At 67.4% G+C, this 110587-nt stretch carries 111 protein-coding genes and 1 tRNA gene (2 of these 112 cut by a window edge); 81 read left to right on the forward strand and 31 right to left on the reverse strand.

Going from position 1 to position 110587, the window contains the following annotated elements; all coding sequences use genetic code 11:
• The 8 genes from AC731_RS17820 to AC731_RS17855 all read left to right on the forward strand — a co-directional run.
• On the forward strand, positions 1-17 hold the final stretch of the coding sequence (locus AC731_RS17820; protein WP_048708200.1) for an ABC transporter substrate-binding protein. It extends 1153 nt beyond the left edge of the window; 17 of the gene's 1170 nt are visible here — the last part of the coding sequence; the start codon falls outside the window, past its left edge; the stop codon is at positions 15-17.
• A gap of 3 nt (positions 18-20) precedes the next feature.
• Positions 21-833: an ABC transporter ATP-binding protein gene (locus tag AC731_RS17825; RefSeq protein WP_048708202.1), complete on the forward strand. Its 813-nt coding sequence runs from the start codon at positions 21-23 to the stop codon at positions 831-833.
• 8 nt (positions 834-841) lie between these two features.
• Positions 842-2692 (forward strand): AMP-dependent synthetase/ligase, encoded by a 1851-nt coding sequence (locus tag AC731_RS17830; RefSeq protein WP_205626608.1) that lies wholly within the window; start codon positions 842-844, stop codon positions 2690-2692.
• On the forward strand, positions 2685-3500 hold the full coding sequence (locus AC731_RS17835) for an enoyl-CoA hydratase/isomerase family protein (protein WP_048708207.1): 816 nt from the start codon (positions 2685-2687) through the stop codon (positions 3498-3500). Before AC731_RS17830 ends, AC731_RS17835 begins: the two co-directional genes overlap by 8 nt.
• Before the next feature lie 146 nt (positions 3501-3646).
• On the forward strand, positions 3647-4783 hold the full coding sequence (locus AC731_RS17840; RefSeq protein ID WP_048708208.1) for an acyl-CoA dehydrogenase family protein: 1137 nt from the start codon (positions 3647-3649) through the stop codon (positions 4781-4783).
• 16 nt (positions 4784-4799) lie between these two features.
• Entirely contained in the window at positions 4800-5999 is a 1200-nt protein-coding gene (locus AC731_RS17845) for a thiolase family protein (protein ID WP_048708209.1), read from the forward strand.
• A 19-nt stretch (positions 6000-6018) separates the two neighbouring features.
• Complete coding sequence (locus tag AC731_RS17850) at positions 6019-6786, forward strand: SDR family NAD(P)-dependent oxidoreductase (protein WP_048708212.1); 768 nt, start codon at positions 6019-6021, stop codon at positions 6784-6786.
• 61 nt (positions 6787-6847) lie between these two features.
• A complete protein-coding gene (locus AC731_RS17855; RefSeq protein WP_004253932.1) occupies positions 6848-8431 on the forward strand; it encodes an acyl-CoA synthetase in 1584 nt (527 codons plus the stop codon).
• Positions 8432-8483: 52 nt separating this feature from the next.
• Here AC731_RS17855 and AC731_RS17860 read toward each other — a convergent pair whose 3' ends face one another.
• The gene (locus tag AC731_RS17860; protein ID WP_048708214.1) at positions 8484-9683 is read right to left on the reverse strand and encodes a CaiB/BaiF CoA transferase family protein; all 1200 of its coding nucleotides are present in this window, start codon (positions 9681-9683) and stop codon (positions 8484-8486) included.
• Between the two features lie 226 nt (positions 9684-9909).
• Here AC731_RS17860 and AC731_RS17865 point away from each other — a divergent pair, with 226 nt between their 5' ends.
• The gene (locus tag AC731_RS17865; RefSeq protein ID WP_048708215.1) at positions 9910-10515 is read left to right on the forward strand and encodes a DUF938 domain-containing protein; all 606 of its coding nucleotides are present in this window, start codon (positions 9910-9912) and stop codon (positions 10513-10515) included.
• An 18-nt stretch (positions 10516-10533) separates the two neighbouring features.
• On the opposite strand, the gene AC731_RS17870 is transcribed toward AC731_RS17865, so the two are convergent.
• Positions 10534-11016: a YbaK/EbsC family protein gene (locus AC731_RS17870; protein WP_048708218.1), complete on the reverse strand. Its 483-nt coding sequence runs from the start codon at positions 11014-11016 to the stop codon at positions 10534-10536.
• A 137-nt stretch (positions 11017-11153) separates the two neighbouring features.
• Here AC731_RS17870 and AC731_RS17875 point away from each other — a divergent pair, with 137 nt between their 5' ends.
• The gene (locus AC731_RS17875; RefSeq protein WP_053085849.1) at positions 11154-12092 is read left to right on the forward strand and encodes a cation efflux transmembrane domain-containing protein; all 939 of its coding nucleotides are present in this window, start codon (positions 11154-11156) and stop codon (positions 12090-12092) included.
• Here the strand turns inward: AC731_RS17875 and AC731_RS17880 are convergent.
• Together AC731_RS17880 and AC731_RS17885 are read right to left on the reverse strand one after the other, a co-directional pair.
• Positions 12028-13167 carry an AI-2E family transporter gene (locus tag AC731_RS17880; RefSeq protein WP_048708220.1) on the reverse strand — a complete coding sequence of 380 codons (1140 nt, stop codon included), beginning with the start codon at positions 13165-13167 and terminating at the stop codon, positions 12028-12030. The two genes, AC731_RS17875 and AC731_RS17880, sit on opposite strands and share 65 nt — an antisense overlap.
• A gap of 234 nt (positions 13168-13401) precedes the next feature.
• Positions 13402-13478 (reverse strand) — tRNA-Met (locus tag AC731_RS17885).
• Between the two features lie 214 nt (positions 13479-13692).
• Here AC731_RS17885 and AC731_RS19710 point away from each other — a divergent pair.
• From AC731_RS19710 to AC731_RS17935, 11 genes are all read left to right on the forward strand, one after another.
• Positions 13693-14019, forward strand: coding sequence for a hypothetical protein (locus AC731_RS19710; protein WP_038010932.1), 327 nt, complete (start codon positions 13693-13695; stop codon positions 14017-14019).
• 24 nt (positions 14020-14043) lie between these two features.
• Complete coding sequence (gene miaB / locus AC731_RS17890; RefSeq protein WP_048708222.1) at positions 14044-15396, forward strand: tRNA (N6-isopentenyl adenosine(37)-C2)-methylthiotransferase MiaB; 1353 nt, start codon at positions 14044-14046, stop codon at positions 15394-15396.
• Positions 15397-16413, forward strand: a complete 1017-nt coding sequence (locus AC731_RS17895; RefSeq protein WP_004253942.1) for a PhoH family protein — start codon at positions 15397-15399, stop codon at positions 16411-16413.
• Positions 16394-17164 carry an rRNA maturation RNase YbeY gene (gene ybeY, locus AC731_RS17900; protein ID WP_082794367.1) on the forward strand — a complete coding sequence of 257 codons (771 nt, stop codon included), beginning with the start codon at positions 16394-16396 and terminating at the stop codon, positions 17162-17164. The genes AC731_RS17895 and ybeY overlap by 20 nt, the downstream gene beginning before the upstream one ends.
• A 59-nt stretch (positions 17165-17223) precedes the next feature.
• Positions 17224-18063 (forward strand): HlyC/CorC family transporter, encoded by an 840-nt coding sequence (locus AC731_RS17905; RefSeq protein WP_004253945.1) that lies wholly within the window; start codon positions 17224-17226, stop codon positions 18061-18063.
• Positions 18063-19571: an apolipoprotein N-acyltransferase gene (gene lnt / locus AC731_RS17910; protein ID WP_048708230.1), complete on the forward strand. Its 1509-nt coding sequence runs from the start codon at positions 18063-18065 to the stop codon at positions 19569-19571. The genes AC731_RS17905 and lnt overlap by 1 nt, the downstream gene beginning before the upstream one ends.
• 48 nt (positions 19572-19619) lie before the next feature.
• Positions 19620-20546: a glycine--tRNA ligase subunit alpha gene (gene glyQ / locus AC731_RS17915; protein WP_004253948.1), complete on the forward strand. Its 927-nt coding sequence runs from the start codon at positions 19620-19622 to the stop codon at positions 20544-20546.
• Positions 20546-22633 carry a glycine--tRNA ligase subunit beta gene (gene glyS / locus AC731_RS17920; protein ID WP_048708233.1) on the forward strand — a complete coding sequence of 696 codons (2088 nt, stop codon included), beginning with the start codon at positions 20546-20548 and terminating at the stop codon, positions 22631-22633. The genes glyQ and glyS overlap by 1 nt, the downstream gene beginning before the upstream one ends.
• Positions 22634-22695: 62 nt before the next feature.
• The gene (gene gmhB, locus AC731_RS17925) at positions 22696-23229 is read left to right on the forward strand and encodes a D-glycero-beta-D-manno-heptose 1,7-bisphosphate 7-phosphatase (protein ID WP_048710338.1); all 534 of its coding nucleotides are present in this window, start codon (positions 22696-22698) and stop codon (positions 23227-23229) included.
• Positions 23230-23280: 51 nt separating this feature from the next.
• The gene (locus tag AC731_RS17930; protein ID WP_048708235.1) at positions 23281-24054 is read left to right on the forward strand and encodes a lysophospholipid acyltransferase family protein; all 774 of its coding nucleotides are present in this window, start codon (positions 23281-23283) and stop codon (positions 24052-24054) included.
• Positions 24055-24134: 80 nt separating this feature from the next.
• The gene (locus AC731_RS17935; RefSeq protein WP_048708237.1) at positions 24135-24509 is read left to right on the forward strand and encodes a 4a-hydroxytetrahydrobiopterin dehydratase; all 375 of its coding nucleotides are present in this window, start codon (positions 24135-24137) and stop codon (positions 24507-24509) included.
• A gap of 97 nt (positions 24510-24606) precedes the next feature.
• On the opposite strand, the gene AC731_RS17940 is transcribed toward AC731_RS17935, so the two are convergent.
• From AC731_RS17940 to AC731_RS18005, 14 genes are all read right to left on the reverse strand, one after another.
• Complete coding sequence (locus tag AC731_RS17940) at positions 24607-25173, reverse strand: phasin family protein (protein ID WP_004253957.1); 567 nt, start codon at positions 25171-25173, stop codon at positions 24607-24609.
• A gap of 331 nt (positions 25174-25504) precedes the next feature.
• On the reverse strand, positions 25505-26281 hold the full coding sequence (locus AC731_RS17945) for an enoyl-CoA hydratase (RefSeq protein ID WP_048708238.1): 777 nt from the start codon (positions 26279-26281) through the stop codon (positions 25505-25507).
• 31 nt (positions 26282-26312) lie between these two features.
• A complete protein-coding gene (lptA, locus tag AC731_RS17950) occupies positions 26313-26873 on the reverse strand; it encodes a lipopolysaccharide transport periplasmic protein LptA (protein WP_048708240.1) in 561 nt (186 codons plus the stop codon).
• Positions 26870-27445 (reverse strand): LPS export ABC transporter periplasmic protein LptC, encoded by a 576-nt coding sequence (gene lptC / locus AC731_RS17955; protein WP_048708242.1) that lies wholly within the window; start codon positions 27443-27445, stop codon positions 26870-26872. Before lptC ends, lptA begins: the two co-directional genes overlap by 4 nt.
• A 3-nt stretch (positions 27446-27448) precedes the next feature.
• A complete protein-coding gene (locus AC731_RS17960) occupies positions 27449-28429 on the reverse strand; it encodes a KpsF/GutQ family sugar-phosphate isomerase (RefSeq protein ID WP_048708243.1) in 981 nt (326 codons plus the stop codon).
• A gap of 246 nt (positions 28430-28675) precedes the next feature.
• Entirely contained in the window at positions 28676-29314 is a 639-nt protein-coding gene (locus AC731_RS17965) for a prepilin-type N-terminal cleavage/methylation domain-containing protein (RefSeq protein ID WP_048708244.1), read from the reverse strand.
• 32 nt (positions 29315-29346) lie between these two features.
• The gene (locus tag AC731_RS17970) at positions 29347-30051 is read right to left on the reverse strand and encodes a type II secretion system protein (protein ID WP_082794368.1); all 705 of its coding nucleotides are present in this window, start codon (positions 30049-30051) and stop codon (positions 29347-29349) included.
• Entirely contained in the window at positions 30039-31274 is a 1236-nt protein-coding gene (locus tag AC731_RS17975) for a hypothetical protein (RefSeq protein ID WP_048708246.1), read from the reverse strand. Before AC731_RS17975 ends, AC731_RS17970 begins: the two co-directional genes overlap by 13 nt.
• Complete coding sequence (locus AC731_RS17980; RefSeq protein WP_048708247.1) at positions 31271-31696, reverse strand: hypothetical protein; 426 nt, start codon at positions 31694-31696, stop codon at positions 31271-31273. Before AC731_RS17980 ends, AC731_RS17975 begins: the two co-directional genes overlap by 4 nt.
• Positions 31693-32289 (reverse strand): hypothetical protein, encoded by a 597-nt coding sequence (locus tag AC731_RS17985; protein WP_048708249.1) that lies wholly within the window; start codon positions 32287-32289, stop codon positions 31693-31695. Before AC731_RS17985 ends, AC731_RS17980 begins: the two co-directional genes overlap by 4 nt.
• Positions 32286-33662, reverse strand: coding sequence for a hypothetical protein (locus tag AC731_RS17990; RefSeq protein ID WP_048708251.1), 1377 nt, complete (start codon positions 33660-33662; stop codon positions 32286-32288). Before AC731_RS17990 ends, AC731_RS17985 begins: the two co-directional genes overlap by 4 nt.
• A gap of 3 nt (positions 33663-33665) precedes the next feature.
• On the reverse strand, positions 33666-34865 hold the full coding sequence (locus tag AC731_RS17995) for a type II secretion system F family protein (RefSeq protein WP_048708253.1): 1200 nt from the start codon (positions 34863-34865) through the stop codon (positions 33666-33668).
• Entirely contained in the window at positions 34862-36574 is a 1713-nt protein-coding gene (locus AC731_RS18000; protein WP_048708254.1) for a GspE/PulE family protein, read from the reverse strand. Before AC731_RS18000 ends, AC731_RS17995 begins: the two co-directional genes overlap by 4 nt.
• Positions 36571-38013, reverse strand: a complete 1443-nt coding sequence (locus AC731_RS18005; protein WP_205626609.1) for a pilus (MSHA type) biogenesis protein MshL — start codon at positions 38011-38013, stop codon at positions 36571-36573. The genes AC731_RS18000 and AC731_RS18005 overlap by 4 nt, the downstream gene beginning before the upstream one ends.
• A gap of 406 nt (positions 38014-38419) precedes the next feature.
• Between AC731_RS18005 and AC731_RS18010 the strand changes: the two genes are divergently transcribed.
• Genes AC731_RS18010 through murA form a run of 10 tightly spaced genes read left to right on the forward strand, consistent with a single transcriptional unit; the run spans position 38420 to position 45570 of the window.
• Complete coding sequence (locus AC731_RS18010) at positions 38420-39271, forward strand: ABC transporter ATP-binding protein (protein WP_048708257.1); 852 nt, start codon at positions 38420-38422, stop codon at positions 39269-39271.
• Positions 39268-40071: a lipid asymmetry maintenance ABC transporter permease subunit MlaE gene (gene mlaE, locus AC731_RS18015; protein ID WP_048708259.1), complete on the forward strand. Its 804-nt coding sequence runs from the start codon at positions 39268-39270 to the stop codon at positions 40069-40071. The genes AC731_RS18010 and mlaE overlap by 4 nt, the downstream gene beginning before the upstream one ends.
• The gene (gene mlaD / locus AC731_RS18020; protein WP_004253980.1) at positions 40071-40538 is read left to right on the forward strand and encodes an outer membrane lipid asymmetry maintenance protein MlaD; all 468 of its coding nucleotides are present in this window, start codon (positions 40071-40073) and stop codon (positions 40536-40538) included. The genes mlaE and mlaD overlap by 1 nt, the downstream gene beginning before the upstream one ends.
• Positions 40539-40569: 31 nt before the next feature.
• The gene (locus AC731_RS18025) at positions 40570-41412 is read left to right on the forward strand and encodes an MlaA family lipoprotein (protein ID WP_048708261.1); all 843 of its coding nucleotides are present in this window, start codon (positions 40570-40572) and stop codon (positions 41410-41412) included.
• A 1-nt stretch (position 41413) separates the two neighbouring features.
• Positions 41414-42046: an MlaC/ttg2D family ABC transporter substrate-binding protein gene (locus AC731_RS18030; RefSeq protein WP_004253984.1), complete on the forward strand. Its 633-nt coding sequence runs from the start codon at positions 41414-41416 to the stop codon at positions 42044-42046.
• Positions 42043-42330 (forward strand): STAS domain-containing protein, encoded by a 288-nt coding sequence (locus AC731_RS18035; RefSeq protein ID WP_048708264.1) that lies wholly within the window; start codon positions 42043-42045, stop codon positions 42328-42330. The genes AC731_RS18030 and AC731_RS18035 overlap by 4 nt, the downstream gene beginning before the upstream one ends.
• The gene (locus tag AC731_RS18040) at positions 42327-43223 is read left to right on the forward strand and encodes an ABC transporter ATP-binding protein (RefSeq protein ID WP_048708265.1); all 897 of its coding nucleotides are present in this window, start codon (positions 42327-42329) and stop codon (positions 43221-43223) included. Before AC731_RS18035 ends, AC731_RS18040 begins: the two co-directional genes overlap by 4 nt.
• A 46-nt stretch (positions 43224-43269) precedes the next feature.
• On the forward strand, positions 43270-44043 hold the full coding sequence (locus AC731_RS18045; RefSeq protein ID WP_004253990.1) for an ABC transporter permease: 774 nt from the start codon (positions 43270-43272) through the stop codon (positions 44041-44043).
• Positions 44044-44054: 11 nt separating this feature from the next.
• Positions 44055-44312 carry a BolA family protein gene (locus AC731_RS18050; RefSeq protein ID WP_004253992.1) on the forward strand — a complete coding sequence of 86 codons (258 nt, stop codon included), beginning with the start codon at positions 44055-44057 and terminating at the stop codon, positions 44310-44312.
• Between the two features lie 7 nt (positions 44313-44319).
• A complete protein-coding gene (gene murA, locus AC731_RS18055) occupies positions 44320-45570 on the forward strand; it encodes a UDP-N-acetylglucosamine 1-carboxyvinyltransferase (RefSeq protein ID WP_048708267.1) in 1251 nt (416 codons plus the stop codon).
• A gap of 179 nt (positions 45571-45749) precedes the next feature.
• Here murA and rnk read toward each other — a convergent pair whose 3' ends face one another.
• Positions 45750-46157: a nucleoside diphosphate kinase regulator gene (rnk, locus tag AC731_RS18060; RefSeq protein ID WP_004253996.1), complete on the reverse strand. Its 408-nt coding sequence runs from the start codon at positions 46155-46157 to the stop codon at positions 45750-45752.
• Between the two features lie 152 nt (positions 46158-46309).
• On the opposite strand from rnk, the gene hisG reads away from it, so the two are divergent.
• Positions 46310-46954, forward strand: coding sequence for an ATP phosphoribosyltransferase (gene hisG / locus AC731_RS18065; protein ID WP_004253998.1), 645 nt, complete (start codon positions 46310-46312; stop codon positions 46952-46954).
• 10 nt (positions 46955-46964) lie between these two features.
• Positions 46965-48272, forward strand: a complete 1308-nt coding sequence (gene hisD, locus AC731_RS18070; RefSeq protein WP_048708269.1) for a histidinol dehydrogenase — start codon at positions 46965-46967, stop codon at positions 48270-48272.
• A gap of 176 nt (positions 48273-48448) precedes the next feature.
• On the opposite strand, the gene hisC is transcribed toward hisD, so the two are convergent.
• Positions 48449-49522, reverse strand: coding sequence for a histidinol-phosphate transaminase (gene hisC / locus AC731_RS18075; protein ID WP_048708271.1), 1074 nt, complete (start codon positions 49520-49522; stop codon positions 48449-48451).
• A 158-nt stretch (positions 49523-49680) separates the two neighbouring features.
• Between hisC and hisB the strand changes: the two genes are divergently transcribed.
• From hisB to tatC, 10 genes are all read left to right on the forward strand, one after another.
• The gene (gene hisB / locus AC731_RS18080) at positions 49681-50268 is read left to right on the forward strand and encodes an imidazoleglycerol-phosphate dehydratase HisB (RefSeq protein ID WP_004254005.1); all 588 of its coding nucleotides are present in this window, start codon (positions 49681-49683) and stop codon (positions 50266-50268) included.
• Positions 50269-50329: 61 nt separating this feature from the next.
• Entirely contained in the window at positions 50330-50968 is a 639-nt protein-coding gene (gene hisH / locus AC731_RS18085) for an imidazole glycerol phosphate synthase subunit HisH (RefSeq protein ID WP_004254015.1), read from the forward strand.
• A 44-nt stretch (positions 50969-51012) separates the two neighbouring features.
• On the forward strand, positions 51013-51762 hold the full coding sequence (hisA, locus tag AC731_RS18090; protein ID WP_004254018.1) for a 1-(5-phosphoribosyl)-5-[(5-phosphoribosylamino)methylideneamino]imidazole-4-carboxamide isomerase: 750 nt from the start codon (positions 51013-51015) through the stop codon (positions 51760-51762).
• Positions 51763-51784: 22 nt separating this feature from the next.
• Complete coding sequence (gene hisF, locus AC731_RS18095; protein ID WP_004254021.1) at positions 51785-52543, forward strand: imidazole glycerol phosphate synthase subunit HisF; 759 nt, start codon at positions 51785-51787, stop codon at positions 52541-52543.
• The gene (gene hisI, locus AC731_RS18100) at positions 52540-52935 is read left to right on the forward strand and encodes a phosphoribosyl-AMP cyclohydrolase (RefSeq protein WP_048708272.1); all 396 of its coding nucleotides are present in this window, start codon (positions 52540-52542) and stop codon (positions 52933-52935) included. The genes hisF and hisI overlap by 4 nt, the downstream gene beginning before the upstream one ends.
• On the forward strand, positions 52932-53270 hold the full coding sequence (locus tag AC731_RS18105) for a phosphoribosyl-ATP diphosphatase (protein WP_004254026.1): 339 nt from the start codon (positions 52932-52934) through the stop codon (positions 53268-53270). The genes hisI and AC731_RS18105 overlap by 4 nt, the downstream gene beginning before the upstream one ends.
• Positions 53267-53614: a histidine triad nucleotide-binding protein gene (locus tag AC731_RS18110; protein WP_048708273.1), complete on the forward strand. Its 348-nt coding sequence runs from the start codon at positions 53267-53269 to the stop codon at positions 53612-53614. Before AC731_RS18105 ends, AC731_RS18110 begins: the two co-directional genes overlap by 4 nt.
• A gap of 10 nt (positions 53615-53624) precedes the next feature.
• Positions 53625-53855 carry a Sec-independent protein translocase subunit TatA gene (gene tatA / locus AC731_RS18115; RefSeq protein ID WP_004254039.1) on the forward strand — a complete coding sequence of 77 codons (231 nt, stop codon included), beginning with the start codon at positions 53625-53627 and terminating at the stop codon, positions 53853-53855.
• A gap of 96 nt (positions 53856-53951) precedes the next feature.
• Positions 53952-54413 carry a Sec-independent protein translocase protein TatB gene (gene tatB / locus AC731_RS18120; protein WP_004254043.1) on the forward strand — a complete coding sequence of 154 codons (462 nt, stop codon included), beginning with the start codon at positions 53952-53954 and terminating at the stop codon, positions 54411-54413.
• Entirely contained in the window at positions 54410-55225 is an 816-nt protein-coding gene (gene tatC / locus AC731_RS18125; RefSeq protein WP_004254044.1) for a twin-arginine translocase subunit TatC, read from the forward strand. The genes tatB and tatC overlap by 4 nt, the downstream gene beginning before the upstream one ends.
• A 21-nt stretch (positions 55226-55246) precedes the next feature.
• Here tatC and AC731_RS18130 read toward each other — a convergent pair whose 3' ends face one another.
• Positions 55247-56407: a Do family serine endopeptidase gene (locus AC731_RS18130; protein ID WP_004254047.1), complete on the reverse strand. Its 1161-nt coding sequence runs from the start codon at positions 56405-56407 to the stop codon at positions 55247-55249.
• A gap of 82 nt (positions 56408-56489) precedes the next feature.
• Here AC731_RS18130 and AC731_RS18135 point away from each other — a divergent pair, with 82 nt between their 5' ends.
• Positions 56490-57245: a Nif3-like dinuclear metal center hexameric protein gene (locus AC731_RS18135; RefSeq protein ID WP_048708274.1), complete on the forward strand. Its 756-nt coding sequence runs from the start codon at positions 56490-56492 to the stop codon at positions 57243-57245.
• Positions 57246-57265: 20 nt separating this feature from the next.
• On the opposite strand, the gene AC731_RS18140 is transcribed toward AC731_RS18135, so the two are convergent.
• A complete protein-coding gene (locus AC731_RS18140; protein WP_048708276.1) occupies positions 57266-59113 on the reverse strand; it encodes a type IV pilus assembly protein FimV in 1848 nt (615 codons plus the stop codon).
• Between the two features lie 244 nt (positions 59114-59357).
• Here AC731_RS18140 and AC731_RS18145 point away from each other — a divergent pair, with 244 nt between their 5' ends.
• The 16 genes from AC731_RS18145 to AC731_RS18220 all read left to right on the forward strand — a co-directional run bounded on the left by AC731_RS18145 (position 59358) and on the right by AC731_RS18220 (position 77890).
• A complete protein-coding gene (locus tag AC731_RS18145; protein WP_004254055.1) occupies positions 59358-59912 on the forward strand; it encodes a DUF2889 domain-containing protein in 555 nt (184 codons plus the stop codon).
• A gap of 232 nt (positions 59913-60144) precedes the next feature.
• A complete protein-coding gene (gene sucC / locus AC731_RS18150) occupies positions 60145-61305 on the forward strand; it encodes an ADP-forming succinate--CoA ligase subunit beta (protein WP_048708278.1) in 1161 nt (386 codons plus the stop codon).
• 11 nt (positions 61306-61316) lie between these two features.
• Positions 61317-62210 carry a succinate--CoA ligase subunit alpha gene (sucD, locus tag AC731_RS18155; protein WP_004254060.1) on the forward strand — a complete coding sequence of 298 codons (894 nt, stop codon included), beginning with the start codon at positions 61317-61319 and terminating at the stop codon, positions 62208-62210.
• Between the two features lie 141 nt (positions 62211-62351).
• A complete protein-coding gene (locus tag AC731_RS18160) occupies positions 62352-63083 on the forward strand; it encodes an FHA domain-containing protein (RefSeq protein WP_048708280.1) in 732 nt (243 codons plus the stop codon).
• Positions 63084-63217: 134 nt separating this feature from the next.
• Positions 63218-63985, forward strand: a complete 768-nt coding sequence (locus AC731_RS18165) for a 3',5'-cyclic-nucleotide phosphodiesterase (protein ID WP_048708282.1) — start codon at positions 63218-63220, stop codon at positions 63983-63985.
• A gap of 15 nt (positions 63986-64000) precedes the next feature.
• Entirely contained in the window at positions 64001-66433 is a 2433-nt protein-coding gene (locus AC731_RS18170) for a GspE/PulE family protein (RefSeq protein WP_237266563.1), read from the forward strand.
• Between the two features lie 84 nt (positions 66434-66517).
• Positions 66518-67213: a ribulose-phosphate 3-epimerase gene (gene rpe / locus AC731_RS18175; protein ID WP_004254073.1), complete on the forward strand. Its 696-nt coding sequence runs from the start codon at positions 66518-66520 to the stop codon at positions 67211-67213.
• Positions 67210-67890: a phosphoglycolate phosphatase gene (locus AC731_RS18180; RefSeq protein ID WP_048708284.1), complete on the forward strand. Its 681-nt coding sequence runs from the start codon at positions 67210-67212 to the stop codon at positions 67888-67890. Before rpe ends, AC731_RS18180 begins: the two co-directional genes overlap by 4 nt.
• Before the next feature lie 228 nt (positions 67891-68118).
• The gene (trpE, locus tag AC731_RS18185) at positions 68119-69594 is read left to right on the forward strand and encodes an anthranilate synthase component I (RefSeq protein ID WP_048708286.1); all 1476 of its coding nucleotides are present in this window, start codon (positions 68119-68121) and stop codon (positions 69592-69594) included.
• Positions 69595-69604: 10 nt separating this feature from the next.
• A complete protein-coding gene (locus AC731_RS18190; RefSeq protein ID WP_048708287.1) occupies positions 69605-70192 on the forward strand; it encodes an aminodeoxychorismate/anthranilate synthase component II in 588 nt (195 codons plus the stop codon).
• A 14-nt stretch (positions 70193-70206) separates the two neighbouring features.
• Positions 70207-71253 (forward strand): anthranilate phosphoribosyltransferase, encoded by a 1047-nt coding sequence (gene trpD, locus AC731_RS18195; RefSeq protein WP_048708289.1) that lies wholly within the window; start codon positions 70207-70209, stop codon positions 71251-71253.
• Entirely contained in the window at positions 71250-72047 is a 798-nt protein-coding gene (trpC, locus tag AC731_RS18200; RefSeq protein WP_048708291.1) for an indole-3-glycerol phosphate synthase TrpC, read from the forward strand. Before trpD ends, trpC begins: the two co-directional genes overlap by 4 nt.
• 120 nt (positions 72048-72167) lie before the next feature.
• Positions 72168-76289: a translocation/assembly module TamB domain-containing protein gene (locus AC731_RS18205; protein ID WP_237266564.1), complete on the forward strand. Its 4122-nt coding sequence runs from the start codon at positions 72168-72170 to the stop codon at positions 76287-76289.
• A 99-nt stretch (positions 76290-76388) separates the two neighbouring features.
• Complete coding sequence (gene msrA, locus AC731_RS18210) at positions 76389-76955, forward strand: peptide-methionine (S)-S-oxide reductase MsrA (RefSeq protein ID WP_048708294.1); 567 nt, start codon at positions 76389-76391, stop codon at positions 76953-76955.
• A 35-nt stretch (positions 76956-76990) separates the two neighbouring features.
• On the forward strand, positions 76991-77335 hold the full coding sequence (locus tag AC731_RS18215) for an FKBP-type peptidyl-prolyl cis-trans isomerase (protein WP_004254089.1): 345 nt from the start codon (positions 76991-76993) through the stop codon (positions 77333-77335).
• A 96-nt stretch (positions 77336-77431) separates the two neighbouring features.
• Entirely contained in the window at positions 77432-77890 is a 459-nt protein-coding gene (locus AC731_RS18220) for an Lrp/AsnC family transcriptional regulator (protein ID WP_048708296.1), read from the forward strand.
• A 29-nt stretch (positions 77891-77919) separates the two neighbouring features.
• On the opposite strand, the gene AC731_RS18225 is transcribed toward AC731_RS18220, so the two are convergent.
• Positions 77920-79260: a sodium-dependent transporter gene (locus AC731_RS18225; protein WP_048708298.1), complete on the reverse strand. Its 1341-nt coding sequence runs from the start codon at positions 79258-79260 to the stop codon at positions 77920-77922.
• Between the two features lie 469 nt (positions 79261-79729).
• On the opposite strand from AC731_RS18225, the gene AC731_RS18230 reads away from it, so the two are divergent.
• Both AC731_RS18230 and AC731_RS18235 read left to right on the forward strand, forming a co-directional pair.
• Positions 79730-83311, forward strand: a complete 3582-nt coding sequence (locus AC731_RS18230; protein ID WP_048708300.1) for an indolepyruvate ferredoxin oxidoreductase family protein — start codon at positions 79730-79732, stop codon at positions 83309-83311.
• Between the two features lie 98 nt (positions 83312-83409).
• Entirely contained in the window at positions 83410-84459 is a 1050-nt protein-coding gene (locus tag AC731_RS18235; RefSeq protein ID WP_048708301.1) for a Glu/Leu/Phe/Val dehydrogenase dimerization domain-containing protein, read from the forward strand.
• A gap of 68 nt (positions 84460-84527) precedes the next feature.
• On the opposite strand, the gene AC731_RS20350 is transcribed toward AC731_RS18235, so the two are convergent.
• From AC731_RS20350 to recQ, 6 genes are all read right to left on the reverse strand, one after another.
• Entirely contained in the window at positions 84528-85085 is a 558-nt protein-coding gene (locus tag AC731_RS20350) for a PEP-CTERM sorting domain-containing protein (RefSeq protein ID WP_048708303.1), read from the reverse strand.
• 12 nt (positions 85086-85097) lie between these two features.
• A complete protein-coding gene (locus AC731_RS19975) occupies positions 85098-85316 on the reverse strand; it encodes a hypothetical protein (RefSeq protein ID WP_156480741.1) in 219 nt (72 codons plus the stop codon).
• Between the two features lie 356 nt (positions 85317-85672).
• The gene (locus AC731_RS18245) at positions 85673-87769 is read right to left on the reverse strand and encodes a putative bifunctional diguanylate cyclase/phosphodiesterase (protein ID WP_082794369.1); all 2097 of its coding nucleotides are present in this window, start codon (positions 87767-87769) and stop codon (positions 85673-85675) included.
• On the reverse strand, positions 87762-90155 hold the full coding sequence (locus tag AC731_RS18250) for an ATP-binding protein (RefSeq protein ID WP_048708305.1): 2394 nt from the start codon (positions 90153-90155) through the stop codon (positions 87762-87764). Before AC731_RS18250 ends, AC731_RS18245 begins: the two co-directional genes overlap by 8 nt.
• The gene (locus tag AC731_RS18255) at positions 90152-90712 is read right to left on the reverse strand and encodes a YfiR family protein (protein ID WP_048708307.1); all 561 of its coding nucleotides are present in this window, start codon (positions 90710-90712) and stop codon (positions 90152-90154) included. Before AC731_RS18255 ends, AC731_RS18250 begins: the two co-directional genes overlap by 4 nt.
• A gap of 157 nt (positions 90713-90869) precedes the next feature.
• Positions 90870-92729 (reverse strand): DNA helicase RecQ, encoded by a 1860-nt coding sequence (recQ, locus tag AC731_RS18260; RefSeq protein ID WP_048708309.1) that lies wholly within the window; start codon positions 92727-92729, stop codon positions 90870-90872.
• Positions 92730-92912: 183 nt separating this feature from the next.
• Between recQ and AC731_RS18265 the strand changes: the two genes are divergently transcribed.
• Positions 92913-93839 carry a MerR family transcriptional regulator gene (locus tag AC731_RS18265; RefSeq protein WP_004254120.1) on the forward strand — a complete coding sequence of 309 codons (927 nt, stop codon included), beginning with the start codon at positions 92913-92915 and terminating at the stop codon, positions 93837-93839.
• Between the two features lie 3 nt (positions 93840-93842).
• On the opposite strand, the gene AC731_RS18270 is transcribed toward AC731_RS18265, so the two are convergent.
• Positions 93843-95471, reverse strand: coding sequence for a Na/Pi cotransporter family protein (locus AC731_RS18270; protein WP_048708311.1), 1629 nt, complete (start codon positions 95469-95471; stop codon positions 93843-93845).
• Positions 95472-95695: 224 nt separating this feature from the next.
• Between AC731_RS18270 and AC731_RS18275 the strand changes: the two genes are divergently transcribed.
• From AC731_RS18275 to AC731_RS18340, 15 genes are all read left to right on the forward strand, one after another.
• Entirely contained in the window at positions 95696-95941 is a 246-nt protein-coding gene (locus tag AC731_RS18275) for a hypothetical protein (protein WP_048708312.1), read from the forward strand.
• A complete protein-coding gene (locus tag AC731_RS18280; protein WP_205626610.1) occupies positions 95941-97308 on the forward strand; it encodes an NAD(P)/FAD-dependent oxidoreductase in 1368 nt (455 codons plus the stop codon). The genes AC731_RS18275 and AC731_RS18280 overlap by 1 nt, the downstream gene beginning before the upstream one ends.
• Complete coding sequence (locus AC731_RS18285; protein ID WP_237266565.1) at positions 97302-98135, forward strand: DUF1365 domain-containing protein; 834 nt, start codon at positions 97302-97304, stop codon at positions 98133-98135. Before AC731_RS18280 ends, AC731_RS18285 begins: the two co-directional genes overlap by 7 nt.
• Complete coding sequence (locus AC731_RS18290) at positions 98132-99364, forward strand: SAM-dependent methyltransferase (protein ID WP_048708314.1); 1233 nt, start codon at positions 98132-98134, stop codon at positions 99362-99364. The genes AC731_RS18285 and AC731_RS18290 overlap by 4 nt, the downstream gene beginning before the upstream one ends.
• Positions 99361-99927: a chalcone isomerase family protein gene (locus AC731_RS18295; RefSeq protein WP_048708316.1), complete on the forward strand. Its 567-nt coding sequence runs from the start codon at positions 99361-99363 to the stop codon at positions 99925-99927. The genes AC731_RS18290 and AC731_RS18295 overlap by 4 nt, the downstream gene beginning before the upstream one ends.
• A complete protein-coding gene (locus AC731_RS18300) occupies positions 99924-101246 on the forward strand; it encodes an MFS transporter (RefSeq protein ID WP_048708318.1) in 1323 nt (440 codons plus the stop codon). The genes AC731_RS18295 and AC731_RS18300 overlap by 4 nt, the downstream gene beginning before the upstream one ends.
• A 17-nt stretch (positions 101247-101263) precedes the next feature.
• Complete coding sequence (locus tag AC731_RS18305) at positions 101264-101773, forward strand: DUF3833 domain-containing protein (protein ID WP_205626689.1); 510 nt, start codon at positions 101264-101266, stop codon at positions 101771-101773.
• Positions 101773-102561, forward strand: a complete 789-nt coding sequence (locus tag AC731_RS18310; protein ID WP_048708321.1) for an SDR family NAD(P)-dependent oxidoreductase — start codon at positions 101773-101775, stop codon at positions 102559-102561. The genes AC731_RS18305 and AC731_RS18310 overlap by 1 nt, the downstream gene beginning before the upstream one ends.
• Before the next feature lie 8 nt (positions 102562-102569).
• Entirely contained in the window at positions 102570-103016 is a 447-nt protein-coding gene (locus tag AC731_RS18315; protein WP_048710354.1) for a nuclear transport factor 2 family protein, read from the forward strand.
• A 248-nt stretch (positions 103017-103264) separates the two neighbouring features.
• The gene (gene coxB, locus AC731_RS18320) at positions 103265-104080 is read left to right on the forward strand and encodes a cytochrome c oxidase subunit II (protein WP_048708322.1); all 816 of its coding nucleotides are present in this window, start codon (positions 103265-103267) and stop codon (positions 104078-104080) included.
• Positions 104081-104172: 92 nt separating this feature from the next.
• Positions 104173-105750, forward strand: a complete 1578-nt coding sequence (gene ctaD / locus AC731_RS18325; protein ID WP_048708323.1) for a cytochrome c oxidase subunit I — start codon at positions 104173-104175, stop codon at positions 105748-105750.
• Between the two features lie 126 nt (positions 105751-105876).
• Positions 105877-105993, forward strand: a complete 117-nt coding sequence (locus AC731_RS20300) for a cytochrome oxidase small assembly protein (protein ID WP_232435132.1) — start codon at positions 105877-105879, stop codon at positions 105991-105993.
• The gene (locus AC731_RS18330) at positions 105990-106586 is read left to right on the forward strand and encodes a cytochrome c oxidase assembly protein (RefSeq protein ID WP_048708325.1); all 597 of its coding nucleotides are present in this window, start codon (positions 105990-105992) and stop codon (positions 106584-106586) included. Before AC731_RS20300 ends, AC731_RS18330 begins: the two co-directional genes overlap by 4 nt.
• Positions 106583-106789 (forward strand): DUF2970 domain-containing protein, encoded by a 207-nt coding sequence (locus AC731_RS18335; protein WP_004291943.1) that lies wholly within the window; start codon positions 106583-106585, stop codon positions 106787-106789. The genes AC731_RS18330 and AC731_RS18335 overlap by 4 nt, the downstream gene beginning before the upstream one ends.
• Before the next feature lie 48 nt (positions 106790-106837).
• A complete protein-coding gene (locus AC731_RS18340) occupies positions 106838-107713 on the forward strand; it encodes a cytochrome c oxidase subunit 3 (protein WP_048708327.1) in 876 nt (291 codons plus the stop codon).
• A 33-nt stretch (positions 107714-107746) separates the two neighbouring features.
• Here the strand turns inward: AC731_RS18340 and AC731_RS18345 are convergent, their stop codons facing one another.
• Entirely contained in the window at positions 107747-107947 is a 201-nt protein-coding gene (locus AC731_RS18345; RefSeq protein WP_004291945.1) for a DUF2909 domain-containing protein, read from the reverse strand.
• A gap of 72 nt (positions 107948-108019) precedes the next feature.
• Between AC731_RS18345 and AC731_RS18350 the strand changes: the two genes are divergently transcribed.
• The 3 genes in view from AC731_RS18350 to AC731_RS18360 are tightly spaced (each overlapping or abutting the next) and all read left to right on the forward strand, a layout consistent with a single transcriptional unit that may run on beyond the window.
• Positions 108020-108922 carry an SURF1 family protein gene (locus AC731_RS18350; RefSeq protein ID WP_048710357.1) on the forward strand — a complete coding sequence of 301 codons (903 nt, stop codon included), beginning with the start codon at positions 108020-108022 and terminating at the stop codon, positions 108920-108922.
• On the forward strand, positions 108888-109544 hold the full coding sequence (locus AC731_RS18355; protein ID WP_048708329.1) for a hypothetical protein: 657 nt from the start codon (positions 108888-108890) through the stop codon (positions 109542-109544). Before AC731_RS18350 ends, AC731_RS18355 begins: the two co-directional genes overlap by 35 nt.
• A protein-coding gene (locus AC731_RS18360) for a COX15/CtaA family protein (protein ID WP_237266566.1) crosses the window boundary here: on the forward strand, positions 109541-110587 show its 5' portion. It continues 39 nt past the right edge of the window; the window shows 1047 of its 1086 coding nt (coding positions 1-1047); its start codon is at positions 109541-109543; its stop codon lies beyond the right edge, outside the window. The genes AC731_RS18355 and AC731_RS18360 overlap by 4 nt, the downstream gene beginning before the upstream one ends.

Below are 110587 nucleotides of genomic sequence, written 5' to 3' on the forward strand. Positions count from 1 at the left end.
GGATCGTGCTGGAGTAAGCGATGAGTGCGGCCGAATCCGTCCTCGAGGTGAACAACATCGAGGTGATCTACAACAAGGCGGTGCAGGTGCTGCGCGGCCTGTCGCTGTCGGTGCCGCGCGGGCAGATCGTTGCGCTGCTCGGCTCCAACGGCGCGGGCAAGAGCACCACGCTCAAGACCGTGTCCGGCCTGCTGGGGCTGGAGAACGGCGAGCTGACGCGCGGCGAGATCCGCTTCGAAGGCGAGCCGCTGGCGGGTTCGAAGCCGCACGAACTGGTGCGCGCGGGGCTCTTCCACGTGATGGAAGGGCGCCGCGTGTTCGAGGACCTGACAGTGGAGGAAAACCTCGTCTCCGCGACCTATGCGCTCACCGGGCGCAGCGGCGCGAAGGCCGATTACGAGCTCGTCTACGAGTACTTCCCGCGCCTGTACGAGCGCCGCAACGGCCTGGCAGGCTACCTGTCGGGCGGCGAGCAGCAGATGCTGGCGATCGGCCGCGCGCTGATCGCGCGGCCCAAGCTGATCCTGCTCGACGAACCTTCGCTGGGCCTGGCGCCGCTGCTGGTGGAGAACATCTTCCAGATCATCGCCCGCATCAACGCCGAACAGAAGGTGTCGATGCTGCTGGTCGAGCAGAACGCCTCGGTGGCGCTGGCGGTGGCGCACTACGGCTACATCATGGAGAACGGCAAGGTCGTCACCGACGGCCCGGCCGAACGCCTGGCCGCCGACCAGGACGTGCGCGAGTTCTACCTGGGCATGGGCGGGCACGGCGAGATGAAGAGCTTCCGCGACATCAAGCACTACAAGCGCCGCAAGCGCTGGCTGTCGTGAGCGAGAGGATGGCCATGAGCAAGAATCCCGAAGTCAATCCGCTTCCCCGGCTGACCCTGCCGCAGATGCTGCGCGAGCAGGCGAAGCAACACCCCGGGCGCATCGCCATCCGCCAGAAGGATTTCGGCATCTGGCAGGGCATCACCTGGGACGACTATTACCGCCGTTCGAGTCACGTCGGCCTGGGGCTGCGTGCGCTCGGCCTGTCCGCCGGCGGCCACGTCGGCGTGCTCGCCGAGAACCGCATCGAATGGGTGCTGACGCAGATGGGCTGCGGGCTGGTGGGTGGCATTGCGGTCGGCGTCTATCCGACCAGCCCGGCGCCCGAGGTGGCTTACGTGCTCAACCACGCCGACGTCGAGGTGGTGGTATGCGAGGACCAGGAGCAGACCGACAAGGTGGTCGAGGCGCTCGACCAGCTGCCACACCTGCGCGCCATCGTGGTGATGGAGACCAAGGGGCTGCGCAACGCCGACGAGCGTGTGCGCGACCGCATCCTGTCCTTCGCCGACCTGGAGACGCTCGGCGTCGAGTACGAGGCCACCCATCGCCATCTGGTCGAGGAGACGCTGGCGGCGCAGCGGCTCGAGGACATCGCGCTGATGATCTACACCTCGGGCTCCACCGGCAAACCCAAGGGCGCGATGATCAGTTACGCCAACATCCGCGGCGTGGCGCCCGGCATCGCCGATCGCCTCGGCCTGTCGGCGGACACCAGCCACCTGTCCTACCTGCCGCTGTGCCACGTCGCCGAGCAGATGCTGACCACCTTCTGCCCGATCTACCTGGGCTCCACGGTGGCCTTCGGCGAGTCGATCCGCACCGTACAGGAAGACCTGCGCGAGATCGCGCCGACCATGTTCCTGGGCGTGCCCCGCATCTGGGAAAAGCTGCACTCGGCGATCAGCATCAAGATGCAGGAGAGCGGTCCGCTGCAGCGCTGGCTGTTCGACCGCGCAATGGCGGCCTGCGCGCCCTTCGCGCACAAGGCGGCCGCGCAGCGCACGGCGGGCGAGCGTCTCACCTACGCCGTCTGGTACTGGATCATCCTGCGCGCGCTGCAGAACTTCATCGGCCTGCGCCGGGCGAAGGTGGCGCTGACCGGCGCCGCGCCGATCCCGCCCGCGGTGGTGCAGTTCTTCCGCACGCTGGGCGTGCCGCTGGTGGAGGTCTATGGCCTGACCGAGTCGACCGGCATGATCACCGGCCAGCCGCTCGATGCCGCCCGCTTCGGCTCGGTCGGCACGCCCATCCTCGGAGTCGAGCACCGGATCGGCGAGCGCGGCGAGCTGCTGATCCGGGGCGAGATGGTGTTCGCCGGTTATTACAAGAACCCGGAGGCGACCGCCGACAGCATCCGCGACGGCTGGCTGCACACCGGCGACGTGGTCGAGGCGCGCGACGGTCAGCTCTACATCGTCGATCGCCTGAAGGACATCATGATCACCGCCGGCGGCAAGAACCTGACGCCGTCCGAGATCGAGAAGACGATGAAGGCCAGCCCCTACATCAAGGAGTGCATCGTCGTCGCCGACGGGCGCAAGTTCGTCTCCGCGCTGATCCAGATCGACTACGAGACGGTGGCGAAGTGGGCCGAGGGCCGGCAGATCCTCTTCACCCACTTCCGCTCGCTGGTCGAGCACCCGGAGGTGCGCGCCCTGATCGACGCCGAGATCGCACGCGGCAATGCCCAGCTCGCGCAGGTCTCGCACATCCGCCGCTTCCACCTGCTGACCAAGGAGCTGGACCACGACGACGGCGAGGTGACGGCGACGATGAAGGTGCGCCGTTCCAGCATCTACAAGACCTATGCCGACGTGATCGAAGCCATGTACCGGGGAGAGGCCGCCCATGCCTGAACATTCGCAAGTCGCCAGCGTCCGCCTCGAGCGCGACGGGGGCATCGCCTTCATCACGCTCGATCGCCCGGCCTCGCGCAACAGCCTGGACCTGTCGATGGGCCTTGCCCTGCGCGACGCCGTCAGGTCGCTGGCGGCCGCGCCGCCGCGGGTGGTCGTGCTGCGGAGCAGCGGCGCGCACTTCATGGTCGGCGGCGACGTGCGCCGCTTCGACATCCTGCTCGGTCAGTCGCAGGCGGACTGCACCGAGGAAATCGGCCAGCTGATCGATGCCGTGCATGAGGCTGTCGCCGGCCTGACGCGGTTGCCCTGCCCGGTGGTGGGCCTGGTGGGCGGCTCCGCGGCGGGTTTCGGCATGTCGCTGGCGATGGCCTGCGACCTGCTGGTCGCGGCCGACGATGCGCGCTTCGTGCTCGCCTACAGCGCCATCGGCACCACGCCCGACGGCGGTGCGAGCTGGCATCTGTCGCGCCGCGTCGGCCTGCAGCGGGCGCTGGCGATCGCGCTGCTCAACCCGCAGATCGACGCCGCGCAGGCGAAGGACATCGGCCTGGTGGCCGAGGTGGTGCCGGCCGCGCAACTCGCCGAGGCCGGACTGGCGCTGGCGCGCCGGCTGGCCGAGGGGCCGGCGGCGGCCCAGGCCGGCATCAAGCGTCTGCTGCGAGCAGGCCTCGACGCCGACCTGGAGACGGCGCTCGCCGCCGAGAAGGCGAGCTTCCTCGCCATGTCGGCGACGCCGGACTTCGCCGAGGGCGTGCGCGCCTTCTGCGAGCGTCGACCGGCACGCTTCGGCCACGCATCCGGATGAAGACCTCCGGCTGAGGATTCCCGGCCAGGGCCACCCGCCGCGCCCGTCGCGGACCTCTTTTACCCCAGCAGCTTTTCGGCGTGCTCAGGCATGCCGGGCATCGTTTCGCCCGTCGTTCGCGGACGACGGTCTTGCAAGGAGACATCATGGACTTCCAGTTGAACGCGGAGCAGCGCGAGATCCGCGATCTGGCACGCCGCTTTGCCGAGCGCGAGATCTCGCCGCGCGCGGCCGAGGCCGACGTCGCCAAGGCCTTTCCCTTCGAGGTGCACCAGCGCGCGCAGGAACTCGGCCTGCTCGGCATCAACCTGCCGGAGGCCGTGGGCGGCGGTGGCCTCGGCTGCCTCGAGCTGGTGCTCGTCACCGAGGCCTTCTGCCGCGGCTGCCTGGGCATCGGCACCGCGCTGTGCGTGAATGCGCTGGCCACCGAGCCGATCGTGATCGCCGGCAGCGACATGCAGCGCGAGCGCTACCTGCGCCCCGCGGCCAATGGCGCGCTGGCGAGCTTCGCGATGACCGAGCCGGGCGCCGGCTCCGACGTCGCCGGCATCCGCACCCGCGCCGAGCGGGTGGATGGCGGCTACCGCCTGACTGGCAGCAAGATCTGGATCTCCAACGCCAACCTTGCCGAGTTCCTGGTCGTCTTCGCCAAGACCGCGCCCGACGCCGGTCACCGCGGCATGACCGCCTTCATCGTGCCGCGCGGCAGCAGGGGCGTGGCGATCGGCGAGCCCCTGGGCAAGCTCGGCCAGCGCTGTGCGCCCACCTGCGAGGTCTTCCTCGACCAGGTGTTCGTGCCCGAGGACCATCGCCTGGGCGAGGAGGGCAGCGGCTTCGCGCTGGCGATGGCGGTCTTCGACCACTCGCGGCCGATGGTGGCGGCCTTCGGCGTCGGCCTGATCGAACGCTGCCTCGACGAATCGCTGGCCTACGCCACCCAGCGCAACAGCATGGGCAAGCGCCTGATCGACCACCAGGCGGTGGCGCACAAGCTGGCCGAGATGCGCATGAAGCTCGAGGCCGCGCGCCTGCTCACCTACCAGTCGGCCTGGCTGCTCGACCAGGGCAAGCCGAACACCATCGAGGCCTCCATCGCCAAGGCCTTCGCCGCCGATGCCGCGATGTGGGCGGCGACCGAGGCCGTGCAGATTTTCGGCGGCATGGGCTACTCGACCGAATACCCGGTGGAAAAGCTCTTCCGCGACGCCAAGGTGCTGCAGATCTACGAAGGCACCAGCGAGATCCAGCGCAACATCATCGCCCGCGAACTGCAGCGGGCCTGAACCTGAGGACCCAGCAATGACCCCAAGCACCCCCTCCAATCCGAACGAAGCGCTGATCCTGGGCGCCGTCCGTACCCCCTTCGGCCGCCGCGGCGGCGCGCTGCGCGAGACCCGTCCGGACGAGCTGCTCGCCACCGCCATCGGCGGCGTGCTGGCGCGCACCGGACTGCCGGCCGAAAAGGTCGGCGACGTGCTGGCCGGTTGCGTCAGCCAGGCCGGCGAGCAGGGCGCCAACATCGCCCGCCAGGCGCTGCTGGTCGCCGGGCTGCCGGCCGAGGTGCCGGGCGTGTCGATGAACCGCATGTGCGGCTCCAGCCAGTTCGCCACCCATGCCGCGTCGCAGGCGGTGGCTGCGGGCGATCTCGACTTCGCCATCGGCTGCGGCGTCGAGAGCATGAGCAGGGTGCCGATGTTCCTCGACCTGACCCTGGGGCAGGGCGACTTCCGCGGCTTCGACAATCTGCATCCGAAGATCCTCGAGCGCTTCGCCATCCCGCACCAGGTGGAGAGTGCCGAACGCATCGCCGACCAGTGGCAGATCTCGCGTGCCGAGATGGACGACTACGCGATCGAGAGCCACCGCCGTGCCGAGGCCGCACGCGCGGCCGGCCTGCACGCCGAGATCCTGCCGGTGACGGGTGTGGACAAGGAAGGCGGCGCGATCACGCTGGCGCACGACGAAGGCATCCGCGCGGTGATCGACGTCGAGCGCATGCGCGCGATGCAGCCGGTGTTCCGCCAGCCGGGCGAGGGCGGTGTTACCGCGGCCAACGCCAGCCAGATGTCCGACGGCGCGGCCGCGGTGCTGGTCGGTCGGCGTGAGGCCGCCGAAGCGCTGGGCATCCGGCCGCGCGCGCGCTTCCGCGCCCGCGTCGCGGTCGGCTCCGATCCGGTGATGCAGCTCACCGGGGTGATCCCGGCGGCGCGCCGCGCGCTGGAGATGGCCGGGCTGTCGATCCGCGACATGGACTGGATCGAGGTCAACGAGGCCTTCGCCAGCGTGGCGCTGTGCTTTGTGCGCGAGTTCGCGCCCGACATGGACCGCTTCAACCCCTGGGGCGGCGCGATCGCACACGGCCACCCGCTGGGCGGCACCGGCGCCGGCCTGATGGCCAAGATGCTCGCCGGCCTGGAGCAGCGCGACGGCCGCTTCGGCCTGCAGGTCATGTGCATCGGCCACGGCATGGCCACCGCCACCATCATCGAACGCATCTGAGACACAAGGAGCACACGCAATGAAGATCGCAAACTCGGTATTTCTCGTCACCGGCGGCGCCTCGGGCCTGGGCGCGGCTACCGCGCGCATGGTGGTGGGCGGCGGCGGCAAGGTGGTGATCGCCGACCTCAACGAAGAGGCGGGCAAGGCGCTGGCGGCCGAACTGGGCGCGGCGGCCTGCTTCGTGCGCACTGACGTCACCGACGAGGTGTCGACGCAGGCAGCGGTCGATGCCGCGGTGAAGGGCTTCGGCGGTCTGCACGGCCTGGTGTGCTGCGCCGGCGTGGCGCCGGGCGAAAAGGTGGTGGGCAAGGAAGGCCCGCACCGCCTCGACAGTTTCATGCGCGGGGTGACGATCAACCTCGTCGGCACCTTCAACCCGATCCGCCTCGCGGCCGACGCCATGAGCAAGGCCGCGCCGAACGAGGAGGGCGAGCGCGGCGTGATCGTCACCACCGCCTCGGTCGCCGCCTTCGACGGTCAGATCGGCCAGGCGGCCTACTCGGCGTCCAAGGCCGGCGTGGTCGGCATGACGCTGCCGATCGCGCGCGAGCTGGCGCGCTACGGCATCCGCGTCATGAGCATCGCGCCCGGCATCTTCGAGACGCCGATGCTGCGCGGCCTGCCGCAGCAGGTGCAGGATTCGCTCGGCCAGATGGTGCCTTTCCCCTCGCGCCTGGGCCGTTCCAGCGAGTACGCGCAGCTGGTGAAGTCGATCTGCGAGAACCCGATGCTCAACGGCGAGGTCATCCGCCTGGACGGCGCGATCCGCATGGCAGCCAAGTAAGGCGACTTGCCCGCGTACGATGGGGGCGCCTGCGGGCGCCCCGCAAGCACTGAATGAGGACATGAGCATGACCGCAGCACTCCTGACAGCCACGCCCGCCGATGTGCGCCGTGCCGGGCGCAACCTGATCGGCGACGCCTTCGCGCGCTCGGTGCGCCGCAATCCCGAACGCGAGGCCCTGCGCTTCGAGGGCCGCAGCTGGCGCTACGCCCAGCTCGAGCGCGCCGCGAACCGCGTCGCCAACCGGCTGCTGGCGCTGGGCCTGAAGGCCGGCGACCGCGTCGCCGCCTATGGCCGCAACTCGGACGCCTACGTGCTGCTGTGGCTGGGCTGCGTCAAGGCCGGCCTGATCCACGTGCCGATCAACTATGCGCTGCTCGATGCCGAGCTGCGCTACATCGTCGAGCAGTCCGGCGCGCGGGCGCTGTTCTGCGACGCCGACATGGCGATCCATGTCGAGGCGCTGGGCTCCACACTGCCTTGCGAGTGGCACGGCACGCTGCATGGCGGGCAGGATCGCGACATCCTCGCCTGGGCCCAGGCGGGTGGCAGCGATGCTGCGCCGGCACTCGACCTCGACGAGGAAAGCATCGCCCAGCTGCTCTACACCTCCGGCACCACCGCCGCGCCCAAGGGTGCGATGATGAGCCATCGCGCCCTGCTGGCCGAATACACCAGCACGCTGCTGGCCACCGACATCCGCGGCGAGGACTGCTCGCTGGCCGCGCTGCCGCTCTACCACTCGGCGCAGATGCACGTGTTCCTGATGCCGCAGCTGCTGGTGGGCGCCACCACGCTGCTGATCCAGGCACCGCAGCCCGAGCGCTGCTTCGAACTGATCGCGCAGGAAGGCGTGACGTCCTTCTTTGCGCCGCCGACGGTGTGGATCGCCTTCCTGCGCCATCCGGCCTTCGACCCGGCGCGCCTGACCTCGATGCAGAAAGGCTACTACGGCGCCTCGATCATGCCGGTGCCGGTCGTGCACGAACTGGCATCGAAGCTGCCGGCACTCAAGCTCTACAACTGCTACGGCCAGAGCGAGATCGCGCCGCTGGCGACGGTGCTGCGCCCCGAGGAGCATGCGGATCGCCCCGCCTCCGCCGGACGGCCGATCTTCAACGTCGAGACGCGCATCGTCGACACCGACCTGAACGACGTGCCGGCGGGCGAGATGGGCGAGATCGTGCATCGCTCGCCGCAGCTGATGAGCGGCTACTGGGACAAGCCCGAGGAAACCGCGGCCAGCTTCAAGGACGGCTGGTTCCGTTCCGGCGACGTCGGCTACATGGACGAGGCCGGCTATCTCTACATCACCGACCGCATCAAGGACATCATCAAGACCGGCGGCGTGGTGGTGGCGAGCCGCGAGGTGGAGGAATGCCTCTACACCCACCCCGCGGTGGCGGAGGTGGCGGTGATCGGCCTGCCCGACGAGCGCTGGATCGAGGCGGTGACGGCGGTGGTCGCGCTCAAGCAGGGCGCGCAGGCCACGGCCGAGGACCTGATCGCGCACGTGCATGCCCACCTCGCGGCGTTCAAGGTGCCCAAGCGCGTGTTCTTCGTCGAGGACATGCCGCGCAACGCCTCGGGCAAGCTGCTGAAGCGCGAGCTGCGTGTGCGTTACGCCAGCGAGGCGACGGACTGAGGGGCGCGTCGGCAGTGAAACGGCCCGGTAGCGGTCGCTGCCGGGCCATGGCTCAGATGGCGCCGGCGGCGCGCAGCGCGGCGATGCGCCCGGCGTCGTAGCCCAGCGCGGCGAGCACGCGGTCGGTGTGCTCGCCCAGCGCCGGGCCGATCCACTCGGTGCCGCCCGGCGTCGCCGACAGCTTGGGCACGACGCCCGGCATGCGGCAGTCGCGGCCATTGGGCAGCTTCACGGTCTGCAGCATCTCGCGTGCGAGGAACTGCGGGTCGGCGAACATGTCGGCCACCGAGTAGATGCGCGAGGCCGGAACCTCGGCGGCGGTGAGTGCGGCCAGCACCGCAGCCTCGTCGTGGGCGGCGACCCAGGCGTCGATCAGCGCGTAGAGTTCGTCGCGCCGGGCGTCGCGGCCGGCGTTGTCGGCCAGCGCCGGATCGTCGGCGAGGTCGGGGCGGTCCATCGCCAGCATCAGGCGGCGGAAGATGGCGTCGCCGTTGGCGCCGATGGTGACGTGCTTGCCGTCCTTCGTGGTGTGGGTGTTCGACGGCGTGATGCCGGGCATGATGTTGCCGGTGCGCTCGCGCACGAAGCCGAACACGTCGAACTCCGGCACCAGCGACTCCATCATCGCGAACACCGCCTCGTACAGCGCGACATCGACCACCTGGCCCGCGCCGCCATTCACTTCCTTGTGACGCAGCGCCATCAGCGCGCCGAGCGCACCCCACAGCGCGGCGATCGAATCACCGATGGAGATGCCGGTCTTCACCGGCGGCCGGTCGGGGAAGCCGGTGACGTAGCGCAGCCCGCCCATGGATTCGCCGATGGCACCGAAGCCCGGCTGCTGCGCCATCGGCCCGCTCTGGCCGAAGCCCGACAGGCGCAGCATCACCAGCCCCGGGTTGATCGCCGACAGCGCGTCCCAGCCCAGGCCGAGCTTTTCCAGCACGCCGGGGCGGAAGTTCTCGACCACGATGTCGGCCTCGGCCACCAGCCGGCGCACCACCTCGAGCCCGTCCGGATGCTTGAGGTTCACCGTCACCGACTGCTTGTTGCGCGACTGCAGGTACCACCACAGCGAGGTGCCCTCGTAGAGCTTGCGCCACTTGCGCAGCGGGTCGCCGCCGTCGGGCGATTCGATCTTGATCACTTCGGCGCCGAACTCGGCGAGGATGCGGGCAGCGAAGGGGCCGGCGATCAGCGTGCCGAGCTCGATGACCTTGAGGCCGGCGAGGGGTTTTGCGGGTGCGCTCATGGTGGGGCGGGGCGGTGAAGAGGGTGCGTCATTATCTCAGCGTTGGCCTGCACTTCCCCGAGTTCGTCGTACGCGGGCAGAGGCGGCTTGCGCCCGGTGGCGGCGCTCTGAGAGTACGAGGTGCAGGGCAGTTTGTGCACAGGCAGGCGGTGGTATCCGGTGGAGATGGCCTTGATGAGGCGGAGCAAGCCATAATCGGGGCCATTTCCCGCATGCCCCCGCGCCCATGTCGCCCCTCGACCGCCGCCAGTTCTCGCCCTCAGCCGCGCGCAACCGTGACCCCATCCTCGCCGTGCTGCAGCGCGTGCTGCCGGACGCGGGCCTGGTGCTGGAACTCGGTAGCGGCACTGGCGAGCATGCGATGCACTTTGCCCGCCACCTGCCCGCGCTGCGCTGGCAGCCGAGCGATGCCGACCCCGCGGCGATGGGATCGATCGCGGACTGGGCGGCGCACAGCGCGTTGGCCAATGTGCTGCCGCCGCTGTGCTTCGACCTTGCCGCCAGCCCCTGGCCGGTCGACGCCGCAGACGCCATCGTGGCGATCAACGTGCTGCACTACTCGCCGTGGCAAAGCACGCCCGCGCTGTTTGCCGGCGCGGCCGCGGTCCTGCCTGCAGGCGGCGTCGTGGTGTGCTACGGCCCCTACCGTCGCGGCGGCGCCCACACCGCGCCGAGTAACGCCGACTTCGACGACTGGCTGCGCAGCGTCGATCCGCGCTTTGCCGTGCGCGACCTGGAAGCGGTTGAGGCCGAGGCGCAGCGCTGCGGCTTCCGGCTCGATGAGGTGATCGACATGCCTGCGAACAACTTCAGCCTGGTTTTTCGTCGCTGAGGGGGCGGGCGCGCGCGCTCATTGCCTGATGTCGCTCCACGTGGCGCCGGTCAAGGCCTGCAGCTGCGCGGGGGAGAGCGGGAAGACCGAGAACGGGGTACCGGCGGCCGCCCACAACCGGTCGAAGCGCTGGAGGTCCGTGTCCAGCAGCAGCTTCACCGGCTGCACATGGCCGATCGGGGCGACGCCGCCGATGGCGTAGCCGGTGGCCGTGCGGACGAAATCCGCGTCGGCGCGGCCCAGTGCTTCGCCGACCAGCGCGGCGACCTTGGCCTCGCTGACCCGGTTGTCGCCGCTGGCGACCACGACGACGGCCTGTCCGCTGTCCTCGCCGCGGAACACGATGGACTTGGCGATCTCCGCGACTTCGCAGCCGATGGCTGCGGCTGCCTCGGCGCTGGTGCGGGTGGGCTGTTCAAATTCGACCACGCGGCTGTCGAGGCCGGCGTCGGCAAGGCGCTGCTGGGTGCGCAGGGCGGTGGGGTGTCGGGCGGGCTTCATGCGATCGGATACCGGATTCGGACACGAGGCCGAAGGGTAACTGGTTTTGGGGGCCGCGGCCGAATGCGGCCGGCGGTTCGCATCGGGCGCCCGAGGGCGGAGAATGGCGGATTGACGATCAATCCTCTGCGAATGTGATGCCGATCAAGCCCGCCTGCTCCGGAGGCTGCCATTGCAGCACCGCCAAGACCCTGAAACGCCACGTCGAACTGGACCAAGCCTTGGCGGCCGATGTGGCCGCAGCGCTCGGAACGGAGGCCGCCGCCGCGAAGGGAAGCTGGCGCCGCAGTGTCTTTCGCATCCCCGGGATGGATTGCCCCTCCGAGGAGCAGATGATCCGTCTGCGCCTGGCAGATGCCCCGGTGAGCGCGCTGCGCTTCGACCTGCCAGGGCGGACATTGACGGTGGATCATGGCGGCGAAGCCGAGGCCATCCTCTCGCGGTTGCTGCCGCTGGGGTATGGCGCCGTGCTGGCGCAGTCCGATGCGCTGCAGTCGGCAGAGGTGCCAGCGGCGCCGCTCGCAAACGATGCCGACGAGGCGCGCGTGCTGTGGGTCCTGCTGGCGATCAACGCCATGATGTTCGTGGTGGAGCTCGGTGCCGGGTTGTGGGCGCGTTCGGCGGGGCTGGTGGCCGACGCCATGGACATGTTCGCCGATGCCGCGGTGTACGGCGTCGCGCTCTATGCGGTGGGTTGCTCGGCGCGGCACAAGCTGGGGGCGGCGCGCCTCGCGGGCGTTCTGCAACTTCTGCTGGCGCTGGTTGCACTCGGCGAGACGGCGCGTCGCATGCTCACGGGGGCCGCGCCCGAGCCGCTGGGCATGGTGAGCATCGCGGTTCTGGCGCTGGCAGCCAATGTTGTCTGCCTGTGGCTGATCTCGCGCCATCGCGACGGCGGTGTGCATATGAAGGCGAGCTACATCTTCTCGGCCAACGACGTGATCGCCAACCTGGGGGTGATCGCCGCCGGCGTACTGGTCGGCTGGATCGGCAGTCCGTGGCCGGACTGGATCATCGGTGTGGCGATTGCTGCGGTGGTGCTGGCGGGGGCGCTGCGGATCCTGCGCCTGCGTTGACATGGGGTGTGGCGGGCGGCTTCAGGTCCGACTCCTCTATCCACTCGCGCCACACCGCCATCAGCACGGCCAGCACCACGGGTCCGAGGAACAGGCCGACCAGGCCGAAGGCCGCCAGGCCGCCGAGCACGCCGAACATTACCAGCAGGAAGGGAATGCGGGTGGCGTTGCTGATCACCAGCGGACGCACCAGGTTGTCCACCCAGCTCACCACCAGCGCGCCCCACAGCAGCAGGCCAATGCCCTCGGCCGTATCGCCGCTGACCAGCAGCCATACGCCGATCGTGCCCCAGGCGAACGGCGTGCCGAAGGGAATCATCGCGATCAGGGCGGTGAGGGCGCCGAGCAGCACCGGCGCGGTCACCCCCGCCCACCAATAACCCAGTCCGGCGACGAAGCCCTGCGCGAGTGCCGTCGCCACCAGACCCCAGACCACGGCCTTGGTCATCGAGCCGACGGCCGCGAGGTAGTCGTCGACCCGTTCGCCGAGAAAGCGGTGCAGCACGCTATGCACCTGCCGCAGCACCCGTTCGCCGTCGCGGTAGAGGAAGAACACGGTGATCAGTGCGAAGCCGAGCTTGGCGGCGTTGCGGCCGACGTCGCCGATCAGCGCGACGGCCAGGTCGGCGCCTTGCCTGACCCACTCGTTCATCTGCGCGCGGAAGGTCTCGGGGTCGCCGGTCAGTTCGTCGAGCATGCGCTGCAGGTCGTCGCCGATCCAGGGCAGGTTGCGGATGAAGTCGGGCAGCGCGAGCGTGCCCTGGCGCAGCTCCGTGGTGACGACCGAGATCGCCACCCCGATCTCGCTGCGCAGCAGCGTCGCCAGCCACAGCGCAGGCAGCACGAAGGCGGCCGTCAACAGCAGCGTCATGAGCAACCCGGCCAGCGTCGGGTAGCGCGACAGCTGCTGTCGAAGGCGACGGTAGAGTGGCCAGGTCGCGTAGGCGATGATCACCGCCCATGCGACGGGGACGATGAAAGGCTGCAGCACCGCATAGCTGAGCACCAGCAATCCGCCGAGCAGAAAACCGAGAATGACGCGTCGGGCGATTTTTTCGGCGACCTGGTCGATCATGGGCAGCTTCTCTGGCGGTTGGATTGACAGCGAAGGGCTGGCGGACCGATCGGTGCAGTCGCCGCTTGCCCTGTCCGACCTCGGGCCGGGTTGGCTGTTCCGCAATGCAGCCCCAAAGCGGTGGCGTTCGTCAAGCCCGGCGATGGACTGGCGCCGCGCTGCGTGTTGGTGAGGCGGGGGCGCAGAAATGCAAAAGGCCAACTCCGTGGAGCTGGCCTTTTGCATGAATCGGGGTGGTGGTGATGGGCGGAATCGAACCGCCGACCTATGGGTTATGAATCCATCGCTCTAACCGTCTGAGCTACATCACCAACAGAGCGCGCGAATATAGCGGGCTTTTCCGTAGCCCGTCAATAGCTCGAAGCGCAGAAGTGTTGGATCTGCGGCCCGGGAGGCGCTGCGTCAGAATGCCGACAGGGGAGTGTAACGATTGATTTATAAGGGTTTTGCATTGACATTGAGGGGGTGATCGGGGATGATGCTGCGCCTGTATATCCTTCTGCCGGATCCTGCCGGCTGACGTCTTTGCGTAAAATTCCCTTCTCCCTGCTGTTGCTGTCCCTGGCCGGTGCTCCGGGGCCGGCGGCAAATGCTGCGCCGACGCGAGCGTTTCCAGAAGATGCTCGCAAGACCACGATTACATTTGCGCCGGCCGGTGCCGTGCTTGTAGACGACGAGCCGGTGCCCCTGAGTCCCGGCGCGCAGATTCGCGACCGGGCCAACCGTATCGTGCTGCCGTCGCACATTCGCGGTGAATACAAGGTGCGCGTCAAGTTCGACAATCGGGGACAGGTTCATCGGGTATGGATCCTCACCCCCGAGGAAGCGGCCGTTCCAGACCCCAAGCGGTAATCCCGCAGCGATTTCCTTTCCCAGATGAAGAAACTCTACATCCGCACTTTCGGGTGCCAGATGAACGAGTACGACTCCGACAAGATGGCGGACGTGCTCGGTGCTCACGAAGAGCTGGTCAAGACCGACAACCCCGAAGAGGCGGACGTGATCCTTTTCAACACCTGTTCTGTGCGCGAGAAGGCGCAGGAGCGGGTGTTCCACGATCTCGGCCGTGCGCGTCTGCTGAAGCTGCAGAAGCCCGGGCTGATCATCGGCGTCGGCGGCTGCGTGGCGAGCCAGGAAGGCGAGGCCATCGTCAAGCGCGCGCCCTATGTGGACGTGGTCTTCGGTCCGCAGACCCTGCATCGCCTGCCGAAGCTGATCGAGGCGCGCAAGCAGACCGGGCGCTCGCAGGTTGACATCTCCTTCCCCGAGATCGAGAAGTTCGACGCCATGCCGCCCGCGCGCGTCGAAGGCGCGAGCGCCTTCGTATCCATCATGGAAGGCTGCTCGAAGTACTGCACGTTCTGCGTCGTGCCCTACACCCGCGGCGAGGAAGTGTCGCGTCCGCTGGAGGACGTGCTGGCCGAAGTGGCCGGGCTGGCGGCGCAGGGCGTGAAGGAAGTGACGCTGCTCGGCCAGAACGTGAATGCCTGGCGCGGCGAACTGACGCGCGAAGACGGCGAGCAGGGTGATTTCGCCTTCCTGCTCGAATGCGTGGCCGAGATCCCCGGAATCGAGCGCATCCGCTACACCACCTCGCATCCGCGCGAGATGACGCAGCGCCTGATCGACTGCTACGCGAAGATCCCCAAGCTGGTGTCGCAGTTGCACCTGCCGGTGCAGTCGGGCTCGGACCGCGTGCTGGCGGCGATGAAGCGCGGCTACTCGGTGCTGGAGTTCAAGTCCGTCGTGCGCAAGCTGCGTGCTGCGCGACCGGACCTGTCTCTGACCTCCGACTTCATCGTCGGCTTCCCCGGCGAGACGGCGGACGATTTCGAGAAGACCATGAAGCTGATCGACGAGATCGGCTTCGACGGCTCCTTCAGCTTTGTTTACAGCGCGCGCCCCGGCACGCCGGCCAGCGATCTTGAAGATCCGGTGCCGCAGGAGACCAAGCTCGCCTGGCTTGCCCGACTGCAGAAGCGCATCGACGAGCAGTACCAGGCCAACAGCGAGGCGATGGTCGGCAGCGTGCAGCGCATCCTGGTCGAGGGAGCAGCGAAGAAGAATGCCGAGGCCGAGATGATGGGCCGCACCGACAACAACCGCGTGGTCAACTTTCCCTCCGATTCGCCCAATCGCGACCGCCTCATCGGCCAGTTCGTCGATGTGCGCATCACCGCCGCGCTGCCGCACAGCCTGCGCGGCGAAATCCTCGTCCGGGAATCCTGAATGGCGAAAACCCTGGAAGTCTTCTTCGAGCCGGTCGACAACGCCCGGCTAGCCCGCCTGTGTGGCGTCCTGGACGAGAATCTGCGCCAGATCGAGAACGCCTTCGACATCACGGTCACCCGCCGCGGCGAGCAGTTCACGCTGCATGGTCATCCGGCCCAGGTGCTGCGTGGCGAGATGGCGCTGAAGCACTTCTACGCGCGCGCGGAGAACGATCTGTCGCTCGACGACGTGCAGCTCGGCCTGATCGAGATCGCGAACAAGGGCGAGGCCGTGGCACCCGCACCGGTGCTGATGACACGCCGCACCGAACTTCACGGGCGCACGCCGCGCCAGGTGGAGTACCTGAAGAACATCCAGGATCACGACATCACCTTCGGCATCGGCCCGGCCGGCACCGGCAAGACCTATCTGGCGGTGGCGAGCGCGGTCGATGCCTTCGAGCGCGACCTGGTCGAGCGCATCATCCTGACCCGGCCCGCGGTCGAGGCCGGCGAGCGCCTGGGCTTCCTGCCCGGCGATCTGGCGCAGAAGGTCGACCCCTATCTGCGGCCGCTGTATGACGCGCTCTACGACCTGATGGGCTTCGACCGCGTGGGCAAGCTGTTCGAGCGCAGCCTGATCGAGATTGCGCCGCTCGCCTTCATGCGCGGACGCACGCTCAACAACGCCTTCATCATCCTCGACGAGGCGCAGAACACCACGCCCGAGCAGATGAAGATGTTCCTCACCCGCATCGGCTTCGGTGCCAAGGCCGTGGTCACCGGCGACCTGACCCAGGTCGACCTGGCGCGCGGCCAGCGCAGCGGCCTGAAGGAAGCGCGCGAGGTGCTGGGCGAGGTGCGCGGGATCGCGTTCACCGAGTTCCGCAAGGAAGACGTGGTTCGTCATCCGCTTGTCGCACGCATCGTGGAAGCTTATGACAACGAGGCTGCGCGCGTGGAGCGTGCCAAGGCCGCAGCGCGCGCCCAGCAACAGAAGAATGAGGGAGACCCGAATGCCGAAAGCGGCGAGTAATCCCGCGGCAAGCAGCCCGAAGATCGTCGCCATCGATGCCGATGGCAAGGCGACCCGCATCAAGGCCGAACGCCTTGAGATCGACCTGGGCGACGGCCGCAAGCTGCTGCTTGCCTTTCCCGAACGCGCCTGGGGCGACCTCGAGATCGAGGCCGAGACCGACAGCGAGGCGGCCGTGCCGATGCTGTCGCTGCAGCCCGGCGCCTGCAACCTGATGACGCTGCGTGTCGACGTGCATCACGACCTGCTGCCGGTCGAGCCGATTGACCTGCCGCAAGGCGAGAATCCGCCGCTGCTGACACTGGCGGTGCAGAAGGCGCTCGAGGGCGTAGACAAGGTCAGTGCGCCCAAGAAGCACCAGATCCGCCGCTGGGCGCAGGCTGCGCTGCAGCGTGATGCCGAGGTGGCGGTGCGACTGGTGGGCGAGGCGGAGGGGCGCAAGCTCAATCACGAGTTTCGCGGCAAGGACTACGCCACCAACGTCCTCACCTTCGCCTACGGCGAAGGGGAAGAACTGCCCGGTACCGCAGACCTGCCGTTGGCGGGCGACCTCGTGCTGTGCGTGCCGGTCGTCGTGCGCGAAGCGGCCGAGCAGGGCAAGACGCTGGACGCACACTTCGCCCACCTCGTGGTGCATGGTATGTTGCACCTTCAGGGCTATGACCACGAGAACGAGGTCGATGCCCAGGTAATGGAAAAACTCGAAACGGAAATCCTCCGCGGTCTGGGCTACGCCGACCCGTACGCCTGAGTTCGTGCGGCGTGCTGCCGGCATGGCGGGCGCCGCAGGCGGAGTTTCGTTCCCCCGACATGGACAGTCCTGCAAAACCGTCGCTGATCGACCGTATCTCGGCCCTGCTTTCACGCGAGCCGGAAGACCGTGAAGACCTGCTCGCGCTGCTGCATGCGGCCTTCGAGCGCGACCTGATCGATGCCGACGCGTTGTCGATCATCGAAGGCGCGCTGCAGGTGTCCGACATGCAGGTGCACGATGTCATGGTGCCGCGCGCGCAGATGGACTGCGTGAGTCTCGACACCCCGGTCGAGGAGATCGCCGGTTTCGTCGTCGACAAGGGGCATTCGCGTTTCCCCGCGATCGGCGAGGGCAAGGACGACGTGGTCGGCATCCTGTTGGCCAAGGACCTGCTGCGCTATTTCGCCGGACGGGAGTTCGACCTGCGCGGCATGCTCCGTCCCGCCGTCTTCATCCCCGAGTCCAAGCGCCTCAACGTGCTTTTGCGCGAGTTCCGCGTCAGCCACAACCACATGGCGATCGTTGTTGATGAGTACGGCGGCGTCGCCGGCCTGGTGACGATCGAGGACGTGCTGGAGCAGATCGTCGGCGACATCGAGGATGAATACGACCTTGACGAGCTCGGCGACAACATTCGTCTGGCCTACAACGGCCGCTATCGCGTGAAGGCGACGACCGAGATCGAGGCCTTCAACAAGGCCTTCGCCACGCAGTTCGGCGACGATGAGTACGACACCGTCGGCGGCCTGCTGATCCGGCAGTTCGGCCGCCTGCCACATCGCGGCGAGACGATCGAGCTCGATGGCGTGAAGTTCCAGATCCTGCGCGCCGACAGCCGGCGCCTGCACTCGCTGCTGGTCGAGCGGCTGCCCCAACCCGAAGCGGCCGCCGAGTGATGCGCTGGCGCGTTGGGCTGGCGCTGCTCGCGGGGAGCGCGGGCGTCATGGCGTTCGAGCCCATTGCGTGGTTCCCGCTCATGTTCCTGTGCCTGGCCGTGCTGGCCCGCTTGCTGCGCGACGTGGAGCGCACGCGCGAGGGTTTCTGGCTCGGGTTCGCGTGGGGCTGGGGCGCCTTCATCGCCGGCGTGTCCTGGCTCTATGTCGCGCTCAACCGTTACGGCGGCATGCCCGCCCCCCTGGCCGGACTGGCGATCGCGCTGTTCTGCGCTTACCTTGCGCTCTATCCGGCGCTGGTCGGAGCGCTCTTCGTACGCCTGCGCAGCCTCGGCCTTGGCCGTGCGCCACTCGCCGGGAGCGCGCTGTTCGGCGCGTCGTGGCTGCTCGGCGAATGGCTGCGCGGCGTCGCATTCACCGGTTTTCCGTGGCTTGCGGTGGGCTATTCGCAGACCGTGCCCAGCCCGCTCGCGGGCTACCTGCCGGTGATCGGTGTGTATGGCGTGGGTGGCCTGCTGGCTTTCGTCGCCGCCTGGCTGGGGCTGGCCGACTGGCGGCGCGTTCGTGGTCTGTGGCGGCCGGCGCTGATCTGCGTCGCCGTGCTGGGCGGCGGAGCCCTGCTGTCGATGCGCGCCTGGACCACGCCGGTCGGCGAGCCCGTGCGCATCGCGCTGGCGCAGACGAATTTCGAACAGGGCCTGAAGTGGGATCCCGAACGCTTTGCCGATGTGCTCCAGGTCAACCTGGACCTCGTCCGCGACGCTTTCCTGCGTCCTGATCCGCCGGCCATCCTGGTGCTGCCGGAGACGACGCTGCCGACGCTGCTCGATCGCCTGCCCGAAGGCTATCTGGAGGCGCTCGCGCGCCTGGCGCAGGAGGCGGGCGGCGACGTGGTGCTGGGTGCGTTCCGGCGCGACGATGGCGGTCACATCTACAACGCGGCGGTCAGCCTTGGTACGGCACCGGTCCAGCACTACGCGAAGCAGCACCTCGTGCCCTTCGGCGAGTATTCGCCGCCGCTGTTCGGCTGGTTCTACCAGCTCGCCAGTATTCCGATGTCCGACCAGACGCGGGGTGCTCCCGACCAGGCGCCAATGGTGCTCGACGGCCAGCAGGTCGCGCTCAACATCTGCTACGAGGATCTGTTCGGCGCCGAGATCATCCGCGCGCTGCCGCAGGCCACCCTGTTGCTGAACATCTCCAATCTCGCCTGGTACGGCGACTCCTTCGCCCAGCCCCAGCACCTGCAGATCGCGCGGGTGCGTGCGCTCGAGACCGGCAGGCCGATGCTGCGCTCGACCAATACCGGCATGACCGCGCTCGTGATGCCCGACGGCAGCGTGACCGCGGTGCTGCCCGAGTTCGAGCGCGGCGTGTTGCATGCGAGCGTGCAGGGCTACGCCGGCCTCACGCCCTATGCGCGTTGGGGAGACCGACTTGCGCTGGCCGCGGCCGTGTTCGTGCTGGTGCTGATCGGTCTGCGGCGCGCGCGTCGTGCCGGATACCGGTAAAATCCCCGTCTTTGCGTGCGCAGCGCGGCCAATGGGCCGCCCGAGACCATGACCACCGAATCCAGACTCGTGAAACCGACCTTCCAGCAAGTCATCCTCACGCTCCAGCACTTCTGGGGCGAGCGCGGCTGCGTGCTGCTGCAGCCCTACGACCTCGAGGTCGGTGCCGGCACCAGCCACACCGCCACCTTCCTGCGCGCGATCGGTCCCGAACCCTGGAACGCCGCCTACGTGCAGCCGTCGCGCCGCCCCAAGGACGGCCGCTACGGCGAGAATCCCAACCGCCTGCAGCATTACTACCAGTTCCAGGTGGTGCTCAAGCCCTCGCCGCTGAACATCCAGGAACTCTACCTCGACAGCCTGCGCGCGCTCGGCATCGACCCGATGGTGCACGACATCCGCTTCGTCGAGGACGACTGGGAGAACCCCACGCTCGGCGCCTGGGGCCTGGGCTGGGAAGTGTGGCTGGACGGCATGGAAGTCACCCAGTTCACCTACTTCCAGCAGGTCGGTGGCCTGGATTGCAAGCCGGTGCTGGGCGAGATCACCTACGGCATCGAGCGTCTGGCGATGTACCTGCAGGGCGTGGAGAACGTCTATGACCTGGTGTGGTCGATCGCGCCGGACGGGCGCAAGGTGACCTACGGCGACGTCTATCACCAGAACGAGGTCGAGCAGTCGACCTTCAACTTCGAGCACAGCAACGTCGACTTCCTGTTCTCGCTGTTCAACAACTACGAGTCCGAAGCCAAGCGCGTGATGGAAGTCGGCCTCGCGTTGCCGGCCTACGAGATGGTGCTGAAGGCCGCGCACACCTTCAACCTGCTCGATGCCCGTGGTGCCATCTCGGTGACCGAGCGCGCTGCCTACATCGGCCGCATCCGCAACCTGTCGCGCGCCGTCGCCCAGGCTTATTTCGAATCCCGCGAAGCCCTCGGCTTTCCAATGCTGAACACCACCAAGGAGGCCGCGTGATGACCAGCGCGACCCTGCTCGTTGAACTGCTCACCGAAGAGCTGCCGCCCAAGGCCCTGCCGCGCCTGGGCGAGACTTTCGCCACCAGGATCGCCGACGGCCTCAAGGCCAAGGGCCTGGCGCCTGCCGACGCCGCCTTCCGCACCTTCGCCAGCCCGCGTCGGCTGGCAGTGACGGTGGCGCAGGTGGCCTCGGAGGCCGCCGCCAAGGAGGTCACCGAGAAGCTGATGCCGGTGTCCGTGGCGCTCGACGCCGAGGGCAAGCCGACGCCGGCGCTGCTGAAGAAGATGGAAGCCAAGGGCATCCCCGTGGACGCCGTCACTGGCTTCGAGCGCCGCATGGACGGCAAGGCCGAGGCGCTGTTCCACACCGCCTTGGTGCCGGGCGCCAGGCTCGCCGACGTGCTGTCGGCGATCGTGCAGGACGCGATCAAGGCGCTGCCGATTCCCAAGGTCATGCGCTGGGGCGACGGCGACGCCACCTTCGTGCGCCCGGTGCACAAGCTCACCGTCCTGCACGGCGCCGAGGTGGTGCCGGGCCGCGTGCTCGACCTCGACTCGGGGCGCACCACGCGTGGCCACCGCTTCATGAGTCGCGGCGACATCGACATCGCGACCGCGGATGCCTACGAGCCCACGCTGCTCGCCGAGGGCAAGGTCATTCCCAACTTCGCCGAGCGCCGCGCCAACATCGAGCGCCAGCTGCTCGCCGAGGCCGCGAAGCAGGGCGCGCTGCTCAACGAATATGCCGACCTGCTCGACGAGGTCGCGGCGCTGGTCGAGCATCCGACGGTGTATGTGGGCGAGTTCGAGGCCGAGTTCCTCGCCGTGCCGCAGGAGTGCCTGATCCTGACGATGCGCGCCAACCAGAAGTATTTCCCGCTCTTCGATGGCGCCGGCAAGCTGCTGAACCGCTTCCTCATCGTCTCCAACATGCAGGTGGCAGACCCGACCAACATCGTCGCCGGCAACGCCCGCGTGGTGCGGCCGCGCCTGTCGGATGCGCGCTTCTTCTTCGAGCAGGACAAGAAGCAGACGCTCGAGGCCCGCCTGCCGCGCCTCGCGCCGGTGGTCTATCACAACAAGCTCGGCAGCCAGCTCGAGCGCGTCGAGCGTCTCGAGGCGCTGGCCGGTGCGATCGCCGCGCAGCTCCACGGCGACGTTGCCGCGGCGAAGCGCGCCGCGCGCCTGGCCAAGGCCGACCTCGTCACCGACATGGTGGGCGAGTTCCCCGAGTTGCAGGGCATCATGGGGCGCTACTACGCGCTCGCCGACGGCGAAGGGCTGGTGGTGGCGGACGCCATCCAGGCCCACTACCAGCCGCGCTTTGCCGGCGATGCCTTGCCGGCCGGCAATGTCGCCGCGGCGGTGGCGCTGGCCGACAAGCTCGACGCCCTGGTCGGCTTCTTCGGCATCGGCATGGTGCCCACCGGCGACAAGGACCCGTTCGCGCTGCGTCGCGCTGCGCTCGGCGTGCTGCGCATCCTGATCGAGGCGCCGCTGCCGCTCGAATTGCCCAAGCTGATCGACACCGCCGCCGCCGGCTTCAAGCCCGGCCTGCTCACCGCCGAAGGCTTCGCCGCGCAGCTGCAGGACTTTATGTTCGAGCGCCTCAGGAACCTGCTGCGGGAGAGCGGTCGCGACGGCGCCGTGATCGACGCCGTGCTCGCCTTGAAGCCCGCGCGCATCGACCTGGTGCCGGCCAAGCTCGCCGCGGTGGAAGCCTTCCGCGCCCTGCCCGAGGCCGAGGCGCTGGCTGCCGCCAACAAGCGCATCGTGAATATCCTGAAGAAGGCCGAAGCCGCGCCCGGTGAGCCCGATCTCGCGCTGCTGCAGGAAGAGGCCGAGAAGGTGCTGTTCCACCAGGTGGTCGAGGTCGCGCCGCTGGTGCGCTCGCACGTCGCCAACGAGGACTACACCGACGCGCTGTGTGCGCTGGCCGGTCTGCGCGCAGCGGTTGACCAGTTCTTCGAGGACGTCATGGTGATGGCCGAGGAGCCGCTCACCCGCCAGAACCGACTCGCGCTGCTGGCCCAGCTTGCCGGCCTGATGAACCAGGTGGCGGACATCTCCCGTCTGTCGGCCTGACCCGCGCGCGCTCCGCCGCTGGGCGGGGCGCGTTCCGCAATGCCGGAACCACGACCATGCCGATGAAGCTCATCATTCTCGACCGCGACGGCGTGATCAACGCCGACTCGGATCAGTTCATCAAGTCGCCCGATGAATGGAAGCCCATTCCGGGGTCGCTCGAGGCCATTGCGCGCCTCAACCAATGGGGCTGGCGGGTGGTCGTCGCGTCCAACCAGTCGGGCGTCGGACGCGGGCTGTTCGGCATGGACACGCTGAATGCGATCAACGACAAGATGGTGCGCAGCCTCGCGCAGGCCGGCGGCCGGCTCGATGCGATCTTCTTCTGCCCGCATGCCGCCGATTCGACCTGCGACTGCCGCAAGCCGAAGTCCGGACTTTTCCAGCAGATCGCGGAACGTTTCAACGCCGACCTGACGGGCGTGCCCTGCGTCGGCGACAGCTTGCGCGACCTGCAGGCGGGCGTGAGCATGGGCTGCGAACCCTACCTCGTGCTGACCGGCAAGGGCATGAAGACGCGCGAGGACCCCGAACTGCCGCCGGGCACGAAGATCTTTCCGGATCTCGACGCCGTCGCGGCGGCCCTGACCGCCTGACTCCGGCGACGTTCCGCACGGCGCCTTCCCCGTCTCACTGCGAGCTTCATCGTGCATCTGATCCGCTCCGTCCTCTTTGCCATCGTGCTCACGCTGATCACGGTGCCCTACGCCCTGTTCGCGACGCTGATCTTCTGGCTGCCGCCGATGACGCGCCATCGCCTGATCACGACGTGGGTGCCGATCATGATGTGGGTGATCAGGCATGTGCTGGGGATCCGCTACCGCATCATCGGTGCCGACAACATCCCGGCCGGGCCCGCGGTGGTGCTGTCGAAGCACCAGTCGGCGTGGGAAACGATCGCGTTGCAGCAGATCTTTCCGCCGCTGTGTTACGTGCTCAAGCGCGAACTGCTGCGTGTGCCCTTCTTCGGCTGGGCGCTCGGCATGATCCCGGGCATCGCGATCGACCGTGCGGCGGGCAAGGATGCGATGGCGCAGGTGGTGGAGCAGGGGCGTGAGCGCCTCAAGGAAGGCCTGTGGGTCGTGGTGTTTCCGGAAGGCACGCGCGTCGCGCCCGGTGCGGTGCGACGCTACAAGCCGGGCGGGGCGATCCTGGCCAAGCGTGCCGGCGTGCCGGTGGTGCCGGTGGCGCACAACGCGGGCGAGTTCTGGCGGCGCAACGCCTTCATCAAGCGCCCGGGGGAGATCGTCGTCAGCATCGGGCCGGTGATCGAGGTCAAGGGCGTCAAGGCCGACGACATCAACCAGCGCGCCGAGGCGTGGATCGAGAACGAGATGCGCCGCCTGTTCCCCCATCACTACGCGGGTGCTGGCGATACCGCTGGACGGGGAGCTGCAGAGGACGTCTCGTCGCCCGAGTGACGCTGCGTTGGCGAGCGGAGGACGTGGCATTCGGCCGGTCGCATGACTAAAGTGGAAGTCCGATCCCCCAGGGGACCACGATGAGCGACCGCTTGCCGGTGATTTCCGATGACGATATCCGCGGCCGTCTGGCGGCGGAACTGCCCCACTGGTATCTCGAGAATGGCTGGATCCGGCGCAAGTACCGGACCGAAGGCTGGAAGGGCACGCTGATGGTGGTCAACACCATCGGCCATCTGGCCGAGGCCGCCTGGCATCACCCGGACCTGACCGTGTCCTATGCCTTCGTGATCGTGAAGCTCACGACCCATTCGTCCAAGGGCGTGACCGAGCGCGACTTTGCGCTGGCGAAGAAGATCGAGGACGTGGTGCAGTGGCAACCCGGGCGCGAGGGGGGCGTGCTGGAAGGCACGCCCGGTGACGACCCCCGTTTCCGCTACATCAAGTACGACTAAGGCTGCGCGAGCGCAGCCCGGCGTGTCTCGTCGGCGCCGTAGACGCAAAACGGCCCCGCACTGCGGGGCCGTTTCGTGAAGCTCGAACCGTCTGGACTTAGGCGGCCTTCTTGGCGCTGGTCTTGGCGGTGGTGCTGACGGCCTTGACGGTGGCGTTGGTCGCGGCGGCCACGTTGGCTTCGGCGATCTCGGCGACCTGCTTGGCGGCCTTGCTCATGCTGTCGTAGGCGCTGTTGGCGGCGGCGATGGCCGACTTGACGGCGGCGACGGCCACGTCCGAACCGGCCGGAGCCGACTTGGCAGCCTTGTCCAGCGCGGTGGCGACGCCCTTGTTCAGCTCGGCAACCTGGCCTTCCAGGACCTTCGACACTTCTTCCTGGCTCTGCGAGGTGATCTCGTAGACGCTGCGGGCGTAGGCGACGGCCTTCTCGACGATCGGCTGGGTCAGCGAAGCCTGCAGGTTCACCAGTTCCTGCACGTCCTTGACGGCCAGCAGAGCCTTGGTGTTGGCAACGCCGTCTTCCAGGATCGAACGGGCGGTGTTCAGGTTCAGGGCAGCCAGGCGCTCGGCGCTGGCGAAGGCGGCGTTAGCCAGGGTCAGCAGGGTCTCGACGTTGGCCTTGTTGGTGGCGGCGAACTGCTCGGGGGTGACGAAAGCGGACATTTGAATCTCCTCGAATGGTGGTCAGTGCAGGAACATCGGGTTCGGTCTGCCGCGATGTTGCGATGCAGCATGGTTTGAATTATAGGGGGGTCGTCATTCAAGTCAAGAAAATGTTGTGCATTGCACAATGTTGGTTCGATAACTTCAATCTATCCCTGTGTCTCTTGCTGCGCCTGAAGTCTTTCGCCGGTGCGCATCCCCGTATCTCCGGCATGGAGTCTGCCAAGGCTGCCTTACAGAGACATGACGAAGTCGTTCCGCGGCGCAGCGATCGGCGCACAAAATAGAACGGCCGCCCGAGGGCGGCCGTTCCGGCGGATGCGGCGCTGCGTCAGTCGTGGCGGAAATTGGCCTTGCGTTTCTCGACGAAGGCGGCCATGCCTTCCTTCTGGTCGTTGAGGGCGAAGGCCGAGTGGAACACGCGGCGCTCGAACAGCAGGCCTTCGTTCAGGCTGCTTTCGAAGGCGCGGTTGACCGATTCCTTGATCATCATGACCACCGGCAGCGAGAAACCGGCGATCGTTTCCGCCGCGGCGAGCGCCTCGTCGAGGAGCGTGTCGGCCGGGACCACGCGCGAAACCAGGCCCGCCTTCTCGGCTTCGGTGGCGTCCATGAAGCGGGCGGTCAGGCACAGGTCCATCGCCTTGGCCTTGCCGACCGCACGCGGCAGGCGCTGGGTTCCGCCAGCGCCGGGGAGAATGCCGAGCTTGACCTCCGGCTGGCCGAACTTCGCCGAATCGGCCGCGATGATGATGTCGCACATCATCGCCAGCTCGCAGCCACCGCCGAGCGCAAAACCCGCAACGGCCGCGATGATCGGCTTGCGACAGGTCTTGACGCGTTCCCAGTTGCGGCTGATGTAGTCGCCCTTGTAGGCGTCCATGTACGAGAAGCTCGCCATGGCACCGATGTCGGCGCCGGCGGCGAAGGCCTTCTCGGAACCGGTGATGACGATGGCACCGATGTTGTCGTCGGCCTCGAAGCCGTCGAGCGCGGCGCCAATCTCGTCCATGACCTGATCGTTCAGCGCGTTCAGGGCCTTGGGACGGTTCAGGGTGATCAGGCCGACGCGGCCGCGGGTTTCGGCAATGATGAGTTCGAAGCTCATGCTGACTCCAGTGGTGTTGCAGGAAATACCGCTATTGCGCAGCGGCGGGCTTGTTGTCGTTCTTGGGCTGGATCACGGCGCGGACGCGGGTGTCACCACTGGCGGCGGGCTTGCCGCCGCCCGGCGCATTGGTGGCGAGGTAGTTTTCGGTGATCGCGTCGTATTCGATGTAGGCGCCGCGCACCTCGTCGCCGCCGCTGGTGACACGCGCGCGGTTGAAGAGGCGGGCGCGCTCATTGCGGCTGTCGTACTCGATGCGCTCGGCTTCGCCGTCGACGAACTCGTTGGTGCCTTCGCGTTTCTGGCGGAAGGTCGCGAGCTTGCCGCCGCTGGCGGTGGCGACGCCGTTCTGGAAGCCGGCGGCATCCTGGGTGACGACCAGCTTGTCGCCCCTGATGACGAGGCTGCCCTGGGTGAGGACCACGCCGCCCTCGAAAACGTGCACCTTGTTGCGGTCGTCGACAGTCATGTTGTCGGCTTCGATGTTGACCGGCTGGTCACGATCGGAGCGCTCGGCGAACGCGGGCGGACTCATGGCAAACAGGGTGGCGAGGACGATTGCGAGCGGAGCGGAGACGAGTCGGGCGTTCATGAAGCGGATCCTTGGCGGCGAGGCATGTTGACGCGCACCTGGCCGAGCAGTTCGAGGGTGCCGAAAAGGTTGTCGGCGCGCATGCCGAGGGCGTCGGCACGCGTGTTGCCCCGGGTCAGGACCACGGGGGAGTCGGTGAGCGCGCGGTACGAGTCCGGCCACACCGTGAGGGTTTCGGAGTCGAGGGCGAGCGCCGGGTCGTCGGCCACGCCGGGGCGGCGCACCTTGACCTCGCCCCGCATGTCGACCTGTTCGCCGCCGGGCGAGACTTCGGCCTGCATCGCAGTGATGCGGGTTTCCCGCCCCTGGTTGATCATGCGCAGGCGCGGTTGCGCGAGTTGCGTGATGTCCCCCTGCGGGAAGTGCGTCATGCGGTCGGCGAACAGTTCGTAGCGCTGCGACCCGTCGGCGGCGAAACCGACCACGCGCGTGTGCTCGGCGATGAAGTCGGGGCCAGTCTGTTCCGCCTGGCTCCCCACGGGATCGTCGATCCGCGTGACCCGCTCGAGCCAGACGGACGCGCCGGCCAGCAGGGCGAGGACGATGATCGGGTACAGGCGGTAGGTGTTCACGGCTCAGATCACCTTCGCGAGCATCAGGTCGTGCGTCGTCAGGGCGCCTGCGAGGCAACCCTTCTTGCCGACGACCAGCAACTGGCTGATGCGCATGCGCTCCATCAGCTCGGCGGCCTCGACGGCGAGCGCATCCGGTCCGATCGAGCGCGGGTTGCGGGTCATCACGTCGGCCAGTCGGGCGCTGCGCACGTCGCAGCCGCGCTCGAGCGCTCGACGCAGGTCGCCGTCGGTGAAGATGCCGATCGGCTTCGCGCCTTCGTCAGTGATCGCGGTCATGCCCATGCCGCCGGCCGTCATCGCCAGCAGGGCCTCCGTCAGCGGTGCGTCGGGGGCAACGGTCGGTACCGTTCCGGCCGGGCGCATGACATCGCGGACATGGGTCAGCAGGCGGCGACCGAGTGCGCCCCCGGGGTGTGAGCGGGCAAAGTCGTCGGCGCCGAAGCCGCGCGCGTCCAGCAGTGCGACGGCGAGCGCATCTCCAAGCGCCAGCGTGGCTGTGGTGCTCGCGGTGGGTGCGAGGTTCAGCGGGCAGGCTTCCTCGGCGACTGCCGCCTCGAGATGGACGTCGGCCTGTTGCGCAAGCGGCGACTCGGGGCGGCCGGTGATCGAGATCAGCTTCGCACCCTGCCGCTTCACCAGCGGCACGATGGTCAGGACTTCCTCGCTGGTGCCGGAGTTCGACAGCGCGATCACGACATCCTCCGGCGTGATCATGCCGAGATCGCCGTGTGCCGCCTCGGCGGCGTGTACGAAATAGGCCGGCGTGCCCGTACTGGCAAGCGTGGCCGCGAGCTTGCGACCGATGTGGCCCGACTTGCCGATCCCGGTCACGATGACACGGCCGTGGCGCTGCAGGATGAGTGCGACCGCGCGCTCGAATTCCTCTCCCAGGCGGTCGGCGAGGGCCGATACCGCGGCGGCTTCGATGCGGAGCACGCGGCGTGCAAGGGCGAGGGTCGGGCTGTCGGCGGTGGAACTCATCGAGGTGGTCGAATCCGTGCTGTGAAGGGCTGCATCGGGCGCCAGGAGCGCGCAAGCGGGCGAATGGCGCTCTGCAGCAATGACTCGCGATTCTATACCAGTCGACCGCCGGCCCGCTGTCCGGGAATGTGCCCGACCGTGGTGAATGCCCGCCGTGCTGGCGCAGGCGGGTTGCAAGCGGATGTCGGGGCGGGACGGCTCGGGCGTGGCAGGGCAGCTTCGAGCGCATGCCCGCGCAAGCGGGCCTTACAGGCTGGCACACACCGTGTAGCTTGCCGCGTCGTCGAGCGGGGCGTCGGCCGAGATGGCGGTGAGCGTGCCGCCCGCGTCGCTGCCGGCGCGCATCGAGCCGGTCGCCGGATCGCCGTCGTCGAGTGCGATGTCGAGCTGGCGGACCAGCTTGCCAGGGATGCTCGCCGAACAGGTCAGGATGCCGCCACCGATGCCGAGCAGGGTGCCGGCACGCTGCACGCCCAGACGGCCGCCGAGTGCGTTGCGCGGAAGGTAGCTCGCGCTGCCGGTGTCGGTGCTGCCGCTGGCGAGGTTGGCCAACCTGACGTGTTGCCAGAAGCGGAAGGCGTCGCTGTCGGCGGTATCGTTCCAGGCGCCGTCGATGATCCCGTTGCCGTTGCCCAGCGTAGTGCACTCGCTGCCGCCCGGGCACAGGTGAAGGCGCGCACGGGCGTCATCGCCGGGCAGTGCCCGGAAGCGGTCCTGGTAGGCGTGGATCAGAGCAGGAATGCTGCGGAAGTCCTGCGCAAGGTTCTTGACCTTGGCGCTGTCGATCAGCTCCTGTCCCTTGAGTACGCCCCCGAGCAGCAGGCCGACGATGAGCAGCACGACGGCGATTTCGACGAGGGTGAAGCCTTGTTGGCGGAATTGCATGGGTGTCTCCTGTGGAGGGTGGAAGGCGGATGTCAGAGGCGACCGGCCTGCGCCATGCGTGCGATCAGCAGCGGGCGGCCGATCCAGACGAGGAGGTCGTCGTAGTCGGGGATGCTTTCGCCAGCCTGATAGGTGGATGAGTAACTGGCGTTGAGTCCGTCGGCGCGGCGATTCGGGCCCGTCGAATAGATGATCGCGACCGCCTGCGAGTCGGTGACGGTGATGCGGCTGCCGTCGTGGGCGCGGATCTGCAGGTCGTCGGTCGGGGCGGTCACCGCGCTGATGACGGTGTCGGCGAAGGCACGGTCGACCCGGTAGTGCCAGTGTCCGCCCCAGTGGTCGCCGGGGCTCCTGCGTGGCAGTCCCCAGGCATCGGTGGCCGACAGCCCGAGGGTCAGCCACGGCAGCCGACCCTCGCGGGCGGTGTTGCAGGGCGGGCTGTCCTCGATCCCGTAGCCGGGCGCGCCAGGGTCGTCCTCGGTGCTGGGACAGGGCAGGCGGCCGTGGATGATGGCGAACCCGATGAGCGCCTGCTGGATGTCGCGCAGGCGGTCAACGGTGAGCTGACGGTCGCGAGCCTCGATGCGTGCGCCTAGCGGCACCATCAGTCCGCCGGCCAGAAGCGACAGGATCACCAGCACGATTGCGAGCTCGGCGAGGGTGAATCCGCCTTGAGCAGGACAGGGCGTGCGGGCGCGGCGCGTTGGCTGCGGAGGAGGGCTATTCAGGGAATGCATCGGACGACGTCCTGGGTGGCGGGCAGGCGGGGATCGATGGTGCGGAACAGGGGCGCACCGGCGAATCGGGGAATGCCGCTTGCGTAGTTGTGCGCGTTGTCGCCTTCGAGATACTGCGCGGCGTCCTCGCGTTCGGCAGTGGTCGTGCGCCGCTGGCGCTCGGGGCCTTCGCGGATGCGTTCGCCACCGAAGAGCAGCGCAGCCCGGCAAAGGTGGAGGGTGTCGCTGTCCGTGTCACGGACCGTCACACAGGGAGAGCCATCGATGCAGGCAGCGATGCGGAATTGGTCGCGCCAGTTGTCGTGTGCGACTGCATGCTCGCCGGGGAGCGCAAGTACGGTCGCCAGCGGCAGGGGGCCGGTCGCCACCAGGCCGCCGGCTGCGGCCGTGAGATGGGTGGCGATGAAGTCGGGGCTGGCCAGTGCGGCGTCGAGCGCGGTGGCGGCGCGTGCGCCGATCTGCTCGATCCGGTCCGCATGGTCGTGGCGGCGGCGCAAGGCATCATGGATGTCGTCGATGCCGATCCAGGCAAGCACGTCGTTGCCGGCCACGTCTGCCGTGCCACCCTGGCGGAAGTCGCTCGGAACGACGAGGCTGTTGCCGCCGTCGAGGAAGGCGGGCAGGTCGTCGATCGCCGATGCGCTGCCCGGGCAAGGTCCCGCGCCGGTGTTGATGCGGATCTGGCCTGTCAGTGCCGCGCCGGGCGCGATGATGACGGCGATTGCGAGGCTGTCCGGCCCGGCCGCCGCTATCTGCCGCCCGGCACGGTCGAAAAGTCCGAACTGGCCGGGACTGTCCCAGTTCAGTACCAGCGGTTTCGGGTTGTTCTTGACACTGCCGGCGACGGCATACCACAGGCATTCGTGCCATCCGTCGCGCAGTTCCGGCAGTGCCAGGGTTCGCCATGGCAGGCGGCCAAGGCTCGGGATGCTGCGTGCGCCGCAGGCGCCCAGCGTGCTCGAGCCGCTGTTGCCCGCATCGGGGCAGGGCAGATGACCATGGCCTTCGCCAGGGTGGCGCTCGGCGTAGCTGATCGCATAGCCGATCAGGGCCTCGCGTGCTTGAGAGAGTGCTTCGACGCTGCGTGCCTGCGCGCGCGATTCGGCAAGGATGCGCAGTTCGCCCTGTGCGAGCAGGCCGGCGGCCGACAGGAGTGCGCTCAGGAGCAGGACTGCGAGCAGGCCGTTGCCGGCGACACGATGGCAGGGGCGGCGGGCGCTCATCGGAGGGTGTCGCGTTGGCGCTGGACGTGGAGCCGCGGCAGGCTGCTGTCGGCGGACCGGGCGGACGGCGGCCAGCTGTCGCCGACCTGCAGTCGCAGCTGCGATGCGGGCTGAGGGATGAGCTCGAGCGCCGGATAGGGCGCGAGCCGAAAGAGCGGAGCCGGTGCGAGCGGTTCGGCATCGAGCCAGATCGTGGCCCGCCCGGTGCTGCTGCGCAGGAGCCCGTCGATGCGACGGGACACGGGGGCCGCGTCCGGCTCACCGTGGTCGACGACCGTTTCGCGGGGCTGGTCGAGGGCGTGACGCTCCGCCGGGGTATGGAACAGGCGACCCAGATCGGCGGCCGCCACGTTCGTCCCCCAGAATGCGAGCAGCAGCGTGAGAGCGCAGACGGAAACGGGACGCGGGCGGACTGTGCTCATGGCGTCTTGGCGATAGCAGGCAGGGCGACACTCAGCCAGGAGAGGCGGCAGTCCGCCGTGATGCGGGCCGGCGCCTGGCTGACCACGCGTTCCAGCCTGCAGGCGCGCACGCGGACATGGGGCGTGGATTCGATGACGTCGAGCAGGCGCGGCAAGTGGCCCTCGTGGCGGAGGGCGAAGCGGGTGGTGGCCTCGCTGTGGAGCAGGAGCGATGCGGGCTTGCCGGCCGGCGGTTGTGGAGGCGAGAAGGACGTCGAGAGGATGCGGGCGGGCTTGTTCTCTCTGCCGAGCCGCTCGACGGCTTCCTGCAGCGCGAGTGACCAGGACTGCGGGCCGGGCGTGCGCGCCAGCGCTTCGAGTGCCTGCCAGTGCTCCGCGGTGCGCCGCGTCGCGTCGGCGCGTGCGGAGATCGACTGCAGTTCGGCGTCGATCTGCGCATCCGCACGACGAACGCGGTCGAGGGCGGACGCCGCGTCATCGACCCTGGCGATCGAGCCGATCAGCAAGGCTGCCGCCACGACGAGCCCGCCCACGGCAAGCCCAGGCGCAGCGAATCGCGCAAGCTCGGCCTGGCGTGATTCGGCCGCCTTCATGGGCGTTCACGGCCAAGCGTGTCGAGTGCGGTGCGCACGGAGATCACGGATCGTCCATCCGGACGCCCGGACTCGATTTCCAACGGGCCCAGGCGCTCGAGCCGCAGGGCGATCGCTTCGAGGTCCCGGGGCGCGGCGTGCATGAGCGTCAGCGTGATGAGGGCATCGGGCGCTTCCAGCGCCCACGAGAGCGAATCCAGGCTGGCGGAGGAGCCGTCCTCGAGGGCGTGGGAGACGTGTTCCAGGAGGGCGAGGGTCGGGACGCGCAGGTGTGCGGACTGCTCGAACTGCTCGACACTTGCCTGGATGAGGTCGGCCGTGGCGGGCAGCGGGGGAATGGAGGCCTCGATGCGCGCGACCAACGCACGCTTCGCGCTCAGCGAGGCTTCAAGCGCCGTGCGCGCCTGCGTCAATCGTGAAGCGTTCTGCCAGTTCAGCATCGCCGCCGCCATGCCGGCCACGCAAAGGGCGGCCGAGGCGCCGACAAGCAGGCGCCTCGGTCCTGACATGCACCCCGGAGGCATGGGCGTCTGCCAGCCCAGTCGGGGCGAGGCCTTATCCAGCCAGTGGAGCAGAAGACGAGTGCAGTCCAGGTCCTGGCCTTCCGTGGCGGCGATGCCGAGCGAAACGGGATCGAGCCAGTGCAGCTCGAGTCCGTATGCAGCGGCAGACGAGGACGTAAAGAGGGGTGGCAGCACCGCTTCAGGGGCGATGATGCTGACCAAGGGCTGTGCGGTTCCGCCGACGACCGTGCTTGCGTAGCGTGCGGTGCGTGCGATCTCGAGCAGCCACTCGGCGTTCTGCGCGGCTGCGCCCGACGGGTAGTCTTCGACGAGACGGGACAGGCGGGCACGTCCTTCGGCGATCAGCGTCACACGCATGCCGGCCCGGCTGAAGCTGACGAGCAAGCCGTCGGCGAGCCCGCTGCAGGCGGCCAGCAGTGCGCTCGCCGGGATGGTGCATTCGATGCGGGCGCGCGCCGATTGCAGGGCGTCGATCCAGGGGGCGATCCGCTCCGGCCGGGTGAGGCCGCTGAAGAGCACGCGTTCGGTAGCGGCACCGCGCTGGCGGGGCTTGTCCGGCAGCGTGTCGGCACGGGCCCAGATCGGTTGAGGAAACCATTGCGCAAGCCTGCGGGCGATGAGCGCGCGGCGATCCGCCCCGCGGACCCGTGGCAGGACCTCGGTCTCATGGGCTTCTTCACCGAGATCGACCAGGACGCGGAAGTGCGAGCCGCGCGGGCGTGCCGCGACCCAGCGGGCGAAGTCCGTCGTCTGGTGAGGGGCGAAGCACTCCGCGCATTCAGGCCTATGGCTATGCATTTGCCATGCCTCGAGGCCGAGTGAATCGATGCGCAGAAGCAGGCGGTTCATGGGTCAGAGCGGAAGGCGGGTGATGAGGCCGTAGATCGGGCCGAGGATGGCGCTGGCGACCCACAGCAGCAGGGCACCCAGCATGACGGTGAGTCCGGGCTCGATGGCCGCCTGCAGGCGGCCGATGGCGATCTCCACATCGCGCCGGCACAGCAGGGCGATGTTCTCGAGGGCACGGTCGAGCGCGCCGGTCTGTTCGCCGACCTGGGCCATCCGGGTGAGCAATGCGGGAAAGCGGCTCGCCGTCTCGAACGCTGCGGAAAGCGGGCGGCCTTGTTCCACCTGCCGCGTTACGTCGTGCAAGGCGGCGCGCAGGGCGAGATTGCCCGTGGTGTCTTGTGAGATGCGCAAGGCATCGATCACGGGGACGCCGGCGGCATAGAGACTGGCGAGGGTGCTGGCGAAGCGGGCGAGCCCGATGTCGCGCAGGATGCCGCCGACAAGCGGTAGCGACAGCAGCAGGCGGTGAGCGTGCACGCGAGCCGGCTCGGAATGGGCGAGTTGCCATTGCAGGGCGGCGGCCAGGCTGCCTGCGCCCAGCAGCATCAGCCAGCCATGGCGGGTGACGAGCGCGGACAGGGCAAGCAGCAGTTGCGTCTGCAGCGGCAATTGTTCGCCGCTGCTGCGGAAGAGCTTTTCCATCTCGGGCACGACCTGAACCAGCGCCACGACGAGCGCGGCCAGAATCAGCGCGGCGACGATCGCCGGGTAGATTGCGACGCGCCTGGCGTGTGCGACGAGTGCCTCCTCCCGCTCCAGTGCCGCGCCGATTTCGCGGACGGCCTCGCTCAGCCGCCCTGCATGCTCGCCCGCCTTGATCAGCGCGACCAGCGCAGGGGCGAACACGCCTTCCTGGCGCGCGATCGCCTCGGACAGGGGGCGTCCGCGCTCGACATCGGCGAGCAGCATGCCGATGAGGGCACGGGTGCGCGCGTGTGTCGTGGCGTTCCGCATGGCCGTCAGCGCCTCGAAGGGCGGGACGCCTGCGGCGAGGAGTTGTTCGAAGTGGAAGCAGAAATGGATCAGCTCCCGACGCGGTACCTTGGCGCGCGTCCGCCAGCGTAGACGGACGGGTTCGCCATTGATCAGCACCAGGCCCATCGTCTGCAGGCGCTGTTCGAGATCGAGCAGGTCGGCGGCGTCGAGTTCGCCCCGCACCCGACGGCCGTCGGCTGCCATGGCGCGATAGCGATGGAGGTTCATGCGGCGACTCCCCGTTCGTCCGCATGCGCGGCGAGGTCGATGACGCGGCTCAGCTCTGCCAGCGAGGTACTGCCGTCGAGCACGCGCCGGATGCCGTCGTCGGCGAGGCTCGCGTGTCCGCCGGCGCGCAGTGCGGCCCGCAGTCGGCCGAGGCTGGCGCCCTCGTGGATGAGTTCGTCGAGCGCAGGGTCGATCCTGACCAGCTCCATGATCGCCAGACGCCCGCGGTAGCCACGGAAGTCGCATGCAGGGCAGCCGACGGGATGGAAGATTCGGGGCGGGGTGGCGGGGGACAGCCCAAGCAGCCTGCAGGCGTCCGCGCTTGCCGCAGCCTCGGACCGGCAGTCGGGGCACAGTCGGCGTACCAGGCGTTGCGCGATGATGCCGGCGAGACTCCCGGCCAGCATGTCCGCACGCAGGCCGATGTCGACAAGCCGCTGCAGCGTGCCGGCGGCCGAGTTGGCATGCAGGGTCGAGAACACGCGATGCCCCGTGAGCGCGGCGCGCAGTGCCATGCGTGCGGTGTCGGTGTCGCGGATCTCGCCGATCAGGAGGATGTCGGGATCCTGGCGCAGCAGCGCACGCACGCCGTCGGCGAAGTCCAGGCGCGAGGCCTCGCCGACCGAGGTCTGACGCAGCTGGGCGAGCGGATATTCCACCGGATCCTCCAGCGTCATGATGTTCACCGCCTCGACGTTCAGGTGATTCAGGATCGAATACAGCGTCGTGGTCTTGCCGCTGCCGGTGGGGCCGACGACCAGCGTCAGGCCTTCGGGGCGGGCAAGGATGCGGTCGAGGGTCGTGCGTTGGCCGTCGGTCAGACCCAGGGCGTCGAGCGGTACGATGCCCTTCTCGCGATCGAGGACGCGCAGCACGATGTTTTCGCCGTGCAGGGTGGGCTGGGTGGCGACACGGAAGTCGATCGGGCGGCCGGCCAGCGTGATCGAGATGCGTCCATCCTGAGGGCAGCGTGACTCGGCGATGTCGAGCCCGGCCATTACCTTGAGGCGGACAGCCAGTTCCGGCCAGAACGACTTGTGCAGTGCGCGCACCTGGCGCAGCGTGCCGTCGACGCGCTGACGGATGCGCAGGAAGCAGGCCTCAGGTTCGAAGTGGAGGTCGGAGGCGCCGCGTGCAGCGGCGTCTGCAAGCATCGCGTCGACCAGACGCACAATCGAGTTCCCGTCGGTCGTCGCTGCAGGCCCCAGAAGGGCGCTGCGCGCGTCGCGCTGCTCGATCTCGTGCACGATGTCGTCGATCGTTGCAGGCTGGCCGTAGTGGCGGTCGATCGCACGCGACAGCTCGGCGTCGGCCGCCAGGCGCAGCGCGATTCGAACCTGTGGCCCAAGCTCGGCGCGCAGCCGATCCTGGGCGACGATGTCGTCCGCGCTGGCCGCGGCGATGGTCAGCGTCTGCGACGCATGGTCATAGTGCAGCGGCAACAGGCGATGCCGTTGCGCCAGCGCTCGCGGCACGCGTGCAAGGGCGTCGGGGTCGGCGAGGGTGTCGCCGAGGTCGACGCTCGTGTGCCCGTAGTGCGCAGCGAGTGCGTCGCGCAGCGCGGTGTCGCTGACGAAGCCGAGTTCGACCAGCAAGCGTCCGAGCGGGCGTTGGCGCCGCTGCTGCTCGTGCAAGGCGATGCGTAGCTGGTCGTCGCCGATCAGGCGCGCCGCGGTGAGGATCTGGCCAATGAGGACGGGTGCGTTCATGGCTGGCTGGGCAGGACGGGAAGCTCGGGACGTAGGGGTATGGATGGATGATTGCGCTGGCCAGGCGATGGGGTGCTGACGAGGAAGTCTGCGTCAGGCAGCTGGCCGACATAGGGCGCGTAATCGGCATTGGTGCTCGGGTCGTCGATCAGCAGTGGGCGCAGGAAGATCAGCAGCTCGGTCCGGCGCGCGGTGTTGTCGCGGCGGGTAAACAGCTCACCCAGCAGCGGGACGTCGCCGAGCAGCGGGATTCGGCCGGTGTCGTGATCGACGCGGTCTTCCATGAGCCCCCCGAGCACGGCGATCTGACCGCTGCGAAGGCGCAGCATGGACTCGATCTCGCGCGTACGGATCTGCGGCACGCGGTTGGGGATGTTGCGCAGCGAGGGGTTGGGGTCGTCCTTGAAGCCGGCGATGCCGGAGATGGTCGGCCGGATGTTCAGCGTGATCTCGCCGCCGGCGCTGATCTGCGGTGTCACCGACATGACCATGCCCACCGATACCGATTGCGGTGTCGTGGTCGCGGTGATCTTCTCGCGCTCGCTGTCGCCATATTCGGTCGTGGAGGCGTCAACGAGGAAGTAAACATATTCCTCGACGACCTTGAGCATCGCCGTCTGGTTGTTGAGTACCGACAGCCGCGGGCTGGACAGCACCTTGACCGTGCCGAAAGTCTCGAGGAGTTCCACCTTGATGTCGAAGCTGCCGGACAGGTAGCTCAGGGTGGGTGATCCCGCGGCCGCGCCATCGTTGCTGCCGCGCGGCGCGACATGCCAGCCGGGCAGGCCGAGCCGCGTCCAGTCGATGCCCTGCCGATAGCCGTCTGCCAGCGTGACCTCGACGATCGTCGCCTCGATCAGCACCTGGCGGCGCGCGGCCGCCTGGACATCGCCAAGAAAGGCGCTCAGCTGTTCGTGCTGGCGTGCGGTCGCGCGCACCATGACGATCCCGCTGCCCGGGTTGAGCATGATGTCCGGGCAAGTGGCGCTGTCGGCCTTGCACGCGGACGCGCCGCTCGCCGGGTCGGACAGGATGGCGCGGATGTTCGACTGCAGCACCTCCCAGAAGTCGTTCGTCGAGCGCGTCTCGATCTGAGTCACGGAGGTGTTGCCGGCGCCGTTCGGGCCGTTGGCCCCGCTGCTGGCCCCGGTTGCGATCTGCGTGCTGGTGGCGACGGTCCCCCTCATGCTGCGGCTGAGGTTGACGTAGTCGAGCACGTAGCTGCGCAGGAACGGGGTGTCCGGTCGCACGCTGAGATGGTCGCCGGCGAGCGTGTAGCGGATCGGAGCCAGTTGGGCGATGCGGGCAAGCAGGCGGTCGAGCGGCTGGTCGATAGCGTTGAGCGTGACGCGTCCCTCGAGTCCGGGATGCAGGTCGAGGTTCAGGCGCGCATCGCGGCCGATGGCGAGCAGGAGTTGGGTGACCGGGAGATCATGCACCGCGACCGAATAGGTTTCGTCGCGCCGGAGCGGGTGCGCCCGCTGCGGCGCCGCGGGCGGGGTGCTTGCCGGTGCCGGCGGAGCAGCTGGCGACGCGGCCGCAGCGTGGGGAGCAGTCTGTGGCGAGAGTGAGTGTCCCGCCGTCAGATGTCCGCCTGGCGTCGGTGCGGGCGGCAGCGTCGTGCAGGCGCCGCCAGCGAGTCCGACGCAAAGGGCGTACAGGGCGAGTCGAGCGGCGTGCTGGTGTGCGGGCATGTGCGAATGCTAAATGCATTTCAAGAGAAATGAAATATGCATTTAGAGTTGCGCGTCGGTCTGTCGGGCGATGCGATGTGAGTGCTTCCGTGCAATAGTTGGCTGTTGCGTTGCAGCACCGCGCCGGGAGCGATCTTTCTCCTCTGTTAGAATGCGCGGTTCGAATCCAGCTGCAGGGCCTCTTGTGATCACAGCCGAGCACGGCGCTCCCCTCGTTTCCCTTCGCGACGTCCGCTTCGCCTACGGTGAGCGGTCGGTGCTGCGTGGTATCGACCTGAGCGTGCATCGTGGCCAGGTCGTGGCGATCATGGGCGGCAGCGGTTGTGGCAAGACCACGCTGCTGCGCCTGATTGGCGGGCAGCTCAAGGCGAGCTCGGGTGTGGTCGAGGTCGATGGGCGCGACGTGGGCAAGATGGGGCGTTCCGACCTCTACGCAATGCGTCGCCGGATGGGCATGCTGTTTCAGTTCGGTGCGCTATTCACCGACATCAGTGTGTTCGACAACGTGGCCTTTCCGTTGCGTGAGCACACCAACCTGCCGCCGTCGATGATCTCCGACCTGGTGTTGATGAAGCTGCAGGCGGTGGGTTTGCGCGGCGCGGCCTCGTTGCGCCCGGGTGAGCTGTCGGGCGGCATGGCGCGTCGGGTCGCGCTTGCCCGTGCGGTGGCGCTGGACCCGATGCTGATCCTCTACGACGAGCCCTTTGCCGGGCTGGACCCCATTTCGCTCGGTATCGTCGGGCAGTTGATCCGGCGCCTGAACGACGCGCTTGGCGCCAGTTCGGTCATGGTCACGCACGACGTGCATGAGTCGCTCGAGATCGTGGACTACATCTACTTCGTTTCCGAGGGGCGCATCGTCGCGCAGGGTACGCCCGACGAGATCCGGGCCTCGTCCGATCCCTTCGTACATCAGTTCGTCAATGCGGAGGCCGATGGACCCGTGCCTTTCCATTACCCGGCGCCGCCGATCGACAGTCTGCTGCAGGGAGTGCGTCCATGAACGCCTTTTTCGGCGGCATCGTTGGCGGGCTGCGTCACATCGGCAAGCTGACCATCGACGGCGTCTGGCGCCTGGGGTTCATCACCCGCTTCCTGTTCGCCCTGCTGCTGGCGTCGGGCCAGTCGGTGCGCCGCATTCACCTGACGATTCGCGAGCTTTACTTCAGCGGCGTCCTGTCGCTGCTGATCATCATCGTCTCGGGCCTCTTCGTCGGGCTGGTGCTCGGCCTGCAGGGCTACGACATCCTGCAGCGCTATGGTTCGGCCGACGCCGTTGGCGTGATGGTGGCCTTGTCCCTGTTGCGCGAGCTCGGTCCGGTGATTGCCGCCCTGCTGTTCGCCAGCCGCGCGGGCTCGGCCATCACTGCCGAAATCGGCCTCATGAAAGCGACAGAGCAACTGAAGGCGATGGACATGATGGCGGTCAATCCGATCGCACGCGTGGTCGCGCCGCGCTTCTGGGGCGGCGTGTTGTCGATGCCGCTTCTCGCCGCGCTGTTCTCGGCGATGGGAATCTTCGGAGGCTGGCTGATCACGGTGGTGGTCATCGGCGTTGATGACGGCGCCTTCTGGTCGCAGATGCAGGCAGCGGTTGAATTCGAATACGACGTGATGAACGGTGTGATCAAGTCCTTCGTATTCGGCGCCGTGGTGTCGCTCATCGCCGTGTTCGAGGGCTACGACTGCGAGCCCACGGCGGAAGGCGTTTCGCGCGCCATCACGCGTACTGTCGTCACGTCGGCGCTGGCCATCCTCGCGCTCGATTTCGTGCTCACCTCTTTCATGTTCCGGGGTCAATGATGAGTCGTACCGCGCTCGACCTGTGGGTCGGCATTTTCGTCGCCATCGGCTTTGCCGCGCTGGTGTTCCTGGCGATGAAGGTTGGCAATTTTTCGGGTCTCGATGGCCGTGAGACCTATCGCATCGAGGCGCCGTTCGACAATATCGGCGGCCTGAAGGTCAGAGCGCCGGTCAAGAGTGCCGGCGTGCTGGTCGGCCGCGTGCAGTCGATCCGCTTCGATACCGAGACCTATCGCGCGGTCGTGCAGATGGAGATCGACAAGCGCTTTGAATTCCCGGCCGATACCTCGGCATCGATCCTGACTTCGGGGCTGCTCGGCGAACAGTACATCGGGCTCGATGCCGGTGCCGACATCGAGCCACTGAAGGACGGCGACCGCGTGCTCATCACGCAGTCGGCCGTCGTCCTCGAGAAGCTGATCGGCCAGTTCCTGTTCGACAAGGCAGCCGAGCCGGCTGCCCAGTAAGGCTTGCGGGCCTGCCGTGGAGAAAACAACGATGAATGCAGTGGCGAAACTTTCGCGCAAACCCCTTGCCGTGGCGGCCCTGTCGGTCAGCGTACTGTCCGGCTGTGCCACGACCGCCAACCCGGATGATCCGCTCGAGGGGTACAACCGGGCCATGTTCAGCTTCAACGAGCAGCTCGACAAGGTGGTCGTGAAGCCTGCGGCGCAGGCCTACGAGTTCGTGTTGCCGCAGTTCGTGCGCACCGGCGTGGGCAACTTCATCGGCAACCTCGAGGATCCGTGGATCGGCCTCAACAGCCTGATGCAGGGCAAGGGTGCGGACGGAATGTCCGACCTGATGCGTTTCTTTGTGAACTCCACCTTCGGCCTGCTGGGTGTGCTCGATGTCGCCACCGAAATGGGCTTGCCGAAGCACGACGAGGACCTTGGGCAGACGTTGGGGCGCTGGGGTGTGGGTGAAGGCGCCTATATCGTGCTGCCCCTGTTCGGTTCGCGCACCGTGCGCGACGCCGTCGCGCTGCCTGCCGACCGGGCGGGCCAGAGTCCGCTCAATATCGATCACGTGCCCACGCGTAACAGTTACACCGCGCTGCGCATCACGCATGTCCGCTCCACCTTCCTCGGTGCCGAGAAGACCGTGGACGAGGCCACCATCGACAAGTACGCCTACACGCGCGACTTCTACCTTGAACAACGTCGTTACAAGGTTTCCGACGGCAATGTGACGCGTGAGTACGAGAATTTCGACGCGCGCAGGGCGCCCGAGTTGGGCGAGGAGCTCGACATGGCTGCGACCGCAGCCGTCGAGCGATTGGAACTGAACCGCATGGGTGGCGACAAACTGGCTGATTCAAGCATCCGAACCGGTAACTGACATGACTTTCAAGAGACTGATTGCACTTGCCTTTTTTATGCTTGCCGGGCTGCTGCCGGCCGCGCAGGCGTCGGCGCAGCAGGCGCCCGATGCGCTGGTGCGTGATGTGACCAACGAGGTGCTCGAGATCGTGCGCGCCGACAAGGCGATCCAGGCGGGCGACGTGCATCGTGTCATCGAGCTGGTCGACGCCAAGGTGCTGCCGCACTTCGACTTCCGGCGCATGACCATGCTGGCCGTCGGCCGCGACTGGCGCGATGCTTCGCCTGCGCAGCAGGCGCGCCTGACCGAGGCTTTTCGCACCTTGCTCGTGCGCACCTACTCCAATGCGCTGACCCAGTACCGCGACCAGACCATCGACTTCAAGCCCACGCGCTTCGCCGCGACGGACAAGCGGGTGCAGGTTCGTACCGAGGTACGTCAGAGCGGCGCCCAGCCGATCGGCATCGATTACATGCTCGAGAAGTCCGATGCGGGTTGGAAAGTGTTCGACGTCATCGTCGCGGGGGTCAGCCTGGTCACGAACTACCGCAGCAGCTTCACGCAGGAGATCCGCAGCGGTGGCGTTGACGGCCTGATCAAGTCGCTCGAGGACAAGAATCGATCGCTCGAGGCGGAGCAGCAGCGTTCATGAGCGATGTGACGAAGGTGTTCGCGCCGCAGGGCGCGCTCACCATGCTGAGCGCGGCGGCGGTGCTGGAGGAGGGGCGGCGCCTTGCGGCCGAGGCGCCGTTGGCCGTCGATTTCGCTGCGGTGACGGCGGCCGACTCGGCAGCGCTCGCGCTCATCCTCGACTGGCTGCGTGCTGCACGTGCAGCCGGCCAGCGTGTCGTGCTGCGCAACCTGCCCGCGGCGCTGATCAGTCTCGCGGCGCTCTACGACATCGACACGCTCCTGCCCCTGGAGCCGAAGGCATGACGATACCGGCCATTCGCGTCAGTGCCGTCACCAAGCAGTATGGTTCGCTGAGGGCGCTGGGTGGCGTCGACCTCGAGATTGCGCAGGGCGAGTTCTTCGGCCTCCTTGGCCCGAACGGCGCGGGCAAGACCACGCTGATCTCCGCGCTTGCCGGTCTGGTTCGGCCCGACAGCGGCTCGCTCGAGATCATGGGGCACGACGTGGCGGGTGATTACCGCAACGCCCGCCGCAATCTCGGCGTGGTGCCGCAGGAACTGGTGTTCGATCCCTTCTTCTCGGTGCGCGAGTTGTTGCGCATCCAGTCAGGCTATTTCGGTATCCGTGGCAATGACGACTGGATCGACGAGATTCTCGCCAGCCTCGACCTGACGCACAAGGCCAGCGCCAACATGCGCACCCTGTCGGGCGGCATGAAGCGTCGCGTGCTGGTGGCGCAGGCCCTGGTCCACCGGCCGCCGGTCATCGTGCTGGACGAGCCTACGGCGGGTGTCGACGTCGAGTTGCGCCAGGGGCTTTGGCAGTTCGTGCGCAAGCTCAATCGCGACGGTCACACCATCGTGCTGACGACGCATTACCTCGAGGAAGCCGAAGCCTTGTGCGGCCGCATCGCCATGCTCAAGGCAGGCAAGGTCGTTGCGCTGGATACCACCGGCAACCTGCTGCGCCGCTTCGCCACCCACAGCCTGCGCGTGCGTGTCGATAACCTCGATGCGGCGCTTGCGCTCGGTGGCCTGGCGGCTGAGGACGGCTGGGTGGAGTTCGGCTTCGACAGTTATGGCGAGGTCGAGAGCCGGCTCGCAAGCTTGCGTGAATCGGGTGCCGGTTTGCGCGAAATGCAGCTGGGAGAGCCCGATCTCGAGCGAGTGTTCGTGGAGGTCATGCATCGTGCCTGAGACGCACAAGTCCGCGCCCGGCAGGCCGGCGCCCCGTATCGAGCCGATGCCGGTCGATTCGCCGCTGACCGGTTTTCGCACCCTCTTGTACAAGGAGGTGCTGCGTTTCTGGAAGGTCAGCTTCCAGACCGTCGCGGCGCCGGTGCTCAATGCCCTGCTGTTCCTGCTGATCTTCTCGCATGTGCTCGACCGCCATGTCACCGTCTACGGCGACGTGGCCTACACCAGTTTCCTGGTGCCGGGCCTGGTCATGATGTCGGTGCTGCAGAATGCGTTTGCCAACAGCTCGTCGTCGCTGATCCAGAGCAAGATCACCGGCAACATCATCTTTGTGCTGCTGCCGCCGCTGTCCTATCGTGAGTTTTATGCGGCCTATGTGGTTGCCTCGACCCTGCGCGGGCTCTTCGTCGGCGCTGGCGTGCTGCTGGTGGCGATGCCCTTCGTGGACCTGAGCATCGCCAAGCCGTTGTGGGTGCTGACGTTCGCAGTGATGGGCGGCGTGATCCTGGGATCGTTTGGTGTGATTGCGGGCATCTGGGCGGACAAGTTCGATCAGCTCGCCGCGTTCCAGAATTTCCTGATCATGCCGCTGACCATGCTGTCGGGTGTTTTCTACTCCATCCACTCGCTGCCGCAGGTCTGGCAGGACGTGTCGCATTTCAACCCGTTCTTCTTCATGATCGACGGGTTCCGCTACGGTTTCTTCGGCCAATCCGACACCTCGCCCTGGCTCTCGCTCGGGGTTGTGTCGTTGTGTTTCGTGTCGCTCGCTGCGCTGACCCTCGCGATGCTCGCGCGGGGCTACAAGCTGCGGGCGTAAAAGGATGAATCATGTTTGAAGCAAGTGAGATCAAGCGTCTGATCGAGCAGGGTCTGCCCTGCGAATTTGTTGCCATCGAGGGGGAGGACGGTGTGCATTTCACCGGCGTCGTCGTCAGTGCCACCTTCGAGGGCAAGCCGCGCGTGCGCCAGCACCAGGCGGTGTATGCCACGCTCGGCCGCCTGATGGGCAACGAGATCCACGCGCTGCAGTTGCAGACCTTCACGCCCGCGCAGTGGGAAGAGGGTCGCGGCGAACTGGGGATGTGAGCGTTTCATGGATAAATTGCTGATCGAAGGCGGCGCCCGACTGTCGGGCGAAGTCGCCATTTCCGGCGCCAAGAACGCTGCGTTGCCCATCCTGTGCGCAGCCTTGCTGACGGCTGAACCGGTGACCTTCACCAATGTGCCGCAACTGAAGGACATCGGCACCTTGCTGGCGCTGCTCGGTCAGATGGGCGTCAAGGTCGAGCGTGCGGACGATACCGTCACGCTGGATGCATCGGGGTTGAACAACCCGGTCGCGCCCTATGAGATGGTCAAGACGATGCGCGCCTCCATTCTGGTGCTAGGCCCGCTTGTGGCGCGCTGCGGCGAGGCGCGGGTGTCGCTTCCCGGTGGCTGCGCGATCGGAGCGCGACCTGTGGATCAGCACATCAAGGGCCTGCAGGCAATGGGTGCAGAGGTTCGCGTCGAGCATGGCTATGTGCATGCCACCGTGCCACGCCTGAAGGGCGCACGCCTGTTCACCGACATGGTGACGGTGACCGGTACGGAGAACCTGATGATGGCCGCTGTCCTCGCCGATGGCGAGACGGTGATCGAGAATGCCGCGCGCGAGCCGGAGGTGGTCGATCTGGCCAACTGCCTGGTGGCGATGGGCGCGCAGATCTCCGGTGCCGGCAGCGACGTGATTCGCATCCGCGGTGTCGAGCGCCTGCATGGCGCGACCCACCGCATCATGCCCGACCGCATCGAGACCGGCACCTACCTGTGTGCCGCGGCCGTCACGGGTGGTTCGGTACGCCTGACCGGCACTTCGTCCTGCTATCTCGACGCGGTGATCGACAAGCTGATGGATGCCGGCTGCGAGGTGGTGTCCGAGCGCGACGCGATCAGCCTGTCGGCGCCTGCGCGGCTCAATGCCGTCAGCCTGCGCACCGCGCCTTACCCGGCCTTCCCGACAGACATGCAGGCGCAGTTCATGGCGATCAACTGCGTGGCCAATGGCGTGGCAATGATCCGCGAGACCATCTTCGAAAACCGCTTCATGCATGCGGTCGAACTGCAGCGCCTGGGCGCCGACATCCGCATCGATGGCAACACGGCGGTGGTGCAGGGGGTTGCGAGACTGGAAGGGGCGACGGTGATGGCGACCGACCTGCGTGCTTCGGCGAGCCTGGTCGTGGCCGGCCTGGTGGCCGAAGGCGAAACGACGATCGAGCGCATCTATCACCTCGATCGCGGCTACGAACGCCTGGAGGACAAGCTCGCTGCGCTCGGCGCCAAGGTCAGGCGTCTGACGTGAAAGCCGGGCGCCCTGTGCGGTGCCTGGTCTGAAGTGCGAAGACGCGGGTGGTGGCGGGTGCACGCAACCGCCGCTGCCACCTCTGCTGAAGAGCCCGATCGTCGGGATCGTCCGCTGCGGTACGGGACCTCAGCGTCGGGCTGCGATGCGGCGTGCGTTTGCTCCAGCCCGGCTCAGGCTCAGAGTTCGAACTGGCCGTTCGCCTCAGGTTGCCAGGTGACCTCGATCACTTTGAGACGGATTGACTTCCCGTCCATGCCTCCCCAGTCGATCGACTGGCCTGCCGAGAGACCCAGCAGGGCGCTGCCCGCGGGCGAGAAGATCGACACCCGATGAGCTTCGGCGTTGGCGTCCTTGGGATAGGCCAGCGTCAATTCGTATTCACGGCCCGTGCCTTCCTCGACGAAGCGGGCACGGCTGTTCATCGTGATGACGTCGGCCGGCATGTCCTCGGGCTCGCGCACGTCGGCGCGCTCGAGTTCCTCGCGCAGGCCGTCGAGGTCGCCGCGGCTGCGGAAGGCGGGGAGGGTGAGCAGGCCCTCGAGGCGCTCGAGGTCGCTGCTGGAGACGATGATCGACGGTTTCATGGTGCGGGTTTCCTGCTTGAGGTGCACGCCGACGCTGCGGCGAAACAAAAGAAAAGGCCGAACCGCCACCTGCGGTTCAGCCAGATAGGCCGAAGGTTAACAGAAGCAGCGCCGGGTTACAATGATGGCTCACTCAGCTCAAGGCTTTTCACGTGTCCAGCATCACGCTTGCCCTGTCCAAGGGGCGCATCTTCGAAGAGACGCTGCCGTTGCTCGCTGCCGCGGGCATCGTGCCTACCGACAACCCCGAGACCTCGCGCAAACTGATCATCAGTACCAACCGGCCCGACGTGCGCCTGGTCATCGTGCGTGCCAGCGACACGCCGACCTACGTGCAATACGGTGCGGCCGACCTCGGCATAGCCGGCCGGGATGTGCTCGTCGAGCATGGTGGCGCCGGCCTGTACCAGCCGCTGGACCTCGAGATCGCGAAGTGCCGCCTTTGTGTTGCGGTGCAGAAAGGCTTTGATTACGCCGCTGCGACGCGACCGGGCGGACGCATCCGCGTTGCCACCAAGTACATCAGCGCGGCCAAGGCGCACTTCGCCGGCAAGGGCATGCATGTGGATCTGATCAAGCTCTACGGCTCCATGGAACTGGCGCCCCTGGTCGGGCTGGCCGATGCCATCGTCGACCTGGTGTCGACCGGAGGCACGCTGCGTGCGAACAATCTGGAAGAGGTCGAGGAAATCATGCCGATCAGCTCGCGTCTGATCGTCAATCAGGCCTCGCTCAAGCTCAAGCGCGAACTGCTGCAGCCGGTGCTCGACGCCTTTGCCGGTGCGGTCAAACCGTAAGGATTTTTTCATGAGCCAGACGCCCATCCGCCGCCTCGATGCGCGCGAACCCGAATTCCTTTCCACTCTGGATGCGTTGCTTGCCTTCGAGTCCGAGGCGGACGAGCGCATCGATACCGCGGTGACCGAAATTCTTCGCGCGGTGCGCACCACAGGCGACGCCGCCGTGGTCGAGTTCACCCGCCGCTTCGACGGTCTGGATGTGCATTCGATGGGTGCGCTGGAACTGCCCAAAGCCGAGCTTCACTCTGCGCTCGACAGCCTGTCGTCGGAGCAGCGCGAGGCGCTGACCATCGCCGCGGACCGTGTGCGTGTCTACCACGAGCGGCAGAAGGGCGAGTCCTGGGAGTTCACCGAGGCCGATGGCACGCGGCTAGGGCAGAAGGTCACGCCGCTCGATCGCGTCGGACTCTATGTGCCGGGCGGACGCGCCTCGTATCCCAGTTCGGTGCTGATGAACGCCATCCCGGCCAAGGTCGCCGGCGTCGGCGAGTTGATCATGGTCGTGCCGACGCCGCGCGGCGAGAAGAATCCCCTGGTGCTGGCGGCCGCGGCAATCACGGGTGTCGACCGCGTGTTCACCATCGGCGGTGCGCAGGCGGTTGCAGCACTTGCCCATGGCACGCAGACCATTCCGCAGGTGGACAAGATCGTCGGTCCCGGCAACGCCTACGTCGCCGAGGCCAAGCGCCGTGTGTTCGGCACTGTCGGCATCGACATGGTCGCCGGCCCGTCGGAAGTGCTGATCATCTCCGACGGCTCCGGGCATGCCGACTGGGTTGCGATGGATCTCTTCGCTCAGGCCGAGCACGACGAGCTGGCTCAATCCATCCTGCTGTGCACCGACGCGGGCTTCATCGACGCGGTGCATGCGGCGATCGACCGCCTGCTGCCGACCATGCCGCGCCGCGAGACCATCGCCAAATCGCTCGCCAACCGCGGGGCCCTGATCCATGTCGACAGCCTCGAGCAAGCCTGCGCGCTCGCCAACCGCATCGCGCCCGAGCACCTCGAGTTGTCGCTGGATGATGCCGAATTCTGGATCGACCACATTCGCCATGCCGGCGCGATCTTTGTTGGCCATTGGGCAGTGGAAGCGCTGGGTGACTATTGCGCCGGCCCCAACCACGTGCTGCCGACCATGCGCAGCGCGCGCTTCTCGTCGCCCCTGGGCACCTACGACTTCCAGAAGCGCACCAGCATCGTGAATATCTCGCAAGCCGGTGCTCAGCACCTCGGCAAGGTCGCTTCGATCCTCGCGCACGGCGAGGGCTTGCAGGCCCACGCCCGCTCCGCCGAGATGCGGCTGAAGGTCTGAAGTCGACGGGCTCGACGCCCGCGTGGCGATGAGCCGGGTGTGAATGGGGTATCCGTGGCGCCGGCGAGGACTGTCTGAGCCGAGCGCAGCGAAGGCGAGTTCCGCAGCCGGCAGAACGGATACACCAGGCACGTCCGGCGGGTTGGAGCCAAGCCGCCGAGACGCGCCGAGGTGTCTCAGCGGCCGAGAATGTCCTTCAGTGCCCCGACCAGAATGCCGCACTGCTCGTCGGTGCCGATCGTGATCCGCATGAACTGATCGATCCGCGCCGCCTTGAAGTGGCGCACGATGATCGCGCGCTTGCGCAACTCGGCAGTCAGCTCGGCCCCATCGCGCTGCGGATGGCGGGCGAAGATGAAGTTTGCTGCCGAGGGCAGCACCTCGAAGCCCAGCGCCCGCATGTCGGCCACCAGCTTCTCGCGCGTCGCGATGACCTTGCGGCAACTCTCCTGGAAGAACGCCTCGTCCTCGACCGACGCCACCGCGCCCGCAATCGCCAGCCGGTCGAGCGGGTAGGAATTGAAGCTGTTCTTGACCCGCTCCAGCGCCTCGATCAGGTCCGCATGCCCCGCGGCAAAACCGACCCGCAGGCCCGCGAGCGAGCGGCTCTTCGAGAAGGTATGCACCACGAGCAGGTTCGGATACCTGTCGATCAGGCCGATCGCGCTCTCGCCGCCAAAGTCCACATAGGCCTCGTCCACCAGCACCACCGCGTCCGGGTTGCCGGCAACGATGCGCTCGACCGCCTCCAGCGGCAGCAGGCGGCCGGTCGGCGCGTTGGGGTTCGGGAAAATGATCGCGCCCGGGCGTTCGCCTCCTTGCGGAAGATAGTCATCGACCCGGATCGAGAAGTCCTCCGCCAGCGGAATCATGCGGTGTGCGATGTCGTACAGCCCGCAGTAGACCGGGTAGAAGCTGTAGCTGATGTCGGGGAACCACAGGGGACGATCCTGTTTGAGCAGCGCCATGAATGCGTGCGCGAGCACCTCGTCGGAGCCGTTGCCAACGAAGATCTGTTTTGGCTGCAGGCCGTGGCGCCTGGCGAGCGCGGCCTTGAGGGCGTCCGCATTCGGGTCGGGATAGAGGCGCAGGGAATCACCCGTCGCCGCGCGGATCGCCTCGAGCGCCTTGGGCGAGGGGCCATAGGGGTGCTCGTTGGTGTTGAGCTTGACCAGGTTGTCGAGCTTGGGCTGTTCGCCCGGGACGTAGGGGGTCAGGCCGTGTACGACGGCGCTCCAGAAGCGGCTCATGGTTTCGTCTGCAAAAGGAAGGCGAGCAGGGGATCGGGTGGCAGGTCGGCAACGCAATGGCGTGGCGCTGGTCTACGCCAGAGTCCGTGCGTTGCAGTCAATTTGCCGGGCGATGTTATCATGCCCGGCACCTGTCACCCTGGAGCCATCAGCCAGTCATGCGGCAAGCCGAAGTCACTCGCAATACCCTCGAGACGAAGATCTCAGTGCGCATCAATCTCGATGGCACGGGCAAGGGCAAGCTCGATACGGGCGTTCCCTTTTTCGACCACATGCTCGATCAGATCGTCCGCCATGGCCTGATCGACCTCGACATTCACTGCGAGGGCGACACGCATATCGACGACCATCACACCGTCGAGGATGTCGGCATTGCGCTGGGCCAGGCCTTTGCCAAGGCAATCGGCGACAAGAAGGGCCTGCGCCGTTACGGTCATGCCTATGTGCCGCTGGACGAGGCACTGTCGCGCGTGGTGGTGGATTTTTCCGGTCGGCCGGGGCTGCATTACTTCGTCGCCTACACGCGGGCCCGCATCGGCAATTTCGATGTCGACCTGGCGCGCGAGTTCTTTCAGGGTTTCGTCAATCACGCCGGTGTCACGCTCCACATCGACAACCTGCGCGGTGAAAATGCGCATCATCAGTGCGAGACGGTGTTCAAGGCATTCGCACGCGCGCTGCGCATGGCTGCCGAGGCCGACGAGCGCGCAGCCGGGACCATCCCCTCCACGAAGGGCGCGCTCTGAGCGACTTTTCCTCGCGGCCGTATTCGACGGCCGCCCTCCTGTTCGATAGCGAGTCAAGCCGATGACCACCGTGGCCATCATCGATTACGGCATGGGCAACCTGCGCTCGGTCGCCAAGGCGATCGAGCATGTGGCACCCGGCCACGACGTCTTCATCACCTCCGAGCCGGCGCGCGTTGCGGCCGCGGAGCGGGTCGTGTTCCCCGGTCAGGGCGCCATGCCCGACTGCATGCGCGAACTCGATGCACGTGGCCTGCGTCAAGCTGTTGTGGATGCTGCTGCGGGCAAGCCCTTTCTGGGTATCTGCATCGGCCAGCAGATGCTGTTCGAGCACAGTGCCGAAGGCGACGTCCCCGGATTGGGTATTCTGTCCGGCGATGTCGTACGCTTTCCCGAGGCGAAGATGCGGGCGGCCGATGGCGGCCGGCTGAAGGTGCCGCACATGGGCTGGAACGAGGTCTGGCAGCGGGGTGCGCACCCGATGTGGGACGGCATCCCGGACGGTGAACGCTTTTACTTCGTGCACAGCTATTTCGTCGCGCCGGCCGATCCGGCGCTGACCGCGGCCGAGACCGATTATGGCGTTCGCTTTACCAGTGCGGTAGCGCGGGCTAATATCTTCGCGGCCCAGTTCCACCCCGAAAAGAGCGCGGCTGCCGGACTCCGGCTGCTGGCCAACTTCATCCGCTGGCAGCCCTGAGCGCTGCCGCCCCACATTCCCGTTCCACTACTTCAGATACCGGTATGCTGCTCATTCCCGCCATCGACCTCAAGGACGGTCAGTGTGTTCGCCTCAAGCAAGGCGAAATGGAGGACGCCACGGTGTTTTCCGAAGATCCCGGTGCCATGGCGCGCCACTGGATCGACGCTGGCGCCCGTCGCCTGCACCTGGTGGACCTGAACGGCGCCTTCGCCGGAAAGCCCAAGAACGGCGCTGCGATCCGCGCGATCACCGACGTGGTCGGCGACGACATCCCGGTGCAGTTGGGTGGGGGCATCCGCGACCTCGACACCATCGAGCATTACCTGGACAACGGCATCAGCTACGTGATCATCGGCACTGCCGCGGTGAAGAATCCGGGCTTCCTGCATGACGCCTGTGGCGCCTTCCCCGGGCACATCATCGTGGGCCTCGATGCCAAGGACGGGAAGGTCGCGGTCGATGGCTGGTCCAAACTCACCGGCCACGACGTCGTCGATCTGGCGAAGAAGTTCGAGGACTACGGCGTCGAGTCGGTGATCTACACCGATATCGGGCGCGACGGCATGCTGTCCGGCGTGAACATCGAAGCCACGGTACGCCTGGCGCGCGCGCTGCGCATCCCGGTCATCGCCAGTGGCGGCATCACCGACCTGCGCGACATCGACGCGCTCTGCGCAGTCGAGGACGAGGGCGTGATGGGGGCAATCACCGGGCGCGCCATCTACGAGGGTACGCTCGATTTCGCCGCGGCCCAGGCTCGTGCCGACGAACTCAACGGGGTGTCCGAATGACCCTCGCCGCCGAGCGCTGCTGATGCTGGCCAAACGTATCATTCCCTGCCTGGATGTGAGTGCCGGGCGCGTCGTCAAGGGTGTCAATTTCGTCGAGTTGCGGGACGCGGGCGACCCGGTCGAGATCGCCCGCCGCTACGACGAGCAGGGCGCAGACGAACTGACCTTCCTCGACATCACGGCGAGTTCCGACGATCGCGACATCATCCTGCATGTCGTCGAGCAGGTCGCCGAGCAGGTGTTCATCCCCCTCACCGTGGGTGGCGGCGTGCGGGTGGTCGACGACGTGCGCAGGCTGCTGAATGCCGGCGCGGACAAGGTCAGCATGAACACTGCGGCGGTCAATAACCCGCAACTGGTGCACGATGCCTCGAGCAAGGTTGGCAGCCAATGCATCGTCGTGGCGATCGACGCCAAGCAGACGGCACCGGGTAAGTGGGAGGTGTTCACCCATGGCGGTCGCAAGAACACCGGTCTCGATGCCATCGACTGGGCACGCAAGGTTGAATCGCTGGGTGCAGGCGAGATCCTGCTGACGAGCATGGATCGCGACGGCACCAAGAGCGGCTTCGATCTCGCGCTGACGCGCGCGGTTTCGGACGCCGTGCGCATTCCGGTCATCGCCAGTGGTGGTGTCGGTACCCTCGAGCATCTGGCCGAGGGCGTCTCCGAGGGGCGTGCGGACGCGGTGCTGGCGGCAAGCATCTTCCATTTCGGGCAGCACACGGTGCGTGAGGCCAAGGAGTTGATGCGCGCGCGCGGCATCGAGGTGAGACTGTGAGCGAAGACACGCGCTGGCTGAACGAGGTCAAGTGGGACGAGCATGGCCTGGTGCCGGTGATCGCGCAGGAGGCGTCGAGTGGCGATGTGCTGATGTTCGCGTGGATGAACCGCGAGGCGCTGCAGCGCACCGCCGAGACGGGCGAAGCCATCTACTGGTCACGTTCGCGGCGTAAGCTTTGGCACAAGGGCGAGGAGTCCGGCCATGTGCAAAAGGTGCTCGACATCCGCATCGACTGCGACAACGACGTGGTCTTGCTCAAGATCGAGCAGGTGGGCGGCATCGCCTGCCATACCGGGCGCCACAGCTGCTTCTTCCAGAAGTATTTCGACGATGGCCGCTGGGAGGCCGTCGAACCGGTTTTGAAAGACCCGCAGGAGATCTACAAGTGATCGATATCGAAGTGCTGCGTCGCGTGTCCGATACACTGGTCGCGCGCAAGAAGGCCGACCCCGATTCTTCCTATGTCTCCAGCCTGTACGCCAAGGGTACCGACACCATCTGCAAGAAGGTGGCGGAAGAGGCCGCCGAGACGATCATGGCCGCCAAGGACAAGGACATGCTGCACCTGGTCTGGGAGGTCACGGACCTGTGGTTCCACTCGATGGTGCTGTTGGCGCATCACGGGCTGTCGGTCGAGGACGTGCTGGCCGAGTTCCGCCGCCGCGAGGGCGTGTCGGGCATCGACGAGAAGAAATCGCGTACGGCACAGCAGGCGGACTCATGAGCGACTGCATCTTTTGTCGCATCGTCCGCGGCGAGATCCCGTCGAAGAAGGTCTACGAAGACGAGCATGTCTTCGCCTTCCATGACATCAATCCGGTTGCGCCGGTGCACGTGCTGGTGGTCCCGAAGGTGCATGTCGACTCGATGGCGCACCTCGATGAGGAACACGAGGCGGCCATGGGGCGTCTCATGGTTGCAGCGGGCAGGATCGCGCGCGAGCAGGGTTGTACGGATGGCTTCCGGACCATCGTGAATACCGGAAGGGTTGGGTTGCAGGAGGTGTATCATCTGCACCTTCACATTGTGGGTGGCCCCAATCCCCTGCCGCCCATGTTGAAGCGTTAAGGAGAGCGGTATGGGTTCATTCAGCATCTGGCACTGGCTGATCGTTCTGGTCATCGTCCTGCTGGTGTTCGGAACGAAGAAGCTGCGCAACATCGGTTCGGACCTCGGTGGTGCAGTCAAGGGTTTCAAGGACGGCATGAAGGAAGGCGAGAATGCCGCCGATGCCTCCCAGCAGAAGATTGCGGGCGGTCAGACGATCGAGGGTGAGGCGCGGGAGAAGGTCGACAAGACCGCTTCCTGAGCTTCGCGTCTCGAAGTAGGAGGGGCGCCCTGACTGGAGCGCCCCTTCGTTTTCGTGCGGCATGCTGCGGCGTGACCGCATCTCAAGCGGCAGAACATGTTCGACTTCGGCTTTTCGGAACTCATCGTCATCGGCGTGGTGATGCTCGTCGTGGTCGGCCCCGAGCGGCTGCCCAAGGTCGCACGCACGGCCGGTCATCTCCTCGGGCGCGTCCAGCGCTATGTGTCCGACGTGAAGTCGGACATCCAGCGCGAAATGCAGCTCGAAGAACTGAAGAAGCTGCAGGAACAGGTCAAGCAGCAGGCGCAGGAGCTCGAGTCGTCGGTGCGCGCGGGAGCGGCCGGTGTCGAGTCCGAGGTGAATCGCACGGCAAGCGAGGTTCGCTCGATGCTGCCCGACGCGCCGGCGTCGGCGGCCGGTGCGGTAGCCGCGTCGCAGCTGCTCGGGCAGACGGCGTCCGCGCCGGCTGGGCCGGCCGATGCACAACTCGAACTCGGACTCGATCCGGCAGCCGGTCAGGCTGCTGCGGCAGGGGCGGCTGACAAGACCAAGGCATGAGCACTCAACAGGAAACCTTCATCTCCCACCTGGTCGAGCTGCGCGATCGCCTGATCCGTGCATTGTTGGTCGTGGTGGTTGTCTTCGTCTGCCTGATGCCCTGGGCGGGAGACATTTACGACATCCTCGCCAAGCCGATGATGGACACCTTGCCCGAAGGCACGCACATGATCGCCACGGGCGTCGTGACGCCCTTCTTCGTGCCGGTGAAGGTCACCATGATGGTCGCCTTCGTGCTGGCGCTGCCCTGGGTGCTCTTTCAGGCCTGGGCCTTCATCGCCCCAGGCCTGTATGCACACGAGAAGCGCATGGCGCTCCCGCTGGTCGCGGGTAGTACACTGCTCTTCATCATCGGCATGGCCTTCTGCTACTTCTTCGTGTTCGGCATGGTATTCAAGTTCATCGCCGAATTCGCGCCGAAGAGCATCGTGCCAGCGCCGGATATCGAGCAATACCTGTCCTTCGTGATGTCGATGTTCATCGCTTTCGGCGTGACCTTCGAGGTGCCGGTGGCGGTCATCCTGCTCGTCAAGGCGGGCATCGTCGATGTCGCCAAGCTCAAGGAGGTTCGTCCCTACGTCATCGTCGGTGCGTTCGTGATTGCAGCGATCGTGACGCCGCCAGACGTGATCTCGCAACTCATGCTCGCAATCCCGATGTGTCTGCTGTACGAACTGGGCATCATCCTGGCGGGCTGGATGTCGAAGCCTGTGCCTGCTGCGGCCGAAAGCGCCTACGTCGCGCCGTCCATCGAGGACATGGACCGCGAACTCGACCGGATCGAAGCCAGCGAGCGTAGCGACAAGGGTTGATCGCGCTGCCCGGGAAAGGGCTCAGCGGCTGGGTGCCGGCGTTGGGCGTCGGCCCACTTCCACTGTCAGTTCAACCTCACGATCGCCGCGGCGCACGAGGAAGCTTGCGCGGCGTCCCGGCGGCAGGGCTGCCACCAGATCCAGCATGGCCTTGGGGTCGCGCACGGTTTCGCCGCCGACGGCGATCAGCACGTCGCCCGGCTTGATGCCGGCGCGGTCTGCCGGGCTGGCGCGCAGCACGCCTGCAATCAGCGCGCCGCGGGTGTCGGCAAGGCCGAACGATTCTGCCAGTTCCGGCGTGATGTCCTGAATTTCCACCCCGACCCAGCCACGCGTGACCTCGCCGGTGGCGACGATCTGCTCGAGCACGTTGCGCGCGATCGACACGGGAATGGCGAAGCCGATGCCGAGCGAGCCGCCCGAGCGCGAATAGATGGCCGTATTGATCCCCACCAGGTTGCCGCCGTTGTCGACGAGGGCGCCGCCCGAGTTGCCCGGGTTGATTGCCGCGTCGGTCTGGATGTAATTCTCGAACGTGTTGATTCCGAGCTGGCTGCGACCAAGCGCCGAGACGATGCCCATCGTGACGGTCTGGCCAACGCCGAAGGGGTTGCCGATCGCCAGGACGACGTCGCCGACGCTCAGCGCATCGCTCGCTGCAAGCGTGATCACCGGCAATTGGCCATCGGTGTCGATCTTGAGCACCGCGAGGTCGGTCTCCGGGTCGCGTCCGATCAGCCGAGCGCCGAACTTGCGCCCGTCGTTGAGCGCGATCTCGATCTGGTCGGCCGTCTCGATGACGTGGTTGTTGGTGATGATGTAGCCGTCCGGGCTCACGATCACGCCTGATCCCAGCCCGGACTGGCGCTGGCTGGGGCCGTTGTTCGGCCGCTCGCCGAAGAAGTGCCGGAACACCGGATCGTCGAGTAGCGGGTGGCCCGGGGCGACGCCGGCCTTGCTGGTGAAAATGTGCACGACCGCCGGCATCGAGCGCTGCGCTGCCGCCGCATAGGAGCCTGCTGCGGGAGGTCGTTCTCCGTCTGCGCTCGGGGCTTCGAGGATGGCCACTACCGATGCGGGTGCCGTGTCGCGGAGCCACTCGGGTTTGAGTGTACTCAGGACGAAGAGCCCCGCGACGCTGATGGTCACGGCCTGGGCGAAGATGAGCCACAGACGGCGCATAATGATGAACTCGAATGGCTGAGGGTGTCCGGGCCTCCGTCGCAAGGATGCCCGTCGGACCCCGGAAGGGAATGGAGAGAGCATGCAACTCATCGAGCTCATCGAGCGTCTCGACGCCCTGCTCGACGCTTCACGCGTGAAGGATTATTGCCCAAACGGTTTGCAAGTGGAAGGACGGGGCGAGGTGCGCCGCGTGCTGTGCGGTGTGACGGCGAGCCAGCACTTGCTCGATCATGCCGTTGCCGGCGGATATGACGCGGTGTTCGTGCATCACGGCTACTTCTGGAAAGGCGAGGATGGGCGGGTCAATGGCATCCGGCGCCAGCGGCTCAAGACCCTGCTCGCCAATGACATCAGCCTGATTGCCTATCATCTGCCGCTCGACCTGCATCCGGAACTCGGTAATAACGCGCAGCTGGGGCGCTTGATGGGATGGCGGCCGGACGGCCGCTTCGCCGATCAGGACCTGGGCTGGATTGGTCGACCCGCCGAATCGGACGCGCCAGAGTCGGCCGAGCAACTTGGACGCTCGATCGCGGCGCGGCTGGGGCGTGACCCGCTGCTCGTCGGTGACGGCGCACGCAAGGTGAGACGGGTGGCGTGGTGCACCGGCGGCGCTCAGGGCTTCTTCGAGCAGGCCATTGCGGCCGGGGCGGATCTTTACGTATCGGGCGAGATCTCGGAGCAGACCGTTCATCTTGCCCGTGAGTCAGGCGTGCCCTACATCGCGGCCGGTCATCATGCGACCGAGCGCTATGGTGCTCGCGCGATCGCGGCTCATCTCGGCGACAGTCTCGGTCTCGCGGCCGACTTCGTCGATCTGCCGAATCCGGTGTGAGCGCGCAGCGCCGGCCTGCCTCAGGCTTGGGTCGGCGCTGCGCGGTAGGGGCCCAGTCCCTGCTCGAGCACGGCCGACAGCATCAGGATGTCGTCGATGACCGTGAACGGGAATCCGGCACGGGAACCGTCACGATTGTCGCGCAGCAGGTGCTGCAGGTAGGCCTGGCACTCGCGGGTGCCCCACAGCTGCTGCACGCGTGTGGCGATGTGCGGCATGTCTTCGAGCTGGATCGCGTTGTGTCTGATGGCGTCGTAGTTGTCCCAGGTTACCGCGAGGACGTTGAAGGTCTTGTTCAGCTCGCGTGCGACGGCACCGAAGTCCTCCCGCAGACCGGCGGCTCGATAGACTTCGAGCAGTTTCAGCCAGGGGGTGACGGCTTGCTTCGGGTTGCCGCGAATGAATTCGGCGAGCGTGTCCGCGGCACCGTGCAGTCGGCCGAAGCTCACCATGATCTCGGCAAGTTCCACGGCTGACCGGTGCTCATCGCCTGCGTCGTCCGAGGGGTGGTCGACTGCGTAACCTCCGATGGGGAGGAGGGTCGAAGTGCTCCAGTCGATGCCTTCGTCGTAGCGCCGGGGCGAGGCTTGTGGTGTTGGCGCGTCGACGGCGACAGCGTTGCGTTCGTGTACAGGGCTGGCAGGCTGGGCGGGCGCTGGCGGCTGATCGTCGCGAGCCGTGGGCGCGGTCGCGGTCGCGAGTCCCGGTGATGTCGGACGGCGACGGCGCAGCGCCATGGCAAGCGCGAGGGCTGCTATGGCCAGCCCTGCAATCAGATACGTGTCGCGATGATCCGGGCTGCTCGCGGGCGCGTCTTCTGGAGTGCCCGGCGATGTGGCAGCGGGGACTGCTGGCGCGCTTGCTTGCATCGCGGCCTGGTCAAGTGCCTCGATGCGGGCCTGCAGCCGATCGCGAGCCTCTTCCAGTTCCTTGATGCGTGCCAGCAACTCCATCTCGGCGATGATGCTGCGATCGATCGCCGCAGCGAGCTTGTGCTCGCGTTCGAGCAGCTCCGACGCCCTGGAGCCGGGCGCTTCGCCGGATGCCGCTGCTGTCGCCCTGGCGGGAGCGGCTGTCGGTTTGTCGCTCTCGACGATGACGCGGTCGCGGGTGTCGCTCCGCGGCGGTTGTGCCGCTGCGACAGCAGGCGTTCCCGCGGCCGGGCCGGGTGGCCTGGAGGCGGCGGGCGTCTGCGCTTGTGCGGCGCGCGGTTTGTCCGCCCGCTTTGCTGGCGCACCGTTGGAAAGCGTGCGCAGGTCGGGTACCGTCAGTGCGGTGCCAACTGGGAGCGGACGGGCTTGCGAGCCGGCTTGCTCGAACAGGCCGGGGTTGGCCGCCGCCGTTGCGCGGATGAAACGTCGCCGGGCCGCGGCATCGTCGGGATACAGCGAATGTGCGAGCGAGTCGAGCGATTCTCCCGGTGCGGTGGTCCAGGTGCGCCCGGTGCTAGGGGTGCTTTTCGCCGGGGCTGGCCTTGAGGTCTGTTGCACGGGCGAAGTGGGCGCTGCCGGCTTCGAGACCGGATAGGGCAGGAGCAGGGTGTACTCGCGCCGCAGGCGGTTCTCGCACACGTCCTCCAAGGCCACGCGCACGACGGGCTCGTTGATGGCGCGGGAGGTGGTCACCGCGACACGCGGACTGGCGCCGCCAATCACGGACAGTCGCGCCCCGGCGACCCAGGGCAGGTCGCCCGCGTCATCCCCGGCGGTGCCAATGCGCAGGCAGTTCGCGGTCTCCTGGTCGAATCCGCCGACGATGCGGATCTCGGCGCGTAGTGGCTCGCCGATGGGCGACAGCGACACGACGTCGCCCAGCACCGAAGCGAAGACGCTGGGCGATGAAAACATGAGGGTGGTGGCCAGCGCCACTGCGGTGCGTATCGGTGTTGTTCTCATTGTCCGCACTTCCGGCGGTCTGGATGCGATAGCTTGCTTTTAGCAGAGTCCGGTCGTGGCTTCCAGCATATGCGGCAGGCTTGTGTGCCGCGCGCCACGCGTGGCGTGAACTATGGTGTGCTGTGCCGGGGATTTGCAAGTGGGGCTCGACATTCCTTAAGGTGTCTGCAATCGGTTAAGATCAACGGCCCCATACGCCACCGTACGCGAAACGAAGATGCCGCTACCTGTTCCCACGGCGCCTCGTCGGCGCTTTCACACTCGTCGCATCGAGGTCGAGGGCTTCCTGCGAGAGGATGGTCTCTACGACCTGGAGGCGTCGCTGACGGACGTCAAGGACGTCGACTATCCGATCGCCTCGGGTATGCGCCCGGCGGGCGTGCCTGTGCATCTGATGCGGGTGCGCGTTACTTTCGATGCGGCCTTCAACATCGTCGAGGCGGTCGCCTGTTCGGACGAGGTGCCCTATCCGGGCAACTGCGACACGATCGGGCCGCGTTACGCGAGGCTGGTGGGGCTCAATCTCGTGCGTGGGTTCCGCCGCACGGTCAATGAGATGTTCGGCGAAACGCTGGGCTGCTCGCACATGACCGAGATGCTGCAGTCGCTGCCCACTGCCGCCATCCAGACTGTGGCCACCTTCAGCCGCGACACGGATGACAGCGCCGGCAAGCCGCCACAACTCGACCGCTGTCATGCGCTCGACACCGCGGGTGAAGCCGTGCGGCGCTACTACCCGAAGTGGTACCGGGGGCAGGACGAGACCGCCTGAGCGGCCCGTTGAGCGGGCACTGTGCACTGCGCAAAACTGGTTATAATTATGGAGTCTTGCGGTAAACACGTACTCGTGCGTGACAGCCGGAAGTTCAGGCCGGCTTTCCTGTCGGCGGCGGTGGGTGGCGGTCGAGGGAGACGACGCCTGTCGCTGAGCATCTGCGCTCCTAAGCATGCCATCAACCTGTTCGCGACGGGCTCGCCGTCGCGGCTTCGATCGAAGGGCAACCATGAAGATTCATGAGTATCAGGCAAAAGAACTACTGAGGAAGTATGGCGTCGTCACGCCGCGCGGCTTCCATTGCGTTTCCGTCGATGCGGCGGTCAAGGCGGCCGAAGAGCTTGGCGGCAAGATCTGGGTGGTGAAGGCCCAGATTCACGCGGGTGGTCGCGGCAAGGGTGGTGGCGTCAAGCTGGCCCGTTCCCTGGATGAAGTGCGCCAGCACGCCAACGACATCCTCGGCATGCAGCTGGTCACCCACCAGACCGGCCCCGAAGGCCAGAAGGTCCGCAACCTCCTGATCGAGGAAGGCGCCGACATCCAGAAGGAATACTACGTCGCCGCACTGACCGACCGCGCCACGCAGAAAGTCGCCATCATGGCCTCTTCCGAGGGCGGCATGGACATCGAGGAGGTCGCCCACAGCACCCCCGAGAAGATCCTCAAGGAGTTCGTCGATCCGCTCGTCGGCCTGACCGACGCGCAGGCCGAGACCCTGGCCCGCGGCATCGGCGTGCCCGAGGCGTCGGTGGCCAAGGCGGTCGATACGCTCAAGCGCCTGTACACCTGCTACATGGAAACCGATGCCTCGCTGGCGGAAATCAACCCGCTGATCCTCGAAGGCAACGGCAACATCAAGGCCCTGGACGCCAAGTTCAACTTCGACTCCAACGCCCTCTACCGCCACCCGGAGATCGTCGACTTCCGCGACTTCGACGAAGAGGACGCCGACGAGATCGAAGCCTCCAAGTTCGACCTCGCCTACATCAGCCTCGACGGCAACATCGGCTGCCTGGTCAACGGCGCAGGCCTGGCGATGGCCACCATGGACACGATCAAGCTGTTCGGCGCCGAGCCGGCCAACTTCCTCGACGTCGGCGGTGGCGCGACCACCGAGAAGGTCACCGAAGCCTTCAAGATCATGCTCAAGAACCCCAAGGTCAAGGGCATCCTGGTCAACATCTTCGGCGGCATCATGCGTTGCGACACCATCGCCACCGGCGTGGTCGCGGCGGCCAAGGAAGTTCACCTCTCCGTCCCGCTCGTGGTGCGCATGAAGGGCACCAACGAAGAGCTCGGCAAGAAGATCCTCGCCGAATCGGGCCTGCCGATCATCACCGCCGACACCATGGCGGAAGCTGCGACCAAGATCGTCGCTGCGGTCAAGTAAGGAGAGTTTGAATGTCCATCCTGATCAACAAAGACACCAAGGTCATCACCCAGGGCATCACTGGCAAGACCGGTCAGTTCCACACCGAGAAGTGCCAGGAGTACGCGAACGGCAAGAACTGCTTCGTCGCCGGTGTGAACCCGAAGAAGGCGGGCGAGAAGATCTTCGACATCCCCATCTACGCCTCGGTCAAGGAAGCCGCTGCTGAAACCGGCGCCACCGTGTCGGTCATCTACGTGCCGCCGGCGGGCGCTGCCGACGCCATCTGGGAGGCCTGCGAAGCCGATCTCGATCTGGCGATCTGCATCACCGAAGGCATCCCCGTCCGCGACATGCTGATGGTGCGCAACAAGATGAAGCAGAAGGTCGCCAAGGGCGGCAAGGAAACCCTGCTGCTCGGCCCGAACTGCCCCGGCCTGATCACGCCCGACGAGATCAAGATCGGCATCATGCCCGGCCACATCCACCGCAAGGGCCGCATCGGCGTGGTGTCGCGTTCCGGCACGCTGACCTATGAAGCCGTGGCGCAGCTCACCGAGATCGGCCTCGGCCAGTCCTCGGCGGTCGGCATCGGCGGCGACCCGATCAACGGTCTGAAGCACATCGACGTGATGCGCATGTTCAACGACGATCCGGACACCGATGCGGTGATCATGATCGGCGAGATCGGCGGTCCGGACGAAGCCGAAGCCGCGATGTGGTGCAAGGCCAACATGAAGAAGCCGATCGTCGGCTTCATCGCCGGTGTCACCGCGCCGGCCGGCAAGCGCATGGGTCACGCCGGCGCACTGATCTCCGGTGGCGCCGACACTGCCGATGCCAAGCTCGCCATCATGGAAGAGTGCGGCTTCAAGGTGACGCGCAACCCGTCGGAAATGGGCAAGCTGCTCAAGGCAATGCTCTGATCCTTCGAGTCCTTCTCGACCCGAGAAAGCGCCGGTGCATCCGGCGCTTTTTTTTCGCCTCCCGCCAAGTGGAGGCGCCGCGTTAGAATGTCGTGAGAATTCCGCAGCATCTGCGGCAAACCAAATCGACGGGTAGGGGCAATGCCGAAGTTGATCCTCAGCATGGACGGTCTCGTCCTCAAGGAAATCGAGCTCAACAAGGAGCGGACCTCGATCGGGCGCAAGCCGAACAACGATATCCAGATCGACAATCTGGCCATCAGCGGACAGCACGCCGTGATTACCTGCATCCTCAAGGACGCTTTTCTGGAAGATCAGAACAGCACGAACGGTACCTACGTGAATGGTCAGCCCGTCAAGAAGCATGTCCTTCACCACAACGATGTCATCGAGCTCGGCAAGTACCGCTTGAAGTACATCGTCGATGCCACGCAGCCAGGCCTCGCTGCTTCAGAAATGATCGAGACGGCCGCGATCAAGCCCTTCGAGTTGCCGCTAACGGCTACCGATGTCGGTGCGCGACCCGCGGGCGAGAAGGGGAGTGACACCCAGGTGGTGGCCGCGGGCGCGCTCGAGCGTGCCGAAAAGGCGCTTGCTGCAGCCGGCGAGCGCCTCGGGATCATCCAGGTACTCAGTGGGGCCAATGCCGGCCGCGAGCTCGAACTGACGAAGTCGCTGACGACCCTCGGCAAACCGGGCAAGCAGGTCGCGGTCATCACGCGGCGCCCCCATGGCTACTTCATCACGCACGTCGAAGGTGCGAGCTTTCCGCTCGTAAACGGCGCGCCAATCGATGCCCAGGCCTGCCTGCTCAAGGATCACGACATCATCGAGCTCGCAGGAGTCAAGATGGAATTCTTCCTGCGGGCCTGAAAATGACCGGCGCGTGCCGCCCGCAGCGTGATTTTTTGCCTACCGGCACAGGGGCTGGGGTGATAAGTTTCCCGCAGACGTAACGGGGAACCAATGCCGCGCGATCCAGCAGGGTCGTTTCGCGGCGACAGCTCATGAAACTGAAGGTGTTGGGGTGCAGCGGCGGAATCGGCGGGGCGCAGGCGCGCACCACGTCCTTTCTCGTCGACGAGGACATCCTCATCGACTGCGGGACAGGTGCGGGCGAGCTTTCGCTCGACGCGATGAGACGCATCGACCATGTCTTCCTGACCCATGCGCATCTCGATCACATCGCCTGCCTGCCCTTGCTGATTGACTCGGTCGGCGATGCGCGCAGCCTTCCGGTCACGGTGCATGCGACGCCGGAGACGATCCGCATCCTGCACTCGCATGTGTTCAACTGGCTCGTGTGGCCGGACTTTTCAGCAATTCCCGACCGCCATCACCCCTTCATGCGCTTCCAGCCGATGAAGCTGGGGGAGAGCATTTCGCTGGGTGGGCGAGTGATCAAGGCGCTGCCCGCGCAGCACACGGTACCCACTGTCGCCTATGCGCTCGACAGCGGCGAAGGGCAGCTCGTGTTCTCGGGCGATACCGCCTATTGTCCCGAACTGATCGCCGCGATAAACGCTCAACCGGCCCTGCGCCATCTCATCGTCGAAACGGCGTTCGCCGACGAGCAGCACGGTCTCGCGGTTGCGAGCCGTCATCTGTGCCCGAGCATGTTGCTGGCCATGCTCGAGGAAGTGCACGTCACGCCCGAAGTCCACATCACCCACCTGAAACCTGGCGCGGACCTGCGTATCATTGCGCAGATCGAGGCGGGGGCTCCACGGCTCAAGCCTAGGCGCCTGCAAATGGGGCAGGAGCTCTATTTCTGATTCGGGACTTCGCGAATGACGCAGTTGCACGACGATCCGCAGCAATCCGCCGCGCAGGCGAAAGCTGCCCAGGAGACTGCCGATCCGTTGGCGGCGACCATTGGCAAGCTGCAGCAAGGTAGTGCGGTGTCACGCCGCCTGGCCTTCTTCAAGGGGCTGCAGGTCGTCACCAATCGCATCCATGCCAGCAACGACGTCGACGAGATCATCCTCGAGCTTTCAGCAGATCTGTGTGCCCTGTTCGAGGCGCAGCGGCTGACGATCTACACCCTGGAGGACAAGGGCACGACGATCGTCACCCGCGTCAAGACGGGCCTGGACTCGGTGCAGAGCATTCGTCTCCCGGTGGCCGACAGCAGCATCGCCGGCTTTGTCGCCCTGACCGGCAGGCCGGTCAACATTGCCGACGTGTATGACCAGGCCGAGCTGGCCGCCATCTCGCCCAGTCTTCACTTCAAGCGCGAGGTGGACGCCAGTACCGGTTTTCGCTCCCGCCAGATGCTCGTGGCGCCGATCCGCGACCCGGACAGCGAGCGCGTCATCGGCGTCATCCAGCTCATCAACAGCCAGAGCGGAGGCGCGTTCAGCAACGTGGCCGAAGAGGGGCTGCTGGGCCTGACGCAGACGCTCGGCGTCGCGTTCGCGCGCCATGCCGAGAAACCGGCGCGCCTGCGGTCGCGCTTCGATGCGCTGGTGGCCGACGGGCGTATCACGGCCGAGGAACTGCGGCAGGTCATCCGCGAAGCGCGCACCGGCGACCTCAATACCGAGACGATCCTCATCGACGTGCTCGGCCTGAGCGTGGCCGAGCTTGGCGAGGCCGCGGCCCGCTACTTCGGTGTGCCCTACCAGCCCTTCCTGCCCAATCACGTCAAGCCGATGGATCTGCTGCGCAACATCAAGCGTGACTACGTCCAGCAGAGCCTGTGGCTTCCCTACGAGGAGAACGGTGACGGGGTCGTGATCCTGTGCGTCGATCCCGAGCAGGTGCGCAGTTCGTGCGTGGCACAGAACGTGTTGCCGAAGAAGCGGCTCAGCTACAGGGTGACCTCGGCGCGCGAGTTCGCGCAGACGGTGGAGCAGTACTTCGGTGAGTCGATCGACGACGGTTCGGTCAGCGACATCCTCTCCGACATGGACGAACGTGACGACGAGCCGGGCGCGGTCGGCGACGACGTCTCGGCCGCGGCCGACAACGAGCTCGTCAAGCTGGTCAATCGCATCATCATCGAGGCTTACCGCCAGGGGGCCTCGGACATCCACATCGAGCCGCGGCCGGGCAGGGAGAAGACGCTGATCCGCTTCCGCAAGGACGGCTCGCTCGTGCCCTACATCGAGGTGCCGGCCAGCTACCGCAATCCGCTCGTGACGCGCATCAAGATCATGTGCGATCTCGACATCTCCGAGCGGCGAAAGCCCCAGGACGGCAAGATCAAGTTCCGCAAGTTCGCGCCGCTCGACATCGAGCTGCGCGTGGCGACGCTGCCGACGCAGGGCGGGCTCGAAGATGTCGTGATGCGCCTCCTCGCGAGCAATGAGCCGATCCCGATGGATCAGCTCGGGCTGATGTCGTTCAACCTCGATCGGCTCAAGGAGGCGATCAACAAGCCCTACGGCATCTTCTTCGTCTGCGGCCCCACCGGCTCGGGCAAGACGACGACCCTGCACTCGATCCTCAGCTACATCAACACGCCCGACACCAAGATCTGGACCGTCGAAGACCCGGTCGAGATCACGCAGCGCGGCCTGCGTCAGGTGCAGGTCAACCGCAAGGCGGGCATCGACTTCGCGACCATGATGCGCGCCTTCCTGCGTGCCGACCCGGACGTGATCATGGTGGGCGAGATGCGCGACCACGAGACGGTGGCGGTCGGCATCGAAGCTTCGCTCACCGGCCACCTGGTGTTCTCGACCTTGCACACCAACAGCGCCCCCGAGTCCGTCGTGCGCCTACTCGACATGGGCATGGACCCGTTCAACTTCGCCGACGCGCTGATCGGCGTGCTCGCCCAGCGCCTGGCCAAGCGCCTGTGCCTGAAATGCCGTGAGGCCTATCGTCCCGACGACGACGAGGTGCGTCTGCTGCTCGAGGAGTACTGCGAGGACATGCACCTGACGCCCCGCTTCCAGGCCGACCCTGCCGCGGCGCGTGCCGAGGTCCTGCAACGCTGGCGCAAGAGCTTCGCGGATCAGGCCGGGCATTTCACGCTCTACCGCCCGGTCGGCTGCGGCGAGTGCAACCACGGCTACAAGGGGCGGGTGGGCCTGCACGAGCTGATGCTCGGCTCGGCACAGATCAAGCGCCTGATCCAGGAGCGCGGGCGCGTCGACCAGATCCTTGGCGAGGCACTCGCCGAAGGCATGCGCACCTTGCGCCAGGACGGCATGGAGAAGGTGCTGGCCGGCATCACCGACATGAAGCAGGTGCGCAAGGTCTGCGTGCGCTGAATGGCACCCGCCTGCCTCGCCTGCCCGCGCAGGCGCGTCAGGCGGTTAGAATCCGGTGCTGACCCCGCCTTCCGGAGACTGCCCATGTACCGCATCGCCCCCAGCCTGCTGTCCGCCGACTTCGCCCGCCTCGGCGAGGAAGTGCGCAACGTCATCGCCGCAGGCGCCGACTGGATTCACTTCGACGTGATGGACAACCACTACGTCCCCAATCTCACGATCGGACCCCTGGTGTGCGAGGCGATCCGGCCGCACACCACCGCGCCCATCGACGTGCACCTGATGGTGAAGCCGGTTGACCGCATCATTCCCGACTTCGCCAAGGCCGGCGCCAACGTCATCACCTTTCACCCCGAGGCCTCCGAGCACATCGACCGCAGCCTGGGCCTGATCCGCGATGCCGGCTGCCAGGCCGGGCTGGTGTTCAATCCGGCCACGCCGCTGCACCACATGGACCACGTCATGGACAAGCTCGACGTGGTGCTGCTGATGAGTGTGAACCCCGGTTTCGGCGGGCAGAAGTTCATCCCCGAGACGCTCAACAAGCTGCGTCTGGCGCGCGAGAAGCTCGACGCCTACGCGGCGCGCACCGGGCGGCGCATCCTGCTCGAGATCGACGGCGGGGTGAAGACCGACAACATCGCCGAGATCGCCCGCGCCGGCGCAGACACCTTCGTCGCCGGCTCGGCGGTGTTCGGCGCTGGCAAGGACAGCGATCCCAACCGCTACGATTCCATCATCGGCGCGCTGCGGGGCGAGCTGGCCAGGGTGGCGGCATGAGCGCCAGCGCGCGCTTCGCGCCGCGGGCCGTGTTGTTCGACCTCGACGGTACCTTGCTCGACACCATCGCCGACCTGGCCGACGCCGCCAACCTCATGCTGGCCGAACTCGGCCGGCCGGTACGCAGCCAGGAAGAGGTCCACAGCTTCGTCGGCAAAGGCATTCCCAATCTCGTGCGGCGCTGCATGACCGAGGGCACGCGTGCGACCGAGGCCGAGATCGAGACCGCGGTGGCGGTCTTTCGCCGCCACTATGCGGTAGTCAATGGCGCGCGCACCGCGATCTACCCCGGCGTGATCGAAACCCTGCAGGCCTTGCGCGGGCGCGACATCCGGCTGGCGGTCGTCACCAACAAGGCCGAGGCCTTCACGTTGCCGCTGCTCGAGCGCATGGGTATCGCCACGCATTTCGACACCGTCGTCAGCGGTGACACGCTGCCGGTGAAGAAGCCGGATCCGGCGACCGTGCGCCTGGCGTGCGAGCGACTTGGCGTGGCGCCGACCGAAGCGCTGATGATCGGCGACTCCGCCAACGACGCGCTGGCGGCGCAGGGTGCAGGCATGCCGGTGCTGCTGGTCACCTATGGTTACAGCGAAGGCGTGCCGGTGGACACCATCGAATGCGATGGGCTACTATCGAACGCACTTCAGGCCCTCGATCATATCGTTACCGCATAAGTGCGGGTCTGTCGGCACACTCCACTACAGATCGACATCGTGATGCTCGCACCCCGGGATCGCTTCCTCACCGCCCTCTCCACCGTCCAGCCCGGCTGGCACGGTGGCTGGCGTTGGCCTTTGGGCCACTGAACGCGACTCCCCCAGCGGGGTCCCGTGCGCCAAGGCGCGCCGGCCATCCCGCCCGCTGCAGCACCGTCCGCTCGAACCGACTCACGTGGAGCCTCCATGCTCGAACAAGAATTCAATGCCCTGGCCGCCGAGGGTTACAACCGCATTCCGGTCACGCTCGAGACCTTCGCCGATCTCGACACGCCGCTGTCCATCTACCTGAAGCTCGCCAACGAGCCCTACACCTACCTGCTCGAATCGGTGCAGGGCGGCGAACGCTTCGGCCGCTATTCCTTCATCGGCCTGTCGTCGCCGACCCGCATCGAGGTCTATGACCGCTCGGCGCTGCTGCTCACCGGCAACCGCCTGGTCGAGCGCCGCGACTACGGTGATCCGCTCAACTTCGTCGCCGAGTTCATGAACCGCATCAAGGTGCCGCCGCGCGAGCACCTGCCGCGCTTCGCCGGCGGCCTGGTCGGCTGCTTCGGCTACGACACGGTGCGCTACATCGAGCCCAAGCTGGCCAAGACCGACAAGCCCGACCCCGTCGGCACGCCCGACATCCTGCTGCTGCTGTCCGAGGAAGTCGCCATCGTCGACAACCTCAGCGGCAAGCTGACCCTGGTCGTGTATGCCGAGCCGGAGGTGCCCGGCGCCTTCAAGCGTGCGCAGAAGCGCCTTCGCGACCTGCTGGCCCGCCTGCGTGCGCCGGTGCAGGTGCCCGAGGATTCGCGTGCCGAGCCCGCGACTGCGGTGTCGAGCTTCGGCGAGGATGCGTTCAAGGACGCGGTGCGCCGTGCCAAGCAGTACATCGTCGATGGCGACGTGATGCAGGTCGTGCTGTCGCAGCGCATGAGCAAGCCCTACGCGGCAAGCCCGATGGCGCTGTACCGCGCGATCCGCTCGCTGAATCCCTCGCCCTACATGTTCTATTTCAACTTCGAGGATTTCCACGTCGTCGGCGCCTCGCCCGAGATCCTGACGCGGCTCGAGGACGACGTCGTCACCGTGCGTCCGATCGCAGGCACGCGCAAGCGGGGCGCCACGGTGGCCGAGGACGTGGCGCTGGAGAAGGACCTGCTGGCCGATGCGAAGGAGATTGCGGAGCACGTCCAGTTGCTCGACCTCGGCCGCAACGATGCCGGCCGCGTGTCGCAGACCGGTACGGTGAGGGTCACCGAGCGCTTCACCATCGAGCGCTATTCGCACGTGATGCACATCGTCTCCAATGTCGAGGGCAAGCTCAAGGACGGCCTCAACGCGCTGGCCGTGCTGCGTGCCACCTTCCCGGCGGGCACGGTGTCGGGCGCGCCCAAGGTGCGGGCGATGGAGATCATCGACGAGCTCGAGCCGGTCAAGCGCGGCATCTACGCCGGCGCGGTCGGCTACCTGGGTTTCCACGGCGACATGGACCTCGCGATCGCGATCCGCACCGCGGTCATCAAGGATGGCCAGATCCATGTGCAAGCGGGCGCCGGCATCGTTGCCGATTCCGACCCCGATGCCGAATGGCAGGAAACCCAGAGCAAGGCGCGCGCCATGCTGCGTGCCGCCGAGATGGCCGAAGGTGGCCTGGACACCGAGGTGAAGTGAGGGTGATGACATGCTGCTGATGATCGACAACTACGACAGCTTCACCTACAATCTGGTGCAGTACTTCGGCGAACTGGGCGCCACGGTGAAGGTGTATCGCAACGACGAGATCACCCTCGATCAGATCGAGGCGATGAAGCCCGACCAGCTCGTCATCTCGCCCGGGCCGTGCTCTCCGGCGGAGGCCGGCATCTCGGTGCCGGCCATCAAGGCGTTTGCCGGCAAGCTCCCCATCCTCGGTGTCTGCCTCGGCCACCAGAGCATCGGTGCGGCCTTCGGCGGGCGCATCGTGCATGCGCAGAAGCTCATGCACGGCAAGACCTCGCCGGTGCATCACAAGGACGTCGGCGTGTTCCGCGGCTTGCCCAACCCGCTCACCTGCACCCGCTATCACTCGCTCGCGATTGAACGCGACAGCCTGCCGGCGTGTCTGGAAATTACCGCCTGGACCGACGACGGGGAAATCATGGGCGTGCGCCACCGGACGCTGGATGTCGAGGGCGTGCAGTTCCACCCCGAATCGATCCTGACCGAGCGCGGCCACGACCTGCTGCGCAACTTTCTCGACCGCAGCGGCCCCGTGCCCGCCGCCGCCTGATCCCGGACGACACCATGCCCAACACGATCACGCCCCAGCAGGCCCTGCAACGCACCATCGAGCACCGCGAGATCTTCTACGACGAGATGCTGTCGCTGATGCGCCAGATCATGGCCGGCGAGGTGTCGCCGGTCATGACCGCGGCCATCCTCACCGGTTTGCGCGTCAAGAAGGAGACCATCGGCGAGATCTCCGCCGCCGCAACCGTGATGCGGGAGATGTCGACCAAGGTCGAGGTCAAGCCACCGCATGATCACTTCCTGGATGTGGTCGGCACCGGCGGCGATGGTGCCAACACGTTCAACATTTCCACCACGACGATCTTCGTTGCCGCGGCGGCGGGCGCGCGCGTCGCCAAGCATGGCGGGCGCGGCGTGTCGTCGAAGTCCGGCGCGGCCGACGTCATCGAGGCGCTCGGTGTCAATCTCGACCTCACGCCAGTGCAGGTCGCCGAATGCATCGAGGCCACCGGCATCGGTTTCATGTATGCCCCGGCCCACCACAGCGCGATGAAGAACGTGGCGGCAGTGCGGCGCGAGATGGGGGTGCGGACGCTGTTCAACATCCTCGGTCCGCTGACCAACCCGGCCGGAGCACCCAACACGCTGATGGGCGTGTTCCACCCCGACCTCGTCGGCATCCAGGCGCGCGTGATGGAGCGACTGGGCGCCAATCATGTGCTGGTCGTGCATGGCCTCGATGGCATGGACGAGGTCAGCTTGGGCGGCGCGACCCTGGTGGGCGAGCTGAAGAACGGCCAGGTCCGTGAATACGAGATCCACCCCGAGGATTTCGACATTCCGATGGCCAGCAGCCGCAACCTGCGCGTAGAGAATGCCGACGAATCGCGCGAGGTGCTGCTTGGCGTGCTGAACAACCAGCCGGGGCCTGCGCGCGACATCGTCGTGTTCAATTCCGGCGTGGCCCTGTACGCGGCCAACCTGGTCGACTCGATCGGCGAGGGCGTGCGGCGTGCGCGCGAAGTCATCGAGAGTGGTGCGGCACGCGCCAAGCTCGACGAGTTCGTACGCTTCACCCAGCAGTTCCGGAGTGCGCAATGACCGACATCCTGAAGAAGATCTGCGCGGTCAAGGTCGAGGAGGTTGCGGCCGCCTCAGCCACGAGGCCGCTATCCGTCGTCCGTGACGACGCCGAGGCGGCGCCTGCCGTACGCGATTTCGTCGGTGCCATCCGCACCCGGCATGCCGCAGGGCGCGCTGCGGTCATCGCCGAGATCAAGAAGGCCAGCCCGTCCAAGGGCGTGATCCGCGCCGACTTCCGGCCGGCCGACATCGCCGCGTCCTACGAGCGCGCGGGTGCTGCCTGCCTGTCGGTGCTGACCGACCGCCCCTTCTTCCAGGGTGCGCCCGAGTACCTGCAGGCGGCCCGTGCTGCCTGCCACCTGCCGGTGCTGCGCAAGGACTTCCTCGTCGACCCCTATCAGGTGTTCGAGGCACGTGCGATGGGGGCGGATGCGATCCTGCTGATCGCCGCGTGCCTCGAGCTGCCGCTGATGCGCGACATGGAGCAGATCGCCATCGCGCTCGGCATGTCGGTGCTGGTCGAGGTGCATGACGCGGGCGAGCTCGAACTCGCGCTGCAACTGCAGACGCCGCTGATCGGCATCAACAACCGCAATCTGCGCACCTTCGAGGTCTCGCTGCAGACCACGCTCGACCTGCTGCCGCGCATCGCCACCGGGGCGGCGGGACGCATCGTCGTCACCGAATCCGGCATCCTCAAGCCCGAAGACGTGAGCCTGATGCGGGACAACGCGGTGCAGACCTTCCTCGTCGGCGAGGCCTTCATGCGTGTCGATGATCCGGGCGAGGGCCTGCGCGCCCTGTTCGGCTAGGCCGGGCCCCGCAACGCGTCCGGGCGTCCGATGAACGACGAGCCGACGCCGGCCGGGAACGGGTCCGGGTCCGCGAACGGGCCGCGGCGCCAGCGACAGCGCGTTCGCCTGTGGCGGTGCGTGGCGCTTGCCATCGTGCTCGTGCTGGCGCTGGTGGCCGGCGTTGTGGCCTGGCTGGTCGGCACGCGCTCCGGGCTGGAGGCCGCGGTGGCGCTGGCGCAGCGTGCGACCGGCGGCGCGCTGCAGATCGACGGTGCCCACGGGCGCGTCCTCGGTCCGCTACGCATCGATGCGCTGCGCTACCACACGCCGGACCTGCGACTCCACCTCGAAGCGCTCGAGCTCGACTGGCAGGCCGTGCCGCTCCTGCAGCGTCGGCTGGTGGTCGACCGGCTCGCGGTCGCGCGCATCGAGCTGGCTCGCCGCAGCGATGAGGCTTCCAATGCACTGCCGACGCCACCCGGCGACCTGCAACTGCCGCTGCAGGTCGAGCTGCGCTCCCTGACCCTGGGTCGCTTCGACTTGCGGGAACTGGGCATCGGCGCCGGGTCTCCGGCTGAGCCGGCTGGCGATCCGGTCAGCGAGGCCGCGCGCCAGCTCGACGAGGCGGCCGAGACCCTGGGCAACCCGGCCGAGGCTGCGGAGGATGCGGTTCAGATTGCCGCCGGGCAGGGGTTCTGGCTGGCGGACCTGAGCGCCGCGATCGACAGCGATGGCCGCCGGCATGCGTTGCGCGCGTTGTCCCTGACCTTGCCACAGGGGCAGCTGACCCTGGCGGCGCGTATCGACGGCCTTGCGCCCTTCGCGCTGGACGCCAGCGGCCGCTTCGACGGAGCGTTCGAGGGCCGTGCCTTCGAGGCCCGTCTCACCGTTGGCGAGACCTTGCTGGCGCCGAAGGTCGCGGTGGAGGCGTCCGCCGAAGGGCTCACGGCGCATGCGGAGCTGCGTGCGGCACCCTTCAGCGACACGCCGCTGCGCGCACTCAAGCTTTCGGCCGGAGAGATCGATCCGGCCGCGTTCGTCGCAGAGGCGCCGCGTGCCGCTCTCAGCATCGAGGCGGAGCTGGCCGCGGCAGAGGGCACGGCGACCTTACTCGCCGGACCCATCCGCCTGACGAACCGCAGCCCGGCGGCGGTCGATGCCGGGGGGCTCCCCCTCCTTTCGCTGGCGGGCATCCTCGACTGGACGCAGGCGGCGATCGCCGTGGATGCGCTCGACATCCGTCTGCCGGGGGAAGGGCGCGTCAGCGGTCACCTGGAGTGGCGCCCGCCGAGGGCTGCGACCGGAGAAGCCTCGCTGCAGCGAGGCGTCGGCCAACTCACCGCGGCGCTGGAACTGGCGGGCATCGACATGCGCAGCCTGGATGGACGCCTACCACGCCAGCGGCTGGCTGGCCGCGTGGAGGCCGAAGGCGACGCGCAGCGCCAGCAGGCCGTGCTGGCGCTCGCGCTCGGTGCGGCGCGTATCGACGCCCGCGCCGAGTTGAGCGCAGTGACCGCAGAGACGGGTGCCGGCAGCCCGGCGCAACGTGCCGATCCGGCCGAATCCGGTGCTGGCGCCGCTGCCGTCGGCCCTGCACACGATGGCGGGAACGAGGGTGTGGTGGCGGACGGGCCGCCCCGCCACTTCATGCTCGACGCGACGCTGCGCAACCTCGATCCGCGTGCCTGGCTGGCCGAAGCGCCACAGGCGCGGCTGAACCTCGATCTCAAGGCGTCGGGCGAACTGTCCGAGCGGGGTGTGCCGCTCACGCTGGCGGCGACCTTCAACATTCCGGACAGCCGGCTCGAAGGCCTGGCGCTGGGCGGGAAGGGCCGTGTGCGCGTCGAGGGCATGCGCCTGCCAGAGGTCGAGCTTGCGCTTCAACTCGCCGGTAACACCTTGCGTGCGGACGGTGCCTGGGGCGGAGCGGGCGATACGCTCAACCTGGCGCTCGATGCGCCGCGACTCGATGCGCTCGGTCACGGCCTGGGAGGACGTGCCGGCGCTCGCGGTCAGATGCGCGGCACGCTGGCGGCGCCGGCCGGCGAAGTGCAGTTCTTCGGTGAGGCCCTGCGCCTGCCAGGCAAGGTACGCCTGCTCGGCGCGAACGGCGCGGCCCGCCTGGAGGCCGGCGCCGATGGGCCGTTCCAGCTGTCCGCCGGGCTGACCGGGCTGGGACCACTGGGTACGGACGCTGACGGTGTTGCCTTACCGGACTGGCTGGCCAGCGCACGCCTGTCTGCATCCGGTACGCGCGCCCGGCACGAACTGGAGCTCGCGCTGCAGACGCCCGTTCGCGATGATGGCGCGGACAGCCTGCGCCTGGGCTTGCAGGGTGGGTTCGAGCAGGTGGCGCGGGGGCCGAGTTGGGCGGGCGAACTGAGGGTGTTCGAGACGGCCGGACGCTTCGTGTCGCGTCTCGTGGCGCCTGCGCGCCTCCTCGTGTCACCGACGGCGCTCAGCCTCGGCGCCGCGGAGCTCAGTGCCGGCGAAAACGGTCGCATTCGCCTGGAGGAGACGGCCTGGTCGCCGCGGAAGGCGGTCGCGCGCGGCGCGCTGAGCGGACTCAGCTTCGGCCTCGTGTCGCGGCCCGACGGCCGCCCCCGGCGCGGTCCCGGACCGCTGGTGCTGGGCGCTGACTGGGATCTGTCGATGGGCGACACGCTCGACGGTCAGTTGCGCGTGTTCCGTGAGGCCGGCGACCTGACGGTCGAGGGGGAGATCCGCACCCGGCTCGGGCTTGAGGCGCTGGAGGCGGTGCTCACCGCACGCGGCGACCGCCTGACGCTCACCGCGGATGCGCGCGGCAGCGAGTTCGGCCGGCTGCAGGCCCGTGCCGGCCTGCGTGCGCGGCGCACGGCTGATGGGCAATGGACGCTGCCGCCGGACACGGCCCTGTCCGGCGCGGCGGAGCTCGACATGCCGTCCATCACCTGGTTGGGCCGGCTGATGCGCGAGAACGTCGAGACCGCGGGCCGGCTGCAGGGGCGGGTCGAGTTGGCCGGCACGCTTGATGCGCCGCTCGCCAGCGGCCGGCTCGACGGTCGCGCGCTGCAGGTGGCGCTCGTCGACCAGGGGCTGATCCTGTCGGGGGGCGAATTCACCGCCAGCTTCGACAGCGACCGGGTGCGGCTCGAGCGACTCGCCTTCGTGTCGCCGAACCGCGTGCGTCCGCGTGAGAGCCGCATCCCCTTCGCGCGCCTGACCGCCGAGCCCGGCCGCTTTACCGCCAGCGGCGAGGTGCTGCTCGACAGTGGTGCGGGCAGCTTCCGCTTCGCTGCCGACCGCCTGCCGCTGCTGCAGCGTGACGATCGCTGGATGATCCTGTCGGGCCAGGGTACGGCGCGCAGCAGCTGGAGTTCGCTCACGCTCGATGCGGATTTCCGCGCCGACGCCGGCTACATCGAGTTCGCCGAGACGCTGCCACCGAGCCTGTCGGACGACGTCGTCGTGCTCGGTCGCGACGAGGCGCGCAGCGGCACCTTTGCGGTCGAGGCGGACGTGCGCGTCGGTCTGGGCGATGCGCTCTACCTTTCGGCGATGGGGCTGGAGACACGGCTGGCGGGCGATCTGCGCCTGCGCCTGCGTCCCGGTCAGGCGCTGTCGGCCGTCGGCACCATCTCCACGGTGGGCGGCAGCTATCGCGGCTATGGGCAGAACCTCGTCATCGATCGCGGCGTGGTCAACTTCCAGGGGCCACTCGACGCGCCCGGTCTCAACATCGTCGCCCTGCGCAAGGGGCTGGCGGTGGAGGCCGGCGTCGCCGTCACCGGCAGCGCCAAGCGACCGCAGGTCCGCCTGGTGTCCGAGCCGAACGTGCCCGACCCGGAGAAACTCTCGTGGATCGTGCTCGGCCGTGCGCCGGATGCCGGCGCGGGCGCCGATCTCGGCCTGCTGCTGCCGGCGGCGCAGGCGCTGCTGGGCGGACCGGGCGGTGGCATGACCGACGAACTGTCGCGCAGCCTCGGCTTCGACAGCTTCTCGATCGGCCAGGGCGAACTCAACAGCACCTCGCGCGCCGCGACCAGCCGTGTGGTCGGCGGCGGCTCGACGATCGCCAGCGGGCCATCTGTCTCCGGCCAGGTGCTGAGCCTGGGCAAGCGCCTCGGCACCGACCTGTTCCTGTCCTTCGAGCAGAGCCTGGGCGGTGCCGAAACCCTGGTGAAGCTCAGCTACCAGCTGTCGCGCCGCCTGTCGCTCGTCGCGCGCGGCGGTACCGACAACTCGCTCGATCTCTATTACAGCTTCTCCTTCCGCTGAGTCAGCCGGTCCGACGCTGGCGCTTGCGGCGGGTGGGGAATGAATGCGTCTGGCCGCGGTCTGTGCAGGCAGACCGATCACCCTTGGAGTGCAAGCAAGATGACCGAATCGCAACTGTCCCCCGCTCTCGAGACCGCCATCCTGGGTGGAGGCTGCTTCTGGTGCCTCGAGGCTGTGTTCCTCGAGGTCGAGGGCGTCCACGCCGTGACCTCGGGCTATTGCGGCGGTCACGTCGACGCCCCCACCTACCGCGCCGTGTGCACCGGGGGTACGGGGCATGCCGAAGTGGTGAAGATCGACTTCGATCCCGCCGTCGTCGGCTACCGCGAACTGCTGGAGATCTTCTTCACCATCCACGACCCGACCACGGTCGACCGGCAGGGCAACGACGTGGGGCCGCAGTATCGCTCGGTGATCTTCGTCACCAGCGACGACCAGCTGCATACCGCGCTGGCGCTGATCGAGGAACTGGGCGAGCTGCGCGTGTTCCCCAAGGCCATCGTGACCAGGGTCGAGCGCGCGCCGGCGTTCTGGCCGGCCGAGCCGGAACATCACGACTACTACACCCACAACAGCGACCAGCCCTACTGCCAGTACGTGGTGGCGCCCAAGATCGCGAAGTTTCGCGCCAAGTTCGGCGAGCGCCGCCGTCGCGACGGCAGGTAGAATCGCGGTCTTTATCCCACGAGCAGGAGACGCGCATGACCCAGACCACCACCGCCAGCGGCCTCGTCATCGACGAAATCGAAGTCGGCACCGGCGAGACCGCCGTGAAGGGCAAGATGGTGTCGGTGCATTACACCGGCTGGCTGACCGACGGCCGCAAGTTCGATTCGTCCAAGGATCGCAACGACCCCTTCAACTTCCCGCTCGGCGCCGGCCACGTCATCCGCGGCTGGGACGAAGGCGTGCAGGGCATGCAGGAAGGCGGCAAGCGCAAGCTGACGATTCCGCCCGAGCTGGGCTACGGCGCGCGCGGCGCCGGCGGCGTGATTCCGCCCAACGCGACGCTGGTGTTCGAAGTCGAACTGCTGAAGGTGCTGTAAGCGCGGGCACCGCGGCCACCGCCCCGGCGGTGGCCGGTTCAGGCTGCACCTCATAACGACATGGCCACCGGCCGCATCCATCGAGGGATGGGAGACATGAAACTCGACCAGGTGCAGCGCAACATCCTGACGCTGCTGCAGAAAGATTCGACCCTCAGCACCCAGGCCCTGTCCGAGAAGGTGGGCATGTCGGCCACACCGTGCTGGCGGCGGGTGCGAGAGATGGAGGAGGCGGGCGTCATCCGCGGCTACGTGGCGCTGGTCGACCGCCACAAGGTGGGGCTGGGCACCTGCGTGTGGGTGCGGGTGAAGCTCAAGCAGCACAGCGCCGACGTGCTCGACCGCTTCGAGCGGGTGGTTAAGGCCTGCGAGGAGGTCGTCGAATGCTACGAACTGCTGGGCGAGACCGACTGCCTGCTCAAGCTCTACCTGCCGAACCTCGAGGCGCTGTCGCTCTTCATGCACAACTTCCTGCTCAAGATCCCCGAGATCGACGTCACCCATTCGGCGGTGGCGCTGCGCGAGATCAAGAACGAAACGGCCCTGCCGCTGTAAGGCGGGCAGGGCCGTCCGTGATCGACTGATTACAGGTTGTTCCAGAACACGTACAGCACGCCCAGCGGCGCCACGTAGCGCGCGAGGATCGACCACACCGCAAAGCCGGTGTTGCCCAGGTTCAACTCCTGCTTCACGCTGTTCTGCTCCAGCTTCCACGCAGCGAACACGATGGCGCCGAGGCCTGCCAGCGGGAGCATGAACTTGCTGGTGATGTAGTCGAGCAGGTCGAAGATGTTGAGGCCTGCGAGTTTGACGTCGCCCCACAGGTTGAACGAGAGCAGGGCGGCGATGCCCAGTGCCCAGATCGTCAGGCCGGCGACCACGGTGGCGGTGACGCGGTTCATCGGCGTGCGTTCTTCGAGCAGCTCGACCACCGGTTCCAGCAGCGAGATCGACGAAGTCAGCGCGGCGAAGGTCAGCAGCAGGAAGAACAGGCTGCCCAGCACCAGTCCGCCGCCCATGTTGCCGAAGGCCAGCGGCAGGGTGACGAACACCAGGCCGGGGCCGGCGGCGGGGTCGAGGCCGTTGGCGAACACGATCGGGAAGATCGCTAGACCGGCGCACAGCGCGAAGGTGGTGTCCATGATCACGACGGTGCGTGCGGCACGCAGCAGGTTCACGTCCTCGCCGAGGTAGGAACCGTAGGCCATCATGATCCCCATCCCCAGCGACAGGGTGAAGAATGCGTGGCCGAGCGCGGCCAGCAGCACCGAGCCGTCGAGCTTGGTCCAGTCGGGGTTGAACAGGTAGGCGACGGCCTGTCCGAAGCTGCCCGTCGTCATGCCGTAGCCGACCAGCACGACCAGGATCAGCGCCAGCGCCGGCATCATCACCTTGCTGCCGCGCTCGAGGCCGGAGGACACGCCCATCGCGACGATGATCATGGTCAATGCCATGAACAGGGTGTGCCAGCTGAGAAGCTCCCCGGGGCGGGCCAGGAAGCCGTCGAAGATCGCGCCGATGCCGCCCTTGTCCAGGCCGCTGAAGGCGCCGGTGGCGGCGTCGCGCATGTACGCCAGCGCCCAGCCGCCGATCACCGAATAGAAGGACAGGATGAGGAAGGCGGCCAGCACGCCGACGATACCGACGAGCGCCCAGTTGCGCGTGTGCCCGTGCTGGCGGGCAAGCTGGGCCATGGTGTTGATCGGGTTCTTCTGGCCGCGGCGGCCGATCATCCACTCGGACACCAGGATCGGCACGCCGATGAGGGCGATGCAGAGCAGGTAGACCAGCACGAAGGCGGCGCCACCGCTTTGGCCGACCATGTAGGGAAACTTCCAGATGTTGCCGAGGCCGACGGCCGACCCGGTGGCGGCGAGCACGAAGCCCATCCGCGAGGACCATTGGGCGTGTGTGGTGGCGCTCATCTCATCGCACCTCACACAGGGTCGGCGTCGATGGCGGGCTGGTGCGCGCAGGGTGCCGCAGCGCAGGGGTGCTGGTTTGGATCACGGTAGTCTCCTCGTTTCATGTCGGCGCTCTTGGCGCGGCGGGACAAAAAAGGCGGCAGTTTAGCCGTGAGCTTGCCGTTTGTGCGGCGAGCTCAAGGCCCGGTCGGGCCATCTCGCTGGTCCCTGCTCTTATGGTGTCGCGCAGTCGGGTGACTGCTGTCGGACGCGGCGAATAGTAATGGTGATGTGCGGAACAGTTTTTCTTATCTGACGGTGGCAGCGAGAAAAACAGGAGAAATTTTTCTCTTTTGCTCCGTAGCATGCGATGCGTTGTCCGCGAAACCGGACGCACCAGAAAACCCATTATCGAAGGAGACAACGCCAGCCTGCGATCCTTGCGTGCCATCCGCGCGCAGGCCGATAGCCGGCGGCGGTTCACACCACCATGTCGAACACCGTGCCCCCCGTCAGCCTCGACGACAAATACACCCTCAAGACCGGCCGCGCCTGGATGACCGGCATCCAGGCCCTGGTGCGCCTGCCGATGATGCAGAAGATGCGCGACGAGGCCGCCGGGCTGAACACCGCCGGCTTCGTCACCGGCTATCGCGGCTCGCCGCTCGGCAACGTCGACCAGGAGTTCTGGAAGGCGAAGAAGTATCTCGAGCCGATGCACATCCGCTTTCAGGCCGGGCTCAACGAAGACCTCGCCGCGACCTCGGTGTGGGGCACGCAGCAGGTCAATCTGGATCCGAACGCCAAGTACGACGGCGTGTTCTCGATCTGGTACGGCAAGGGTCCGGGCGTCGATCGCACCGGTGACGTCTTTCGCCACGCCAATGCCGCCGGCACCTCGAAGCACGGCGGCGTGCTGGTGATCGCCGGCGACGACCATGCCGCCAAGTCGTCCACGTTGCCGCACCAGACCGAGCACGTGTTCAAGGCGCTGATGATGCCGGTGCTGGCCCCGGCCGGCATCCAGGAATACCTGGAATACGGGCTGCACGGCTTCGCGCTGTCGCGCTACTCCGGCTGTTGGGTGGCGTTCAAGGCGTTGACGGACACGGTGGAGACGTCCTCGTCGGTGGACGTCGATCCGTTCAAGGTGCAGACGCGGATCCCGAGCGCGGACGACTTTCCGCTTCCGGTCGATGGTCTCAACCTGCGCTGGCCCGATCCGCCGCTGGTGCAGGAAAAGCGCCTGTTGCACCACAAGCTCTATGCCGCGCTCGCCTACTGCCGGCTCAACAACCTGAACCGCACCATCATCGACAGCCCGAACGCGAAGCTGGGCATCATCACCAGCGGCAAGAGCTATCTCGACGTGCGTCAGGCGCTCGACGATCTCGGCATCGACGAGGACACGGCCGCGGCCATCGGTCTGCGTCTGTACAAGGTCGGCATGGTGTGGCCGCTGGAAGCCGAAGGCGTGCGCCAGTTCGCCGAGGGGCTCGACGAGATCCTGGTCATCGAGGAGAAGCGCCAGTTCCTCGAGTACCAGCTGAAGGAAGAGCTCTACAACTGGAAGGACGAGGTGCGCCCGCGCGTGATCGGCAAGTTCGACGACAAGGGCGAGTGGGCCCTGCCGCACAGCGAATGGCTGTTGCCCGCTGCCGGCGAGCTCACCCCGGCGATGATCGCCCGTGCCATCGCCGGCCGCATCGCCCGCTTCTACACCTCCGACCGCATCAAGGCGCGGCTCGCCTTCATCGAGGCCAAGGAGGCGGCGCTGGCCAAGCCGCGCCTGTCGATCGCGCGCGTGCCGCACTACTGCTCGGGCTGCCCGCACAACACCTCGACCAAGGTGCCGGAAGGCTCGCGTGCGATCGCCGGCATCGGCTGCCACTACATGGCGACCTGGCTGTCGCCCGAGCACACCCAGACCTTCTGCCAGATGGGCGGCGAGGGCGTGCCCTGGATCGGCCAGGCGCCCTTCACCGACACCCCGCATGTCTTCGCCAACCTCGGCGACGGCACCTACATGCACTCGGGCATCCTCGCCATCCGCGCCGCGGTGGCGGCCAAGGTGAACATCACCTACAAGATCCTCTACAACGACGCGGTGGCGATGACCGGCGGTCAGCCGCACGACGGCACACTGTCGGTGCCGATCATCGCCCGCCAGCTGCTGGCCGAAGGCGTGGGCACGGTGGTGGTGGTCAATGACGGTACGCCGCGCGCCTACGGCCCGGCCGACCTGCCGCACGGCATCGCCATCCGCCATCGCGATGAGCTGGACACGGTGCAGCGTGAGCTGCGCACCGTGCCGGCGGTGACGGCGATCATCTACGACCAGACCTGCGCCGCCGAAAAGCGCCGCCGCCGCAAGCGCGGCAAGTTCCCGGACCCGGCCAAGCGCGTGGTGATCAACGACCACGTGTGCGAAGGCTGCGGCGACTGCAGCGACAAGTCCAACTGCATGTCGGTGGGCGCGGTGGAAACCGAGTTCGGCCGCAAGCGCTTCATCGACCAGAGCTCGTGCAACAAGGATTACTCCTGCGTGAAGGGCTTCTGCCCGAGCTTCGTCACCATCGAGGGCGGCAAGCTGCGGAAGGGCAAGGCTGCCGGCAAGGCTGCCTTTGCCGAGCTGCCCGAGCCCCAGCTGCCCTCCACCGCCGCGCCCTGGGGCATCCTGATCACCGGCGTCGGCGGCACCGGCGTGGTGACCATCGGCGCGCTGCTGGGCATGGCCGCACACCTGGAAGGCAAGGGCATCTCGGTGCTCGACATGGCGGGGCTGGCGCAGAAGGGCGGCGCGGTGTGGTCGCATGTGCGCATCGCCGACAACCAGACACAACTCCATGCCGCACGGGTCGCCGCCGGCGAGGCCAATGCGGTGATCGGCTGCGACCTGGTGGTGGCCGCCAGCGACGAGTCGCTGGCCAAGATGCAGCACGGGCTCACCCGCGTTGTCATCAACCGCGACCAGACCAACACTAGCGAGTTCGTGCGCGGCTTCGCCGCCCAGGCGCGCAGCGGCAATGTCGGCGCCAATCCGGACCCGCAGTTCCCGGCGCGCTCGATGGAGGCGCAGATCGTCGACGCGGTCGGCGCGGACAAGGCCGAGTTCCTCGACGCCACCCGCATCGCCACCGACCTGCTCGGCGACTCGATCGCCACCAACCTGTTCATGCTCGGCTACGCCTGGCAGCGCGGCCTGGTGCCGCTGTCGCGGCAGGCGATCGAGCGTGCGATCGAGATCAACGGCGCTGCGGTCGAGGCCAACAAGGCCGCCTTCCTGTGGGGCCGGCGCGCCGCGGTCGACCTGAAGGCGGTGATCGAGGCCGCCAAGCCGCAGTTCGGCACGCCGGAACATCACAAACTCTCGACCAGCGTCGACGAGGTGATTGCCCGCCGCAAGGCCCGACTCACCGACTACCAGAACGCTGCCTACGCCGAGCGCTACGCAAGGCTGGTCGAGCGCGTGCGTGCCGCGGAAGCGAAGGTCGCGCCGGGCATCACCTTGCTGACCGAGGCGGTGGCGCGGGGCTATCACAAGCTGCTCGCCTACAAGGACGAGTACGAGGTTGCGCGCCTCTATACCGAGACCGACTTCCTGAAGCGGGTCGAGGAACAGTTCGAAGGCGACTACAAGCTCGTCTTCCACCTCGCCCCGCCGACCCTGGCCGACCAGGACCCGCAGACCGGCGAGCTGAAGAAGAAGGCCTACGGCCCGTGGATGCTCAAGGCGATGCGCACGCTGGCGAAGTTCCGCCATCTGCGCGGCTCGCTGCTGGACCCCTTCGCGCGCAGCCACGACCGCAAGCTCGACCGCGAGCTGATCGCCGACTACGAGCGCATCGTCGAGGAGATCATCGTGAACCTCGACCGCAGCAGCCACGAGGCGGCGATCGAGCTGGCGGCCATCCCCGAGCAGATCCGCGGCTACGGCCATGTGCGCGAGCGCTACCTCGCCAGCGCCCGCCAGCGCCAGGCGGCCCTGCTCGAGGACTTCCGCCACCGCCGTCCGGTGAGTGCGCCGGCGGCGACCAAGGCGCGTCGGACCATCGCGATCATCCCGGGCTGACGCCGCACTGCTTTTCACCCCTGCCGCCTGACCGGCCCGCCACGAGCGGCGCCGGCGGGCTGGCTCACACCACGTTCCCATAAGGAAGGAGACACAGCATGGCCGTATTTTCCCTGAGCGACTTCGCCGACCACGAGCAGGTGGTCTTCGTCAGCGACGACAAGAGCGGACTGAAGGCGATCATCGCCGTCCACAATTCCAATCTCGGTCCGGCGCTCGGTGGCTGCCGCATGTGGCCGTATGCCTCTGAAGATGAGGCGATTCGCGATGTGCTGCGCCTGTCGCGCGGCATGACCTACAAGTCGGCGATGGCCAATCTGAAGCTCGGCGGCGGCAAGTCCGTCATCATCGGCAACCCGCGCACGCAGAAGACGCCCGAACTGCTCGCCGCTTTTGCCCGTGCGCTGGAGCAGCTGAATGGCCGCTACATTGCCGCCGAGGATTCCGGCACCAGCGTCGCCGACATGAAGTACATGACGCAGTTCACCCGCCACGTCGCCGGCATCCACGACAAGCCTTCGGACGCGGGTACGCGCAGCGGCGACCCCTCGCCGGCCACCGCCTACGGCACCTTCATCGGCATCAAAGCGGCGGTGAAGGAGCGCCTCGGCCGTGATTCACTGGAAGGCCTGCGCGTCGCGGTGCAGGGCGTGGGCAACGTCGGCTTCGACCTCGCCCGCCAGCTCAAGGCTGCAGGCGCGCAGCTCTGGGTCACCGACATCCACCGCGAGCCGCTGCTGCAGGCTGGCAAGGAGCTGGGCGCCACCGTGGTCGCGCCGGAAGAGGTCTTCGGTCTCGACGTCGACGTCTTCGCCCCCTGCGCGCTCGGCGCCATCCTCAACGACAGCACGATCCCGCAGCTGAAGGCGAAGGTCGTTGCCGGGGCCGCCAACAACCAGCTCGCCGAAGCCCGTCACGGTGCCGAACTGATGAAGCGCGGCATCCTGTATGCGCCGGATTACGTCATCAACGCAGGCGGCATTATCGACGTGTATCACGAGCGCATCGGGTTCGACCGTGCGGCGCTGATCAAGCACATCGAGGGCATCGAGGACAACCTGATGGAGATCTTCGAGCGTGCGCGCAAGGAGGAGCGACCGACCGGCGAAGTGGCGGATGCCATCGCCGAGGAGCGCTTCAAGCGCTGAGCGTTTCCGGCGCGACCATGAAAAACGGCGACCAGCGGGTCGCCGTTTTCCTGCGTGGAGCCCGGGTGTCAGGCAGCGCGCTGCTTGCGGCGCAGGGCGCCCAGGCCGGCGAGACCGAGGCCGAGCAGGGCGAGCGAACCGGGTTCGGGAACGGCATTCGGTTCTCCGGCCTCTTGCTCCGGGGCAGGCGCGGGGCTGACTGGCAACAGTTGCGGTAGCGTGAGCATCGTGACCGTTGCGTTCAGCGCTTTCGCGCCCTCGTTGTTGTTGACGAAGCTGAGCGCACCGAGACTGATCTGGAAAAGCCCGCCGTCGCCGAATGCCACGTCGAGCGGCGACCAGGTCAGGCTGAAGTCGACCGTTGCGTCGTCGATCAGCCCCGGTGTCGCGATACCTGCGGTACGGACCTCGCGGATTGAGCCCAGAGGGTCGGCAAATGTGAGGAAGACGGAAACGTCGAGTTCGTCTGTCTCAGCGTCTCGAATGCCGGTGTTGCCCTTGCCGGGGCCCGTGTTGGGTTCGCGGAAATTGACGGTGCCGATCTGGAAGCTGAACGAGTCGCCCGCCGTGCCGAGCGTGAAGCTCTGGGTCGTGAAGGCGGAAGTTGCAAAAACGACGTCAAGCAAGGTGCCGCCGTTTTACTTGTTATCGACCCCGTAGCCCGCGCCCCATGTCATTGCGGCGTTGCTGACCACGAAGCTGATCGGGGCAGCCGTTGCGGCCGACGCGACGACCATGAGGCCGGCTGCGATTAGCGCCAATCCGCCATTCCTGATTTTTGCTTGCATTTTTTTCTCCAGGCGTCTGCCGGTGATTAGATATCCGTCGGCAAGCACTCGCACATTGCGCTTGCTCATGGGATTCTAAGCACAACTCATGCCATCGCCTAAATTATTAAATAAAGTCAATAAAATCAGTATTTTTAACTGGATTTGCGGTGCTGTTTACGAGCCCTTCTGACCTTCTCGGGCTGCCCTGTAATAACAACCGACATCTGCTGAATCCCGAGTCCCGTTTTTTCGATGATCGAGTGAAGGGGATGCGAGCGAGCGTGATTTCCGTCACTTGCCGTGCGTCTCGGCTGCGTGTAGCGAAAACGGCTGATTCTTGGTGAAAGGGTCGTTTGCCGTCGTCGCAAGGGGCCGAAAAGACGGGCTGAGTGTAAAGAAAACCGACACTTTCGCCGGCCATCGCTTGTGAGAAGGCGATATGGCTATGCGATCAACCGTCGAGCGAAGTCGTCCGCCGGCAGTGGCCGTGCGTACAGGTAGCCCTGGACGAGGTCGCAGCCTTCGTGGCGCAGGACCGCGGCCTGTTCGATCGTCTCCACGCCTTCGGCCACCACTTCGAGGCCGAGCCCTTTCGCCAGCGCGATGATGCCGCGCACCACGGCGGCCTGGCGCGGCACGCCGAGCATGTCCTGGATGAAGGCGCGGTCGATCTTCAGCGTGTCGAGCGGCAGGAAGCTCAGCTGGCTCAGCGAAGAGTAGCCCATGCCGAAATCGTCGAGCGCGAGGCGGAAACCGTATTCGTGCATGTCGCGCAGCACCGCGCGCACGAACTCCGTGTCCTGCATGATCATGCTTTCGGTCAGCTCGAGCTCGATCAGGTGTTGCGGTACGCCGCAGCGCTCGGTCTCGGCCACCAGCAAGGGCAAGAGCCCGGCGTCGAGGAAGTGCGAGGCAGCGAGATTGAGCGCCACCCCGACGATCGGCAGGCCGGCGTCGCCCCACTCGCGCAACTGGCGGCAGGCACGGCGGATGACCCACTCGCCGAGCGGAATGATCAGGCCGGTTTCTTCTGCGAGCGGGATGAAGCGGCTGGGGGGCAGCAGGCCGAGCGTCGGGTGCTGCCAGCGGATCAGGGCCTCCGCGCAGCGGATCGCGCCTTCGCGATCGTACTTGGGCTGGTAGTGCAGCATCAGGCCGCCACCGTCGGTGCTTGCCAGTGCGGCGCGCAGTTCGGCCTCTAGTTGCAGTTGCAGGCGGGCGTCGGTGTTGATGTCGGGCGAGTAGAACTGCAGGTCGCGGACGCCGTGGCTCTTGGCGTGGTGCGTCGCCGCGATGCAGGCGCTGATCAGCTCGGAGGTCGACTGGCCGTCCGCCGGATGAATTGCGATGCCGGCACGGGCGTCGAGCATGACCTCGTTGCCACCGCTGCGGAAGGGGCGCCGGATGGCGCCCAACAATCGGTGCGCCACGCGGCTGGCCTCATGCGGCGACGGCAGGCCGGTCAGCAGCACCATGAACTCGTCGCCCCCCCAGCGTGCCAGCGTGGCGCCGATCGCAGCCTTCCCCGGCAGGCGGGCCTTGCCCGACAGGGCCTCGGCGAGCCGGCGAGCCACCTGCAGCAGCAGGGCGTCGCCCGCTTCGTGCCCCAGGCTGTCATTGACGCGCTGGTAGCGGTCGAGGTCGACATGGATGACGGCACCGAGCGTGCCGGCCTGATGTTGCGCCAGCCGCTCGTCCAGCACCTCGGTGAAGCGCGCGCGATTGGCGAGCCCGGTGACCGGGTCGTGGCGCGTGAGGTAGTCGATGCGTTCTTCGATGCGGCGCTGGGCAGTGACGTCCTGCACCGTGCCATAGGAACGCGCGGCCGTCCCGTCGGCGTCGTACTCGAACTTCACCCGCAGCTGAATCCAGCGTATCTGACCGTCGCGCGTCAGGAAGCGGTGGATGATGTCCAGCGCTTCGTGCCGTTCGATGGCCTGCGCGATGCCCTGTTGCACGCGCGTGCGATCGTCGGGATGCACGCCCTGCATGAAGCGCTGCACGGTGGCCGGCGTCTCGAGTGGGTCGAGGTCCAGGACCGTGTACAGCTCGTCCGAGCACAGCGCGAACCCGCTGGCGCGGTCCAGCTCCCAGCTCCCGAGCCGGGCGATGACCTGCGCCTCCTGCAGGTTGCGGCGGCTCGCCTCCAGTGCCTGCAAGGTGTCGCGCGCGCGCAGCAGGAAACGCACGCGATGCGCGAGGATGCTGAAGTTGAAGGGTTTGGCAATGAAATCGGAGGCGCCGGCGTCGAAGGCCTTCTGGATCGTGTCGCTGTCGTCCAGCGATGTCATGACCAGCACCGGCAGGCGAGCATGAGCGGGCTGCGCGCGCAGCCAGGTGCAGAAGGCCAGTCCGCCGATGCCCGGCATCTGGAGGTCGAGCAGGATGATGTCCGGCCGCGTCTCGCCGAGCAGGGGGATCGCCGCCTCGGCGATTTCGGCGTCGACGACCGCGTGGCCGACGTCGGTCAACGCACTGCCGGCGAGCAGGCGGATGACGGGGTCGTCGTCGACGATGAGGATCCGCGCCCGTTCAGCCACGGCAGGCCTCCATGTCGGCGATTGCCGCGTCGAGTGCCGTGACCGCCGCCTCGAAACCCTGCGCGATGTCGCCGATGCCGGCGTCGATGCTGGCTGCGTTGCCAGCGCGCAGGGCCAGCTCCACCTCGCGGCAGCGGGCCGAGAGCTGCAGCGCGCCGAGCGTGGCGCTGCTCGATTTCAGCGTGTGCGCGGCCCTCGAGGCGGTCGCCACATCACCGTCGCGCCACGCCGCCTGCAGGCTTTCGAGCTGCCGGCGCCCGTCTTCGCGGAATACGGCAACGACCTTGCGCAGCAGGGCATTCCCGCTCGAATGCTGCGTCGCGATCGTCTGCAATACGAAGGTGTCGAGCACCTCCGCCGGCGCAGGGGGTGGCGTCAAGGGGGCGAGGGGGGTGGGTGCCGGTGCGGCAGCCTGCGTGGCCGGGGCGTCGAGCCAGCGTGCGATGACCTCGACCAGCTCGGACTGGCGATAGGGCTTGGCGATGAAGTCGACCATGCCCGCTTCGAGGCAGCGTTCGCGGTCGCCCTGCATGGTGTTGGCGGTCATGGCCACGATGGGGCAACCCGCGGCGCCGTGGCGCTGGATCAGGATGCGACGGGTGGCCTCGAGACCGTCCATCACCGGCATCTGGCAGTCCATGAGGATGAGGTCGAATCGCGTGCGCTGGCAGGCAGCCACCGCTTCCGCGCCATTGTGCGCGACCTCGATGGTGAAGCCCAGGCTCTTGAGCTGGCTTGCGGCCAGCGCCTGATTCACCGGGTTGTCCTCGACCAGCAGCACGCGCAATCCCTGCCAGCGTGCGGACGTGTTGGCAGGGTCCTGCCGTGCGGCGTCCGCTGCTGCCTTCGGCGCCGGGGGCGGGGTGTCGGGCTGGGCGGCGGCGGGCACGACCGGCATCGCCAGGCTCAGGCGAAAGCTCGAGCCGCGGCCTGGGGTGCTTCGGGCGGTGATCCGGCCGCCCATCAGTTCGACGAGCTGGCGCACGATGGCAAGGCCAAGCCCGGTGCCGCCGAAGCGACGCGTGGTGGAGTTGTCAGCCTGGGCGAAGGCGTCGAACAGCTTCGGCAGCAGCGTCGGGCCGATGCCGATGCCGCTGTCGCTCACCTCGATGTCGAGCCGTGCCTCGTCGGGCCCGACACCCGGATGCGCATCCACCGTGATCGTGACCCCGCCGGATGATGTGAACTTGAGCGCGTTGCTCAGCAGGTTGTGGATGATCTGCCGGATGCGCGTGGGATCGCCGATCATCAGTGCGGGCACCGTCGGGGCGATGCGGGCCTCCAGCGTCAGCCCCTTGTCGCGGGCCATCGGCGCGTGCAGTTCGACCAGTTCGTTCACCAGCCGTGCGGGCGCGAGCGGGATGCGCTCGAGTTCCATTCGCCCGGCTTCGATCTTGGAGAAGTCGAGCAGATCGTTCAGGATCGCCAGCAGTGTCTCGCCCGACTGCAGGGCGGCATGTGCGTGACGGCTCTGCTCCGGCGTGAGCGGCGAGGACAGCAGCAGCTCGGTCATGCCGAGAATGCCGTTCATCGGCGTCCGGATCTCGTGGCTCATCGTCGCCAGGAAGCGCGACTTGGCCTGGTTGGCGGCCTCGGCGCTCTCCTTGGCGTGGCGCAGCTCGGCGGTGCGGGCCTCGACTTCGCGTTCCAGGTTGTCGCGGTGTTCGAGCAGGGCGTGGCCGCGCGCCTCGATTTCGGCCAGCATGCGGTTGAACTCGTCGACGAGGGCGCCGACCTCGTCGTTGCCGAACTTGCTTACGCGCACGTCGTAGCGTTGGTTGCGGATCACTTCGCCCACCGCCTGGGCGAGATCGCTGATCGGCGCGGTGATGTGCCGCTTCAGGCGCAGTCCCAGCAGGACCGCCACGGCCGCGGCGCATGCCGCGATACAGGACAGCAGCAGGCCCGTGCCGAACTGACGCCAGGTGTCGGTGATGTCGGCCTCGATCTCGAGCTGGCCGATGGTTTCGCCGCCTGCCGTCACCGGCTCGCGGAAGTTCAGCCTGGTCGGCAGCAGCAGCGCGATCAGGGCAGCGTCCGCTCCGACCGCAAGGTCTGCGCTCGCCGCCGCCGCGGACGGCGGCAAGTCGTAGCTTGCAAGCAGCATGCCGTTCGCATCCAGCAGGCGCGCATGCCGGATCGTCGGGTCGGCCTGCAGCGCACCGAGGATCGCCGTGGCGGTGCGCATGTCGTTGAAGGCGAGCGCGCCCTGGCTGTTCAGGCTGGTGAGGTGGGCCAGGGTCTGGATGCGTTGCTGGGCGCCGTGATGGAACTTGTAGATGGCTCCGGCGGCGAACACGAGCATCGCCAGCAGGATGGCCGTGCCTGTGGTGCCGGCCACGATGCGGGTGAGCTTGCTGGCGATGGGCAGGTCGCGGAATCTCATTGCACCACCTGGTCGGCGAGCTGCAGCAGCTGGCTGCTCAGCATCAGGTTGGCGGCGCGGGCCGCGGCGAGGTTGATGTCGAAGCGTATGCGGCCGTCGACGATCTTCAGTTCGATCATGCCACCGTGGGCGAGGAAGCCGGGCTGGTCGCTGACGGTGAGTGTGGCCCGCTGGTTCGCCAGCAGCCGCAGGCTGTCGAGGGTCGCGGCGTCCGTTCTGTCGGCGAAGATCACGTCGCATGCCGCTTCGCCACCGGTCGCGTCCAGCGGCTGCAGCCGCAGCTGGCGGCCCTGCACGTTGCGACCGTCGAGGGCGTTGAGCTGGCCTGCGAGCGGATAGTCGCCGGTGACGCAGAGCGTGAGCGTTTGCGTCGTCACGTCCTGTCCGTCAGGCCAGCCGGTGAACTTGATGAAGTTGAGGATGAAGACTGCCTTGACGCGCGCTTCCTCGATCGAGTCGGCGGCCCGTGCGGCACCCGCGCCCAGCGCGGCAAGCGCCATCGCGGCCACGACGAAGCCGCGGAGCAGGGGGAGGCGTAGCCGGAGGGGCGGCATCATGAGGGACTCAGTGGCGCCAGACTGCCTTTGGGTGGACGCTGCGTTCGATCAGGCGATGCAGCATTGCTGCCCAATATATCGCGAATCCGGTTGCGCGCCTGCTGTCGGGATGCGGACAGGCTAACGAAAACCGCGTCGGACCACCCCGGCGGCCTGCTCAGTTCGTGGCGTTCGTCAGCGCCAGGATGGCCTCGCCGTAGGCTTCGAGCTTGCGGTCGCCGATGCCGCTGATGGATGCGAGTTCCGATAGCGTCTGCGGACGGGCGATGGCGATCTCGCGCAGCGTGGCGTCCTGGAAAACGACGTAGGCCGGCACGTTGCGCTCCTTCGCGGTGGCGAAGCGCCACGCGCGCAGGCGGTCGAACAGCGTGGTGGGGATGCCGTCGGGGATGTCGAGCGGGGCGTTGCGCCGCTTGCCGCGACTCTTGCCGCGTTCGCGCTCGAGGCGCAGGTGGAACTCGGCTTCGCCGCGCAGCAACGGGCGGGCGGCGTCGGTGAGGCGCAGGGCGTTGTAGCGCTCGTGGTCCACCGCGACGAACTCGCGCGCCACCAGCTGGCGGAAGATCGTGCGCCAGCGCTTCTCGTCGAGCTCGCTGCCGATGCCGAAGGTGGTGATGTCCTGGTGCTGGCGCTCGATGACCTTCTCGGTGAGCTCGCCGCGCAGCACGTCGATCAGGTGGCCGGCACCGTAGCGCTGGCCGGTGCGATAGACACAGCTCAAGGCCTTGCGCGCGGCCTCGGTGGCATCCCAGGTCTGCGGCGGGTTGAGGCAGTTGTCGCAGTTGCCGCAGGGGCCGGATTCCTCGCCGAAGTAGGCCAGGAGGTGCTGGCGGCGGCAGGTGGTGGCCTCGACCAGGCCGACCAGCACGTCGAGGCGGTTGCGCGCCAGGCGCTTGAACTCCTCGCCCGCCTCCGATTCGTCGATCATGCGCCGCTGTTGCACCACGTCCTGCGCCCCCCAGGCCATCCAGGCCTGCGCGGGCAGGCCGTCACGGCCGGCGCGGCCGGTTTCCTGGTAGTAGCCCTCGATCGAGCGCGGCAGGTCGAGGTGGGCGACGAAGCGCACGTCGGGCTTGTCGATGCCCATGCCGAAGGCGATCGTCGCCACCATGATCAGCCCGTCCTCGCGCAGGAAGCGGGTCTGGTGCTCGGCGCGCATTTCCTGCGTCATGCCGGCGTGGTAGGGCAGGGCGTTGAGGCCCTGTTCCTGCAGCCAGGCGGCGGTCTCCTCCACCTTGCGACGCGACAGGCAATACACGATGCCGGCCTGCGCGGGGCATTCCTCACGGATGAAATTCAGCAGCTGGCGGCGCGGATCGTCCTTGTCGACGATGGTGTAGCGGATGTTGGGGCGGTCGAAGCTGGAGACGAAGCGGCGCGCGTGGGTCAGATTCAGGCGCTCGGCGATCTCCTCGCGGGTCTGGCGGTCGGCGGTGGCGGTGAGCGCAATGCGCGGAATGGACGGATAGCGCTCGGGCAGGATGGAAAGCTGCAGGTACTCCGGGCGGAAATCGTGGCCCCACTGCGACACGCAGTGCGCTTCGTCGATCGCGAACAGCGCGAGCCGGTGGGTGTCGCGCAGGTGATCGAGCTGGTCGAGGAAGCGCGGTGTCATCAGCCGCTCGGGTGCGACGTAGAGCAGGTCGAGCTCGCCGTCCCACAGCGCACGCTCGACGGCGCGCGCGGCGTCCATGTCGAGGCTCGAGTTCAGGAAGGCCGCGCGCACGCCGGCCTCGACCAGTGCGCTGACCTGGTCCTGCATCAGCGCGATCAGCGGTGACACGACGATGGCCGTGCCGTCGCGCATCAGCGCCGGGATCTGGTAGCACAGCGACTTGCCGCCGCCGGTCGGCATCAGTACCAGCGCATCGCCGCCCGCCGCTACGTGCTCGACGATGGCCTGCTGCTCGCCGCGGAAGGCGGGGTAGCCGAAGACATGCTGGAGGATGTGAAGCGCCGACTGCGGCGTACGAGGGGCGGAGCTGGGGTAGGGGGGCGATGCGAACGCGGTGTCCATGGGGGCGCATTGTACCGGCTTCGTTGCGGGAGCCTGCGGCTGGTCATGCTGCGGGAGGGGGCGCACGCGCTTTCAGTGCTGACGACTTTGTCGTGGACAAAAGTGGAACAGCTGCCTAGCATTCGCTTGCGGCCGGCAGCGTGCTGTCCGCTTATCGCCCCCCATCTTTGAGCCTCGTCCGCCATGAATGCTGCCCCTCCGGAAGAGATCGCCTTCAACATCGCCGCGGTCGAGCGCGACACCGGCCTGCCAAAGGACACCTTGCGTGTGTGGGAGCGCCGTTACGGCTTCCCCGCGCCGGCGCGCGACGCCAATGGCGAGCGGCAGTACCCGCCCGAGCAGGTCGAGAAGTTGCGCCTGATCCGTCGCCTGCTGGATCACGGCCACCGCCCGGCGAAGATCTGCGGCGCCTCGTCCGAAGAGCTGGCGCAGCTGCTCGCGCAGTACGGGCGTGCCGCCGCTGCCGGGGAGGAGGGCGGATGCGACAACCGCCTGCTCGAGTGCGTCTGCCTGCACCGCAGTGCCGAACTGGCGGTCGGCTTGCGCCAGGCCCTGCTCAAGCAGGGGCTTCAGCGTTTCGTCGTCGACACGGTTGCGCCGCTGGCCGCGGCGGTGGGCGAAGCCTGGCTGCGCGGCGAGGTCGATGTGTCGGAGGAGCATCTGTTCACCGAGCAGGTGCAGAACCTGCTGCGCAGCGCCATCGGCGCGCAGGCTGGTGCTGGCGGGCGTCCGCGCGTCCTTCTCACCACCCTGCCCGACGAGGTGCATGTGCTGGGCCTGCTGATGGCCGAAGCCATGCTCGTGCCCGAGGGCGCTTCCTGCGTGTCGCTCGGCACCCGCACGCCGCTGGCCGATATCCGCAATGCGGCGACCGGGGGCGGTTTCGACATCGTCGGCCTGTCGTTCAGCATCGCCTATCCGGCACGGCAGGCGGTCGACGATCTGCTGCAACTGCGCGCCAGCCTGCCGTCGCACGTCGCCCTGTGGGCGGGGGGGGCGGCGGTGCGTGACCGTCAGCGCCGCCTGCCGGGGGTGCGGGTGGTGGGCGATCTGGACGACACCCTCGTCGCCCTGCACGAGTGGCGCAGCGCCCACGAGCGTGGGGGCTGAGCTTCACGTGCCATTGCTGTTGGCCGGGTCGCTGTCACCCGCACGCTCGGCCTCATCGTTGCGTGCCACTTCGGCAGCCGATGTGCCTTCATCCAGCGCCGCGAGCATGCGCGCGGCCTTCGCCACCTGCTCGGTGGCGCGGCGCTCCAGGCTCGCCAGGCGAAGCCAGTCCTGCATGGTATGAATGTCGAGGCGGGCGTGCGCACCGCCAAGCAGCAGGGCGGCCTTCAGTTCCTGGTACCGGGCTTCCGCCTCCTCCAGGCGCACCGACACTGCGCCGGGGCTGAAGTCCGGGCGACCGGGGTCGGCGGCTTCGGCCAGGCGGGCGACGGACTGGCGGAAGGTCTCGATCTCGGCGGAGAAGTCGCGCGTTGCCGTGCGTGCCAGATTGCCGGCAAGGGCGACTGCCTCGCGCATCAGCATGGCCGTCGTTTCCTGGTACTGCAGCGTGCGCAGGCTGTGCGCCAGTGTCTCGACGAGGGCGGGCGGCAGGCTGGCGCCGCTCAGCTGGCGCGCGTAGTTGCCGATGGCGGGGGCCAGTGCCTGCAGGGCCGAGGTTTCGTGCTCGACGCTCGCTTCGTCCGGCGGCAGGCGGTTGGCTGCCGCCAGCGCGGCGACGGCGAAGCACTGGGTGCGTGACAGTTCCATGCGCAGCGCGTGGATCGCCAGGTCGGGGATCGCCAGCGAGTTCGTGTCCAGGTAGTGCGGCCGCGCCACTTCTTCCTCGCGCGTGCGGAAGCGGCTCGACAGCGAGCGCAGCATCAGGGGGGCGATCGGCACCATCAGCAGCACGCCGAGCAGGTTGAAGGCCGTGTGGAACATCGCGATCATCACCGCCGGCGTTGCCGGCTGCTCGAACCATTCGCGCAGCACGCCGAGCAGCGCGATCAGCAGCGGAAGCATCAGCAGCGCGACGGCACCGGTCACCAGGTTGAAGAGCACGTGGGCGGCGGCCAGGCGGCGCGCGTTGGAGGTCGCGCCCATCGCCGACAGGATGGCGGTGGAGGTCGTCCCGATGTTGGTGCCGATGACCATCGCGCAGGCAGCTTCGACCGTCAGCAGCCCGCCCTGCGCTGCGGTGATGACGATGGCGATGACCGCGCCGGATGCCTGCATCAGCACCGTGAGCAGGGTGCCGATGCCGATCAGGATCAGCCAGCCGGTGAGGCCGGGCGCGATGAAGTCCTGCAGGTCCACCATGCTGCCGACGCCCGAGAAGCTGTCCTTGAGCACGTCGATGCCGAGGAAGAGCACGCCGAATCCCGCGAGCGCCTGTCCCAGCGCACGCGATCGCACCGTGCGGCCGGCGAGCATCAGCACGGCGCCGATGCCGACGAAGGGCAGGGCGAAGGCGTCGATCCTGAAGCCGAAACCCAGGGCCGCAACGAGCCAGGCGTTCATCGTCGTGCCGACGTTGGAGCCGAAGATGACCCACAGCGCGTTCTTCAGCGACAGCAGGCCGGTGTTGACGAAACCGATGCTGGCGACGGTGACGGCCGTCGACGACTGCACCAGCGCAGTGATGGTCATGCCGGCGGCGAGGCCGCGTGGCGCCGTGGCGGTGCCGCGTTCGAGCAGCCCCTCCAGAGCACGGCCGGCGGCGAGTTTCAAACCCTCGGTCATCATGTGCATGCCGATGAGGAACAGGCCGATGCCGCCCAGAAGGGCGGAAATCAGCTCGAAAGCAGTGGGGACGGGCGTTTCCAGGGGGTGCTCCGGCGGGGCGAGGGATGGCCTAAGCGTAATACCGCAAGTCGTTTCGTGGAAGCGCACAAAATTGTCCACGACAAAATATTGACAGTCGGATTGGGCTGACCTACTGTTCAGTTGCAAACGACATTTGTCCAGGACAAATCATGAAATACGCAGCCAAGCTCCCCCGCATTCCCGTCCTTGTTCTTGGTCTCGTGACGATTCTTGGCGCGACCCAGGCCGTCGCCGTTCAGCCGGGCGCCACGTGCAGCCCGGTGCAGCGGGCGGACAGCGCGGCGCCCAAGGGGCCGGCGTCCATCGATCTCATGTTGTTCGCCCATCGGACCGACATCGCGCCCTTGCGTGTTCCCGCCCCCTCCGCTGAGGCGGTACAAGCCGAGCGCCGCTGATGAACGCGCCAGAGCATCTTTTCCGGGCCGGCGTCGGCGATCGGGCTGATGGCGGCCTGAGCCCGGGTGAACGCGTCGCGGTCATCGGCAGCGGGATCGCGGGCCTGGCGACCGCGTGGTTGCTCGCAGACCATGCGCGGGTGACGGTGTTCGAGGCCGGCCCCGAGGCGGGCGGCCACACGCACACCGTCGATGTGACGCTGGGCTCCGTCTCGCATCCGGTCGACACCGGCTTCCTCGTCTTCAACCGCCGCACCTACCCCAATCTGTGCGCACTGTTCGCGACGCTGGGTGTGGAAGCGGTCGAGACCGAGATGAGTTTCGGCGTCAGCCTGGCCGAGCCCGGCATCGAGTGGGCGGGAACCGATCTTGCGAGCGTGTTCGCCCAGCCGCGCAACCTCGTGCGGCCAGCCTTCCACGGGATGCTGCGTGACATCATGCGCTTCAACCGCGACACGACGCAGATGGCGCGGGCCGGACAGCTCCCGCAGCTGTCGCTCGGCGACTTCCTCGTGCTCGAGGACTACAGCGATGCGTTCCGCGACTGGTATCTGCTGCCGATGGCGGCGGCGATCTGGTCCTGCCCGACGAGCACGATGCTCGACTATCCGCTGGCGACCTTCGTGCGCTTCTGCCACAACCATGGCCTGCTGCAGATCTTTGATCGCCCGCAATGGCTCACGGTGAAGAACGGCGGCCGCAGCTATGTGCGCAGGATGCTGCAGAAGATCGACGACCTGCGGCTGAACAGTCCGGTCACGATGGTCTCGCGTGACGAGACCGGCGTGTGGGTCAGTTCGTCGCAGGGCACGGAGCGCTTCGACTGCATCGTGTTCGCCTGCCACAGCGACCAGGCCCTGGCCATCCTCGGCACGCAGGCGAGTGCGGAGGAACGGCGCGTCCTCGGCGCGGTGCGCTACCAGGACAATGTCGCGCTGCTGCATACCGATGCGAACCTGCTGCCCGCGCGCCGCAAGGTGTGGTCGGCGTGGAACTACCTCGCGGGGAAGGGTGAGCCGGATACCCGCCCGGTCTCGGTCAGCTACCTGATCAACCGCCTGCAGCCGCTGCCGTTCGAGACGCCGGTCGTCGTGTCGCTCAACCCCTTCCGCGAGCCCGCGCCCGAGCGCCTGATTAAGCGCATCACCTACGCGCATCCGGTGTTCGACCATGGTGCCATCGACGCCCAGAATCGCCTGCCGCGTATCCAGGGCCGCAACCGCAGCTGGTTCGCCGGCGCATGGACGGGCTACGGCTTCCACGAGGATGGCCTGCGTTCGGCGATGGCTGTGGCCGAGTCGATGGGCGTCGCGGTGCCCTGGCGCGAGGCCGTCGCCGGCGCGGTCGAGGCGGACAGAACATGGTGAGCGATTCGGTCGCGATGGATCGTGGCAGCCTGGCGACGGCGACGGCGACGGCGGCGGTCGGCGATCTCGATCCCGCGGTGTGCTTCGGCGCCGTGATGCACGAGCGCCACGTCGCGGCGCATAACCGGTTCGTCTATCCGTCGGCTTTCCTGCGGCTGCCCTTGTCGCGGATCGATGCATTGCGCGTGCCCTTGCTGGGCATCGAACGCGCCGCGGCCTTCAGCTTCCGTCGCCGCGACCACGGTGCGCGCGACGGTTCGCCCCTGCTGCCCTGGCTGCACCGCATCCTCGATGCGCACGGGTTGCGGCACGCCTGCGACGGCGAGGTGGTGCTGCAGACCATGCCGCGCGTGCTCGGCTACGTGTTCAACCCGGTCAGTTTCTGGTTCTGCCACGACGCATCGGGCCGGCTGCGCGTGGTGCTGGCCGAGGTCAGCAACACCTTCGGCGAACGTCACAACTATCTGGTGCACCACCCCGACCTGCGCCCGATCGAGTCCGGCGACGAGCTGCGCGCAAGCAAGATCTTCCACGTCTCGCCCTTCTTCCCGGTGCGTGGCGAATACCGCTTCCGCTTCGAGCGCAGGCCCGGCCTGCACGCGGTCACGGTCGACCTGTGGGACGACGGCGTGCTGCAGCTTTCGACCCGCCTCGGTGGCCGCGCCGAGGCGCTGGACGGTCGCGCGATGCGACGCTGGCTGCTGCGCCAGCCTTTCATGACCCTGGGCGTGATCGCCCGTATCCATTGGCAGGCCCTGCGCCTTGCCGTCCGGCGTGTGCGTTTCCACTCGAAGCCGCTGCCGCCGCTCGAGGAGACCTCGCGATGAACGCCCTGGAACATGCCCTGCAGCCGCTCGCCAGCATCAAGCTGTCGCGCCTGCCCCGCGCCACCCGGCTGGCGCTGGAGATCTTCGACCGCCTCGACGGCGGCGCGCTCGCCATCGAGCTGCCCGACGGCACGCACCTGCGTGCGGGCCACGGGCCGCTGGTGGCCCATCTGCGCGTGCGCGACCACGCGGTGTTCGACGAGACCCTGGCGCGCGGCGACATCGGTTTCGGCGAAAGCTGGATGGATGGGCTGTGGGACACCGAGGACCTGACCGGCCTGCTGACCCTGCTGTCGCGCAATCGCGCGCGCATCGGCGAAGCGATCTACGGCCGCATGTTCCGCATGCTGGGCCACCGCATCGCCCACCTGCTGCGAGCCAACACCCGCGCCGGCTCGCGGCGCAACATCGAGGCCCACTACGACCTCGGCAATGACTTCTATGCGCTGTGGCTCGATCCGTCGATGACCTACTCCGCCGCGGTGTTCGACTCGCCCACCGAGTCACTTCATGACGCCCAGCTGCGCAAGTACCGCCGCATCCTGGGCGAGCTAGGCGTGCAGCCGGGGCAGACCCTTCTCGAAGTCGGCTGCGGCTGGGGCGGTTTCGCCGAGGTGGCCGCGACCGAATTCGGCTGCGGCGTGCTCTGCATCACCCTGTCGCCGTCACAGCTCGCCTACGCCCGGGCGCGCGCGGAGCGCGGCGGGTTTGCCGACCGCGTGGACTTCGCCCTGTGCGACTACCGCGACGTGCGCGGCCAGTACGACCACGTCGTGTCGATCGAGATGATCGAGGCGGTGGGCGAGCGCTTCTGGCCGACCTACTTTGCCCAGCTCTCGGCCCGGCTCAAGCCGGGCGGGCGCTGCGTGGTGCAGGCGATCACGATCGCGGATGCCCTGTTTGGGCGCTACCGGCGCGGAACCGACTTCATCCAGCGTCACGTGTTCCCCGGCGGCATGCTGCCCAGCCCGGCGGAGGTGGGGCGCCAGGCGCAGGATGCCGGGCTCGCGGTGGTGGGAGATTTCGCCTTCGGCCGGGATTACGCCCGCACGCTGGCGCACTGGCATACCCGCTTCGAGGCGCAGTGGCCGGCGATCAAGGCGCAGGGCTTCGACGAGCGTTTCCGCCGCATGTGGCGTTTCTATCTGGCCTATTGCGAGGCCGGCTTCGAGACCGGTGACATCGACGTCCATCACTATGTCTTCGCTCACGCAGGAGAAGCCGGATGAACACGACACGGCGCCGTGCGCGGCTTGGCGCCTGCGTGGCTGCGGGGCTTGCGCTGGCGCTGCAGATGATGCCGCTGTACGCCTACGTGCTGCCCGCCGCCGAAGAGTTCGCGCCCGCGCCGCTGCGCGTACTCGGAGAGGGCGAGATGCGCTGGCTGGGCTTCAAGCTCTACGACGTGCGGTTGCTGGTGGCGGCCGGGGCGAGTGCGCCCGAGGCCGATCCCCATGCGCTGGCGATCCGCTACGCGCGCGACATCGACGGCCGCCGCCTGGTGGACACGAGCATCGACGAGATGCGCCGCCTCGGCGAGCGCGACGAAGCGACGCTGCAGCGTTGGCGCGACGAACTCGCGCGCGCGCTGCCATCCGTGCGGGCGGGCGACACACTCGTTGGCTTGCACCAGCCCGGCGAAGGGGCCCGTTTCTGGCACGAAGGGCGGCTGACCGCCGAGATCGACGACCCCGAACTTGCGCGCGCCTTCTTCGCCATCTGGCTCGATGCGCGCACACGTGAGCCCGAGTTGCGCGCCCGCCTGCTCGGACTGGACGGACGCGCGCAATGAACGCGGATGGCGTTCGGCGGCGGGACCTGCTCGCCTATGGCGCGCTCGGACTGCCGCTCGCCTTCGCGGCCTTGCCGCTGTACGTCCATGTGCCACGGCTCTATGCCGAGCTTGGCCTGCCGCTGGCGACCGTCGGCGCCGTCCTGCTGGCCGCGCGCATCGTCGATGCCTTGACCGATCCCCTGATCGGCTGGGCGCTCGACCGTCGGCCCGGCCGCCGTGCCTGGGTGGCCGCCGCGCTGCCGCTGCTGGGCTTCGGCATGATCGGCCTGCTTGCGCCGCCGGACGGTGCGGGCGCCCTGTGGTTGTTCGTGCTGCTGGTGCTGGTCTCGCTCGGCTACTCGGTGGCGAGCATCGCTCACAATGCCTGGGGCGCGGAGGTGGCGCCGACCTCCGCGCTGCGCACGCGCTTCGTCGCCAGTCGCGAGGGTTTCGCGCTTTTCGGGGTGATGCTGGCTGCCGCCCTGCCGGCGCTGCTGGCCGCCGAGGGTGGCGAGGTGGGCGGGCTGGCGCGGCTGGCCCTGGTCTTCATCCCGCTGCTGCTGGTCTTCGGCCTGTGGACTCTGTGGCGGGCGCCACTGCCGGCAAGCGCGGCACCCGCCCGGCGCCCGGTGCTCGCCGGGCTCGGGGCGGCCTTGCGCGTGCCCGGCTTCAGCCGGCTGCTGGCGGTGTTCGCGGTCAACGGCATCGCCGCAGCCATCCCGTCGGCGACGGTGCTGTTCTTCGTTGCCGACGTGCTTGGCGCCACCGCCTTCGCCGGCGCCTTCCTGGTGCTGTATTTCGCCGCCGCAGCGGCCAGCCTGCCGCTGTGGGTCCGCATCTCGCAGCGGGTCGGCAAGTTGCGCGCGTGGCTGGCCGGCATGGGGCTGGCGGTGGTGGTGTTCGGCTGGGCGGCGACCATCGGGCAGGGTGATCTGCTCGCCTATGGCGCGATCTGCGTGCTGTCCGGCGTGGCGCTCGGCGCCGACCTGAGCCTGCCGCCGTCGCTGCTTGCCGACCTGCTGGCGCGGGACGATACGCAAGGTGGCGGGGGCTCGCACGCGGGCGCCTGCTTCGGCTGGTGGAACTTCGTGACCAAGGCCAACCTCGCGCTCGCCGCGGGCCTGGCGCTGCCGCTGCTCGCTGCCCTCGGCTACGCGCCCGGCGCGACGGCGCTCGATGCGCTGGCGGCCTTGTCGGTGGTGTACGCGGTGGTGCCGGTGGGATTGAAGCTGCTGGCCGTCGCCCTGCTGTGGCGCTGGCGCCACGTCCTCGAATCCGCGTCCGCGCCGCAGCTGCCTGCGGCTGCACGGACGCCCTGCGGAGCCTGTGAAACGTGAAGCGAATCCTTTGTGTGATGGTGGCCCTGTTCGGGCTGTGGGGGTGCAGTTCGGTGGAGATCGACAAATACCGCAGCGAGACGCCGGTCCTGGACCTGCGCGAGTACTTCAACGGCACGCTCGAGGCGCACGGCATCTTCCAGGACCGTTCCGGCGAAGTGGTCAAGCGCTTCGCCGTGATCATCGACGCGAGCTGGCAGGGCGAGGTCGGGACGCTGGACGAGCGTTTCACCTATTCGGACGGCAGCACGCAGCGCCGGGTGTGGACGATCACCCGCACCGGCGAGGGGCGCTACGTCGGCCGTGCGGACGACGTGGTCGGCGAGGCACGCGGCGAGTCGGCCGGCAACGCGTTGCGCTGGCGTTACGTGCTGGCCTTGCCGGTCGATGGCAAGGTCTACAACGTCGACTTCGACGACTGGATGTTCCTGATGGACGACCGCGTGATGCTGAACCGTTCGGTGATGAGCAAGTGGGGCTTCCGCCTCGGCGAGGTCACCCTGTCCTTCTACAAGCGGGGCGGTTGATGGGCTGGCTGGCGCCGCTCAACGCGCCGATCCGCGACTGGCAGGGGCGGCGGGTGTGGCTGGTCGGGGCCTCGACCGGCATCGGCGCCGCGCTGGCGCGGGCCCTGGCGGCGCGTGGTGCGCGTGTCGCGGTCTCGGCCCGCAGCCGCGAGCGGCTCGAGGCTCTGGCCGCGAGCGGCGGCGCCGGCATGCTCGCCGAACCGATGGACGTGACCCGGCCGGAAGACTTCGAGCGCGTACGCGACCGGCTGGTCATTGCCTGGGGCGGCATCGACCTCGTGGTGTTCAACGCCGGCACCTACCGCCCGCTGCGCGCCTGGGAGCTGCAGCCCGAGGTGATCCGCGAGACGCTCGACACCAACCTGTTCGGCACCATGGCGGGGGCCGCCGCGGTGATCCCGCATCTGCTGGGACAGGGCAGCGGCGCGATCGCGCTGGTGGGCAGCGTCGCCGGCTACGGCGGGCTGCCGAAGGCGACGGTGTATGGGCCGAGCAAGGCCGCGCTGATCAACTTTGCCGAAACGCTGTACCTGGACCTGGCGCCGAAGGGGCTGGGCGTGTTCCTGATCGATCCCGGCTTCGTCGCCACGCCGCTCACCGCGCAGAACGACTTCCGCATGCCGGCGCTGATCTCCGCCGAGGACGCGGCGCAGGCGATCGTCGCCGGCTTCGGGCGGGGCGATTTCGAGATCCACTTTCCGCGCCGCTTCACGCGGGTGCTGAAGCTGCTGCAGTGGCTGCCGCGGCGCGCGTACTTCGCCCTGATCCGGCGCGCGACCGGGCTTTGAGCATGCGCATGAACGAGCCGACGCGCCCCGTCATCGAAGACGCCGTCGAGGCGCTCGCCGACTTCTACCAGACGCTGACGCCGGCTTCGCTCAACCGGCTTGGCGCCCTCTACGCCGCCGACGCGCATTTCAAGGACCCCTTCAACGAGGTGATCGGCGTCGCCGCGATCCGCCGCATCTTCGAACACATGTTCGCGACCGCGGACTCACCGCGCTTCGTCGTCACCAGTCGCATCGTGCAGGGTGATCAGGCCATGCTGGGCTGGGATTTTCATCTGCGCCTGCGAGGGCGCGAGATCGTGGTGCGCGGGGTCAGCCACCTGAGCTTCGATGCCGACGGGCGCGTGGGCCTGCATCGTGACTACTGGGACCCGGCCGAGGAGCTCTACGCCCACTTGCCGCTGATCGGTGCGCTGATGCGGGGGCTGCGGCGCAGGCTGTCGGCCACCGACTGAGCGTGGGCAGTGCAGCCCGATCGCATCGGGCTCCGATGACGCGCGCGTCGCGCGCAATTGCGGCGCTGCAAAAATATCCACCATGGGAAAACCCCGAACGCAGCCTCCAAGCGCAGTCGCGATGCGGGCGTTAGCAAATATTGCGCCGCAGTATATTGATTTTTATCAAAAAACCGTGTTGCGGCTGTGTTTTTCGCTATGGCAACATCGACCACGCCTGCCAAAACTACAAGATGTAGGGGGTGGTCATGGAACGTGCCCGTCGCTTCGCGACTGCATCCGCCGCTGTCGGCCTTGCCGGTCCTGCGTTCGCGCAGGACTCGCCCGCGCGCTACAACCTGCAGGCGCCGGTGACCGGCATTGCCGAGCAGATCAACGACATGCATACCTTGATGCTGGTGATCTGCCTGCTCATCTTCATCGGCGTGTTCGGCGTGATGTTCTGGGCGGTGTTCCACCATCGCAAGTCCAAGGGCGCTGTCGCCGCCCATTTCCATGAGAACACCGCGGTCGAGATCGCCTGGACCGTCATCCCCATCCTGATCCTGCTCGGCATGGCCTGGCCTGCGACCCGGACCGTGATCGAGATGAAGGACACCTCCAACCCCGACCTGACGATCAAGGCCACCGGCTACCAGTGGAAGTGGGGCTACGACTACCTGCAGGGCGAAGGCGAGGGCATCCGCTTCCTGTCCAGCCTGTCGACGCCGCGCGAGCAGATCGAGGGCGGCGCGCCCAAGGGCGAGGCCTACCTGCTCGAGGTCGACAAGCCGCTGGTGGTGCCGGTGGGCAAGAAGGTGCGCGTGCTGCTGACCGCCAACGACGTCATCCACTCCTGGTGGGTGCCTGCCTTCGGCGTCAAGCAGGACGCCATTCCCGGTTTCATCCGCGACACCTGGTTCCGTGCCGACAAGGAAGGCATCTACCGTGGCAACTGCGCCGAACTGTGCGGCCGCGACCACGGCTTCATGCCGATCGAGGTGCACGTGCTGTCGGCCGAGAAGTACGCCGAGTGGGTCAGGAGCCAGATCGAGGCGCAGAAGGTGGCGCTGGCCGCCGAATAGGGCCGCATCGCCGCGGCGGCATCCGGGTTGCCGCGTTTGTGAATCGCGTTGTTGAGTCGTCGTTGTAATGCTGTTCGACAGGAGGACCCCGCATGGCCGCCGTCACACATGATCAGCTCCAGGGGCATCACCCCGGCCCGACCGGCCTTATGCGCTGGCTCACGACGACCAACCACAAAGACATCGGCACGATGTACATGATCTTCAGCTTCATCATGTTCCTGTCCGGGGGCGTGATGGCGTTGACGATCCGCGCCGAGCTGTTCCAGCCCGGCCTGCAGGTGGTGCAGCCGGAGTTCTTCAACCAGCTCACGACCATGCACGGCCTGGTGATGGTGTTCGGCGCCATCATGCCGGCCTTCGTTGGCTTCGCGAACTGGATGATCCCGCTGATGATCGGCGCCAGCGACATGGCCTTCGCGCGCATGAACAACTGGAGCTTCTGGCTGCTGCCGCCGGCCGCGATCCTGCTGATCGGCTCCTTCTTCGTGCCGGGTGGCGCCACCGCCGCCGGGTGGACGCTGTACGCGCCGCTGTCGGTGCAGATGGGCATGGGCATGGACCTCGCCATCTTCGCCATCCACATCATGGGCATCAGCTCGATCATGGGCGCGATCAACATCGTCGTTACCGTGCTCAACATGCGCGCGCCGGGCATGACCATGATGAAGATGCCCCTGTTCTGCTGGACCTGGCTGATCACCGCCTACCTGCTGATCGCGGTGATGCCGGTGCTGGCCGGCGCGGTGACGATGATCCTCACCGACCGCCACTTCGGCACCAGCTTCTTCAATGCCGCGGGCGGTGGCGACCCGGTGATGTACCAGCACATCTTCTGGTTCTTCGGCCACCCGGAGGTCTACATCATGATCCTCCCGGCCTTCGGCATCGTCAGCCAGATCATCCCGACCTTCGCGCGCAAGCCGCTCTTCGGCTATGCGTCGATGGTCTATGCGACGGCCTCCATCGCCATCCTGTCCTTCGCCGTGTGGGCGCACCACATGTTCGCCACCGGCATGCCGGCCGCTGGCCAGCTGTTCTTCATGTACGCGACCATGCTGATCGCCGTGCCCACCGGGGTGAAGGTGTTCAACTGGGTGGCGACGATGTGGCGCGGCGCGATGACCTTCGAGACGCCGATGCTGTGGGCCACGGGCTTCATCTTCGTATTCACCATGGGTGGCTTCACCGGCCTGATCTGCGCCATCGCGCCGATCGACATCCAGGTGCAGGACACCTACTACGTGGTCGCGCACTTCCACTACGTGCTGGTCGCCGGCTCGCTGTTCGCACTGTTCGCCGGCGCCTATTACTGGCTGCCGAAATGGACCGGCCACATGCCGAGCGAACTCCTCGGCAAGCTGCATTTCTGGTGCTCGATCGTGTTCTTCAACATCACCTTCTTCCCGATGCACTTCCTCGGCCTGGCCGGCATGCCGCGCCGCATCCCGGACTATGCGCTGCAGTTCGCCGACTTCAACGCCCTGGCCTCGGTGGGGGCCTTCGGCTTCGGCCTGTCGCAGCTGATCTTCCTGGTGGTGGTGGTCAAGTGCGTGCGCGGCGGCGAGCGTGCCGCGGCGCGTTCGTGGGAAGGTGCCGAAGGGCTGGAGTGGACCGTGCCGTCGCCGGCGCCGCACCACACCTTCGAGGAAGCGCCGGTGGTGAAGTGAGCGGAGAGGGTGAAGGATGAGCGGGTGAAGAGTCTCAGGGGTGAGCGGGGAGCAGGGGTGGAGATCTCGGGAGAAGGAGGCTCTGCTCTCCGCCTCACCACCAGGGCCGCAAGGAAGGGAGATGACATGACGCGCAGCGAGGATCGCAGGGCAGCCAACCGTCGGACCGGCCTGATGCTGGCCGCGGTGGCGTTCGCCTTCTTCGTCTTCGTCATCCTCAAGTACAAGGTGTTCGGGCAATGAGCACCCACTCCGGCCGCCTCGCCACGGCGAACCGCCGCCTGCTGCTGCGGCTGACGGTGTCGGCTGCGGTGATGTTCGGCTTCGGCTTCCTGCTCGTGCCCTTCTACGAAAAGATCTGCGAAGTGACCGGCATCAACAACTTCCTGCGGCCCGAAGCCGAGCAGGCCGCGCGTGCCGTTGCGAATACGCAGGTCGATACCAGTCGCCGCATCCTGGTGCAGTTCGACGCCAACCTGCACCACCTGCCGTGGCGCTTCCGGCCCATGCAGCGTTCGATCGAGGTGCATCCGGGGCAACTCGTGCAGGTCGAGTACGAAGTCTCCAACACCCGCGACGTGCCGGTGACCGGACAGGCGGTGCCGAGCTACGGACCGCAGCTTGCAGGGCGCTACTTCAACAAGATGGATTGCTTCTGCTTCGAGCAACAGACGCTGGCGCCGGGCGAGCAGCGCACGATGCCGGTGGTGTTCGTCGTCGATCCCGCGCTGCCGGAAGACGTCACGGTGATCACGCTCTCCTACACCTTCTTCGAGCTGCCGGGCCGCAACACCGCCGGGCTGCAGTCACCGGTCCGTGCGGAGGGCGCCTCATGAACGCCCACGGGACGCCACGCCGCGCCGGCTTCTGGCCGACCTTGCGCGCCGTGCTGTGGTCCTTCTTCGGCGTGCGCCGGCGCCAGGCTTACATGGAGGACGCGGGCTCGCTCAACCCGCTGGCGGTGGTCGTGGCCGGCGTGCTGGCTGGCGCGGCCTTCGTCATCCTCATCGTCATCGCGGTGCAAGTGGTGCTCGCCTAGCGGCACCGGGCAGGTCAGGGTCAGGATCAAGGTCAGGGGGAACACGCCATGAGTCATGCAACAGCAAGCCGCTCGTTCGACCACTACTTCGTGCCCGAGCCCTCCAAGTACCCGATCTTCGGCTCGATCGCGCTGCTCCTGTTCGGTGCCGGTGCGGCGCTGTGGCTCAACGATGCGCGCTCCGGGCCATGGCTGTTCTTCGCCGGCGTCGCCATCCTCATCTACATGCTGTTCGGCTGGTTCGGCCAGGTCGTGCGCGAATCGCAGACCGGCCAGTACGGCAGGCGGGTGGACCTGTCCTTCCGCTGGTCGATGGGCTGGTTCATCTTCTCCGAGGTGATGTTCTTCGCGGCCTTCTTCGGCGCGCTGTTCTACGCCCGCGTGCTGTCGGTGCCGTGGCTGGCGTCCGGCGACAACGAGGCCCTGCTGTGGCAGGGCTTCACCGGCGCCTGGCCCACGTCCGGCCCCTACGCGCAGAGCGGCGCCGACCCCTTCACGCCGATGGGGGCGTGGGGCATTCCCGCGATCAACACGCTGATCCTGCTGACTTCCGGCGTCACGCTCACCTGGGCGCACTACGGTCTGCTCGGCAACAAGCGCAGCCAGCTCAAGCTCGGCCTGCTGGCCACCATCGTGCTGGGCGCCATCTTCATCGCGCTGCAGGCCTACGAGTACGTGCATGCCTACGCCGACCTCAACCTGCGCCTCGACAGTGGCATCTACGGCTCCACCTTCTTCCTGCTGACCGGCTTCCACGGCCTGCACGTCACCATCGGCGCGATCATGCTGGCGGTGATGCTGTTCCGTGTGATGGCGGGCCACTTCACCCCGGACCACCACTTCGGCTTCGAGGCCGCGGCCTGGTACTGGCACTTCGTGGATGTGGTGTGGCTGATCCTGTTCGTCGTCGTGTACTGGCTCTAGAACGGGGAGACGGGACGTGACCGCCGCATGTGCCTACAGCCTGCCTTCGATGAGTCCGGTGGCGAAGCCGGCCATCAGCAGGGCGAAGAGCGTCAGCGACAGGCCGACGCGAATGGCCAGGGCGCGGGCGACCCGGGTGCCGCCTGCCGCGTCGCGGTCGCGCATCAGCAGGAACAGCGCCGAGGCCAGGCTGGCCACGATCATCAGCAGGAAGGCGATGACGACGATGCGCATGACGGTTCTCCCCGGGGTTTCGTTGCAGTGTAGCCGCGTCGATGGGGCGCACCAAACGGAGGAGGCGTGCTCGTGAGCGGCCGGGCAACGGGACGCCTGCGGATGCTGCTGCCCCTGCTGGCGGGCGTGCTCGTGGTCGCCCTCACGGTGTCGCTCGGCAACTGGCAATTGCGCCGCGCGCAGGAGAAGACCGCGTTGCAGGCGCTGCTCGACGACGCGACAGCGCGGCCTGCCGTGCGTGCAACGACCACCGCGCCGCTGGCGGCCGGCACCGACGGAGCGGGGTTGCGGCCGGGCCAGCGCCTGCTGCTCGAGGGCGAGTGGTTGCCGGCGGCAACGATCCTGCTGGACAACCGCACCCATGCCGGGCAGGCCGGCTATCACGTGCTGACGCCCCTGAAGCTTGCCGACGGCTCGGGCGTGGTGGTGGTCAATCGTGGCTGGATCGCGGTGGGGCCGGACCGCCGCGCGGTGCCGGACGTGTCGGTTGCGCGCGGACCGGTTCGACTGGAGGGCCGGCTGCACCGACCTGAAGCCTCGCCCTTCACCCTGGCGCGCGCGAACCAGTCGAGTGGCGACAAGGTGGTGCAGGTGCTCGATCTGGCCCAATGGGCGGCGGCGTCCGGCCTGGGGCTGGCGCGCTGCCCTGTGACGGCAGCGGCCGACGGCGTGGGCAGTGCGATGACCGAAGGGGCGACGACAGAAGGCGCAAGCACCACGGCGCTGCCTGCGCAGGGCGCCGCCGCAGCATCGCCCTGTGTCGCGCCCTGGATTGTGCTGCAGACCACGGTCGTGAATGACGGCCTGGTGCGTGACTGGCCGTTGCCGTCGGCCGGCATCGAGCGTCATCGCGGCTACGCCTTCCAGTGGTATGCGCTCGCGGCGCTCGCGGCCGTGCTCACCCTCGCATATGTCTGGCACCTTGTTTCTCGGAGAGATCATGAGCAGCGGAACCCTCGCTTCGCCGGGCACTGAGCCCCTCGGTCCCGTGCCGCCGCCCGTGCGCCGACGCCGGGCGCGCCGCACCTTGCTGCTGCTGGCGCTGGTATGCGTGCTGCCGGTGCTGGCGTCCTACTTCATGTTCTACGTGTGGCAGCCGCAGGGGCGGGTGAACAACGGCGAATTGCTGTCGCTGACGCCCTTGCCGCAGAGCGGCTTGTCCGGGCTTGGGGGCCAGCCGGTACTGACGCGGGGCGAACTCGAGGGTCGCTGGACGCTGGTGGTGGCCGCGCCCGCCGCCTGCGATGCGGCCTGCGCGCGGGCGCTGTACGTGTCGCGCCAGGCGCGCATCGCCCAGGCGAAGGAGATGGAGCGGGTTGGCCGGCTGTGGCTGGTCAGCGATGGTGTGGAGCCGCCAGCCGATCGTCTGCCGGGTGCGTCGGTGGCCGACGAGCTGCGGATTGCCCGTGCCGATGCGGCGTGGCTCGCGACCCTGCCGCAGTGGGCGCCTGGCACCATTCATCTCGTCGATCCGCTGGGCAACGTCATGATGCGTTTCGACGACCAGGCCGATGCGACGGTGGCGGCGCGCGCGCTGACCAAGGATCTGCAACGGCTGCTGAAGTATTCGGCGCTGGGGCGGGGAGGGCGGCCGTGAGTCGCGGCCTGCGCCTGTATCGGCGCCTGGCCCTCGGCGCGCTGCTGCTGACTTTCGTCGTCGTGGTGTTCGGCGCCTATGTGCGCTTGGCCGATGCCGGGCTCGGCTGTCCGGACTGGCCCGGTTGCTATGGCAAGCTCACGCCGGCGCATGCCGCCGACGTGATCCGCGACGTGCATGCCGCGGAGCCCGACGGCCCCGTCAGCCTGCCCAAGGCGTGGAAGGAGATGATCCACCGCTACCTCGCTGCCAGCTTGGGCCTGCTGATCATCGCGCTCGCGGTGCTGGGCTGGCGATTGCGCGACAATCCACGTGCTGCGCCGGCTGTGGCCTTGGCGCTGGTCGGGGTCGTGATCTTCCAGGGACTGCTCGGCAAATGGACGGTGACCCTGCTGCTGAAGCCCGCCATCGTCACCGCACACCTGCTGGGCGGACTGACGACGCTGGCGCTGCTGGCCTGGCTGGCGCTGCGCGCCTCGGGTGCCGTGCAGCCGATGACATCGTTATCCCATGCGGGTCGGTCGACGCGCCGTCTGCAGTTGGGCGCCAGACTGGCCTTCGTCCTGCTGATCGCGCAGATCGCGCTCGGCGGCTGGACCAGCACCAACTACGCGGCGCTGGCCTGCACCGACTTCCCGACCTGTCACGGCAGCTTCGCGCCGGACGCCGACTATGCCAACGCCTTCCACGTCGTGCGCGAACTCGGCATGACGGCCGACGGCGAGTTGCTGTCCAACGCCGCACTCACCGCCATCCACTGGTCGCACCGCATCGGTGCGCTGGTCGCGGGGGGCGCGCTGTTGCTGCTCGGCGGCGCGTTGTGCCGGCGGCGCGCCACCCTCGATGTCGGCGTCGCGCTGCTTGCGGCCTTGGCGTTGCAGGTCGGGCTCGGCGTCGCCAACGTGCTGCTGTCGCTGCCCCTGCCGCTGGCCGCAGCGCACAACGCTGGCGCAGCCCTGCTGGTGTTTGTGATGGTGTGGGTCAATTTCCGGCTGGGGGCGCCGCGCGCCCTGCCATCCGTCGCGCCGCAGCGTCGGGCGGCT

It is taken from the genome of Thauera humireducens (genome assembly GCF_001051995.2).
Lineage (GTDB): Bacteria > Pseudomonadota > Gammaproteobacteria > Burkholderiales > Rhodocyclaceae > Thauera > Thauera humireducens.

What these genes read in the sequence shown, in the direction of transcription:
- AC731_RS18305 (WP_205626689.1), top strand. Translation starts at nt 101,264, where the DNA reads ATGGTGGCCCTGTTCGGGCTGTGGGGGTGCAGTTCGGTGGAGATCGAC.
- AC731_RS17945 (WP_048708238.1), bottom strand. Translation starts at nt 26,281, where the DNA reads ATGAGCTTCGAACTCATCATTGCCGAAACCCGCGGCCGCGTCGGCCTG.
- ybeY (WP_082794367.1), top strand. Translation starts at nt 16,394, where the DNA reads ATGCCGAAAGCGGCGAGTAATCCCGCGGCAAGCAGCCCGAAGATCGTC.
- AC731_RS18160 (WP_048708280.1), top strand. Translation starts at nt 62,352, where the DNA reads ATGCCGAAGTTGATCCTCAGCATGGACGGTCTCGTCCTCAAGGAAATC.
- AC731_RS18190 (WP_048708287.1), top strand. Translation starts at nt 69,605, where the DNA reads ATGCTGCTGATGATCGACAACTACGACAGCTTCACCTACAATCTGGTG.
- AC731_RS17960 (WP_048708243.1), bottom strand. Translation starts at nt 28,429, where the DNA reads ATGAGTTCCACCGCCGACAGCCCGACCCTCGCCCTTGCACGCCGCGTG.
- mlaE (WP_048708259.1), top strand. Translation starts at nt 39,268, where the DNA reads ATGAACGCCTTTTTCGGCGGCATCGTTGGCGGGCTGCGTCACATCGGC.
- AC731_RS17880 (WP_048708220.1), bottom strand. Translation starts at nt 13,167, where the DNA reads ATGATCGACCAGGTCGCCGAAAAAATCGCCCGACGCGTCATTCTCGGT.
- AC731_RS18310 (WP_048708321.1), top strand. Translation starts at nt 101,773, where the DNA reads ATGGGCTGGCTGGCGCCGCTCAACGCGCCGATCCGCGACTGGCAGGGG.
- coxB (WP_048708322.1), top strand. Translation starts at nt 103,265, where the DNA reads ATGGAACGTGCCCGTCGCTTCGCGACTGCATCCGCCGCTGTCGGCCTT.
- AC731_RS18180 (WP_048708284.1), top strand. Translation starts at nt 67,210, where the DNA reads ATGAGCGCCAGCGCGCGCTTCGCGCCGCGGGCCGTGTTGTTCGACCTC.
- AC731_RS18130 (WP_004254047.1), bottom strand. Translation starts at nt 56,407, where the DNA reads ATGCGCCGTCTGTGGCTCATCTTCGCCCAGGCCGTGACCATCAGCGTC.
- AC731_RS17940 (WP_004253957.1), bottom strand. Translation starts at nt 25,173, where the DNA reads ATGTCCGCTTTCGTCACCCCCGAGCAGTTCGCCGCCACCAACAAGGCC.
- AC731_RS18000 (WP_048708254.1), bottom strand. Translation starts at nt 36,574, where the DNA reads ATGAACGCACCCGTCCTCATTGGCCAGATCCTCACCGCGGCGCGCCTG.
- AC731_RS17990 (WP_048708251.1), bottom strand. Translation starts at nt 33,662, where the DNA reads ATGAACCGCCTGCTTCTGCGCATCGATTCACTCGGCCTCGAGGCATGG.
- hisH (WP_004254015.1), top strand. Translation starts at nt 50,330, where the DNA reads ATGACCACCGTGGCCATCATCGATTACGGCATGGGCAACCTGCGCTCG.
- AC731_RS18290 (WP_048708314.1), top strand. Translation starts at nt 98,132, where the DNA reads ATGAACGCCCTGGAACATGCCCTGCAGCCGCTCGCCAGCATCAAGCTG.
- AC731_RS18220 (WP_048708296.1), top strand. Translation starts at nt 77,432, where the DNA reads ATGAAACTCGACCAGGTGCAGCGCAACATCCTGACGCTGCTGCAGAAA.
- mlaD (WP_004253980.1), top strand. Translation starts at nt 40,071, where the DNA reads ATGAGTCGTACCGCGCTCGACCTGTGGGTCGGCATTTTCGTCGCCATC.
- AC731_RS17905 (WP_004253945.1), top strand. Translation starts at nt 17,224, where the DNA reads ATGGACAGTCCTGCAAAACCGTCGCTGATCGACCGTATCTCGGCCCTG.
- AC731_RS18275 (WP_048708312.1), top strand. Translation starts at nt 95,696, where the DNA reads ATGAAATACGCAGCCAAGCTCCCCCGCATTCCCGTCCTTGTTCTTGGT.
- AC731_RS20300 (WP_232435132.1), top strand. Translation starts at nt 105,877, where the DNA reads ATGACGCGCAGCGAGGATCGCAGGGCAGCCAACCGTCGGACCGGCCTG.
- AC731_RS18335 (WP_004291943.1), top strand. Translation starts at nt 106,583, where the DNA reads ATGAACGCCCACGGGACGCCACGCCGCGCCGGCTTCTGGCCGACCTTG.
- AC731_RS18280 (WP_205626610.1), top strand. Translation starts at nt 95,941, where the DNA reads ATGAACGCGCCAGAGCATCTTTTCCGGGCCGGCGTCGGCGATCGGGCT.
- AC731_RS17870 (WP_048708218.1), bottom strand. Translation starts at nt 11,016, where the DNA reads ATGAAGCCCGCCCGACACCCCACCGCCCTGCGCACCCAGCAGCGCCTT.
- AC731_RS18315 (WP_048710354.1), top strand. Translation starts at nt 102,570, where the DNA reads ATGAACGAGCCGACGCGCCCCGTCATCGAAGACGCCGTCGAGGCGCTC.
- AC731_RS18225 (WP_048708298.1), bottom strand. Translation starts at nt 79,260, where the DNA reads ATGAGCGCCACCACACACGCCCAATGGTCCTCGCGGATGGGCTTCGTG.
- AC731_RS18025 (WP_048708261.1), top strand. Translation starts at nt 40,570, where the DNA reads ATGAATGCAGTGGCGAAACTTTCGCGCAAACCCCTTGCCGTGGCGGCC.
- AC731_RS17875 (WP_053085849.1), top strand. Translation starts at nt 11,154, where the DNA reads ATGCCGATCAAGCCCGCCTGCTCCGGAGGCTGCCATTGCAGCACCGCC.
- recQ (WP_048708309.1), bottom strand. Translation starts at nt 92,729, where the DNA reads ATGGACACCGCGTTCGCATCGCCCCCCTACCCCAGCTCCGCCCCTCGT.
- hisB (WP_004254005.1), top strand. Translation starts at nt 49,681, where the DNA reads ATGCGGCAAGCCGAAGTCACTCGCAATACCCTCGAGACGAAGATCTCA.
- tatC (WP_004254044.1), top strand. Translation starts at nt 54,410, where the DNA reads ATGAGCACTCAACAGGAAACCTTCATCTCCCACCTGGTCGAGCTGCGC.
- AC731_RS18235 (WP_048708301.1), top strand. Translation starts at nt 83,410, where the DNA reads ATGGCCGTATTTTCCCTGAGCGACTTCGCCGACCACGAGCAGGTGGTC.
- AC731_RS18010 (WP_048708257.1), top strand. Translation starts at nt 38,420, where the DNA reads ATGCGCGGTTCGAATCCAGCTGCAGGGCCTCTTGTGATCACAGCCGAG.
- AC731_RS18330 (WP_048708325.1), top strand. Translation starts at nt 105,990, where the DNA reads ATGAGCACCCACTCCGGCCGCCTCGCCACGGCGAACCGCCGCCTGCTG.
- AC731_RS18040 (WP_048708265.1), top strand. Translation starts at nt 42,327, where the DNA reads ATGACGATACCGGCCATTCGCGTCAGTGCCGTCACCAAGCAGTATGGT.
- AC731_RS18285 (WP_237266565.1), top strand. Translation starts at nt 97,302, where the DNA reads ATGGTGAGCGATTCGGTCGCGATGGATCGTGGCAGCCTGGCGACGGCG.
- AC731_RS18165 (WP_048708282.1), top strand. Translation starts at nt 63,218, where the DNA reads ATGAAACTGAAGGTGTTGGGGTGCAGCGGCGGAATCGGCGGGGCGCAG.
- msrA (WP_048708294.1), top strand. Translation starts at nt 76,389, where the DNA reads ATGACCGAATCGCAACTGTCCCCCGCTCTCGAGACCGCCATCCTGGGT.
- AC731_RS17860 (WP_048708214.1), bottom strand. Translation starts at nt 9,683, where the DNA reads ATGAGCGCACCCGCAAAACCCCTCGCCGGCCTCAAGGTCATCGAGCTC.
- AC731_RS18230 (WP_048708300.1), top strand. Translation starts at nt 79,730, where the DNA reads ATGTCGAACACCGTGCCCCCCGTCAGCCTCGACGACAAATACACCCTC.
- AC731_RS18045 (WP_004253990.1), top strand. Translation starts at nt 43,270, where the DNA reads ATGCCGGTCGATTCGCCGCTGACCGGTTTTCGCACCCTCTTGTACAAG.
- hisD (WP_048708269.1), top strand. Translation starts at nt 46,965, where the DNA reads ATGAGCCAGACGCCCATCCGCCGCCTCGATGCGCGCGAACCCGAATTC.
- glyS (WP_048708233.1), top strand. Translation starts at nt 20,546, where the DNA reads ATGACCAGCGCGACCCTGCTCGTTGAACTGCTCACCGAAGAGCTGCCG.
- AC731_RS17935 (WP_048708237.1), top strand. Translation starts at nt 24,135, where the DNA reads ATGAGCGACCGCTTGCCGGTGATTTCCGATGACGATATCCGCGGCCGT.
- tatB (WP_004254043.1), top strand. Translation starts at nt 53,952, where the DNA reads ATGTTCGACTTCGGCTTTTCGGAACTCATCGTCATCGGCGTGGTGATG.
- AC731_RS17855 (WP_004253932.1), top strand. Translation starts at nt 6,848, where the DNA reads ATGAGCATGACCGCAGCACTCCTGACAGCCACGCCCGCCGATGTGCGC.
- glyQ (WP_004253948.1), top strand. Translation starts at nt 19,620, where the DNA reads ATGACCACCGAATCCAGACTCGTGAAACCGACCTTCCAGCAAGTCATC.
- AC731_RS18340 (WP_048708327.1), top strand. Translation starts at nt 106,838, where the DNA reads ATGAGTCATGCAACAGCAAGCCGCTCGTTCGACCACTACTTCGTGCCC.
- AC731_RS18345 (WP_004291945.1), bottom strand. Translation starts at nt 107,947, where the DNA reads ATGCGCATCGTCGTCATCGCCTTCCTGCTGATGATCGTGGCCAGCCTG.
- AC731_RS17985 (WP_048708249.1), bottom strand. Translation starts at nt 32,289, where the DNA reads ATGAAGGCGGCCGAATCACGCCAGGCCGAGCTTGCGCGATTCGCTGCG.
- AC731_RS17845 (WP_048708209.1), top strand. Translation starts at nt 4,800, where the DNA reads ATGACCCCAAGCACCCCCTCCAATCCGAACGAAGCGCTGATCCTGGGC.
- AC731_RS17840 (WP_048708208.1), top strand. Translation starts at nt 3,647, where the DNA reads ATGGACTTCCAGTTGAACGCGGAGCAGCGCGAGATCCGCGATCTGGCA.
- hisA (WP_004254018.1), top strand. Translation starts at nt 51,013, where the DNA reads ATGCTGCTCATTCCCGCCATCGACCTCAAGGACGGTCAGTGTGTTCGC.
- sucD (WP_004254060.1), top strand. Translation starts at nt 61,317, where the DNA reads ATGTCCATCCTGATCAACAAAGACACCAAGGTCATCACCCAGGGCATC.
- AC731_RS18250 (WP_048708305.1), bottom strand. Translation starts at nt 90,155, where the DNA reads ATGAGATTCCGCGACCTGCCCATCGCCAGCAAGCTCACCCGCATCGTG.
- AC731_RS18265 (WP_004254120.1), top strand. Translation starts at nt 92,913, where the DNA reads ATGAATGCTGCCCCTCCGGAAGAGATCGCCTTCAACATCGCCGCGGTC.
- lptA (WP_048708240.1), bottom strand. Translation starts at nt 26,873, where the DNA reads ATGAACGCCCGACTCGTCTCCGCTCCGCTCGCAATCGTCCTCGCCACC.
- AC731_RS18050 (WP_004253992.1), top strand. Translation starts at nt 44,055, where the DNA reads ATGTTTGAAGCAAGTGAGATCAAGCGTCTGATCGAGCAGGGTCTGCCC.
- trpC (WP_048708291.1), top strand. Translation starts at nt 71,250, where the DNA reads ATGACCGACATCCTGAAGAAGATCTGCGCGGTCAAGGTCGAGGAGGTT.
- miaB (WP_048708222.1), top strand. Translation starts at nt 14,044, where the DNA reads ATGAAGAAACTCTACATCCGCACTTTCGGGTGCCAGATGAACGAGTAC.
- AC731_RS18135 (WP_048708274.1), top strand. Translation starts at nt 56,490, where the DNA reads ATGCAACTCATCGAGCTCATCGAGCGTCTCGACGCCCTGCTCGACGCT.
- AC731_RS17830 (WP_205626608.1), top strand. Translation starts at nt 842, where the DNA reads ATGGCCATGAGCAAGAATCCCGAAGTCAATCCGCTTCCCCGGCTGACC.
- AC731_RS18110 (WP_048708273.1), top strand. Translation starts at nt 53,267, where the DNA reads ATGAGCGACTGCATCTTTTGTCGCATCGTCCGCGGCGAGATCCCGTCG.
- murA (WP_048708267.1), top strand. Translation starts at nt 44,320, where the DNA reads ATGGATAAATTGCTGATCGAAGGCGGCGCCCGACTGTCGGGCGAAGTC.
- AC731_RS17965 (WP_048708244.1), bottom strand. Translation starts at nt 29,314, where the DNA reads ATGCAATTCCGCCAACAAGGCTTCACCCTCGTCGAAATCGCCGTCGTG.
- AC731_RS17895 (WP_004253942.1), top strand. Translation starts at nt 15,397, where the DNA reads ATGGCGAAAACCCTGGAAGTCTTCTTCGAGCCGGTCGACAACGCCCGG.
- AC731_RS18170 (WP_237266563.1), top strand. Translation starts at nt 64,001, where the DNA reads ATGACGCAGTTGCACGACGATCCGCAGCAATCCGCCGCGCAGGCGAAA.
- trpE (WP_048708286.1), top strand. Translation starts at nt 68,119, where the DNA reads ATGCTCGAACAAGAATTCAATGCCCTGGCCGCCGAGGGTTACAACCGC.
- AC731_RS18355 (WP_048708329.1), top strand. Translation starts at nt 108,888, where the DNA reads ATGAGCAGCGGAACCCTCGCTTCGCCGGGCACTGAGCCCCTCGGTCCC.
- AC731_RS17865 (WP_048708215.1), top strand. Translation starts at nt 9,910, where the DNA reads ATGTCGCCCCTCGACCGCCGCCAGTTCTCGCCCTCAGCCGCGCGCAAC.
- AC731_RS18300 (WP_048708318.1), top strand. Translation starts at nt 99,924, where the DNA reads ATGAACGCGGATGGCGTTCGGCGGCGGGACCTGCTCGCCTATGGCGCG.
- rpe (WP_004254073.1), top strand. Translation starts at nt 66,518, where the DNA reads ATGTACCGCATCGCCCCCAGCCTGCTGTCCGCCGACTTCGCCCGCCTC.
- AC731_RS18215 (WP_004254089.1), top strand. Translation starts at nt 76,991, where the DNA reads ATGACCCAGACCACCACCGCCAGCGGCCTCGTCATCGACGAAATCGAA.
- AC731_RS18270 (WP_048708311.1), bottom strand. Translation starts at nt 95,471, where the DNA reads ATGCACATGATGACCGAGGGTTTGAAACTCGCCGCCGGCCGTGCTCTG.
- rnk (WP_004253996.1), bottom strand. Translation starts at nt 46,157, where the DNA reads ATGAAACCGTCGATCATCGTCTCCAGCAGCGACCTCGAGCGCCTCGAG.
- AC731_RS17975 (WP_048708246.1), bottom strand. Translation starts at nt 31,274, where the DNA reads ATGAGCGCCCGCCGCCCCTGCCATCGTGTCGCCGGCAACGGCCTGCTC.
- lnt (WP_048708230.1), top strand. Translation starts at nt 18,063, where the DNA reads ATGCGCTGGCGCGTTGGGCTGGCGCTGCTCGCGGGGAGCGCGGGCGTC.
- AC731_RS17850 (WP_048708212.1), top strand. Translation starts at nt 6,019, where the DNA reads ATGAAGATCGCAAACTCGGTATTTCTCGTCACCGGCGGCGCCTCGGGC.
- AC731_RS18035 (WP_048708264.1), top strand. Translation starts at nt 42,043, where the DNA reads ATGAGCGATGTGACGAAGGTGTTCGCGCCGCAGGGCGCGCTCACCATG.
- AC731_RS17980 (WP_048708247.1), bottom strand. Translation starts at nt 31,696, where the DNA reads ATGAGCACAGTCCGCCCGCGTCCCGTTTCCGTCTGCGCTCTCACGCTG.
- AC731_RS18030 (WP_004253984.1), top strand. Translation starts at nt 41,414, where the DNA reads ATGACTTTCAAGAGACTGATTGCACTTGCCTTTTTTATGCTTGCCGGG.
- ctaD (WP_048708323.1), top strand. Translation starts at nt 104,173, where the DNA reads ATGGCCGCCGTCACACATGATCAGCTCCAGGGGCATCACCCCGGCCCG.
- AC731_RS17995 (WP_048708253.1), bottom strand. Translation starts at nt 34,865, where the DNA reads ATGAACCTCCATCGCTATCGCGCCATGGCAGCCGACGGCCGTCGGGTG.
- AC731_RS17825 (WP_048708202.1), top strand. Translation starts at nt 21, where the DNA reads ATGAGTGCGGCCGAATCCGTCCTCGAGGTGAACAACATCGAGGTGATC.
- AC731_RS18145 (WP_004254055.1), top strand. Translation starts at nt 59,358, where the DNA reads ATGCCGCTACCTGTTCCCACGGCGCCTCGTCGGCGCTTTCACACTCGT.
- AC731_RS18255 (WP_048708307.1), bottom strand. Translation starts at nt 90,712, where the DNA reads ATGATGCCGCCCCTCCGGCTACGCCTCCCCCTGCTCCGCGGCTTCGTC.
- gmhB (WP_048710338.1), top strand. Translation starts at nt 22,696, where the DNA reads ATGAAGCTCATCATTCTCGACCGCGACGGCGTGATCAACGCCGACTCG.
- AC731_RS19975 (WP_156480741.1), bottom strand. Translation starts at nt 85,316, where the DNA reads ATGAGCAAGCGCAATGTGCGAGTGCTTGCCGACGGATATCTAATCACC.
- AC731_RS18295 (WP_048708316.1), top strand. Translation starts at nt 99,361, where the DNA reads ATGAACACGACACGGCGCCGTGCGCGGCTTGGCGCCTGCGTGGCTGCG.
- hisF (WP_004254021.1), top strand. Translation starts at nt 51,785, where the DNA reads ATGCTGGCCAAACGTATCATTCCCTGCCTGGATGTGAGTGCCGGGCGC.
- AC731_RS17835 (WP_048708207.1), top strand. Translation starts at nt 2,685, where the DNA reads ATGCCTGAACATTCGCAAGTCGCCAGCGTCCGCCTCGAGCGCGACGGG.
- sucC (WP_048708278.1), top strand. Translation starts at nt 60,145, where the DNA reads ATGAAGATTCATGAGTATCAGGCAAAAGAACTACTGAGGAAGTATGGC.
- hisC (WP_048708271.1), bottom strand. Translation starts at nt 49,522, where the DNA reads ATGAGCCGCTTCTGGAGCGCCGTCGTACACGGCCTGACCCCCTACGTC.
- AC731_RS17970 (WP_082794368.1), bottom strand. Translation starts at nt 30,051, where the DNA reads ATGCATTCCCTGAATAGCCCTCCTCCGCAGCCAACGCGCCGCGCCCGC.
- trpD (WP_048708289.1), top strand. Translation starts at nt 70,207, where the DNA reads ATGCCCAACACGATCACGCCCCAGCAGGCCCTGCAACGCACCATCGAG.
- tatA (WP_004254039.1), top strand. Translation starts at nt 53,625, where the DNA reads ATGGGTTCATTCAGCATCTGGCACTGGCTGATCGTTCTGGTCATCGTC.